Annotated in this window: 113 protein-coding genes and 1 riboswitch (1 of these 114 only partly in view); of the genes, 70 read left to right on the plus strand and 43 right to left on the minus strand. The window is 72.2% G+C overall.

The window, feature by feature from the left end:
* Positions 1-153 precede the first annotated feature (153 nt).
* Together PKF00_RS35420 and PKF00_RS35425 are read right to left on the minus strand one after the other, a co-directional pair.
* Positions 154-963 (minus strand): GNAT family N-acetyltransferase, encoded by an 810-nt coding sequence (locus tag PKF00_RS35420; RefSeq protein WP_271222082.1) that lies wholly within the window; start codon positions 961-963, stop codon positions 154-156.
* The gene (locus tag PKF00_RS35425; protein WP_271222083.1) at positions 960-1988 is read right to left on the minus strand and encodes a dipeptidase; all 1029 of its coding nucleotides are present in this window, start codon (positions 1986-1988) and stop codon (positions 960-962) included. The genes PKF00_RS35420 and PKF00_RS35425 overlap by 4 nt, the downstream gene beginning before the upstream one ends.
* 290 nt (positions 1989-2278) lie before the next feature.
* Here PKF00_RS35425 and PKF00_RS35430 point away from each other — a divergent pair, with 290 nt between their 5' ends.
* Positions 2279-3190 carry a GNAT family N-acetyltransferase gene (locus PKF00_RS35430; protein ID WP_271222084.1) on the plus strand — a complete coding sequence of 304 codons (912 nt, stop codon included), beginning with the start codon at positions 2279-2281 and terminating at the stop codon, positions 3188-3190.
* A gap of 36 nt (positions 3191-3226) precedes the next feature.
* On the opposite strand, the gene PKF00_RS35435 is transcribed toward PKF00_RS35430, so the two are convergent.
* Positions 3227-4120 (minus strand): MurR/RpiR family transcriptional regulator, encoded by an 894-nt coding sequence (locus PKF00_RS35435; protein ID WP_271222085.1) that lies wholly within the window; start codon positions 4118-4120, stop codon positions 3227-3229.
* Positions 4121-4826: 706 nt separating this feature from the next.
* On the opposite strand from PKF00_RS35435, the gene PKF00_RS35440 reads away from it, so the two are divergent.
* Both PKF00_RS35440 and PKF00_RS35445 read left to right on the plus strand, forming a co-directional pair.
* On the plus strand, positions 4827-5363 hold the full coding sequence (locus PKF00_RS35440) for an NADPH-dependent FMN reductase (RefSeq protein ID WP_271222086.1): 537 nt from the start codon (positions 4827-4829) through the stop codon (positions 5361-5363).
* A 113-nt stretch (positions 5364-5476) separates the two neighbouring features.
* Positions 5477-6370: an LLM class F420-dependent oxidoreductase gene (locus PKF00_RS35445; protein ID WP_271222087.1), complete on the plus strand. Its 894-nt coding sequence runs from the start codon at positions 5477-5479 to the stop codon at positions 6368-6370.
* Here the strand turns inward: PKF00_RS35445 and PKF00_RS35450 are convergent.
* Entirely contained in the window at positions 6322-7434 is a 1113-nt protein-coding gene (locus PKF00_RS35450; RefSeq protein WP_271222088.1) for an NAD(P)/FAD-dependent oxidoreductase, read from the minus strand. The genes PKF00_RS35445 and PKF00_RS35450 overlap by 49 nt on opposite strands.
* Before the next feature lie 104 nt (positions 7435-7538).
* Between PKF00_RS35450 and PKF00_RS35455 the strand changes: the two genes are divergently transcribed.
* Both PKF00_RS35455 and PKF00_RS35460 read left to right on the plus strand, forming a co-directional pair.
* The gene (locus PKF00_RS35455) at positions 7539-8051 is read left to right on the plus strand and encodes a hypothetical protein (RefSeq protein WP_271222089.1); all 513 of its coding nucleotides are present in this window, start codon (positions 7539-7541) and stop codon (positions 8049-8051) included.
* A 62-nt stretch (positions 8052-8113) separates the two neighbouring features.
* Positions 8114-8986 carry a diacylglycerol/lipid kinase family protein gene (locus tag PKF00_RS35460; RefSeq protein WP_271222090.1) on the plus strand — a complete coding sequence of 291 codons (873 nt, stop codon included), beginning with the start codon at positions 8114-8116 and terminating at the stop codon, positions 8984-8986.
* A 126-nt stretch (positions 8987-9112) separates the two neighbouring features.
* Here PKF00_RS35460 and pgm read toward each other — a convergent pair whose 3' ends face one another.
* Both pgm and PKF00_RS35470 read right to left on the minus strand, forming a co-directional pair.
* Positions 9113-10750: a phosphoglucomutase (alpha-D-glucose-1,6-bisphosphate-dependent) gene (gene pgm / locus PKF00_RS35465; RefSeq protein ID WP_271222091.1), complete on the minus strand. Its 1638-nt coding sequence runs from the start codon at positions 10748-10750 to the stop codon at positions 9113-9115.
* A 166-nt stretch (positions 10751-10916) separates the two neighbouring features.
* The gene (locus PKF00_RS35470) at positions 10917-11114 is read right to left on the minus strand and encodes a hypothetical protein (protein WP_271222092.1); all 198 of its coding nucleotides are present in this window, start codon (positions 11112-11114) and stop codon (positions 10917-10919) included.
* A 17-nt stretch (positions 11115-11131) separates the two neighbouring features.
* Between PKF00_RS35470 and PKF00_RS35475 the strand changes: the two genes are divergently transcribed.
* From PKF00_RS35475 to PKF00_RS35485, 3 genes are all read left to right on the plus strand, one after another.
* Positions 11132-11854 carry a hypothetical protein gene (locus tag PKF00_RS35475; RefSeq protein ID WP_271222093.1) on the plus strand — a complete coding sequence of 241 codons (723 nt, stop codon included), beginning with the start codon at positions 11132-11134 and terminating at the stop codon, positions 11852-11854.
* 92 nt (positions 11855-11946) lie between these two features.
* Entirely contained in the window at positions 11947-13170 is a 1224-nt protein-coding gene (locus PKF00_RS35480; RefSeq protein ID WP_271222094.1) for an NAD(P)/FAD-dependent oxidoreductase, read from the plus strand.
* A 218-nt stretch (positions 13171-13388) separates the two neighbouring features.
* Entirely contained in the window at positions 13389-14078 is a 690-nt protein-coding gene (locus PKF00_RS35485; RefSeq protein ID WP_271222095.1) for a fasciclin domain-containing protein, read from the plus strand.
* A 124-nt stretch (positions 14079-14202) separates the two neighbouring features.
* Here the strand turns inward: PKF00_RS35485 and PKF00_RS35490 are convergent, their stop codons facing one another.
* Both PKF00_RS35490 and PKF00_RS35495 read right to left on the minus strand, forming a co-directional pair.
* Complete coding sequence (locus tag PKF00_RS35490) at positions 14203-15021, minus strand: SAM-dependent methyltransferase (protein ID WP_271222096.1); 819 nt, start codon at positions 15019-15021, stop codon at positions 14203-14205.
* Positions 15022-15233: 212 nt separating this feature from the next.
* Complete coding sequence (locus tag PKF00_RS35495) at positions 15234-15737, minus strand: ATP-binding protein (protein ID WP_271222097.1); 504 nt, start codon at positions 15735-15737, stop codon at positions 15234-15236.
* A 232-nt stretch (positions 15738-15969) separates the two neighbouring features.
* Between PKF00_RS35495 and PKF00_RS35500 the strand changes: the two genes are divergently transcribed.
* The 18 genes from PKF00_RS35500 to hypE all read left to right on the plus strand — a co-directional run bounded on the left by PKF00_RS35500 (position 15970) and on the right by hypE (position 30947).
* Positions 15970-16212, plus strand: coding sequence for a DUF397 domain-containing protein (locus PKF00_RS35500; protein ID WP_271222098.1), 243 nt, complete (start codon positions 15970-15972; stop codon positions 16210-16212).
* Positions 16213-16321: 109 nt separating this feature from the next.
* Positions 16322-17227: a Sco1979 family transcriptional regulator gene (locus PKF00_RS35505; RefSeq protein WP_271222099.1), complete on the plus strand. Its 906-nt coding sequence runs from the start codon at positions 16322-16324 to the stop codon at positions 17225-17227.
* A gap of 48 nt (positions 17228-17275) precedes the next feature.
* Positions 17276-18793 carry an SDR family oxidoreductase gene (locus tag PKF00_RS35510; RefSeq protein WP_271222100.1) on the plus strand — a complete coding sequence of 506 codons (1518 nt, stop codon included), beginning with the start codon at positions 17276-17278 and terminating at the stop codon, positions 18791-18793.
* Positions 18794-18943: 150 nt separating this feature from the next.
* Positions 18944-19558, plus strand: coding sequence for a D-sedoheptulose-7-phosphate isomerase (locus tag PKF00_RS35515; protein WP_271222101.1), 615 nt, complete (start codon positions 18944-18946; stop codon positions 19556-19558).
* Positions 19555-19809, plus strand: coding sequence for a HypC/HybG/HupF family hydrogenase formation chaperone (locus tag PKF00_RS35520; protein ID WP_271222102.1), 255 nt, complete (start codon positions 19555-19557; stop codon positions 19807-19809). Before PKF00_RS35515 ends, PKF00_RS35520 begins: the two co-directional genes overlap by 4 nt.
* Positions 19806-20600, plus strand: a complete 795-nt coding sequence (locus PKF00_RS35525) for a D-sedoheptulose-7-phosphate isomerase (RefSeq protein ID WP_271222103.1) — start codon at positions 19806-19808, stop codon at positions 20598-20600. The genes PKF00_RS35520 and PKF00_RS35525 overlap by 4 nt, the downstream gene beginning before the upstream one ends.
* An 86-nt stretch (positions 20601-20686) precedes the next feature.
* Positions 20687-21757, plus strand: coding sequence for an NADH-quinone oxidoreductase subunit B family protein (locus tag PKF00_RS35530; RefSeq protein ID WP_271222104.1), 1071 nt, complete (start codon positions 20687-20689; stop codon positions 21755-21757).
* Positions 21758-21894: 137 nt separating this feature from the next.
* Positions 21895-23754 (plus strand): nickel-dependent hydrogenase large subunit, encoded by a 1860-nt coding sequence (locus PKF00_RS35535; protein WP_271222105.1) that lies wholly within the window; start codon positions 21895-21897, stop codon positions 23752-23754.
* Between the two features lie 15 nt (positions 23755-23769).
* The gene (locus PKF00_RS35540; RefSeq protein WP_271222106.1) at positions 23770-24441 is read left to right on the plus strand and encodes a NifU family protein; all 672 of its coding nucleotides are present in this window, start codon (positions 23770-23772) and stop codon (positions 24439-24441) included.
* The gene (locus PKF00_RS35545) at positions 24438-25187 is read left to right on the plus strand and encodes a DUF5947 family protein (protein WP_271222107.1); all 750 of its coding nucleotides are present in this window, start codon (positions 24438-24440) and stop codon (positions 25185-25187) included. The genes PKF00_RS35540 and PKF00_RS35545 overlap by 4 nt, the downstream gene beginning before the upstream one ends.
* Complete coding sequence (locus PKF00_RS35550; protein ID WP_271222108.1) at positions 25180-25821, plus strand: DUF6084 family protein; 642 nt, start codon at positions 25180-25182, stop codon at positions 25819-25821. Before PKF00_RS35545 ends, PKF00_RS35550 begins: the two co-directional genes overlap by 8 nt.
* A complete protein-coding gene (locus tag PKF00_RS35555) occupies positions 25818-27245 on the plus strand; it encodes a hypothetical protein (protein WP_271222109.1) in 1428 nt (475 codons plus the stop codon). The genes PKF00_RS35550 and PKF00_RS35555 overlap by 4 nt, the downstream gene beginning before the upstream one ends.
* A 15-nt stretch (positions 27246-27260) precedes the next feature.
* Positions 27261-27842, plus strand: coding sequence for a hydrogenase maturation protease (locus PKF00_RS35560; protein WP_271222110.1), 582 nt, complete (start codon positions 27261-27263; stop codon positions 27840-27842).
* The gene (locus tag PKF00_RS45260) at positions 27839-27943 is read left to right on the plus strand and encodes a DUF6893 family small protein (protein ID WP_425582255.1); all 105 of its coding nucleotides are present in this window, start codon (positions 27839-27841) and stop codon (positions 27941-27943) included. Before PKF00_RS35560 ends, PKF00_RS45260 begins: the two co-directional genes overlap by 4 nt.
* Positions 27944-27971: 28 nt before the next feature.
* Positions 27972-28364: a hydrogenase maturation nickel metallochaperone HypA/HybF gene (locus PKF00_RS35565; protein ID WP_271222111.1), complete on the plus strand. Its 393-nt coding sequence runs from the start codon at positions 27972-27974 to the stop codon at positions 28362-28364.
* Complete coding sequence (locus PKF00_RS35570; RefSeq protein WP_271222112.1) at positions 28312-28590, plus strand: HypC/HybG/HupF family hydrogenase formation chaperone; 279 nt, start codon at positions 28312-28314, stop codon at positions 28588-28590. Before PKF00_RS35565 ends, PKF00_RS35570 begins: the two co-directional genes overlap by 53 nt.
* A 6-nt stretch (positions 28591-28596) precedes the next feature.
* Positions 28597-29721, plus strand: coding sequence for a hydrogenase formation protein HypD (gene hypD, locus PKF00_RS35575; RefSeq protein ID WP_271222113.1), 1125 nt, complete (start codon positions 28597-28599; stop codon positions 29719-29721).
* Positions 29718-30947 (plus strand): hydrogenase expression/formation protein HypE, encoded by a 1230-nt coding sequence (gene hypE / locus PKF00_RS35580; protein ID WP_271222114.1) that lies wholly within the window; start codon positions 29718-29720, stop codon positions 30945-30947. Before hypD ends, hypE begins: the two co-directional genes overlap by 4 nt.
* Positions 30948-31021: 74 nt before the next feature.
* On the opposite strand, the gene hypF is transcribed toward hypE, so the two are convergent.
* From hypF to PKF00_RS35600, 4 genes are all read right to left on the minus strand, one after another.
* Complete coding sequence (gene hypF, locus PKF00_RS35585) at positions 31022-33289, minus strand: carbamoyltransferase HypF (protein ID WP_271222191.1); 2268 nt, start codon at positions 33287-33289, stop codon at positions 31022-31024.
* A 205-nt stretch (positions 33290-33494) separates the two neighbouring features.
* Entirely contained in the window at positions 33495-34565 is a 1071-nt protein-coding gene (locus PKF00_RS35590; RefSeq protein ID WP_271222115.1) for an LCP family glycopolymer transferase, read from the minus strand.
* A gap of 2 nt (positions 34566-34567) precedes the next feature.
* Entirely contained in the window at positions 34568-35149 is a 582-nt protein-coding gene (locus PKF00_RS35595) for an RNA polymerase sigma factor (protein WP_271222116.1), read from the minus strand.
* Positions 35150-35264: 115 nt separating this feature from the next.
* The gene (locus tag PKF00_RS35600; RefSeq protein ID WP_271222117.1) at positions 35265-35609 is read right to left on the minus strand and encodes a VOC family protein; all 345 of its coding nucleotides are present in this window, start codon (positions 35607-35609) and stop codon (positions 35265-35267) included.
* Positions 35610-35887: 278 nt separating this feature from the next.
* Between PKF00_RS35600 and PKF00_RS35605 the strand changes: the two genes are divergently transcribed.
* Positions 35888-36733 (plus strand): LLM class flavin-dependent oxidoreductase, encoded by an 846-nt coding sequence (locus PKF00_RS35605; RefSeq protein WP_344929304.1) that lies wholly within the window; start codon positions 35888-35890, stop codon positions 36731-36733.
* 476 nt (positions 36734-37209) lie between these two features.
* Here the strand turns inward: PKF00_RS35605 and PKF00_RS35610 are convergent, their stop codons facing one another.
* The 7 genes from PKF00_RS35610 to PKF00_RS35640 form a co-directional block, all read right to left on the minus strand.
* Positions 37210-37620, minus strand: a complete 411-nt coding sequence (locus PKF00_RS35610; protein ID WP_271222118.1) for a hypothetical protein — start codon at positions 37618-37620, stop codon at positions 37210-37212.
* A 165-nt stretch (positions 37621-37785) separates the two neighbouring features.
* Positions 37786-39015, minus strand: a complete 1230-nt coding sequence (locus PKF00_RS35615) for a helix-turn-helix domain-containing protein (protein WP_271222119.1) — start codon at positions 39013-39015, stop codon at positions 37786-37788.
* Positions 39016-39018: 3 nt separating this feature from the next.
* Positions 39019-39552 (minus strand): flavoprotein, encoded by a 534-nt coding sequence (locus PKF00_RS35620; RefSeq protein ID WP_271222120.1) that lies wholly within the window; start codon positions 39550-39552, stop codon positions 39019-39021.
* Positions 39553-39811: 259 nt separating this feature from the next.
* Complete coding sequence (locus PKF00_RS35625; protein ID WP_271222121.1) at positions 39812-40909, minus strand: ABC transporter substrate-binding protein; 1098 nt, start codon at positions 40907-40909, stop codon at positions 39812-39814.
* Between the two features lie 126 nt (positions 40910-41035).
* Entirely contained in the window at positions 41036-42115 is a 1080-nt protein-coding gene (locus tag PKF00_RS35630) for an ABC transporter ATP-binding protein (protein ID WP_271222122.1), read from the minus strand.
* A gap of 34 nt (positions 42116-42149) precedes the next feature.
* Positions 42150-42911: an ABC transporter permease gene (locus PKF00_RS35635; RefSeq protein ID WP_271222123.1), complete on the minus strand. Its 762-nt coding sequence runs from the start codon at positions 42909-42911 to the stop codon at positions 42150-42152.
* A gap of 152 nt (positions 42912-43063) precedes the next feature.
* The gene (locus tag PKF00_RS35640) at positions 43064-43963 is read right to left on the minus strand and encodes an ABC transporter permease (protein ID WP_271222124.1); all 900 of its coding nucleotides are present in this window, start codon (positions 43961-43963) and stop codon (positions 43064-43066) included.
* A 356-nt stretch (positions 43964-44319) separates the two neighbouring features.
* Between PKF00_RS35640 and PKF00_RS35645 the strand changes: the two genes are divergently transcribed.
* The 6 genes from PKF00_RS35645 to cobM all read left to right on the plus strand — a co-directional run bounded on the left by PKF00_RS35645 (position 44320) and on the right by cobM (position 49350).
* A complete protein-coding gene (locus tag PKF00_RS35645; RefSeq protein ID WP_271222125.1) occupies positions 44320-45555 on the plus strand; it encodes a PucR family transcriptional regulator in 1236 nt (411 codons plus the stop codon).
* A 298-nt stretch (positions 45556-45853) separates the two neighbouring features.
* The gene (locus PKF00_RS35650) at positions 45854-46252 is read left to right on the plus strand and encodes a PPOX class F420-dependent oxidoreductase (RefSeq protein ID WP_271222126.1); all 399 of its coding nucleotides are present in this window, start codon (positions 45854-45856) and stop codon (positions 46250-46252) included.
* Between the two features lie 76 nt (positions 46253-46328).
* The gene (gene def, locus PKF00_RS35655; protein ID WP_271222127.1) at positions 46329-46877 is read left to right on the plus strand and encodes a peptide deformylase; all 549 of its coding nucleotides are present in this window, start codon (positions 46329-46331) and stop codon (positions 46875-46877) included.
* 64 nt (positions 46878-46941) lie between these two features.
* Positions 46942-47361: a pyridoxamine 5'-phosphate oxidase family protein gene (locus tag PKF00_RS35660; protein ID WP_271222128.1), complete on the plus strand. Its 420-nt coding sequence runs from the start codon at positions 46942-46944 to the stop codon at positions 47359-47361.
* Positions 47354-48610 carry a precorrin-6y C5,15-methyltransferase (decarboxylating) subunit CbiE gene (cbiE, locus tag PKF00_RS35665; protein ID WP_271222129.1) on the plus strand — a complete coding sequence of 419 codons (1257 nt, stop codon included), beginning with the start codon at positions 47354-47356 and terminating at the stop codon, positions 48608-48610. The genes PKF00_RS35660 and cbiE overlap by 8 nt, the downstream gene beginning before the upstream one ends.
* On the plus strand, positions 48607-49350 hold the full coding sequence (cobM, locus tag PKF00_RS35670; protein WP_271222130.1) for a precorrin-4 C(11)-methyltransferase: 744 nt from the start codon (positions 48607-48609) through the stop codon (positions 49348-49350). The genes cbiE and cobM overlap by 4 nt, the downstream gene beginning before the upstream one ends.
* 14 nt (positions 49351-49364) lie before the next feature.
* On the opposite strand, the gene PKF00_RS35675 is transcribed toward cobM, so the two are convergent.
* Positions 49365-50438, minus strand: coding sequence for a cobalt-precorrin-5B (C(1))-methyltransferase (locus PKF00_RS35675; protein ID WP_271222131.1), 1074 nt, complete (start codon positions 50436-50438; stop codon positions 49365-49367).
* A gap of 74 nt (positions 50439-50512) precedes the next feature.
* Here PKF00_RS35675 and PKF00_RS35680 point away from each other — a divergent pair, with 74 nt between their 5' ends.
* Positions 50513-51259 carry a cobalt-precorrin-6A reductase gene (locus PKF00_RS35680; RefSeq protein ID WP_271222132.1) on the plus strand — a complete coding sequence of 249 codons (747 nt, stop codon included), beginning with the start codon at positions 50513-50515 and terminating at the stop codon, positions 51257-51259.
* Here PKF00_RS35680 and PKF00_RS35685 read toward each other — a convergent pair.
* From PKF00_RS35685 to cobG, 3 genes are all read right to left on the minus strand, one after another.
* The gene (locus PKF00_RS35685) at positions 51247-52788 is read right to left on the minus strand and encodes a precorrin-2 C(20)-methyltransferase (protein ID WP_271222133.1); all 1542 of its coding nucleotides are present in this window, start codon (positions 52786-52788) and stop codon (positions 51247-51249) included. The genes PKF00_RS35680 and PKF00_RS35685 overlap by 13 nt on opposite strands.
* On the minus strand, positions 52785-53411 hold the full coding sequence (locus PKF00_RS35690) for a precorrin-8X methylmutase (protein ID WP_271222134.1): 627 nt from the start codon (positions 53409-53411) through the stop codon (positions 52785-52787). The genes PKF00_RS35685 and PKF00_RS35690 overlap by 4 nt, the downstream gene beginning before the upstream one ends.
* Positions 53408-54712 (minus strand): precorrin-3B synthase, encoded by a 1305-nt coding sequence (gene cobG / locus PKF00_RS35695; RefSeq protein WP_309298465.1) that lies wholly within the window; start codon positions 54710-54712, stop codon positions 53408-53410. Before cobG ends, PKF00_RS35690 begins: the two co-directional genes overlap by 4 nt.
* Positions 54679-54867, plus strand: a riboswitch (cobalamin riboswitch). It overlaps the preceding gene by 34 nt.
* Before the next feature lie 217 nt (positions 54868-55084).
* Between cobG and cobN the strand changes: the two genes are divergently transcribed.
* A complete protein-coding gene (gene cobN, locus PKF00_RS35700) occupies positions 55085-58717 on the plus strand; it encodes a cobaltochelatase subunit CobN (RefSeq protein ID WP_271222136.1) in 3633 nt (1210 codons plus the stop codon).
* On the opposite strand, the gene PKF00_RS35705 is transcribed toward cobN, so the two are convergent.
* On the minus strand, positions 58683-59468 hold the full coding sequence (locus PKF00_RS35705; protein WP_271222137.1) for a haloacid dehalogenase-like hydrolase: 786 nt from the start codon (positions 59466-59468) through the stop codon (positions 58683-58685). The genes cobN and PKF00_RS35705 overlap by 35 nt on opposite strands.
* A 680-nt stretch (positions 59469-60148) precedes the next feature.
* Here PKF00_RS35705 and PKF00_RS35710 point away from each other — a divergent pair.
* From PKF00_RS35710 to PKF00_RS35795, 18 genes are all read left to right on the plus strand, one after another.
* Entirely contained in the window at positions 60149-60955 is an 807-nt protein-coding gene (locus PKF00_RS35710; protein WP_271222138.1) for a 2-oxoglutarate and iron-dependent oxygenase domain-containing protein, read from the plus strand.
* Positions 60939-61988, plus strand: coding sequence for an ATP-grasp domain-containing protein (locus PKF00_RS35715; protein WP_271222139.1), 1050 nt, complete (start codon positions 60939-60941; stop codon positions 61986-61988). The genes PKF00_RS35710 and PKF00_RS35715 overlap by 17 nt, the downstream gene beginning before the upstream one ends.
* On the plus strand, positions 61981-62862 hold the full coding sequence (locus PKF00_RS35720; protein ID WP_271222140.1) for a phosphotransferase: 882 nt from the start codon (positions 61981-61983) through the stop codon (positions 62860-62862). Before PKF00_RS35715 ends, PKF00_RS35720 begins: the two co-directional genes overlap by 8 nt.
* Positions 62859-64049: a type III PLP-dependent enzyme gene (locus PKF00_RS35725; RefSeq protein ID WP_271222141.1), complete on the plus strand. Its 1191-nt coding sequence runs from the start codon at positions 62859-62861 to the stop codon at positions 64047-64049. The genes PKF00_RS35720 and PKF00_RS35725 overlap by 4 nt, the downstream gene beginning before the upstream one ends.
* Positions 64050-64084: 35 nt before the next feature.
* A complete protein-coding gene (locus tag PKF00_RS35730) occupies positions 64085-65329 on the plus strand; it encodes a hypothetical protein (protein ID WP_271222142.1) in 1245 nt (414 codons plus the stop codon).
* On the plus strand, positions 65326-66267 hold the full coding sequence (locus PKF00_RS35735) for an NAD-dependent epimerase/dehydratase family protein (protein WP_271222143.1): 942 nt from the start codon (positions 65326-65328) through the stop codon (positions 66265-66267). The genes PKF00_RS35730 and PKF00_RS35735 overlap by 4 nt, the downstream gene beginning before the upstream one ends.
* Positions 66234-66545, plus strand: a complete 312-nt coding sequence (locus tag PKF00_RS35740) for a hypothetical protein (protein WP_271222144.1) — start codon at positions 66234-66236, stop codon at positions 66543-66545. The genes PKF00_RS35735 and PKF00_RS35740 overlap by 34 nt, the downstream gene beginning before the upstream one ends.
* Positions 66517-68157 (plus strand): GMC oxidoreductase, encoded by a 1641-nt coding sequence (locus PKF00_RS35745; protein ID WP_271222145.1) that lies wholly within the window; start codon positions 66517-66519, stop codon positions 68155-68157. Before PKF00_RS35740 ends, PKF00_RS35745 begins: the two co-directional genes overlap by 29 nt.
* 62 nt (positions 68158-68219) lie before the next feature.
* The gene (locus PKF00_RS35750) at positions 68220-69167 is read left to right on the plus strand and encodes an ATP-binding cassette domain-containing protein (protein WP_271222146.1); all 948 of its coding nucleotides are present in this window, start codon (positions 68220-68222) and stop codon (positions 69165-69167) included.
* Positions 69154-69924, plus strand: a complete 771-nt coding sequence (locus tag PKF00_RS35755) for an ABC transporter permease (protein WP_271222147.1) — start codon at positions 69154-69156, stop codon at positions 69922-69924. The genes PKF00_RS35750 and PKF00_RS35755 overlap by 14 nt, the downstream gene beginning before the upstream one ends.
* Positions 69925-69960: 36 nt before the next feature.
* Complete coding sequence (locus PKF00_RS35760) at positions 69961-70971, plus strand: hypothetical protein (RefSeq protein WP_271222148.1); 1011 nt, start codon at positions 69961-69963, stop codon at positions 70969-70971.
* Complete coding sequence (locus PKF00_RS35765) at positions 70941-71549, plus strand: hypothetical protein (protein ID WP_271222149.1); 609 nt, start codon at positions 70941-70943, stop codon at positions 71547-71549. Before PKF00_RS35760 ends, PKF00_RS35765 begins: the two co-directional genes overlap by 31 nt.
* 39 nt (positions 71550-71588) lie before the next feature.
* Positions 71589-72041 (plus strand): type II toxin-antitoxin system RatA family toxin, encoded by a 453-nt coding sequence (locus tag PKF00_RS35770; RefSeq protein ID WP_271222150.1) that lies wholly within the window; start codon positions 71589-71591, stop codon positions 72039-72041.
* 187 nt (positions 72042-72228) lie between these two features.
* A complete protein-coding gene (locus PKF00_RS35775) occupies positions 72229-73446 on the plus strand; it encodes an aspartate aminotransferase family protein (protein ID WP_271222151.1) in 1218 nt (405 codons plus the stop codon).
* Positions 73436-74683, plus strand: coding sequence for an acyl-CoA dehydrogenase family protein (locus PKF00_RS35780; RefSeq protein ID WP_271222152.1), 1248 nt, complete (start codon positions 73436-73438; stop codon positions 74681-74683). Before PKF00_RS35775 ends, PKF00_RS35780 begins: the two co-directional genes overlap by 11 nt.
* A gap of 22 nt (positions 74684-74705) precedes the next feature.
* Positions 74706-74960, plus strand: a complete 255-nt coding sequence (locus tag PKF00_RS35785) for an acyl carrier protein (protein WP_271222153.1) — start codon at positions 74706-74708, stop codon at positions 74958-74960.
* On the plus strand, positions 74957-76183 hold the full coding sequence (locus tag PKF00_RS35790; protein ID WP_271222154.1) for a beta-ketoacyl-[acyl-carrier-protein] synthase family protein: 1227 nt from the start codon (positions 74957-74959) through the stop codon (positions 76181-76183). The genes PKF00_RS35785 and PKF00_RS35790 overlap by 4 nt, the downstream gene beginning before the upstream one ends.
* A complete protein-coding gene (locus PKF00_RS35795) occupies positions 76180-77229 on the plus strand; it encodes an SDR family oxidoreductase (RefSeq protein WP_271222155.1) in 1050 nt (349 codons plus the stop codon). Before PKF00_RS35790 ends, PKF00_RS35795 begins: the two co-directional genes overlap by 4 nt.
* A gap of 103 nt (positions 77230-77332) precedes the next feature.
* On the opposite strand, the gene PKF00_RS35800 is transcribed toward PKF00_RS35795, so the two are convergent.
* A complete protein-coding gene (locus PKF00_RS35800; RefSeq protein WP_271222156.1) occupies positions 77333-77935 on the minus strand; it encodes a superoxide dismutase family protein in 603 nt (200 codons plus the stop codon).
* A gap of 304 nt (positions 77936-78239) precedes the next feature.
* Between PKF00_RS35800 and PKF00_RS35805 the strand changes: the two genes are divergently transcribed.
* A complete protein-coding gene (locus PKF00_RS35805) occupies positions 78240-79496 on the plus strand; it encodes a cytochrome P450 family protein (RefSeq protein WP_271222157.1) in 1257 nt (418 codons plus the stop codon).
* A 33-nt stretch (positions 79497-79529) separates the two neighbouring features.
* Here PKF00_RS35805 and lysA read toward each other — a convergent pair whose 3' ends face one another.
* Positions 79530-80810 (minus strand): diaminopimelate decarboxylase, encoded by a 1281-nt coding sequence (gene lysA / locus PKF00_RS35810; protein WP_271222158.1) that lies wholly within the window; start codon positions 80808-80810, stop codon positions 79530-79532.
* Positions 80811-80954: 144 nt separating this feature from the next.
* Here lysA and PKF00_RS35815 point away from each other — a divergent pair, with 144 nt between their 5' ends.
* The 6 genes from PKF00_RS35815 to PKF00_RS35840 all read left to right on the plus strand — a co-directional run bounded on the left by PKF00_RS35815 (position 80955) and on the right by PKF00_RS35840 (position 87532).
* Positions 80955-81839 (plus strand): ABC transporter substrate-binding protein, encoded by an 885-nt coding sequence (locus tag PKF00_RS35815; protein ID WP_271222159.1) that lies wholly within the window; start codon positions 80955-80957, stop codon positions 81837-81839.
* Positions 81830-82768 carry an amino acid ABC transporter permease gene (locus PKF00_RS35820; RefSeq protein WP_271222160.1) on the plus strand — a complete coding sequence of 313 codons (939 nt, stop codon included), beginning with the start codon at positions 81830-81832 and terminating at the stop codon, positions 82766-82768. The genes PKF00_RS35815 and PKF00_RS35820 overlap by 10 nt, the downstream gene beginning before the upstream one ends.
* Positions 82768-83559 carry an amino acid ABC transporter ATP-binding protein gene (locus tag PKF00_RS35825; RefSeq protein ID WP_271222161.1) on the plus strand — a complete coding sequence of 264 codons (792 nt, stop codon included), beginning with the start codon at positions 82768-82770 and terminating at the stop codon, positions 83557-83559. The genes PKF00_RS35820 and PKF00_RS35825 overlap by 1 nt, the downstream gene beginning before the upstream one ends.
* A complete protein-coding gene (locus tag PKF00_RS35830; RefSeq protein ID WP_271222162.1) occupies positions 83556-85160 on the plus strand; it encodes an N-acyl-D-amino-acid deacylase family protein in 1605 nt (534 codons plus the stop codon). The genes PKF00_RS35825 and PKF00_RS35830 overlap by 4 nt, the downstream gene beginning before the upstream one ends.
* Positions 85157-86011, plus strand: coding sequence for a serine hydrolase (locus PKF00_RS35835; protein WP_271222163.1), 855 nt, complete (start codon positions 85157-85159; stop codon positions 86009-86011). Before PKF00_RS35830 ends, PKF00_RS35835 begins: the two co-directional genes overlap by 4 nt.
* Before the next feature lie 102 nt (positions 86012-86113).
* Entirely contained in the window at positions 86114-87532 is a 1419-nt protein-coding gene (locus PKF00_RS35840; protein ID WP_271222164.1) for an amidase, read from the plus strand.
* Positions 87533-87623: 91 nt separating this feature from the next.
* On the opposite strand, the gene PKF00_RS35845 is transcribed toward PKF00_RS35840, so the two are convergent.
* The gene (locus PKF00_RS35845) at positions 87624-88535 is read right to left on the minus strand and encodes a LysR family transcriptional regulator (protein WP_271222165.1); all 912 of its coding nucleotides are present in this window, start codon (positions 88533-88535) and stop codon (positions 87624-87626) included.
* Between the two features lie 98 nt (positions 88536-88633).
* Positions 88634-89230, minus strand: a complete 597-nt coding sequence (locus PKF00_RS35850; RefSeq protein WP_271222166.1) for a TetR/AcrR family transcriptional regulator — start codon at positions 89228-89230, stop codon at positions 88634-88636.
* 80 nt (positions 89231-89310) lie between these two features.
* Between PKF00_RS35850 and PKF00_RS35855 the strand changes: the two genes are divergently transcribed.
* Positions 89311-89961 carry a DUF4386 family protein gene (locus tag PKF00_RS35855; RefSeq protein ID WP_271222167.1) on the plus strand — a complete coding sequence of 217 codons (651 nt, stop codon included), beginning with the start codon at positions 89311-89313 and terminating at the stop codon, positions 89959-89961.
* 87 nt (positions 89962-90048) lie between these two features.
* On the opposite strand, the gene PKF00_RS35860 is transcribed toward PKF00_RS35855, so the two are convergent.
* From PKF00_RS35860 to PKF00_RS35895, 8 genes are all read right to left on the minus strand, one after another.
* On the minus strand, positions 90049-90393 hold the full coding sequence (locus PKF00_RS35860) for an RNA polymerase-binding protein RbpA (protein WP_089205581.1): 345 nt from the start codon (positions 90391-90393) through the stop codon (positions 90049-90051).
* Between the two features lie 157 nt (positions 90394-90550).
* Positions 90551-92050, minus strand: coding sequence for an MFS transporter (locus PKF00_RS35865; RefSeq protein WP_344925352.1), 1500 nt, complete (start codon positions 92048-92050; stop codon positions 90551-90553).
* Positions 92028-92825: a glycerophosphodiester phosphodiesterase family protein gene (locus PKF00_RS35870; protein ID WP_271222169.1), complete on the minus strand. Its 798-nt coding sequence runs from the start codon at positions 92823-92825 to the stop codon at positions 92028-92030. The genes PKF00_RS35865 and PKF00_RS35870 overlap by 23 nt, the downstream gene beginning before the upstream one ends.
* A gap of 80 nt (positions 92826-92905) precedes the next feature.
* On the minus strand, positions 92906-93499 hold the full coding sequence (locus tag PKF00_RS35875) for a TrmH family RNA methyltransferase (RefSeq protein ID WP_271222170.1): 594 nt from the start codon (positions 93497-93499) through the stop codon (positions 92906-92908).
* Between the two features lie 105 nt (positions 93500-93604).
* Positions 93605-94216, minus strand: coding sequence for a class I SAM-dependent methyltransferase (locus tag PKF00_RS35880; protein ID WP_271222171.1), 612 nt, complete (start codon positions 94214-94216; stop codon positions 93605-93607).
* A 32-nt stretch (positions 94217-94248) separates the two neighbouring features.
* Positions 94249-95196, minus strand: a complete 948-nt coding sequence (locus PKF00_RS35885) for a VWA domain-containing protein (protein WP_271222172.1) — start codon at positions 95194-95196, stop codon at positions 94249-94251.
* Positions 95193-96140 carry a DUF58 domain-containing protein gene (locus tag PKF00_RS35890; protein ID WP_271222193.1) on the minus strand — a complete coding sequence of 316 codons (948 nt, stop codon included), beginning with the start codon at positions 96138-96140 and terminating at the stop codon, positions 95193-95195. Before PKF00_RS35890 ends, PKF00_RS35885 begins: the two co-directional genes overlap by 4 nt.
* Positions 96141-96148: 8 nt before the next feature.
* The gene (locus PKF00_RS35895) at positions 96149-97153 is read right to left on the minus strand and encodes an AAA family ATPase (RefSeq protein ID WP_271222173.1); all 1005 of its coding nucleotides are present in this window, start codon (positions 97151-97153) and stop codon (positions 96149-96151) included.
* 115 nt (positions 97154-97268) lie between these two features.
* Between PKF00_RS35895 and PKF00_RS35900 the strand changes: the two genes are divergently transcribed.
* A complete protein-coding gene (locus PKF00_RS35900) occupies positions 97269-98033 on the plus strand; it encodes a hypothetical protein (protein WP_271222174.1) in 765 nt (254 codons plus the stop codon).
* Between the two features lie 58 nt (positions 98034-98091).
* On the opposite strand, the gene PKF00_RS35905 is transcribed toward PKF00_RS35900, so the two are convergent.
* The 3 genes from PKF00_RS35905 to PKF00_RS35915 all read right to left on the minus strand — a co-directional run bounded on the left by PKF00_RS35905 (position 98092) and on the right by PKF00_RS35915 (position 100861).
* A complete protein-coding gene (locus PKF00_RS35905; RefSeq protein WP_271222175.1) occupies positions 98092-98808 on the minus strand; it encodes a response regulator transcription factor in 717 nt (238 codons plus the stop codon).
* 186 nt (positions 98809-98994) lie between these two features.
* Positions 98995-99576 (minus strand): hypothetical protein, encoded by a 582-nt coding sequence (locus PKF00_RS35910; RefSeq protein WP_271222176.1) that lies wholly within the window; start codon positions 99574-99576, stop codon positions 98995-98997.
* Positions 99577-100108: 532 nt separating this feature from the next.
* Entirely contained in the window at positions 100109-100861 is a 753-nt protein-coding gene (locus tag PKF00_RS35915) for a peptidylprolyl isomerase (RefSeq protein ID WP_271222177.1), read from the minus strand.
* Positions 100862-101141: 280 nt separating this feature from the next.
* Here PKF00_RS35915 and PKF00_RS35920 point away from each other — a divergent pair, with 280 nt between their 5' ends.
* The 6 genes from PKF00_RS35920 to PKF00_RS35945 all read left to right on the plus strand — a co-directional run bounded on the left by PKF00_RS35920 (position 101142) and on the right by PKF00_RS35945 (position 107112).
* Complete coding sequence (locus PKF00_RS35920) at positions 101142-102146, plus strand: DNA topoisomerase IB (protein ID WP_271222178.1); 1005 nt, start codon at positions 101142-101144, stop codon at positions 102144-102146.
* Between the two features lie 117 nt (positions 102147-102263).
* Positions 102264-102713 carry a ChaB family protein gene (locus PKF00_RS35925; RefSeq protein ID WP_271222179.1) on the plus strand — a complete coding sequence of 150 codons (450 nt, stop codon included), beginning with the start codon at positions 102264-102266 and terminating at the stop codon, positions 102711-102713.
* 202 nt (positions 102714-102915) lie between these two features.
* Positions 102916-104580, plus strand: coding sequence for a catalase (locus tag PKF00_RS35930; RefSeq protein WP_271222180.1), 1665 nt, complete (start codon positions 102916-102918; stop codon positions 104578-104580).
* A 90-nt stretch (positions 104581-104670) separates the two neighbouring features.
* Positions 104671-105225 (plus strand): cysteine hydrolase family protein, encoded by a 555-nt coding sequence (locus PKF00_RS35935; RefSeq protein ID WP_271222181.1) that lies wholly within the window; start codon positions 104671-104673, stop codon positions 105223-105225.
* A 29-nt stretch (positions 105226-105254) separates the two neighbouring features.
* Complete coding sequence (locus tag PKF00_RS35940) at positions 105255-106700, plus strand: DUF2254 family protein (protein ID WP_271222182.1); 1446 nt, start codon at positions 105255-105257, stop codon at positions 106698-106700.
* A gap of 139 nt (positions 106701-106839) precedes the next feature.
* Positions 106840-107112, plus strand: coding sequence for a WhiB family transcriptional regulator (locus PKF00_RS35945; protein ID WP_271222183.1), 273 nt, complete (start codon positions 106840-106842; stop codon positions 107110-107112).
* 35 nt (positions 107113-107147) lie between these two features.
* Here PKF00_RS35945 and PKF00_RS35950 read toward each other — a convergent pair whose 3' ends face one another.
* Positions 107148-108173, minus strand: coding sequence for a DUF72 domain-containing protein (locus tag PKF00_RS35950; RefSeq protein WP_271222184.1), 1026 nt, complete (start codon positions 108171-108173; stop codon positions 107148-107150).
* On the minus strand, positions 108170-109219 hold the full coding sequence (locus PKF00_RS35955; RefSeq protein WP_271222185.1) for an NAD-dependent epimerase/dehydratase family protein: 1050 nt from the start codon (positions 109217-109219) through the stop codon (positions 108170-108172). Before PKF00_RS35955 ends, PKF00_RS35950 begins: the two co-directional genes overlap by 4 nt.
* A gap of 143 nt (positions 109220-109362) precedes the next feature.
* On the opposite strand from PKF00_RS35955, the gene PKF00_RS35960 reads away from it, so the two are divergent.
* Both PKF00_RS35960 and PKF00_RS35965 read left to right on the plus strand, forming a co-directional pair.
* On the plus strand, positions 109363-110361 hold the full coding sequence (locus PKF00_RS35960) for an ArsR/SmtB family transcription factor (protein ID WP_271222186.1): 999 nt from the start codon (positions 109363-109365) through the stop codon (positions 110359-110361).
* A 74-nt stretch (positions 110362-110435) separates the two neighbouring features.
* Positions 110436-110720 carry a DUF427 domain-containing protein gene (locus tag PKF00_RS35965; protein WP_271222187.1) on the plus strand — a complete coding sequence of 95 codons (285 nt, stop codon included), beginning with the start codon at positions 110436-110438 and terminating at the stop codon, positions 110718-110720.
* Between the two features lie 118 nt (positions 110721-110838).
* On the opposite strand, the gene PKF00_RS35970 is transcribed toward PKF00_RS35965, so the two are convergent.
* Both PKF00_RS35970 and PKF00_RS35975 read right to left on the minus strand, forming a co-directional pair.
* Complete coding sequence (locus tag PKF00_RS35970) at positions 110839-112035, minus strand: FAD-dependent monooxygenase (RefSeq protein ID WP_271222188.1); 1197 nt, start codon at positions 112033-112035, stop codon at positions 110839-110841.
* Positions 112032-112785, minus strand: partial view of an SAM-dependent methyltransferase gene (locus tag PKF00_RS35975; RefSeq protein WP_271222189.1) — the 3' portion only. 125 nt of this gene lie beyond the right edge of the window; the window shows 754 of its 879 coding nt (coding positions 126-879); the start codon falls outside the window, past its right edge — the gene reads right to left on this strand; the stop codon is at positions 112032-112034. Before PKF00_RS35975 ends, PKF00_RS35970 begins: the two co-directional genes overlap by 4 nt.

The raw sequence follows: 112785 nt of genomic DNA on the forward strand, positions 1-112785 counted from the left end.
GAAGGAGGTGCGGAAGGGGGCGACGAGGGGCATCGCGATGCGGCGGAGTTCGATTCCGGTGATCTTCATGGTGTGGTGCGGCCTGGGCCGTGTCTCCCTGGTGGTGAGGCGGTGAGGTTGCCGATGCGGGCCCGGGGGCGGGCCGGGGGCGGATCAGCTGGGGCGTTGCACGATGTAGCTGGTCTTCTGGTGGAAGCCGACGACCTGGGCGCCCTGCGCCATCAGGCCGCCGAGCACCTCGCGGACGGCCTGCCGCCAGGCGCGGGCGGCGCCGGGGTCGGTGTGCCGCAGGGTCTCGATGTCGGCGGGCAGGGCGACCAGCAGGACGGGGGCGTCGGTGTTGCCGGGGACGGGGTGGCCGTCGTGGTCGTGTAGGGCGACGGCGGTCTCGGCGGGGATCGAGGTGGGCTGAGGGGTGCCCGCGACGGCGGCGATGACGCGCGGCGCGGTCAGCGGCCAGGTGGCCAGGACGCGGTCGGTCTCGTCGCCCGCGTTGATCACATCACCCATGACTCCATAGAAGGAGGGCAGGTACTCGGTGGGGCGGGCGCCGAGTTTGGCCAGGTTGAAGTGGGCGTTGCGGCGGACGAGGGGGTCGTAGGTCCAGGTGATGTGGTTCAGGCCGCGCTCCAGGGCCCAGTCGCGCTGGTGGAGTTTGAGGGCGAGGCCGATGCCGTGGCCGGTGGCGGTGCCGGTGATGTGGGAGTGCAGGGCGCGTCCGGCGGGGGCGGCCAGGAACGCCACCGAGGCGCCGATCAGGCGGTCGTCGCGGTAGGCGCCGGTCACGTAGTTGCCTGCGTGGGACAGGGCGCGCATCATCTCCACGCCGACCGGCGCGCCGGCTGGATCCGACGATCGCCAGATCTCGCCGAACAGGCGGTACACGTCCTCGAACTCCTCGAGGTGGTGGAGCTCGCGAAGACGGATCCCGGTCGCGGTCACGTCGAGCTTGGCCCCGCTCATCGCAGCACCGTGCCGAGGAGACGCCGCACGTTGCCGCCGAGGATCTTGAGGATGTCCTCCTCGGGCAGCCCGCGCCCGACGAGGGCCTCGGTGACCAGAGGCAGGCCGCGCGGCCCTTCGAGCCCGGGGATGGAGGCCAGGGGGTCGATGTCGCCGTAGCCGATGTCCTCGCAGCAGGGCGGCGTCGTGTCCGAGATCACCTCGCGGACGAAGTCGGGGCCGAGGCCGACGTGGTCGATCCCCGCGACGCCCACGATGTGCTCGATGTGGTCGACCAGGCGGCCGACGGTGTAGTCGGCGGGATCGTCCGTCAGGAAGGGGGCGAAGAAGTTCACGCACACCACGCCCCCGGTCGCGGCGACGGCGCGGATCTGGTCGTCGGTGAGGTTGCGGTGGTGGTCGCGCAGGGCTCGGGAGGAGGAGTGGGTCGCGATCAGGGGCCGGGTCGCCAGCTCCAGCACGTGGGCGACGCCCGAGGCGCCCAGGTGGGAGACGTCGAAGACCATGCCGAGTCGTTCCATCTCCCGCAGCGCCTCGGCTCCCGCCGAGGTGAGCCTGCTGCCGGTGCCGTCCTCACCGCTGCCGTCGGCCAGCGGGGTGCGGCCCCAGTGGGCGATCGACGCGACGCGGACGCCGAGCCGGTACAGGGTCGAGAACAGCTCCACGTCCGCGTCGACGCCGGGGGCGCTCTCCAGGGCGAGGACAAGGGCGATCCTGCCCTCGGCGAGGGTCTGGTCGATCTGGTCGCCGTTCAGGCACAGCCGTACCTCGTCGGCGTTCCCCTCCGCCAGGACGTGCGCGCACTCGATCATGCGCAGCGTCTCGCGGAGCGCTCCCTCGGGGCGGTAGCGCTCGTCGATGAAGACGGGGAGCACCTGGATGTCCACTCCGCCGTCGCGTAGCTGGGGCAGCCACTGTTGGCGGAAGAAGGAGGCCCAGCGTCGTGGTGTCCGTGCGGTGACCGCCATCAGCAGGTCGTTGTGGGTGTCCGCGACGACGGCGCGGTGATGTAGATCAACGGTCACGTGCCAACCTTCCGATGCGTGGTTATCGCGACGGTATGACAGGTCGGGGGTGGGGGAATTCGTCCGGTTTACCGAAGAGCGGCAGGCTGTTCGTGCAATATTCCAAGATCATGTTTACTTCGCGGAGGCGGAAGGGGGTGGAAGGGGAGGTGCGTGCGACCGGGCGCGGTGGGCCGTGGGAGCCGAGGGGACGGCCGGGGTAGGAGCAAGAACGGGGGCCGGCGTGCTCACGGGCGTCGGCGCGGGGGCGTCACGGGGAGCGACGGCGCGGGAGCGTCACAGGGAGCAGGGTGGAGAACGGCGCGGAGAGCGGGGCCGAGGACGGGAGGGCGGGTGTGCCGGAGATCCGTGCGGCGACCGCCGAGGACACGGCGGCGATCGGCGAGATCGCGCGGGCCGCGCTCATCCTGGACGCGGAGCACGCGTCCGCGCTGGTCGCCCGGCTTCTGCGGCCGCCGCCCGCACGACGATGGACGGCGCTGGTGACCCGCGGCCTCGACGGCGTGCTGTTCGCCTCGGTGTCCGAGGGAGACCGTTCCGCGGGGCACGTCGACCTGCTCGCGGTCGCTCCCCGCGCGCAACGCGGGGGGCTGGGCCGGGCGCTCGTCGCGGCGGCGGAGGACTGGCTGCGCGGACAGGGGGCGGTCGAGGCCAGGTTCGCGGGCAACCCGCCCTGTTACGCCTGGCCCGGCGTCGACGTGCGCTACACGCCCGCCGCCTGCCTGGCGGAGAGCCTCGGCTACGAGCAGTACGGGGTCGCGTGGAACATGACCGCGGACCTCACCGCGGACCTGTCGACAAGGGCCGATCTCGTACGGCTGGCGGACCTGGGCGTCACGGTGCACGAGGCCGCCCAGGACAGGCGGGCCGTGCTCGCCTTCGTCAGGGAGCACTGGGGCGACACCTGGGCCTGGGAGACGGAGCAGGCGACCGGTTGCCACTACGCCTCCCGCGGAGGGAAGCTCCTCGGCTTCGCAGCCTGGGGCGCCAGGCCCGCGTGGTTCGGCCCGATGGGCGTCGCCCAGGACGCCAGGGGACTCGGCGTCGGCCGGGTGCTGCTGCGTCGGTGCCTGGCCGAGCAGCGGGCCTCGGGCCTGGCGAGCGCGCAGATCTCCTGGGTCGGGCCGCTCGGTTTCTACTCGAGGGCGGTCGGCGCGCGTGCCGAGCGGGTCTTCTGGCTCTACCGCAGGGACCTGCGGTGACCACGCGGCGGGGGCTGGGACGCGGGGCCGGCCGCGTCACCTGCCGCGGCGGCGCGTGTCCGACAGGAACTCGCCGAGCGCGTCCCCGGTCGCTCGCAGCGCCGCGTTCGAGGCGTCGAACGTGCGCTGTGCGACGCCGACGAAGACGCAGTCCACGATCAGGAGCTGACTGATCCGGCTGGCCAGCGCCCCGGGACGGAAAACGGTCTCCCTCCCGGCCGAGACCAGGACGTGGTCGGTGAGTCCGCCCAGGGAGGAACGAGGGTTGTTGGTGATCGCGACGGTGGCCGCGCCCGACCTGCGTGCCACGCCCACCGGCGCCAGCACGTCCGGGGTCTCGCCGGTGCAGCTCACCCCGACCGCGACGTCGCCGGGCCGCAGCAGCGCCGCACTGGTCAGCGCGAGGTGCGCGTCGGTGAAGGCGTGGCCGGACAGGCCGATCCGCATCAGCTTCTGCGCCATGTCGGCCGCCACGAGCCCGGAGGAGCCGACCCCGTAGACGTCCACCCTGCGCGCGCCCGCGACGGCTTCGACGACCGCGCCCAGCCGGTCCGGGTTGAGCTGCGCCGCGGTGTCGGACAGCGCCTCGCACTCGGCCCTGGTCACCTTCGCGATCACGTCGGTGAGCGGGTCGTCGGGGCCCAGGTCGCCGGGGGCCAGCCGTTCGGGCGTCTGCCTGGCGACCGCCGCAGCCAGGGCGAAGCGCAACTGGGAGTAGCCGGCGAAGCCGAGAGCCCTCGCGGTGCGCACGATCGTGGCCTCGCTCGTCCCCGAGACCGCGCTGAACTCGGTGATGGTGCTGCGGGCCACCATGCCCGGGTCGTTCAGGATGAGGCGGGCGATGGCCTGTGCTGCGGGGGTGAGCGAGGGCAGAACCGCTCTCACGGTGGCCACCAGGTTCACGGGATTGGGGCCGTCATGGTCGTTCATGGTCGGGCACCTTCTTCTGTCTGGATCAAGCCTATTGGCCGCCGACCAGCCGTAGGGCGACGACGCGGGCGGCTTCCGGGGAACGCGCGCGCGGCGGCGCCCCCGCCGGAGTGGGGCTCTTCCTCGTCCCTGCGGCGCGACCCCTCTGACCGGCCCCGTTCCCGTCCCGGGGCTCTCGTCGCGTGGCTCCCGCGCCTCGGCGTGTCTTCCCTTCTTGGCCGGAACCGGCCAGAGGCGAGCCCTCGCCCTTCCGCTTCGGCCGGCCGTCCATCCGATCGACGGCGAGGTCCTGGCCGCGTCATTTTGGTGAAGGATTCCTGCATGGGGTGGAAACTGGTGAAGAAATAGCCATCTCATGCGAGATCGGTGGGCGTGGCGATGTTCGTCGCCTCTTTCCGTGGGCAGGTCGGCGGATGTGATGGAGCGTGAAGCCCGGCGGCGACGGCGCCGCAGCGGTGACCGGGCAGGCCGTACCCGGTGGTCCCGACCTCGTGCCGGACGGCACGATCGACGGAACGTCCGCCGGAGCGGCTGTGACGGCGTCGCAGACGGGGTTTCCGCGGTGGATCACCACAACGCCGAATAGCGGCTTTGCCGTACAGCGCCGCATGGCGGGGGCCTTCGTGCTGTGGACCACGTTCGCGTGGCCTGACCGGCCGGCCCCCGCCCACGGCGTCGTGACGTCGCGACAGAGATGGGGTCGGGGATGAAGATCATTGGAATCGCGGGCAGCCTTCGTCCGGGAGCGTACATTCACAGGTTGCTCGAGGCGGCGACGCGGGAGTTGCCCGCGTCGGTGGACGTCGAGATCTGGGACGGCCTGAACGGCGTGCCGCCGCTGACGGACGGCCCGCTCCCGTCGAGCGTCGACCAGCTGTGCCACGCGCTCTCCGGCGCGAACGGCATGCTGGTCGCCGCGCCCGCGCACAGCGCCCTGCCCGCCGAGCTGTGCCACGTGCTCGACTGGGTGTCGTCCAGGCGTGGGGGAGCGGTCCTGGTGGGCAAGCCGGTCGCCGTGGTGACCGCCTGCCTGCGCGCCCACGAGGCGATGTGGACCCAGACCGAGCTGCGACGGGCCCTCGCCTCGGCGGGCGCGCTCGTGTACGGCGCCGACCTGGTCGTCCCGCCGGTCCTCAACCAGTTCGACGCCGAAGGCAGGCTCGTCGACCAGGAGTTCCGCGAGCGGCTCCGCCCCGTGCTGGCCGAGCTGTGCGTGCCGTCGATGGTCAAATCCTCCGCGTGAACATGGGATGATCGGATCACCTTCGCCCCGTCCCGCGACGGGGCGGAGGTGACCGGTCTCCGGAGGCGGAGCCCGGTCCCGGGTGACACGACGGGGTTGGAACGGAGACGTCCATGGGTATCGGCCGGATCGGCGTGTGGCATCCTCTGTTCGGCAGGGCTCAGGCCCAGGCCGTGCGGCGGGCGGCGGGAGAGATCGAGAAGCTCGGATACGGCGCGCTCTGGTTCGGCGAGGCGACGGCCACCAGGGAGGCGTTCACCACGGCGGGGATCCTGCTCGCCGCCACCGAGCGCGTCGCCGTCGGCACCGGCATCGCCAACATCTGGGCGCGCGACGCCGCCGCCATGGCGGCGGGGGCCGCGGCGTACGGCGAGGCGTACCCGGGAAGGTTCGTCCTCGGCATCGGGGTCAGCCACGCCCCCCTGGTCTCCCGGCGCGGCCACGACTACGCGCGTCCGCTGGCCGCGATGAGCGAGTATCTCGACGCCATGGACGCCGCGGCACGGGACCTGCCGTTCTCCGACGACCCGCGCACGCCCCGCCTGCTGGCCGCCCTGCGCCCCCGGATGCTGGAGCTGGCCAGGGACAAGGCCGACGGCGCCCACCCGTACTTCGTGCCGCCGGAGCACACCGTGCTCGCCCGCGAGATCCTCGGCGGCGACGCCGTCCTCGCGCCCGAGCAGGCCGTGGTCCTGGAGACCGACCCGGCCAGGGCGAGGCGGATCGCCCGCGAGCACATGGAGCCCTACCTGAGGCTGCCCAACTACGCCAACAACCTGCGTCACCTCGGCTACGGCGACGAGGACCTCGCGGGCGACGGCAGCGACCGACTGGTGGACGCGATCGTCGCCTGGGGCGACGTGGAGACCGTCGCCGGGCGGATCAGGGCGCATCTCGACGCGGGAGCCGACCACGTCGCCCTCCAGCCTCTCCCCGTCGACCTGGACGGCGCCGTCGCTCAGCTCACCGAGCTCGCCCCGGCCCTGGGCGTCCTGCCGGGAGAGTAGGGGGAGACCTCCAGGGGAGGGGTCTGGCCGAGGGCGAGCGCCGCGGCGACGAGACCGGCGTACGGCCCCGAGGTCAGCCCGTACGCGCCGAGCCCGGTGGCCACGACCACCCCGTCGGCCAGCCTGCCGATCAGGGGCAGCCCGTCGGCGGTCACCGGGCGGAAGCCGACCCGGGTCTCGACGACTCCCGCGCCGGCCAGGCCGGGGGCGAGCTCGACGCCGCCCGCCAGCACCTCGGCCAGGCCGCCCGCCGTCACCCGGGCGTCGAACCCGGCGTCCTCGACGGTCGCCCCGAGCACCACCCGCGAGCCGGGGAAACCCAGCAGGTACGGCCCGCGCCTGGGCAGCACGATCGGCCAGCCGGCGGTCTCCACGCCCGGCAGTTCGGCGTGCACGATCTGCCCCCGCCTGGGCGCGAGCGCGGGCTCGCAGCCGAGGGCGCCGCAGACCTCGCCGGTCCACGCCCCCGCGGCGACCACCACGGCGTCCGCGTCGAGGGGCTCGCCGTCGACCAGCGTCCTGCCGGTCCCGGTGAGCGTCGCCGTCCCCTGGCGCACCCGCGCGCCTCGCCGTACGGCGGCGCGCAGCAGGGCGTCCCTGACAGCCGGCCCGTTCACCCGGGACGCTCCGCCGAGGTGGAGCGCGGTCAGGTGCGGGCCGAGCGGCGGGAACAGGTCGGCGGGCCGGTCCACCACGGAGATCTCCCCCATGTCGGGCGCGGACGCCCGTCTGTCGCGCAGCAGCGCGTGCACCCCCGCCAGCTCGGCGGCGTCCTCGGCCACGAGCAGCGCGCCGACCCGCGCGTGGCCGACGTCGTGCTCGCCGTCCTCGGCCAGGAGCTCGGCCAGCCGCGAGTGGTACCGGGCTCCCTCCAGCGCCAGCCGGTACCAGTCCTCGTCGTCCTCGTGGTCCACCCACGGGCAGACGATTCCGGCTCCGGCGCGGGTGGCCTGGCCGGCGTCCGCCCGGTCGACCACGGTCACCGCGACGCCCCACAGGCTCAGGTGGTAGGCGGCGCTCGCTCCGACGATGCCGCTTCCGATGACTGCGACCCGATCGCTCATGGATGAATGATTGCATTTTTCGGAAACGTTCCTTTTAAGGCGACGTTCAGGACGCAACCGCCGTGTGGCACCGCACGAAGATAGGAGGATGAGGGAGTCCCACGGTGGATGAGCCAGGCCAGGAGCGGGCGCTGCGTGCCCTGGGCACGGCGCTCGACATGAACGCGCCGACGGTCCGTCATCGCCTCAGGCGCTTCCCCGAGGGAACGCCGTTCCTCAAACTGCGCCTTCCCGGGGAGGGCGACGCCACGCTCTTCCTCGACGGGCATCAGTGGATCTTCCTGAGCGAGCCCGGGGACGACCGGCCCGCCACCCAGTTCGCCGCGGGCCTGGTCGAGGACGCCCCGGAGGTCGTCGTCGAGCGGGTGATGTCCGTCATGGCGCGGCGGGTCAGGCGCGCCGCCCCCGCCGGACGCGCGCTGAAGTCCTGCGCGCTCGGCCTCGTGACCGCCGTGGGGGTGGGCCTCCTGAGCGCGGTGGTCATGGCGATCCTCATCGGGGGCAACGGCTACCCCCTCTCCGACGTCTCGAGCGTGGCCGTGTACGTCCTGGCCGCCCTGCTCGGCGTCGCGGCGGGAGTGTGGGTCGGCGTCCGCTGGTGGCGGCGGCTCGGTTGACTCCCGCGTGACCGCCCTCCTCGTGGGCAGGGGCCGCTGAGGCGACAAGTGGGAGGGACGGCATGGCCGAGTTGCTGGCGATCTACAACGAGGAGGCGGGCGGCGCGGACGAGGCCGCCAGAACCGCGGCGACGGAGATCCTGCGCGCCGGCGCCGACGTGATCGACGTGCCCGTGGGCCGCAAGGACCTGGACGAGATGCTCGACGCCAGCCCCGGCGCGGACGTGGTCGTGATGGGCGGTGACGGATCGCTCCACGTGACGGTCGCCACCCTGCGCAGACGGGGCGAACTCGGCTCCCGAACCGTGGGGCTCGTCCCACTGGGCACGGGCAACGACTTCGCCCGGGGTATGGGCATCCCCCTGGACGCGGAGGTGGCGGCGCGCATCGTGCTCGCGGGCAGGCCGCGGGCGCTGGACCTGCTGGCCGACGACGCGGACGGGGTCGTCGTCAACGCGGTGCACCTCGGCGTGGGCGCGGAGGCGTCCGCGCGGGCCCAGCCGCTCAAACCAGGCCTCGGACGGCTCGCCTACGCCGTCGGCGGCCTGCTGGCGGGCGTGCGCGGCCCTGGCTGGCGGCTGAGCGTGACCGTGGACGGCCGCCCCCTGGCCGAGGGGCGGCCCGTGCTCATGGTCGGCGTCGGCAACGGGGTGACCATCGGCGGCGGCACTCCGCTGACCCCTCGCGCCAGGCCCGACGACGGCATGGTGGACGTCGTCGTCTCGATGACCACGGGCCCCGTCGACAGGCTCGCCTACGCCCTGCGGCTGCGCCGGGGATCCCATCCGGGCATGCGGGACGTCGTCACGGACCGGGGCCGCACGGTGACGGTGACCGGCGAGCCCGTCCCGGTGAACGCCGACGGCGAGCTGACGGGACCGGTGACCCGGCGAACCTGGACGGTCATGCCCGCCGCGTGGCGCATGTTCACCTGACGCGCAGGCCCGTCCCCGCTCGTCTCCGCCCCCCTGTCGGCCCCTGCCCCGGCAGGGGCCGGGCTCCCGCGTGACCTCGGGCCGCCGGGGGGGGCGCCGCTCAGCCGGGCGCCTCCGGCGTCGTGCTCAGCCGAGCGTCTCCGACACCAGGCTCCTGGCGGCCTCCTGCACCTGGGCGAGGTGCTCCGGCCCCTTGAAGGACTCGGCGTAGATCTTGTAGACGTCCTCGGTGCCCGAGGGCCTGGCGGCGAACCAGGCGCTCTCCGTGGACACCTTGACGCCGCCGAGCGCGGCGCCGTTGCCGGGCGCGGAGGTGAGGACCTGCGTGATCGGCTCCCCGGCGAGCGTCCTGGCGGTGACCTGTTCGGCGGAGAGCCTGCCGAGCACCGCCTTCTGCTCCCGGGTGGCCGGAGCGTCGACCCGGGCGTAGGCCGGGTCGCCGAACCTGGACACCAGGTCGGCGTAGTGCTCGCTCGGCGAGCGGCCCGTGGTCGCGATGATCTCCGCTGCCAGCAGGGCCAGGATCACGCCGTCCTTGTCGGTGGTCCACACCGAGCCGTCGCGGCGCAGGAAGGACGCCCCCGCGCTCTCCTCGCCGCCGAAGCCCAGGGAGCCGTCGAGCAGTCCCGGCACGAACCACTTGAACCCGACGGGAACCTCGAACAGCCGCCTGCCCAGGTCGGCGGTCACCCGGTCGATCATGCCGCTGCTCACCATGGTCTTGCCGACTCCCGCGTCCCGGGGCCAGCCGGGCCGGTGGGCGTAGAGGTAGGAGATCGCGACGGCGAGGTAGTGGTTGGGGTTGAGCAGGCCCCCGTCGGGGGTGACGACGCCGTGCCGGTCGGCGTCGGCGTCGTTGCCGGTGGAGACGTCGAAGGCGTCGCGGTTGGCGATGAGCGAGGCCATCGCGTACGGCGACGAGCAGTCCATCCGGATCTTGCCGTCCCAGTCCAGCGTCATGAACCGCCAGGTCGGGTCGGTCAGCGGATTCACCACCGTCAGATCGAGGCGGTGCCGCTCGGCGATCTCGCCCCAGTAGGCCACGCTGGCCCCGCCGAGCGGGTCGGCGCCGACGCGCACCCCCGCCTCCCTGATCGCGTCGAGGTCCAGCACCGAGGGCAGGTCGTCGACGTAACTCGCCAGGAAGTCGTGGCGCCCCGTCGTCTCGGCGGTCAGGGCCCTGGCGTAGGGGATCCGCCTGACCTCCTTCAGCCCGCCCGCGATCAGCGCGTTGGCCCTGTCCTGGATCCACGACGTGGCGTCGGTGTCCGCGGGGCCGCCGTTCGGCGGGTTGTACTTGAAACCGCCGTCGCCGGGAGGGTTGTGCGACGGGGTCACGACCACGCCGTCGGCCAGGCCCGTCGCACGCCCCCGGTTGTGGGTGAGGATCGCATGCGAGACCGCCGGTGTCGGGGTGTAGCCGTCACGGCTGTCGACCAGGACCCGCACCCCGTTCGCCGCGAAGACCTCGAGCGCGGAGACCCTGGCGGGTTCGGACAGCGCGTGACTGTCCACACCGAGGAACAGCGGGCCGTCGGTCCCCTGCGCCGCGCGGTACTCCACGATGGCCTGACTGGTGGCGAGGATGTGGTCCTCGTTGAAAGCGGTGTTCAGCGACGAGCCGCGATGACCCGAGGTGCCGAAGGCCACCCGCTGGCCCGCCTCCTCGGGATCGGGGTGCAACGCGTAGTAGGCGGTCACCAGGCGGGCCACGTCGACCAGGTCGGACGGCTGGGCCTGCTGCCCCGCGCGGTCATGCGTCATCGTCATCTCCTCATGTCATTCCCGGCTACCGGTATCTACCCCGAATCGGGCGCAGCCGCGTGGCGGCAGCCGTTTCCGGGGCGTGTCAGCTCGGGGGACGCCTACCCGGGGGCGTCTTCACGAGGCTCGGGAGAGCGGGTCGTTTCTCGCCCTTTCCCGAGGAGCGTCAGGACTGCTCCGAGGCTCGCGCGTCGCCTTCGGAGCCGCCGGGCCCGTCGGGCCCCTCCTCGAGGCGGGCGCGCAGGCGGGTCCTGATCTCCTCCGGGGTGTAGGCCTGCCGCCGCCGCTCGGCCCTGGCGATCACCACTCCGGTCGCCGCCACGCCCGCCACACCCGCCAGACCGACTACCTTCCACCACCGCATGTGCCTAGGCTACAGAAATGTCCGGCAAGAGCATCAGCCTCGACGAGGCGGTCAACCTGACCCGTACCGGCGACGTGTGGCTGTTCCGCGGCCGCAGCGTGCCCGACCGCGCCATCCAGACCATGACGAACAGCCCCGTCAACCACGTCGGCATGTCCGTCGTCATCGACGACATGCCCCCGTTGATGTGGCACGCCGAGCTCGGCAGGTCGCTGCCCGACCTGTGGTCGGGAACCCACCAGCGCGGCGTCCAGCTGCACGACCTGCGGGAGGCCGTCTGCGTCTGGGCCACCAGGTACGGCCAGCGCGCCTGGCTGCGTCAGCTCGACCCCCAGGTCACCCGGGAGATGGAGGACGCGGTGCTGCGCACCGTCGCCCGCCTCGACGGCACGCCGTTCCCCTCGACGGCCAGGCTCGCCGGGCGGTGGATACGCGGCAGGGTGCCGAGGGTCCTGAGGCGGGGCCGGAAGAAGGGCGCCGTGGAGGACACCGTGGTGAGCACCGCGGAGAACACCGCGGAGAACACTGTGGAGAACACGGCGGAGAGCGCACTGGAGAGCGCCTACTGCGCCGAGGTGGTCGCCGTCACCTACGAGGCCATGGGGCTGCTTCCCGGCGGCCGCAGGCCGAACTGGTACGACCCCGGCCGGTTCTGGAGCGGGGACGACCTCAAGCTCTCCGACGGCTTCCGGCTCGGCGGGGAGATCACCGTGAACACGCGGGCCGTACGGCCAGCCTGATCTCGGAGGCAACCTCCCGTGGCCCGTTCCCCGAAGTCACAGTGGGCGGGGTCGCCCGCTTCGTGACAGCACACGGTCAAGGGGGACAGGTCATGCCGGACACGGTGGTCGTCGTCGGCGCGGGGCTCGCCGGGCTCTCGTGCGCGATCCGCCTGCATTCCGCGGGGGTGGCGGTCCGCGTCGTCGAGGCGGCGGACGGGGTCGGCGGGCGGGTGCGCACCGACGTGGTGGAGGGCTTCCGCCTCGACCGCGGCTTCCAGGTGTTCAACACCGCCTATCCCGAAGCGGCCAGGCTCCTCGACATCGGAGCCCTGGACCTTCGCGCGATCCCCTCAGGCGTGATCGTCTTCGACGGGGGGCGAAGGGAGCGCTTCATGCTGCCGTGGCGTCATCCCGAGCACCTGTTCAGCGGGATGCTGGCCGACGTGGGGTCGGTCCAGGACAAGGCCGCCCTGGCCGCGCTGACCGCACGTGACCTCGCCCTGCCCGCCACCCTGCTGCGCGGCGGGCCTGAGCGGACCACGCTGGAGGAGCTGCGGCACCGGGGCGTCTCGTCCCGGATGATCGACAAGCTGATCCGGCCCTTCCTCGCCGGGGTCGTCCTCGAACGGGAGCTGGAGACCTCGAGTCGGTTCTTCCACCTGATCTGGCGATCCTTCGCCAAGGGCACGATCGGCGTGCCCGCGCTCGGCATGGAGCGGATCCCCCTGCAGCTCGCCGCCCGCCTCCCCGAGGAGGCGCTCACTCTCGGCGCCCCGGTCGCGGAGGTGACGGCCGACGGCGTGCGGCTCGCCCGGGGGGAGACGGTCCCGGCCCGCGCGGTGGTCGTGGCGACCGATCCGGCCACGGCCGCCCGGCTCTGCCCCGGCCTCGCGGTGCCGCGGATGCGGGCGGTGACGACCTTCTACCACGCCGCCCCGCGCTCTCCCTCGGACGATCCGACGCAGATCGTCGACGCCGAGGGCCTGGTCACCGACACCCTCGTCCTCACCGACAGCGCGCCCGAGTACTCCCAGGACGGGCGGGCCCTGATCTCCACCTCACTCCTCGGCGCGCTCTCGGACGCCGACGAGCCGCGTGTCCGCGAACGGCTGGCGCAGATCTATCGGACGGACGTCTCCGGCTGGCGGCACCTGGCGACCTATCCCGTCAGGGAGGCGCTGCCCGCGATGGCGCCGCCGTTCCCCCTGCGCCGCCCGGTCCGCCTCGCCCGGGGGCGCTATGTGTGCGGCGACCACCGGGACACCGGTTCCCACCAGGGGGCCCTGGTCTCGGGACGTCGTGCCGCCGACGCCGTGCTGGCCGACCTGGGCTGACCGGCCCCGCCGACGATCTCCGGGCTCATGGTCCGCTCTACGGGGATGTGTCATGGTCGATTAGGAAATGGATCTCTCTGGGAGATATGTAGTCAAGAGTCACTCTATGGGGCTTTTTTCGCAGAAGTAGAGGGCATTGATCTACGAACAGAACGATGAGGCATCGGGACCCGTCCGGCGGGCCCGGACGGCCCATCCGTCCAGTCAAGGAGATCACCGTGAAGAAGAAGTCTCTTCTCGCATCCGCTCTCGCCGCGGCGGCCCTGGCCGTTCTTCCCGTGGCTGCCCAGGCGACCGCCACGAGTTCCGTCCTCACCTTCTCGCCCACGCCCGAACCGTCCGACATGATGACCGCCGAGCCGTCGGGCGCGCCCTCGGAGGAGATGACCGGTCCGTCGGAGGGGCCCTCCGAGGGGCCGTCGGAGGAGGGCGCAGGCGTGCCCTTCGGCCCCGGTTGCAGGCAGCTTCCCCAGACCGGTCCCGGCAGCCCCGTCGAGATGGCCAAGGAGCGCATCGCCAACGCGATAGCCCAGTACCCGCGGTTGTCCGAGCTCGTCGCCGCCCTCAAGCAGTCGGCCCTGGCCGACCAGCTGAACTCCGCCGACGGCATCACCGTGTTCGCGCCGACGAACGAGGCGTTCTCCCAGCTCCCGCAGGACGTCCGGGACAAGCTCAAGTCGGACACCGCCCAGCTGAAGAAGGTCCTCACCTACCACGTCGTCTCGGGAAGGGTGAAGCCCTCCGAGCTGAAGGGCGGGACACTGGAGACGCTTGAGGGCGGCAAGCTGACGGTCAAGGAGGAGAACGGCGAGTACACGGTCAACGACGCCAAGATCCTCTGCGGAAACGTGCCCACGCTCAACGCCGTCGTCTACATCATCGACAAGGTGCTCATCCCGCCGCAGTGACCGGCGGCGGACCGAGTGCCGCACGAGGGGCGCCCGCCGCAGGCGCCCCTCACGACGGTCTCCGCGGCGTGACGACCGCCGCGCCGGGCCACAGGGCGTGCCGCCCGTGGCGGTGGGGTCGCCGTCAGCCTCCGGGCTTGCGGGCGACCCCGCCGACGGTCCACGTCTTCTCGGGACCCCGGACGGCGAGCGGGTTCTCCGGATGCCAGTGACGGAGGTAGACGAGTCCCGGATCGACGAGGTCGAACCCGTCGAAGAAGCGGAGCACCTGCTTGCGCGTGCGCCAGGTGCCCTCGTTCCTGCCGAGGATCCGCCGGTAGATGTCGACCAGCGGCTCCGCCGCCTCGGGACGCGTGTCGAAGACCGCGTGGGCCGCGACGAGATAGCTTCCGGCCGCCATCGAGTCGCGCAGCAGGGCCACGCTCTTGAGGGGGTCGTCCTCGTCCGGGGTGAACTGGAGCGCGTGGGGGATCAGCGCGGCCATCGGCAGGTTCGGGTCGACGAGCCGCAGCAGCCCCGGATCGGCGAGCACCTCGTCCGACTGGAGCGCGTGCCCCCTGACGACGGCGGTGCTGGAGTTCGTCGCGAGCAGGGCTCTGCCGTGGGAGAGCACCACCGGGTCGTCGGCGACGTAGACCACCCGGGCGTGGGGCAGCAGTCCCTGGGCGACCTCGTGGACGTTGCGGCGGGTGGGGAGCCCCGAGCCCAGGACGACGAACTGGTCGACTCCCTGTTCGGCGAGACGGCGGACCGCCCTGCCGAGGAACGCCTGGCGCTCCCTGGCCATGATCCTGATCTCGGGGGCGACGGCCAGAACCTGCTCCGCGGCTCTGCGGTCGGCGGCGAAGTTGTCCTTGCCGCCGAGGAAGTAGTCGTTCATCCGCGCGATGTTCGGCACGCTCGTGTCCAGACCTGCCAGGGGCTGTCCGGCCGAGTCGTTCATGTTTTCACCTCCTCGGTTGCCTGTGAGACTAAGGAATCACGCCGTCTGTGGATAGACGCTGACTCTCGGCAATTGAGAAAAGTGATAACTATTCGGGTTTAGTGCTCAAAATACTTTTTTTATTGCCTTTAAAGGTGTTTGCGGACACTTCCTCCCGGTGACCTGCGACTCTCGCCGGAGAGCCGGCCGGTTCCCGAGGCGAGCGGCCGGTGTCAGCGGCAGGTCTCCAGACGCCGGCTCGTCCTGGAGGGAAGCGAGAAGGCCGCCCACACGGCCTTGCCGCGGCTGGCCAGGGGAGCCCATCCCCACATCTCGCTGATTCCCTGGATCACCTGCAGTCCGCGGCCACTCTCCGCCTCGTAGTCGGGTTCGCGCAGGCTGGGTCCCTGATCGCTGGGATCGGTGACCGCGCACAGCACGGACCGCTCGGTGTGGCAGAGGATGATCCTGACGTCCTGCGGGCGGCGGGAGTCGACCACTCCTCGGACGCCGTGACGCACGGCGTTGGTGACCAGCTCGGAGACCACCACGCCGGTGTCGTCTATCAGGGGCTCGAGCCTCCAGGCGCGCAGGGCCGTCGAGGTGAACTCGCGGGCCGTCCGTGCGGCGCACGGGTCGTGGCGGAGGCTCCGCGCGGCCATCTGGAGCTGGTCGGCGTAGCTGTCTCCGGCCGCCCACGGCGGCAGACCGCTCGGCGGGAGCACGTGATCAAGCATTGACAACCACCGTTCCCACCCACCGATCTCTGTCCGGATGGATGTGGCTTGATGTCTTTGGCGAGCAGTCATCTGCGACCTTGAGGAGGTGTGGCGATCGCGTTACGAGGGCAATCCGTCTAGTCATCTTGCACGGCCCGATGTGCATAGGCAAGTACAGATGCACGTGCATCTGCACAAAAGCCGTATGATCGTACGAGTGTTTCCCTCCCTGGACAGGTGAGAGGCGAGGATGAGTCAGCTGTACAACGGCATGTCGGCGGCCCTGCTGGACGGCGTCGTCTGGCGAAAGAGCCACTTCAGCAACCCCAGCGGCAACTGCGTGGAGATGGCCGCCCTGCCCGGCGGCGGGGTGGCGATCCGCAACTCGCGGGACCCTCGGGGGCCCGCCCTGATCTACACCCCTCGCGAGCTCGACGCCTTCGTCCGGGGCGTCAAGGGGGGCGACTTCGACGATCTGATCACGATCGACTGAAGAACAAAATTCTGGGTGGCCGGAAGGGCTTGACGGGGGTACCGTAAAGGCTCGCGATGGCCACAAAGAGTGGGCGGGGGCTCGCGTTCCGCGCTCGAAGGACTACCAGATGATCACACCTCACGCCGAGGGCGAGCCGGCCCCTCCGACCTCCATGGTCATGCCGCGAGGAAGTTCGACGGTGCTCAGGATCGTGCTGGGCGCCCAGCTTCGCCGCCTGCGCGAGGAGCGCCGCATCACCCTCGAGACGGCGGGGCACGCCATCCGCGCCTCGCACTCGAAGATCAGCCGCATGGAGCTCGGCAGGGTCAGCTTCCGCGTGAGGGACGTGGCCGACCTGCTCACGCTGTACGGCGTGACCGACGACAAGGACCGCCAGGCGCTGCTGGCCCTCGTCGAACGGGCCAACGTCGCCGGGTGGTGGCACAACTACAACGACGTCCTGCCCGGCTGGTTCGAGACCTACGTCGGGCTCGAGGAGTCCGCGACCGTCATCCGCAACTACGAGGTCCAGTTCGTGCCCGGCCTGCTCCAGAACGAGGAGTACGCCAGGGCCGTCGTCCTGCTGGGCTACCCCAGCGCCTCCGAGGAGGAGGTCGAGCGGCGGGTACGGCTGCGCATGGCGCGCCAGAGGCTCCTGCACTCCCCGGAGCCGCCCCACCTGTGGGCCGTGCTGGACGAGGCGGTGCTGCGCCGCCCGCTCGGCGGGCCCGAGGTGATGCGCGGCCAGATCGACCACATCCTGAGCGCGCTCCAGCTGCCCAACGTGACCGTCCAGATCGTGCCGTTCAGCGTGGGCGGTCACGCCGCGGCGGGAGGGCCCTTCAGCATCCTGCGCTTCTCCCAGCCCGACCTGCCCGACGTGGTCTACATGGAGCAGCTCACCAGCGCGGTCTACCTCGAGAAGCGTGACGACGTCGACAGCTACCTCGAGGTCATGGAACGCCTGTGCATCGAGGCTGAGCCCGTGTCGCGCACCAGGGAGATCCTCCTGCGGATCCGTGAGGAGCTGTAGGGCCGCCGGGACGCAACCTTTTCGGCCCGCCGTACGAAATATCGGCAAATGAGATGCCTTGTCACCGGAGCGACCGGATACATCGGCGGGCGGCTCGTTCCCGAGCTGCTGGACGCGGGCCACGACGTGCGTTGCATGGTGAGGTCGGCGGGTCGTCTGCGCGACCAGCCGTGGGCCCACCGGGTTGAGGCCGTCGAGGCCGACGCGACCGACGCGGAGCGGACGAGGAAGGCGCTCGACGGCGTCGACGTGGCCTACTACCTCATCCACGCCATGGGCGGGGGGAAGGACTTCGCCGTCTCCGACCGGCACGCCGCCACCGTGTTCGCCGCCGCGGCCGAGGACGCGGGGGTGCGCCGCGTCGTCTACCTCGGAGGGCTCGCGCCCGACGGCGAGGGACTGTCGCCCCACATGCGCTCCCGCGCCGAGGTGGGGCGGATCTTCCTGGACTCCGGGGCTCCGGCCGTGGTGTTGCGGGCGGCGGTCATCATCGGCTCGGGGTCCGCCTCGTTCGAGATGCTGCGCCACCTCACCGAACGCCTGCCGGTGATGACGACGCCGCGCTGGGTGCGCACCAGGACACAGCCCGTCGCCATCCGCGACGTCCTGCGCTACCTGGTCCGCTGGGCGGACGTCGAGGAGGAGGTGAACCGCTCCTTCGACGTCGGCGGCCCGGAGGTGCTCACCTACGCCGACATGATGCGCGTCTACGCCGCCGTCGCGGGCCTGCCCCGCCGGGTGATCGTCCCGGTGCCGCTGCTCAGCCCCGGTCTGTCGAGCCACTGGGTCGGCCTGGTCACCCCCGTCCCGGCGAGCATCGCCCGGCCTCTGGTCGAGTCGCTGCGCAACGAGAGCGTCTGCCGCGAACACGACGTCGCCCGGTACGTCCCCGATCCCCCGGAGGGCCTGCTCGGCTTCGGCGACTCCGTCGCGCTGGCCCTGCAGCGGATCAAGGAGGCGAAGGTCGTCACCCGCTGGTCCTCGGCCTCGACGCCGGGGGCGCCCAGCGACCCGCTGCCGACCGATCCCGACTGGGCCGGGGGCAGCCTCTACGTCGACCGGCGGGCCCGGCGCGTCGACGCCTCTCCCGAGGCCCTCTGGCGGGTGATCGAGTCGATCGGCGGCGAGCGGGGCTGGTACTCCCTGCCTGTCGCCTGGCGTGCCCGAGGATTCCTGGACCGTCTCGTCGGGGGTGTGGGGCTGCGCCGGGGACGCCGTGACCAGCGTCACCTTCGCGTGGGCGACTCGGTCGACTTCTGGCGGGTCGAGGAGGTCGAGCCCGGCAGGCTGCTGCGGCTGCGCGCGGAGATGCGCCTGCCGGGGCTGGCGTGGCTCGAGCTGAGCGTGGGCCGTCACGGGGACGCGACCGTCTACCGTCAACGGGCGATCTTCCATCCCCGGGGCCTGGCGGGTCATCTCTACTGGTGGTCCATCTCGCCCTTCCACAGCCTGATCTTCGGCCGGATGCCGCGCAACGTGGCCGCGGAGGCCGAGCGCGAGGACAGGTCCGCCCCGTGGAGGAGACGGCCCCGGGCCTTCGCCGGCGGAGACCCGCGACACCCGTGAGCGGGCGGGGGCACGTGGGTCGACCGCGGCGGCCAAGTCAGGAAAGATGGTGATTTTTTGCGAAATCCCCGATTGCTATTTTCTTCCACTCCCGTCACTCGGTCGTACGGTCGATAGAAACGACGCTCGACACGAGGGATGTGGTCCGCGATGGACCAGACGGCCCTGGTCTCGGTCCAGGAAGTCTTCGCACGTCGTGTGGGGCCCGCTCGAGGCCTGGCGGAGGAGGCCGAGCGGGTGGCGCGGGCGTGTCACGCCATGGCGACGCGGTTCCACGGCGGAGGCAGGCTCATCGTCTTCGGCAACGGCGAGGCCGCGACCGACGCCCAGCACATCGCGGTGGAGTTCGTCCACCCGGTGATCGTGGGCAAGCGGGCGCTGCCCTCCTTCTCCCTGACGAACGACGTCGCGACCGTCACCGGGATCGCCGCGGACAGCGGGGTCGAGGAGGTCTTCGCCCACCAGCTGCGCCACCTGGCCGTCCACGACGACATGGCGCTCGGCGTCTCCGCCGACGGCGAGTGCGTCAACGTCCTCCGGGCGCTGGAGGCCGCCAAGGACCTCGGACTGCTGACGCTGGCGCTGGCCGGCGGGGACGGCGGGCGGATCGCGCGGAGCGTCGCCGTCGACCACGTGCTCGTCGCCCGCTCCGACGACCCCCGTGTCGTCAAGGAGGTGCACGTCACGACCTACCACATCCTCTGGGAGCTGGTGCACGTGTTCTTCGAGCAGCCGGGAGTGCTCGATCCGCAGGTGGTCGCATGACCGCCAGGGAACCCGAAGGCCGCGGCGGGGGCCCGTTCCCCGGCCCGTGCCACGACGAGGTGTGCGTCACCTGCTCCGACGAGGCGGTGCCGGTGCGGGTGGTGCGCCTGCTGGAGGCGGGCCTCGCCGTGGTCGACACCGGGCGGGGTTCCGAGGAGGTGAGCGTCGCGCTGGTGGACGCCCAGGTCGGCGACATCGTCCTGGTCCACGCCAGGGAGGCGATCGCCGTGGTCAAGGGGGTGGGCACGTGAGCACACCGGACGCCTCCGTCGAGTCGCTGTACCCGTTCCTCTACGCGGGCTCGACGGATCTGGAGGCCGTACTGGCCGCGGTGCGCCGATCGACGGAGGAGAAGGCCGAGGAGATCGTCGCCCTGCGCCGGACCGTGCTCGAACGCGACGGCGACCGGATCGTTGCCTGCGCCGAGGCCATGGCCGAGGCCTTCGCCGGGGGCGCGCGGCTGTTCGCCTTCGGCAACGGCGGCAGCGCGACCGACGCGCAGGACGTGGCCACCCTGTTCCTCAATCCCGGGTTCCTCGATCCCGGACTCCTCGCCCCGGGACGCCTCGGCGAGGCCGAGGGCGCGGGAGGCCGGGAAGACGGCGGGGGAGACGGCCGGGGAGACAGCCGGGGAGACAGGGCCAGGGCGCTGCCCGCGTTCGCCCTCACCGCGGACGTCGCGGTCGTGACGGCGCTGTCGAACGACATCGGCTTCGAGGTGGTGTTCGCCCGGCAGCTCGCCGCCTCGGGGCGGGCGGGGGACATCGCGTTCGGTCTGTCGACGAGCGGCAACTCGCGCAACCTCATCGCCGCCTTCGAGGAGGCGGACCGGCGGGGAATGACCACGGTCGGGCTGGCGGGCTACGACGGCGGGCAGATGGCGGAACTGGACGCCATCGACCACCTGTTCGTGGTGCCCTCGACGTCGGTGCACCGGATCCAGGAAGCCCAGACCACCGTCTACAACGTGCTGTGGGAGCTCACCCAGCACGCCCTGGTACGGCACGGCGCGCGGCGGGAGCCCGCGCCGCCCTCCAACTGAAGAACATCCGCTCCGACTGCGAACACCCGTCAACCGAAAGCACCCGTCCGACGGCGGACCGGGGCCCGCGAAGGTGGTGAGACGTGATGACGACGCCGACCGAGTCGAAGGAGACCGCTGAGGCATCGAAGGAACCGGTCGTTCACATCCTGTGGATCAACGCGGGGTTGAGCTGCGACGGCGACTCGGTCGCGCTGACCGCCGCCAGCCAGCCGAGCATCGAGGAGATCGTGCTGGGCGCGTTGCCCGGCCTGCCGAAGGTCGCGGTGCACTGGCCGTTGATCGACTTCGAGTCGGGGCCCGTGCAGGGGACGGACGTGTTCATCGAGTGGTTCTTCAAGGCGGACAGAGGGGAGCTGGATCCGTTCGTCCTGGTGGTCGAGGGGTCGATCCCGAACGAGGGGATCAAGGCGGAGGGGTACTGGTGCGGGTTCGGCAACGACCCGGAGACCGGGCAGCCGATGACGACGAGCCAGTGGCTGGACCGCCTGGCCCCGAAGGCGACGGCGGTGCTGGCCGCGGGCACGTGCGCCACCTACGGCGGGATCCACGCGATGGCCGGGAACCCGACGGGGGCGATGGGGGTGGCCGACTACCTCGGCTGGGACTGGCGGTCCAAGGCGGGCCTGCCGATCGTGAACGTGCCGGGGTGCCCGATCCAGCCCGACAACCTGTCCGAGACGATCGTGTACCTGCTGTACCAGGTGGCGGGGCAGGCGCCGATGATCCCGCTGGACGAGGCGCTGCGCCCGACATGGCTGTTCGGGCAGACGGTGCACGAGGGATGCGACCGGGCGGGCTACTACGAGCAGGGACAGTTCGCGACCGAGTACGGCTCGCCCAAGTGCCTGGTGAAGATCGGCTGCTGGGGGCCGGTGGTGAAGTGCAACGTCCCCAAGCGGGGGTGGATGAACGGCATCGGGGGCTGCCCGAACGTCGGCGGGATCTGCATCGCGTGCACGATGCCGGGCTTCCCCGACAAGTTCATGCCGTTCATGGACGAGCCTCCGGGCGCGCGGATCTCCTCGGCGGCCAGCAGCGCCTACGGCGGGGTGGTGCGCACGTTGCGTTCCATCACCCTCAGGACGGCCGACAAGGAGCCGAAGTGGCGTAAGCGGGGGCGTGAGCTGCTGACCGGTTACCGGGCCCCCTGGTGAACGCGGGAACGCGACCGCCGGGGCGGCACGCCGCCCCGGTCGGCGACCGCGGGGACCGGGACCCACGAAGACCAGAGCCGACAGGACGAGGCCGGCAAGAGCGGGCCCGCGACGCGGGCTGACACGACGGGGCTGACATGACGACGACACCACATCAGAGCGGTTCGGCGAAGTCTGGGCAGGGCAAGTCGGGCTCCACGCAGACCGGTTCGGCGCAGACCGGCTCGACGCCGCAGGACAGCGAACTGGTGGAGATGGCCTGGGACCCGATCACCAGGATCGTGGGCAGCCTGGGCGTCTACGCGAAGATCGACTTCAAGCAGCGGCGGGTCGCCGAGTGCTACAGCACCTCGTCGATCTTCCGCGGCTACAGCATCTTCATGAAGGGCAAGGACCCCAGGGACGCCCACTTCATCACCAGCCGGATCTGCGGGATCTGCGGCGACAACCACGCCACCTGCTCGGTCTACGCCCAGAACATGGCCTACGGCGTCCGCCCGCCCGCGCTCGGCGAGTGGATCCTCAACCTCGGCGAGGCCGCCGAGTACATGTTCGACCACAACATCTACCAGGAGAACCTGGTCGGGGTCGACTACTGCGCGAAGATGGTCGCCGAGACCAACCCCGGCGTGCTCGCGGTGGCCGAACGCACCGAGAGCCCGCACGCCGCCGAGCACGGCTACGCCACGATCGCCGACATCATGCGCTCGCTCAACCCGCTCGAGGGCGAGTTCTACCGCGAGGCGCTGCAGATGAGCCGGATGACCAGGGAGATGTTCTGCCTGATGGAGGGCAGGCACGTGCACCCGTCGACGCTGTACCCCGGCGGGGTCGGCACGGTGGCCACCGTGCAGCTGTTCACCGACTACCTGTCGCGGCTGATGCGGTACGTGGAGTTCCTCAAGCGGGTCGTGCCGATGCACGACGACCTGTTCGACTTCTTCTACACCGCGCTGCCCGGCTACGAGGAGGTCGGCAGACGCCGGGTGCTGCTGGGCTGCTGGGGCAGCTTCCAGGACCCCGGGCACTGTGACTTCACCTACGCCAACATGAGCGACTGGGGACGGCAGATGTTCGTCACCCCGGGCGTGATCGTCGACGGCCGCCTGGTCACCAGCGACCTCGTCGACATCAACCTGGGCATCCGCATCCTGCTGGGCAGCTCCTACTACGACGACTGGGAGGGCCAGGAGAAGTTCGTCACCCACGACCCGCTGGGCAACCCGGTCGACGCCCGCCACCCGTGGAACCAGCACACCATCCCGCACCCGCAGAAGCGCGACTTCGCCGACAAGTACAGCTGGGTGATGTCGCCGCGCTGGTTCGACGGCCAGAACATGCTGGCCCTGGACACCGGCGGCGGGCCCATCGCCAGGCTCTGGTCGACCGCGCTGTCCGGCCTGGTCGACATCGGCTACGTCAGGGCGACCGGGCACAGCGTGCAGATCAACCTGCCGAGGACCGCCACGAGACCGGAGAAGAGCTTCGAGTGGAGGATCCCCGAGCACAACGGGCAGCCGCTGTCGAACGCGCTGGAGCGCAACCGGGCGCGTACCTACTTCCAGGCCTACGCGGCCGCCTGCGCGCTGTACTTCGTCGAGCAGGGCCTGGCCGAGGTGCGGGCCGGGCGCACGCAGACCTGGTCGCCGTTCACGGTGCCCGAGGAGGCGATCGGATGCGGGTTCACCGAGGCGGTGCGCGGGGTGCTGTCGCACCACATGGTGATCCGCGGCGGGAAGATCGCCAACTACCATCCGTATCCGCCGACGCCGTGGAACGCCAGCGTGCGCGACAGCTACGGCACGCCGGGGCCGTACGAGGACGCGGTGCAGAACACGCCCATCTTCGAGGAGAACCCGCCGGAGCGGTTCAAGGGCATCGACATCATGCGCACGGTGCGCAGCTTCGACCCCTGCCTGCCGTGCGGCGTGCACATGTACCTCGGCGACGGCGGCGAGCTGCGCAAGCTGCACACCCCGCACGCCTTCGGAGCCTGACGGGAGCGGCGGCGGATGCCAGGAACCACCGACGTCCAGGCGGCAGGCGACCGGATCGAGGCGCTGCTGGCCGAGCTGGCCGCGCTCGGCGACCCGGCGGCGCGGGCCAAGGCGGAGGAACTGGTGCGGGTGCTGGTCGAGCTGTACGGCGCGGGCCTCGAACGGGTCATGCGGATCGTGACCGAGGCGGAGGCCGTGCCGGTGCTGCGCGGCCTCGTCGCGGACGACCTGGTGTGCGGGCTGCTGGTGCTGCACGACCTGCACCCGCTCGGCGTCGAGGAACGCGTGCGCGGCGCGCTGGAGGAGGTCCGGCCCTACCTGGGCAGCCACGCCGGGGACGTGGAGCTGCTGGCCGTAGAGGAGGAGACCGGCGTGGTGCGGCTCCGCCTGCGGGGCACCTGCGACGGCTGCCCCTCCTCGCAGGTCACGGTGAAGCTCGCGATCGAGCGGGCGGTGACCAGGGCGGCCCCCGAGGTCGCCCGCGTCGAGGTCGAGGGCATGGTCGAGGGCGCGGGCGTGGGCGCTAACGGGGGCGCGAACGGGCCGGACGCCCCGCTGCTCCAGATCGGGACGAGGCCCCCTCCGGGGCCGTGCCCGGTTCCCGGCCCCGGAGGCGACCCTGGAACCGGCCCTGAAACCGGCTCCGGAACCGATCCCGGGCTCGGGGAGAGGGCGGCGGCGCGGTGAGCACCGGCCTGCGACGGTTCACCGAGCCCGAGCCTCCTCCTCCCCGGGCGGCGCGGGAGTGCTGCGAGCTGTGCTCGGAGCCGATCGGCGCCGAGCACGGCCACGTGGTGAACCTCGGGACGCGCGCCCTGATGTGCGCCTGCCGGAGCTGTCACCTGCTGTTCACGGTCGAGGGCGCCGCGATGGGCAGGTTCGTGGCCGTGCCGGACCGCTACCTGTACGCGCCCTCGTTCGTCCTGCCGACGGCGGACTGGGAGGAACTGCAGATCCCGGTGCGCATGGCGTTCTTCTTCCGCAACTCCGACCTCGGCCGGACGGTCGCCTTCTATCCGAGCCCGGGCGGGGCCACCGAGTCCGAGCTGCCGCTGGAGACATGGGACCGGGTCATGGCGGCCAACCCGGCGCTGGCCGACGTCCTGCCGGACGTCGAGGCGCTGCTCGTCGACCGTGGGGACGACGGCTTCGTGTGTCACCTGGTGCCGATCGACTCGTGTTACGAGCTCGTCGGCCTGGTCAGGACCCGCTGGAAGGGCTTCGGGGGCGGCCGGGAGGTGTGGGAGGCCATCGACGGGTTCTTCGGCGACCTGCGCGGGCGCAGCCGCGTCGTCGGCGGCGACACGGGGGCGGAGGACACGGCGGGCGGGACCGGGCCGGGAGCGGGCGGCACGACGCGCCACGGAGCTCGTGACGGAGCTCGTGGCGGGGCTGGTGGCGGGGCGGGCGGCACGGGGGGCGGCCATGACTGACCTCGGCTTCGCCTGCCTCGACGTCCGCCCCGACCCCTTCGCGGCCTCGCCGACGCTGGTCTTCCGGCTGCGTCTCACCGAGACGGGCGGCGCCGTCGTACAGGCTCTCGCGCTGCGCTGCCAGATCCGCATCGAGCCGCAGCGCCGTCGCTACACCCGGGAGGAGGCCGTCCTGCTCGGCGACCTGTTCGGCGACCGCTCCCGCTGGGGCGACACCCTCAGGGCGCTGCAGTTCGCCAACGTCTCGGCCATGGTCCCCGGTTTCACCGGCGTCACGGAGACCGACCTGCAGGTCCCCGTCACCTACGACCTCGAGGTGGCGGCGTCCAAGTACTTCGCCGCGCTCGACGACGGCGAGATCCCGCTGATCCTGCTCTTCAGCGGCACCGTGTTCACCAGGACCGCCCAGGGCATGTCCGTCGAGCAGGTGCCGTGGGACCGCGAGGTCCGCCACCGGCTGCCCGTCGCCGTCTGGCGCGAGCTGATGGACCGCTGCTTCCCGGGCGAGGGGTGGGTACGGCTGAGCAGGGAGACCCTGCGCGCCCTGCACCGCTTCAAGTCCGCCAGGGCGCTGGCCACCTGGGACGACGCCGTGGAGGCACTGCTGGCACAGGCGGAGGAGGCGGCCAGGTGAACACGCCGATGGAGACCGCCCGCAGGGTCGCGGACGCCGTGCTGTACGAGGGCTACCTGCTCTACCCCTACCGGGCGTCGGCCGCGAAGAACCGGACGCGCTGGCAGTTCGGGGTGCTCGTGCCGCCCGGTTACACGGCGACGGCGGAACCGTCGGCCTGCCAGACCGAATGCCTCCTCGAAGCCGCGGACGACGCGACGCTCCACGTCCGGCTGCGCTTCCTGCAGATCCTGAGCAGGTCCGTCGAGCGCGTCCACGGTGGCGGGTATCGGCGGACCCCGGCCCTCGAGGTCGGCGGCCACACCCATCTGACCTACGACGAGGCCGTCGAGAGAGAGCGCGACGCGCTGCTCTCGCTGGCCGGCCTGCTGGAGGCGGAGCAGGTCGTCGACGTGGGCTTCCCCGCGACGCGCGTCACGGAGCCGCTGGCAGACCCCTCGGGGGAACCGGCCGGCCGCGTCGTCCGCGAGCACAGGCGGCTCGAGGCGGTGATGCGCCTTCGGGCCGAGCGGCTCGCCGGGCCGTACGGCCTGGTCAGGCTGCGCGTGCGGGTCGAGAACACCAGCGGGTGGCGGCCGGGGCCTGACGCGTCCCGCGACGACGCGCTGCGCCGGTCGCCGATCGCCGCGCACACGCTGCTCGCGGTCACCGAAGGGGCGTTCCTGTCGCTGCTGGATCCTCCCGAGTGGGCGCGGGAGGCGGCCGAGTCGTGCGGGAACCTGCACACCTGGCCGGTCCTCGTCGGAGAGGAGGGCCGGCGCGACGCGATGCTGTCCGCGCCGATCATCCTCTACGACCATCCCTCGATCGCGCCGGAGAGCCCAGGTGACTTCTTCGACGCCACCGAGATCGACGAACTGCTCAGCCTCAGAACGCTCACCCTGACCGAGGAGGAGAGGCGGGAGGCCGCGGCGACCGACCCACGTGCCGCCGAGATCATGGAACGGACCGCCGGCATGCCGCCCGAACTGCTGGAGCGGCTGCACGGCGCGGTCCGCTACCTGCGCCGCGAGGAGGGAGCGCGCCCTCCGGACCCCGAGCGGAGCCATGACACACCATGGTGGGATCCCGGCGCGGACACCTCGGTGTCCCCGGAGACAGACGGCGTGGTCGTCGCGGGGGTGACCGTCGCCAGGGGCAGCAGGGTCCGGCTGCTGCCCGGCGGAGCCGCCCTCCCGGGGACACCGAGCAGGACCGCCTCACACGGACGCCGCGCCGACGCCCACGACATGTTCCTGGCGGGACGGACCGCCACGGTCGAGGCCGTGCTTCTCGACGTGGACGGCGTCCACCACCTGGCCGTCACGCTGGCCGACGACCCCAGCGCGGACCTCCAACGTGCGCAGGGCCGCTTCCTCTACTTCTCGCCCGACGAGGTCGAGCCGCTCGGCGACGCCCCGGCGGACCGGGGGAGCGGGGGGTGAGCACATGGTGAGCACATGGTGAGCGCGGCGAACGGGGGCGGACGGCCCGCCGGGGGAGACGGCGGGCGGCGGACAGGACCGCGCGTCCTGGTCGCGGGCATCGGCAACATCTTCTTCGGCGACGACGGGTTCGGCGTGGAGGTCGCCCGCCTGCTGGACGCCGCGAGCCTGCCCGAGGAGGCGGTCGTGGCCGACTTCGGGATCCGCGGCATCCACCTGGCCTACGAGCTGCTGGCGGGCTACGACAGCCTGATCCTCGTCGACGCCGTCCCCAGGGGCGACAGGCCGGGGACGCTCTCCGTCATCGAACCCCGGATCGGGCAGGGGCTCCCGCCGGGCGACCCCCTCATGCGGGGCCCGCTCGGCGACGCCCACGGCATGACGCCGGACGCGCTCTTCGCCCTGCTCGGCGCGATGGGCGTCAGGACGGGCCGGATCCTGCTCGTCGGCTGCGAGCCCGAGGACGCCTCGCCGGGCATGGAGCTCAGCGAGCCGGTGGCGCGCGCCGTGCCGCAGGCCGTCGACCTCGTCCGTGAACTGGTGGCAGAACAGGTCGCGGCGTCCCGCGCCGCGTCCGCGAAAAGGGGGCAACCGTGATACGAGGCGTACTGATAGCGGCGATCGCCGCGGGAATCGCGGTCGTGATCGCGCAGTCCATGCCGGACATCATCCGCTACAAGCGGATGAGAGACATGTGACCGGCTGACGGAAGGCGGTGGATGAGCCGTGCACGAGTTCGGAATCGCGGAGGCGGTGCTCGACGCGGTCGAGCGCCGGGCCGAGGGACGGCGGGTCGAGCGCGTGCGGGTGCGCGCGGGAGCGTTGCTGCGGATCACGGGCCCCGCCCTCGAGCAGGCCTTCTCCCTGGTCTCGCCGGGGACGGTCGCCGAGGGGGCCGCGGTCGACCTGACCGTCGTGCCCGTGCGGCTCACCTGCTCCTCGTGCGGAGGGGACGAGGAGACCACGGACGCATTGGCCGTGTGCGGCGGCTGCGGGAGCACCGACGTCGACCTCAGAGGCGGGGACGAACTGGTCCTCGAGTCCATCCAGATGGAGGGGGCAACCCATGTGCCTGGGAATTCCCGGCGAGATCGTGGAGATCCTGCCGGACCGCACTGACCTCGCGAAGGTCGACGTGAGCGGGGTACGGCGGGCGATCAACGTCGGCCTGCTCGAGAACGAACGGCTCCAGCCCGGCGACTGGATCCTCATCCACGTCGGCTTCGCCCTGTCGAAGATCGACGAGGACGAGGCCAGAGCCGCGCTCGACTTCCTTGAGGGAATCGGCCAGGCCTACGACGACGAGCTGGCCGCGCTCAGGGACTCCTCGATCGACAGGGGGTGAGGTTCGATGCGTTTCGTCGACGAGTACCGCGACGCGGAGAAGGCACGGGCCCTCTCAGCGAAGATCACGAGCCTGTGCGAGCCGGGGCGCGCGTACAAGTTCATGGAGGTCTGCGGAGGCCACACACATACGATCTACAAACACGGGCTCGAGGACTACCTGCCCGAGGCCGTCACCCTCGTGCACGGCCCCGGCTGCCCGGTCTGCGTGATACCGATGGGGCGGGTCGACGACGCCATCCACATCGCCGAGCAGCCCGACGTCGTCATGACCTCCTTCGGGGACATGATGCGGGTTCCCGGAGGGCGAGGCTCGTTCTTCGACTCCATGGCCCAGGGCGCCGAGATCCGCATGGTCTACTCGCCCCTGGACGCCCTCAAGGTCGCCCGGCAGAACCCGGACAAACATGTGGTCTTCATGGCGATCGGCTTCGAGACGACGGCCCCGTCGACCGCGATGACGGTCCTGCGCGCGGAGGCCGAGCGCATCGGCAACTTCTCGGTCTTCTGCAACCACGTGACGATCATCCCCGCGATCAAGGCCATCCTGGACTCTCCCGACCTGCGCCTCGACGGGTTCATCGGCCCGGGGCACGTGTCGACGATCATCGGGTGCAGGCCGTACGAGTTCATCGCCCGCGACTACGGCAAGCCGCTCGTCGTGGCGGGGTTCGAGCCACTGGACATCCTGCAGTCGATCTACATGCTTCTCGTGCAGCTCGCCGAGGGGCGCTCGGAGGTCGAGAACCAGTACGCGCGCGTCGTGCCGTGGGCGGGCAACCTCAAGGCGCTCACCGTCATCAACGAGGTGATGGAGCTGCGCCCCTACTTCGAGTGGCGGGGCCTCGGCTTCATCTCCCACTCCGCGCTGAGCGTGCGGGAGAAGTACGCCGCCTACGACGCCGAACGGATCTTCGAGATTCCCGGCGGCCGGGTGGCGGACCCGAAGGCGTGCCAGTGCGGCGAGGTGCTCAAGGGCGTGCTCAAGCCGTGGGAGTGCAAGGTGTTCGGCACCGCCTGCACCCCGGAGACCCCCATCGGCACCTGCATGGTCTCCTCTGAGGGCGCCTGCGCGGCCTACTACAACTTCGGCCGCTTCTCCAGGGAACGGGTGAGGGAGGCGACACGGTGACCGACGTCGAGGGGACCGCCGGATGGGCGGAGGCCGCGGTCCGCGAGCACGCCGCGGAGGCGCAGAAGCCCAGCCGCGAGGAGCAGGTCCTCGAGCGGATCGACAGGGCCCGCCGACGCAAGGCCAGGGTGAAGGAGGAGCACATCACCATGGCCCACGGCTCCGGGGGCAAGGCGACGCAGTCCCTGATCGAGGCGATCTTCCTTGAGGCCTTCCGCAACCCGCTGCTGGAACCCCTGGAGGACGGAGCCGTGCTCGGCGTCGGCTCCCGCAGGCTCGCCTTCACCACCGACTCCTACGTGGTCTCCCCGCTGTTCTTCCCCGGAGGGGACATCGGGGACCTCGCGGTCAACGGGACCGTCAACGACCTGTCGGTGTGCGGGTCGCGTCCGCTGTACCTCTCGGCGGGCTTCATCCTCGAGGAGGGCTTCCCGGTCGACGACCTCAGGCGCGTCACCGCGTCGATGGCCAGGGCGGCGGCCGAGGCGGGAGTGCGGATCGTCACGGGCGACACCAAGGTGGTGCAGCGGGGCAAGGCCGACGGCTGCTACGTCAACACCGCGGGCGTCGGGCTGATCGAGCGGCCCGTCAGCCTCAGCGCGGCGGGCGCGCGGCCGGGGGACGCCGTCATCGTGTCAGGGCCGATCGGCGAGCACGGTGTCACGATCATGCTCGCCAGGGGCGAGCTGGACATCGAGGCCGACCTGGTCTCGGACACCGCGCCGCTGAACGGGCTGGTCTCCGCCCTTCTCGACGCCTGCGCCGACGTCCCCGCGGACGCCCGCCCCGACGCCCGCTCGGCCGTCGACTCCGACGCCCCCTGGGACGTCCCGCCCGACGCCCGCCAGGGCGCGGTGCGCTGCCTGCGCGACGCCACCCGGGGCGGGGTCGCGACGATCCTGAACGAGATCGCGCACGCCTCGGGCGTCGCCGTCGTCGTCGAGGAGGACGCGATCCCGGTACGGCCGGGCGTGCGGGGCGCGTGCGAGCTGCTCGGCATCGACCCGCTCTACGTCGCCTGCGAGGGACGCCTGGTCGCCGTGGTGGACGGTTCCGCGGCGGACACGGCACTGGCCGCGCTGCGCGGGCACCCCCTCGGCGAGGGCGCCGCGCTCGTCGGCCACGTCAAGGACGACCCGCCGGGCCTGGTGCTGCTGAAAACCGGCTTCGGCGGCACCCGCATCGTCGACCTCCTGGTCGGCGACCCGCTGCCCCGCATCTGCTGAGCCCCGCTCCGGCGGCGGGACCGACGCGTGCCCGCCTCGAACGGCGGGAGAACGCGGGACGGGGGCACACGCCGTCAGCCGAGCCTGTCCCTGGCGCCCGCGACGGCGGCCTGGCCGAGGCTGATCCCGCCGTCGTTCGGCGGCACGCGCCTGTGCAGCAGCACGTGGAAGCCGAGATCCTCCAGCAGGGTCGTGGCCCGTTCGAGCAGCAGGACGTTCTGGAACACACCCCCCGACAGCGCCACCGTGGACAGGCCGCTCGTCTCCCTGACCCGGCGGCAGCCCTCGGCGACGACGCGGGCGACCGCGTTGTGGAACCTGGCCGAGACCACCCCGGGCTCCGCGCCCGCCCGAAGGTCGTCGGCCACCGCCCTGACCAGGTCGGAGCCGGAGACGGCGAAGGGCGTCCCGTCCGTCACGCGGAAGCCGTACTCGCCCGTCTCCCCGGGGTCGGCGCGCTGCTCCCACTCGACCGCGGCCTGTCCCTCGTAGTTGATCACGTCACGGCCGCCCGCGACCGTCGCGACCGCGTCGAACAGCCTGCCCATGCTGGAGGTGAGGGGGGCGTTCACGCCGCGGTGGCCCAGCGCGACGACGGCCTCCCAGCTCGCCGCGTTGCGCCGCACGACGTCCAGGTCCCCGGGCGGCGCGCCGTCGTAGGCCGCGTCGAGATAGGCGGCGGCCATCCGCCACGGCTGTCTGATCGCGGCCGTCCCGCCCGGCATCGGCACCGTGGCCAGATGACCCGCGCGCTCGAACCCGGTCAGATCGGCGACCAGGAACTCGCCGCCCCACAGCGTCGCGTCCTGGCCGTAGCCGAGCCCGTCGAACGCCACCCCGATCACCGGCCCCGCCACCCCGTTGTCGGCCAGACAGGAGGCGACGTGCGCGTGGTGGTGCTGCACCGCGACCAGGTCGACCCCCTCCTGGGCCAGCGCGTACTTGGTGGACAGGTACTCCGGATGCAGGTCGTGGGCGACCACCTCGGGGACGACGTCGAACAGCCGGGTGAAGTGGCCGACCCCCTCGGTGAAGGACCGGAACGTCTCGTAGTTCTCCAGGTCGCCGATGTGGTGGGACACGAAGGCGTGCCCGCCCCTGGCGACGCAGAAGGTGTGCTTCAGCTCGGCCCCGCAGGCGAGGACGGGCCTGGGGAGCTCCCAGGCGAGGGGCAGCGGATGAGGGACGTGGCCGCGGGAGCGCCGGACCGGCAGCACGTCGCCGCGGAAGACGCGGACGACCGAGTCGTCCGTGCGGGTGCGGATCGGCCGGTCGTGGACGAGAAAGGCGTCGGCGACGCCGCCCAGACGCGCCACGGCGTCGTCGTCGAGGTAGGCGATCGGCTCGTCGGAGACGTTGCCGCTGGTGAGCACGGCGGGTTCGGCCAGCCGCCGCAGCAGCAGATGGTGCAGCGGGGTGTAGGGCAACATCAGGCCCAGCCACCGGCTCCCCGGCGCGACCGAGGGCGCGACGTCGGCGTCCCCGCGCCGCCGCAGCAGCACGATCGGGCGGGAAGGGGCCGTGAGCAGCCGCTCCTCCGCCCCGTCCACCTCGCACAGCCGCCGCGCCCCGGCCAGGTCGGACACCATGACCGCGAAGGGCTTGTCCTCCCTGTGCTTACGGGAGCGCAGTGCCGCGACCGCGGGCTCGCAGGAGGCGACCGCGGCCAGGTGATATCCGCCGAGCCCCTTGACCGCCAGCACCCTCCCGCCGCGTAACAGCTCCACGGCTCCCTGGAGGGGGTCGCCCGCGACCCGCCCGCCCACCCGGTCGAGCAGCCGCAGCCGCGGTCCGCAGGCGGGACAGCACACCGGCTGGGCGTGGAAGCGCCTGTCTCCCGGATCGTGGTACTCCCGCGCGCAGTCCTCGCACATGGCGAAGGCCGCCATCGTGGTGTTCGGCCTGTCGTAGGGCACGTTCTCGACGATCGTGAACCGGGGGCCGCAGTTCGTGCAGTTGGTGAACGCGTAGCCGTACCGGCGGTCTGCGGGGTCGTCCATCTCGCGCAGGCAGTCGGCGCAGGTGGCCACGTCCGGTGAGACGAGCGCGCGCCTGCGGCCGCCCGCCGCGCTCCGCGCGATGGCGAAGCGGGTCTCACCCGTCGCGGGAACCGCGCGCGAGCTGATCCGCTCGATCACCGCCAGCGGCGGCGGGCTCCCGCCGAGCGCCGCCGTGAACTCCTCGACCAGCGCGGGAGCCCCCTCGACCTCGATGAACACGCCGCGCTCGTCGTTGCCGACCAGCCCGCCGAGACCGAGCCGCACCGCCAGGCCGTACACGAAGGGGCGGAACCCCACCCCCTGCACGATGCCCTCGACCCTGATCGCGGAGCGTACACGCATGCTCACTCGAACATTGTCCCACTGAGGGTGCGGACTGCCGCACCGAGGCACGGCGGAGCGGGGACGGCCCATGGACGCCGCACTGTCCGCCGCACTGTCCGCCGTGCCGCCTCCTCGCGTTCGGGCGTGCCCGAGAGGCCCGCCTCAGGGGTTCGCACGGCCGTTCCCCCGCGGTCGCGACGGCCGTGCGGACCCCTGGGAAAGCTCACCCGGCGTCTTCCCGCAGCCGTGTGAAGAGCCGCTCGGCGGCGGAGCGGTCCCATTCGAGCCGGTGGGGGTCGGCGGGGTGCGGGCGGACGGGGACCGTGACGAACTCGACGGCCTCCGGACGGGTCTCCTTCAGGCTGTCGAAGATCGACCGCATCGTCGGCAGGTCGAGCCCGGCGTCGGTCCTGATCGCCGCGGAGGCCTTGTCGAGGAAGGCGGACAGGCGGACGGGGTCGGTCAGCAGGCCCCCGGCTTTCTGCGCCAGTGCCCTCATGAACCGCTGCTGGCGCTTGATCCGCTCCAGGTCCGTCCCGTCGCCGAGGGAGTAGCGGGCCCTGACGTAGCCCAGCGCCTGCTCGCCGTTGAGAATCTGCCTTCCCTTGCGCAGCTTCAGCTTGGCCTTCGGGTCGTCCACCGCCTGGGGAACAGTGATCTCGATCCCGCCGAGGGCGTCCACCATCTCCCTGAAGCCGGAGAAGTCGATCTCCATGGCGTGGTCGACGCGGACCTTCGTCAGGATCTCGACCGTCTTCCACACACAGGACAGGCCGCCGGTGGCGAAGGCTGAGTTGATCATGTCGGTCCTGGCAGGGACGGCCGTGCCCGCCGGGCTCACGCAGGCGGGGATCCGCACCATCGAGTCCCGCGGGATGCTGACGACGCCGACGCGTCCGCGGTCCGCGGACAGGTGCAGCAGGACCATCGTGTCGCTGCGCGCGTCGAGCCCGTTTCCACGGAACGCCGGTCCCGGCCGGCCGTCCGTCCCGACCAGCAGCACGTTGAGCGCCTCGTTCGGCTTGGTCGGGCGAGCCCCCGTCGGGCTCGGCACCGGGGCCGCCACGCGGCCGAGGTTCTCCAGAAGCACGGTGGGGGCGACGAGGACGGCGGCGGTGATCGCGGCGGCCAGCCCGATCATCGCCCAGCCGCGTATCCAGCGGGGCCTGTTCAGGGGGCGGCTCGGGGCGCCGGGCAGGCCGTCCGGCAGTCGTCGTCGCTGGAGGGCGAGCGTGGCGGGCGGCTCGTGCTCCAGATCCTCGCCGAGACGGCGGAGCATCGTCAGGTCGTCCATGGTCACTCCTCCTCGTGCATCGGATCGGCGTCGCCGAGCGCGGCGCGGACTTTCCTGCGAGCCCTGTTGAGGCGGGAGCGCACGGTGCCGACCGGGATGCCGAGGGAGCGCGCGACCTCCTCGTACGACAGGTCACACCAGGCGATCAGCAGCAGGACGTCGCGGTCCTTCGCCGCAAGCCCCGCCAGCGCGCCGGCGAGCACGGGACGCGAGGTCCGGGCGGCGACCTCGGCGACCACCCGCTCCGCAGGGCTCTCCACCACGCCCTCGACGGGAGCGCGCCGCAGCGCCCGGTACCTGGCGGCCTCGGTGCGGTGGTGCCTGGAGACGAGTTTGGTGGCGATGCCGAACAGCCAGGGCCGGGCGTCGGCGTAGGCCAGGTCGTAGTGCGCCCTGCGGCCGAAGGCGACCAGGAACGTCTCGCCGACCAGATCCTCGGCGACCTCGGGGCCCAGCCTGCGGGAGACGTACCGGTAGAGCATTCCGGAGTAGCGGTCGAACAGCGCGGAGAACGCCTCGGGACGCGTCAGGGACTCCTCCAGCAGATCGCTGTCCCTGGTCCCGGTCGTGGGCGGCGCCGTCATCGTGTGCACCATGGCATCGGAGCCGGCCTTTCCGTAGGAGAAGTGGTCGGCGATGTCTCACCACAAGTCCCCGTCGGAGTTCACGCCCCGCCCACCCCGTTCTCCCCGCCTCTCCTCAGGGGCTGACGAAGCAGAACTCGTTGCCCTCCGGGTCCCGCATGACCTGGAAGGCGCCGACCGCGTCGCGCACGAGGTCGCCCGCGCGCTCGCCGCCCAGCGCGGACGCGCCCTCCGCCGCCGCGGAGACGTCGTCGACGGCCAGGTCCAGATGGAGCCGGTTCTTGCCCGCCTTCGGCTCGGGGACCCGCTGGAACGCCAGCCGCAGCCCGCCCGGCGGGTCGACGTGGGACCAGCCGGGATCACGGTGCACCGGCGTGCCGCCCAGCAGACGGCTCCAGAAGACGGCGAGCCTCATCGGGGAGGCGCAGTCGACGACGATCTGACTCTGACGGGCGATCACCCCGCGATCGTACGGCCCCGCCTTCCGCGCCCTCGTCGGTCCCCGGCGCGATCGGCGGACGGCGGGACGCGAGACGGCCGTGCGGCCCACGCCGGGCAGCGGAAGATCGCCTGGGTTGCCGGGAGAACAGTGTTCACCTAGAGTGAGACCACTCTGAACCAGCGCTCCCCAGAAGCAAGCCGCAGAGCGGGAGCGCCCGTCTGTCGGCCGCGCGGCGGCCGGGACGCCAGGAGGGGCGGCGTTCTTTCGTCGTTCCTTCTTTCTTTCGGAGGTCTCCCATGAACGTCGGTCTTGGCCTGCCCATCGCCGACCCCGTGTCGCTGCTCGAATGGGCCCGGCGCGCCGACGCCGGTCCCTTCACCACTCTCGGCCTGCTCGACCGTCTCGTCTACGACAACCCAGAGCCTCTGGTCGCCCTCGCCGTCCTCGCCGGCGCCACCACCCGCGTCCGGGTGCAGACCGAGGTCCTCCTCGCGCCCCTGCGCGAGCCCGTCCTGCTCGCCAAACAGGCCGCGACCCTCGACCGCCTCTCCGGCGGCCGCCTGGTCCTGGGCCTCGGCGTCGGCGGCAGGGACGACGACCACCTCGCCTCGGGCACCGACGTCCGCACCCGCGGCCGACGCCTGGACGAGCAGATGGCCGTCATGCGCCGCCTGTGGTCGGGCGAGCCGTACGGCGACGGCGCGGGTCCCGTCGGCCCCGCCCCCGCCCGTCCCGGAGGCCCCGAGGTCCTGTTCGGCGGATTCCGGCCCGCCGCGCTCGAACGCGTCGCTCGCTGGGGCGACGGCTTCCTGGCCGCCGCCCCGCCCTCCTGGGCCGGCGGGCTCTTCGACACCGTTCGCGAGGCGTGGAGAAGACACGGCCGCGAGGGCGAGCCGCGCATCGTCGCCCAGGTCAACGCCGCCCTCGGCCCGCAGGACGTGGTCGACGACGCCCGCGCCTCCATGGCCGCCTACTACGAGTTCACCGGCACGGCCGAGCGCATGGTCTCCGGGATGCTCACCACCCCCGGCCGGATCCGCGAGGCGATCGCGCGGTTCGAGGACCTGGGCGCGGACGAGGTCGTGCTCTACTGCTACGGCCGCGACCCCGACCAGGTCGACCGCTTCGCCGAGGCGCTCTGAACCCGGCGCGCCGCGAAGGTACGGCCCGCGGCTGACGGAGCCCGTTCCCCGGTGAGACAGTGGGCTGGGGAACGGGAGACGGTCCTCTCGGCCTGCTTCCCGGGAAGCGGTGCACGAGTTCGGTCTGGTTACGCGCATGGCGTCGTGAAATGACACCGGCCATCGCGTGATCTGTGAACTGTATTCGCTCGGGACCAGGCACTGGACGACGGTCATCAAGTGGCAGGGCGGTCCAGATTCGCTGATCTCCGAACAGGTACGGCGGCGCGGGAGCTGGGGAAGACCGCGCCGCCGTACCAGCTTCAGGGAGAGTGCCCCACTCGGCGTAGAGGCCGTCGAGGCCGTTCCTGAGACAGGAACCGTCTGCCGGGTCGTGCGGGCTCACACCGGATACCCCGGGGGAGGTGCTGGTCGGGGCTGCTGGGCGCGCAGGCGCTCGGCGGCCTCGACCGCCCGGCGGTCGTACGGCGGGAGCGTCATGGCCATGCCCTGTGCATCACCGGAGCGGCCGCGAGAATCAGCTCCACGACCTTCTCCGGTCGCTGTCGGCCGATCATCTGGGGGACAGGGGCGGTGTGCAGGCGGACCAGGTAGCCGCCGTGCGGTTCTGCGGTCACGGTGACGGTGCGCCGTCCCGAAGGGGCGTGCACGACCAGCTCAGGAGGACGCCGGGTCAGCCGCGAGCGGAGGACGGGAGGACGGTGCGGCCACCGGGCGGCGTCGGGGCGGTCGGCGGACAACCCCAGATTGATTGTGTGATCGCGGCGAGCCCGCACTCCCCGCTCCTTGAGCAGCCACTGCACCGCGATCAGCGCTTCGTCCTGCTTCTGCGCTGTGGCGATGTCGATCGTTTCCTGGGGAGCGGACGTCGACGAGTACTGTGTCACCTGATCCTCCATGGTCGCACTCATGATGTTCGAGTGGCGAGACGCACACTCCTCGCTCCACGAGCGGGGGTGTCCCGACGCCAGGAAGAACCTAGGTTCGGCCCAACGGGCAGAGCCGTACTCCGGTGATGTCAAAGAGTCCGCACTTTTGTGCGGGTCGGAACGTCAGGCGATGCCAGCCCTCATGGCCAGAGCCCGAAGTTGTGGGGTGCTGGCCCGGTGCTCACGTTTGAGAAGCTGAGTCAGGAGTTCGCGAGGGCGTGCGCCGTACCGCACGAGTTCCGGAGAGAGCCGCTCGGCTTCGAGCAGCATGTTCACCGACGCGGCGTCCTTGCGCTGAACCGTGTAGGCCCGTGCCAGGTCCAGGTGGACCTGGGCGCGCCGCCCGACAAGGCCAGGGCCCAGGACACCGAGGTCGATCGACTCGCCCCTGGTGACGGCTTGGCGGGCGTTTCCTGACTCCACCGCTGCCGATACCTCGTGGATGGTGACGTTGGTCGGTCCGAAAGCCGTCCAGAAGTCGTTCCGATCCTCTCCGAGGCGTTCGGCGACGTGCCGGGCTTGCGAAAGAAAGGCGCTCACGGCTGCCTGGTCGTGCCGGGCGGCTGCAGCCGTGACCGCCACCAGGTGGAGGGCGCCGAGTACGGACAGCGACTGGGGATCGGAGTGGCGTGCGGACCTGCGCAAAGCCTCGGCTGTGCGCAGGACAAGGCGGAGCGCCTTGTCAGGTTCGCGCAGACGCACGAAAACGTAACCAAGCCGATAGGCGCTCACGGCGGCGAGCAGCGGTCGCCCGGCCTCTTCGGCGGCGGCCATGGAACGGTCTGCCGCCAGCCAGGCGAGATCAGGCTCTCCGACGCGGCGTAACGTGGTGGCTGCGCAGTGGTAGGTCAATGAACGGAGCGTTTGATAGATACGCTGTTGGCGCGCAGATGCCTGACGGCTGCCGAGTTCGGTAGCGATGATCAGTCCTGGCAGACGTTTGCCGACTTCGTCGTAGCGCGTCGCCTGATAAAGGCGGTTCACCTGGCGGATCTCGTGACGCAGCCACGTCAGGCTCTCCGGTGAGCCTTCGGCGCGGCGAGGGTCGATCAAAGAAGAAAGACCGTCGTAGTCCATCATGGCGCGGCGGACCGTAGATGCGGCTGAGTAGTGCGTCATGGCGTCCGTCTTCGCGATGATGAGATCCTTGACTGCCATGTTCAGGCTCTCACACAGCGCCGTGATCACACTGTGACTGTCCACCGCACGTTGACCGCGCTCGACCTGACTCAGCCAGCTTTCCGAGCGGCCGATCAGTCCTGCGAGGACGGATTGGGAAAGTCCGCGACGGCGGCGTGCCCGTGCGATTCGCTGACCGATCTCCTCAAGAGCGGTGTCCCTGCGGGCGTCCACGCATCACCTCTGCGGGGGTTGGTCTCCGACTACGCTGCGTAGCTCCTGCATGACGCTTTCCCAGGATGGCATGCGCGCGTGTGCCGACGCGTCAGGATCGAACAACACCCGTACGCCTATCTCCCGCAGCGTCTCCATGCTGCGGGAGAAAGCGGGATGACGGGCCAGCGCCTCTTTCAGCAGAGGCACGGCCAGGATCGGCACGCCGAAGCCCGTCACTTCGCACAACAGGCCGACCGCGAACGTGTCCGCGATCCCGGCGGCCCACTTGTTGATCGTGTTGAACGTCGCAGGAGCTACCACCACGGCGTCGGCGGGGGGCAGCCCCTTCGGCTCTCCTGGCATGCGGTAGGCACTGTGGACCCGGTCGCCGGTCAGGTGCTCGATCTCGACGGCATCGAGGAAGCGGGTCCCCATGGGGGTGGCGACCACGTGGACCTGCCAGCCGTCCTGTTGAGCGAGCATCACCAGCCGGGCAAGGCCGGCCGTGGCCGGAGCGGCACACGCGACCACGTACAGCACTGCGCGCCTGTCCATGTCGCGTGATCCTAATCTCGGCCGAGCCAGGAGAGACGGCCGAATCGAGGAAATCGTGATCACGACTGCTCACACCGGGTTTCCTCCTCGGCGGCCTTGGCGTTCTCGTCCGGCCTTCACGCCGCCCCCTGCCCCCTCTGGAGGGACGTGGACGAGCGGGGGCGGGTGGGCGACGGGCGCCTCAGCGAAGGGACCGCACCACGGGCGGGTGGACGCGGCTCATCCGGCGCAGCCCATCATGGAAGCCACTCACCCTCTGTCAGGTGGCGGCGAAGCGCTGGAAGCGTCTGAGGACGGCTGGGCGGTTGCGGCCCCACCACTCGGAGCCGTACAGGAACTGGACCTCGGCGTTGGCCGGGTGGGTGGGCAGGGTGCGCGCCCAGTCCCTGTCCATCAGGGGCAGGGCCCTGCTGTTGGCCGGGCCGTTGTTGTAGCCGCCCCAGACGGCGGCCTGCACCTCGGGGCGGACGGAGAACTCGATGAGCTTGAAGGCGGCGTCCCTGTTGCGCGCGCCCCGGGGCACCGACCAGGCTCCGAGCTGGAGCATGCCGCCGTTCCAGGTGAAGCCGAGGGGCGCGCCCTGCTTCATCAGCGCGCTGATCCGGGCGGCGAAGACGCTGGCCGCGGAGACCTGGCCGCTGACCAGCATCTGCCCCGGCTGGGCGCCGGCGACCCACCACTGGGGCACGTCCTTCCTGAGCCTCTCCAGCCTGGCGAAGGCGCGGTCCACGTCGAGCGGGTACAGCCTCTCCATGGGCACGCCGTCGCTCAGCAGCGCGAACTCCAGGTCCGGGGGAACGCCCTGGTCGGCCCCCCGCAGGGTGCGCTTGCCGGGGAACCTCTCGACGTCCCAGAAGTCCGCCCAGCCGCTCGGCCTGCCCCGCCCGCCCAGCGCCTTGGCGTTCCAGCCCTGGACGACGGAGAACAGGTAGTAGGCGAGCCAGTTGCGGTCCACGTAGGACGGGTCGACGCCGGGGACGTTCAGCAGCGAGTCGGGCAGCGGCTCGAAGTACTCGCGGCCGAGCGGCAGCACGATGGACGGGCCGCCGGCGACGAGGTCCCACTCCGGGTTGCCGGTGTCGACCATCGCCTTGATCTTCGCGCCGGTCGGCGGCCCGGAGACGACCACCTCGATCCCCGTCTCCCTGCTGAAGGGGTCGAAGATGTGCTTCTTCTCCGCCTCCTGGAGCGCGCCTCCCCAGTCGGCCACCACCACGCGCAGGCCGTCGCCGCTTCCGCCTCCGCCGCACGAACCGAGCAGGGGTACGGCGGCCAGCCCGCCGGTCAGCAGTGCGCCCCGGCGCAGGAGGGCGCGCCGTGTGAGCGGATCGCGGGGGAGGCCGTCGGAGGTGCTCATGGCGAACCAGCCTTCTTTCGTCGTCCGGTGGGATTCAGGGGTCCGGTGGAGATCTCCATGACCTTCCTCCCTCCGTCGGCCGGGGGCTCCGGGCGCGGCGGGGTGTGACGGTCGGCGGGGAGCGGGTCAGACGACCCGGGTCAGAAAACGGCCGTCTGCGGGCGTCCAGCTCAGCCAGTGCGCCGATCCCTCCGTCAGGGCCCCTCCCTCACCGGTCGGCACCGTGACCTGGAGGGGCGCGCCCGCCTCGGCGCGCAGACGGACCTCGGTCCGCGCGCCGAGGTAGACCCTGGCCTCGACCACGCAGCGGACGGCGTTGACGCCGGAGGGGGCGGGGCGTCGCCCGGCGATCCGGAGACGCTCTGGGCGGATCATGAACTCTCCCGAGAGGTCCTCGCAGGTGTCGTTGTCCCGGTCGACCAGGATCGGTCCGGTGACGCCCTCGACCCGCAGGACCGTGTGCTCGGCGCGTTCGACGCGGGTGGCGGGCAGACAGACCGACTGGCCGAGGAACCTGGCGACGAAGGAGTTGACGGGACGCTCGTAGATCTCCTCGGGGGACGCGGTCTGCTGCAGGACCCCCCGGTGCATGACGCCGACGCGGTCGGACATGGCCAGGGCCTCCTCCTGGTCGTGGGTGACGTACACGACGGTGGCGCCGACGCGCCGTTGCAGGGCCTTCAGCTCCAGCCGCATGTGGTCGCGGAGGTTGCGGTCCAGCGCCCCCAGCGGCTCGTCCATGAGCAGCACGGCGGGGTCGAAGACGAACGCGCGGGCCAGCGCCACCCGCTGCTGCTGGCCGCCGGACAGCTGGCGAGGGTAGCGCTCGCGCAACGCGGTGAGCCGGGTCATCTCCAGCGCCCGGTCGACCCTCGCCCCGATCCCGGCCGCCCGCCGAGCCCTGAGAGGGAAGGCGACGTTCTGCGCCACCGTCATGTGGGGGAACAGCGCGTAGTTCTGGAACACCAGCCCGATGTTGCGCCTTTCCGGCGCCTCGTCGGTGATCGTCCTGCCCGCCAGGCGGATCTCGCCGGACGTGACGGCCTCCAGGCCCGCCAGCACGCGAAGTGTGGTTGTCTTGCCTGACCCGCTCGGCCCGAGCAGCGTGAGGAACTCCCCGGCCCCGACGCCGAGGGTGAGGTCGTGCACGACGGGCACGTCCCCGTACCACTTGTGGACGCCGTCGAAGGCGACCTGGTCGGTCATGGGCGACCCTCCCGGTCCGGTGCGCGTGTGCCGGTCATCGGCGCTCCCGCCGTCCGAGAAGGGCCCCCGCGGCCTCGGAGAGCAGGAACAGCGCGACGCAGACGCAGATCAGCACCGTCCCGGCCACCGCGAGCGTGGGGGTGAGGTCGTAGCGCACGCTGTCCCAGAGCTTGCGCGCCAGCGTGACCGAGTCGCCGCCGGACACGAACAGGATGACGACCGCCTCGTCGAAGGCGATCACGAACGCGAACAGCGCGCCCGCGAGGACGGCGGAGGCGAGCTGGGGCAGCGTGACGCGGAGCAGGGTGCGGGCGATCCCCGCGCCGAGCGTGCGGGCCGCGTTCTCGAGCTCGGGGTCGAGCCGTTGCAGGGCGCCCGTCACCGAGACCAGGACGTAGGGGACGCCCATGACGGAGTATGCGACCGCGATCGCCGCCCACCGGCCGATCAGGCGCAGGTCGGCGAACAGGAAGTAGTAGCTCATGGCCAGCACGATGACCGGTACCACGATCGGCGAGTAGAGCAGCGCGAAGGCCGCGCTCCTGCCGCGCCCCGCGAAGCGGGCCAGTCCCCAGGCCGCGGCGGTGCCGACCACCGTCGCGACGGCCGAGGCCACCAGCGCGATCCTGGCGCTCAGCGCGGTGGCCTCCAGCCAGCTCGCATCCCCGAGGAAACGCTCGTAGTGCCTCAGGGACCAGCCCTCGAGGGGGAAGGCCAGGTAGTCGACGCCGTTGAACGACTCGACGACCACGATGAGGACGGGAGCCACGAGGAAGGCGAGGACCAGCGTGACCACGACCGCCAGGCAGCGGCGGAGCGCGCGTTCCAGCGGGCTCGAGGGCGGCCTGTCCCCTCGGGGCGAGCGCGGCCGGGGGAGCGGCCGAGGCGACGGCCGCGAAGACGGCAGGGAAGACGGCAGAGAAGACGGGGGGACGGACGCGGGCACGGTCACGGGGCCACCGCCCCCTTCACCGCGGTCAGCCTTCTGACCGCCAGGGCCAGGCCCACCGCGAGCAGCAGGAGCAGGGTCGCCAGCGTCGCCGCCATGCCCCAGTCGAAGGTCTCCTGGACGCTCCGCGCGATCACCACGGCGATCGTGCTCTCCTTCGGGCCTCCGACCAGCGCGGGCGTGACGTAGAAGCCGAGCCCGATGACGAAGACCAGCACGCCGCCGCCGGCGGTCGCCGGGGCGGCCAGCGGCAGGTAGACCAGGGCGAAGGCGCGCAGCGGCCCGGCGCCCAGCGTCCGGGCCGCCCGCGTCAGCGACCCGTCGATCCGGTCGAGCGCCGCCTTGATGATCAGGACGGGAAAGGGAAGCAGGATGTGCGTGAGCGCCACCACCACCGCGCCCTCGCCGTAGAGCAGCCCTCGCCCGTCGCCGGTCAGCGGGTGCAGCAGCCGCGTCACCAGCCCGCCGTCGCCGAGCAGCACGATCCAGGCGAACGACCGCACCAGCACGCTGGTCCAGAACGGGATCACGACGAGCAGCAGCAGGACCCTGGCCCGCCGAGGGGGCGAGGTGGCGAGAAAGTAGGCCACGGGGAAGCCGAGGAGCACCGAGACGACCGCGACCTCCGCCGCCATCCTGACGGTCACCCAGAGCACGTGCAGGATCGTCGGGTCCGTCACCGCCCTGACGAGGTTCGACAGGCCGGGTTCCGGTTCCGTGACGCTCCTGACCAGCATGGCGCCGACCGGCCAGGCGTAGACGGCCAGCATGACCGCCACGGGCAGGCCCAGCGCCACGGCGGCGAACGCCGGACGCCGCAGGCGGGGGCGGCCCCGGCGGCGGCGTTCCCCGCCGGGGCCGCCGCGCGGCGGCCCCGGCGCGGGAGTGCGCGTCGTCATCTCTCACCATCCATGGACGCGAGGGGCACGGGCCCGGCGGCCGGCGGGGGCGCCGGTGGCGCATGTCGACACAGTCAACGTTCGGCCCGCCCGGCTGTCACGGGGGCCGGATCACAAACCTGCGGAGCGGACCCTGTGGCGGGCGCACAGTCCGACGGCGGTTCGACGGCAGCCCGACGGCAGGGCCGGGCGCGGCCCAGGTGACCGTCCCGCCACGGGGAGTGTCTCCGCCCATGGCGGTAACGGTCGTCCTCGGCGTACGCTCCTGGCGTTACCCCTGCACCCTCTGTCACAAGGTGACCAGGGCTCCGAACAGGCCCGGCCACCTCACGCACACGGAGTGAAGGAGCGCCTGGATGCCGAGCAGCAACGTCCTGACCGTCGCCGCCGCCGACCTCATGTCCCGCGCGACCCCCATAGCCAACGAGTTCGCCCGCAGGCACGCCTCCGGAGCCGACCCGGAGACCGCCGACCGGACAGCCCCCCGCGACACGTTCGAATGGGCCCTTCAGATCATCAGGACCTGCGCCTGCGCCCTGGACGACGAGGACGCCGACATCGAGTACCCCGTGACCCGCGGGGCACTGGTCGCGCTCCAGGGCAAACCCGTGGCCGACGCGGTCGAGTGGCTGCGCTCGCTGGAGCGGCTCGTCAACGACCACCTGCTGTCCGGTTCCTGGCTGAGCATGGACGGGGTGCGGTGGGTCGTCGCGCGGGTCGCCCGCTTCTTCGACGGCCTCTGCCTGCACGAGCTCGAGTCGTTCAAGAGCACCCACGACGAGCTGTCCAGCTGGTACTCCAGGCTCGGGACCGACCTGCTGAGCTGCCTGATCTCCGGGGCTCCCGTCGACGCCGCGACGGTCGACGGGCAGGCGCGCGTCCTCGGCATCGACCCTCACCAGCCGTTCCGCGCCGTCGTGGTCTCCCCGGTGCCGGGCCTGCCGCACTGGAACAGGGCCAGGCGCAGGGTGCTGGCCGCGCTGTGGCGGCACGACCCGCACCGGCAGGCGCTGATCCGCGACCGCAACGGGCTCATGCTGGCGCTCGTCCCCACCGACAGGGACGGGCCGGGGCTGATCCCGCTCCTGACCCGGCTCCTGGAGGACGAGGAGCTGAGCCCGTCCCTGTACGTCGCCTCCGGCGAGCCCTCGGACTCCCTCGCCGTCGCGGGGCACAGCTGCCGTCAGGCGCTCTCCGCCCTGGAGATCGCCATCCACCGGGGCCGGCGCGGCCAGGTCACCCAGTGCGCCCAGGTGATCCTGGAGGTGCTGCTGGCGCACAACCACTGGGCGTCGCGCCGGATCGTCGACACCCGGATCGGGCCGCTGGCGGAGAAGCCGCACCTGCTGGAGACCCTGCGGGTCTACCTCAACTGCGACCTGGCCCTCCAGCGCACCGCGGAGGAACTGCTCGTCCATCCGAACACCGTGGCCTACCGGCTGCGCCAGATCGGCGCGCTCACAGGACGGGACATGCGGAAGATCGCCGACATCAGCGACCTGAGCGTCGCGCTGGCGGCCCTGGACGTGGTGGAGATGCGCAGGGACCAGGACGAGGGGCGCACGGACCTGCGGGCGCGGCTGCTCGCCTGACCGGAGACGCCCGCCGCAGGCCCGCCGGAGATCCCTTCCGGCGGGCCCGCCGTCACCCGCCGCGCCGCCTGTCCCGCGCCACCCGCCTTCGTCGCCGCGGTCCCGCCGTGACCCGCCCGCCGGATCGGGCCCTCCGACACGCCCCTGAGTCCGCCGCCCGCCCCGGCGGGCCAGGTCAGGGGCACAGAAGGCCGGGCCGGCACGGGGACGCGGAACTGATCCGGGGGCGGTGGAATTGATCAGTTGCCGGTGATGTTCGATTGGTCCGTAGGCACATCACGCAATCGTGGAGGTCCCCGTGGGAAAGCTGAACGACGACGCCAAGGAACTGCTCAACCAGCCCATTCACGGCTGGGTGACCACCCTGCGCCCTGACGGCTCGCTGCACAGCACCGTCGTCTGGGTGGCCGTCGACGGAGACGACGTCATCTTCAACACGGCCGTGGGCCGCGCCAAGGAGCGCCACCTGCGCGCCAACCCGCAGGTCTCGCTGAGCGTGCTGGACCCCAAGGACGCCTTCCACCTGGTGAGCGTCTCCGGCGTCGGGGAGCTGGAGCTCGAGGGCGCCGACGAGGTCATCGACGGCCTCGCCAAGAAGTACCTCGGGGTGGAGACCTACCCCTACCGTCAGCCGGGCGAGCAGCGCGTCACCGTCCGGATCAGGCCCGAGCAGGTCATCTACAGCGCGGGCAGCTGAACGACCGTTCCCGCGGATCCACGGGCCACGAGTAGTCTTCTGCCGCGAACGACACGGCGACCTGGAGGCGTTACGGATGGAAGCAAGCGGCGAGGGCACGGCCAGACCGATCACGTTCGTCGGCGAGCCGGTGCTGCACCGCCCGTGTGAGGACGTGACCGGCTTCGACGAGGAGCTGGTCACCCTGGTGGCCGACATGTTCGCGAGCATGTACGCCGCCGAGGGAGTCGGTCTCGCGGCCAACCAGATCGGCGTGCCCCTGAGGGTGTTCGTCTACGACTGCCCCGACGAGACCGAGGAGTACCGCAGGGGCGTCGTCGTCAACCCGACCCTGGTGCTGCCCGCGGAGGACGAGCGGCGCCTGGACGACTACGAGGAGGGCTGCCTGTCGGTGCCCGGCCAGCGCGCGTCGCTGGCCAGGCCGGACCGTGCCGTGGTGCACGGGTTCGACGTCGCCGGCGCGCCGATCACGGTCGAGGGCACCGGACTGCTCGCCCGCTGCCTGCAGCACGAGACCGACCACCTGAACGGCACGCTGTACGTCGACAGGCTCCCCGCGGAGCGTCGCGAGCAGGTCCTGGCGGCCTACGAGCGGGAGCGCGACCAGGCGGCCGTGACAGGCTGACTTCCCGCGGGCCCGGCGGAGCCGATCCTCCGCCGGGCCCGTCTCCCGGCTAGCATGTCGCCCCGTGGACGCAGCGACGGGAGAGACACGGGTGTTGAGAGATCGCGAAGACGGGTTCCACGCCTTCTGGCGGGAGTACCACCTGTGCACGCTGACCACCCTGAGGGCGGACGGCACGCCGCACGTCATCCCGGTCGGGGTGACGCTGGACGCGGAGGCCGGGATCGCCAGGGTGATCACCTCGGGAGGCTCGCACAAGGTCCGCCACGTGCTGGCCGCCGGAGACGAGGGGGCGCGGGTCGCGGTCTGCCAGGTGGACGGCGGCCGCTGGTCGACGCTCGAGGGACGCGCGGTGATCCGCAGGGATCCCGAGTCGGTCGCCGAGGCCGTGCGCCGCTACGCCGAGCGCTACCGGCAGCCGAGGGAGAACCCCGCCCGCGTCGTCATCGAGATCAGCGTCACCCGGGTGCTCGGCAATGTCTGACCCGGTCACGGTCGTCGGCGTCGGCGCCGACGGCTGGGCCGGGCTTCCTCCGGCGGCACGGCGTGAGCTGGAGGCCGCCGAGGTCCTGATGGGCAGCGCCAGGCAGCTGGCGCTGATTCCGGAGCCGGCCACCGCGCAGGGCGCGGAACGCCTCGCCTGGCCCTCTCCGATGCTGCCGGCCCTGCCCGGCCTCCTCGCCGCCAACCGGGGACGCAGGGTGTGCGTGCTGGCCAGCGGCGACCCCATGTTCCACGGCGTCGGCACGACGCTGGTCCGGCTGCTGGGCGCGGACCGGGTCAGGGTGCTGCCGTCCCCCTCCTCGGTCTCACTGGCCTGCGCCAGGCTCGGCTGGGCCGTCGACCGCGTCGAGGTGGTCAGCCTCGTGACCCGTCCGGTCGAGGCGGTGCGCGGCGCCGTCCACGAGGGCCGCAGGGTGCTGGTCCTCAGCGCGGACGGCCGCACTCCCGCCCGGGTCGCGGCGCTGCTCGCCGCCCAGGGGTACGGCGCGAGTCCCGTGACCGTGCTGGAACGGCTGGGAGCCGAAGAGGAACGCCTGGTCTCCGGCACCGCGCGGCACTGGTCCCTGCCCGTCGCCCACGATCTCAACGTCGTCGCCGTCGAGTGCAGGGCCGACCCCGGGACCGTCGCGCTGCCCTGCGTGCCGGGCCTGCCGGACGAGGCCTTCGAGCACGACGGCCAGCTCACCAAGCGCGAGGTGCGCGCGGTGACCCTGTCCCGGCTCGCGCCCGTCCCCGGCCAGTTGCTGTGGGACGTCGGCGCGGGAGCGGGCAGCGTCGCCATCGAGTGGATGCGCGGCCACCCCGCCAACCGGGCGGTCGCGGTCGAGAGACACGAGGAGCGGGCCGGGCGGCTCTCCAGGAACGCCTCGGCGCTCGGCGTGCCCGGCCTTCACGTGGTGACTGGCGCCGCCCCCGGGGCGCTCGCCGGACTCGAGGCGCCCGACGCGGTCTTCGTCGGCGGCGGGGTGACCGTTCCCGGCGTGGTCCAGAGCTGCTGGGAGGCGCTGCGCCCCGGCGGCAGGCTGGTCGCGAACGCGGTGACCGTCGAGTCGGAGGCCGCGCTGGCCTCCTGGCACGGCGCGCTCGGCGGCGACCTGGTCAGGCTGTCGGTCGCCAGGGCGGCCCCGGTCGGCGGGTTCACCGGCTGGCGGTCCATGATGCCGGTGACGATCTGGACGGTGGTGAAGCCGGTCGAAACGGCGGCGGAGCCGGTTGAGGGGGAACGATGACGGTGCGGTTCATCGGGGCGGGTCCCGGCGCGGCGGACCTGATCACCGTGCGGGGGCAACGCGCGATCGCGGCCTCGCCGGTGTGCCTGTACGCCGGTTCGCTGGTCCCGGCCGAGCTGCTGGAGTGCTGCCCGCCCGGCGCGCGCCTGGTCGACACCGCCAGGATGGCGCTCGACGAGATCGTGGCGGAGATGCTGGCCGCCCACGAGGCGGGCCACGACGTGGCCAGGCTGCACTCGGGCGACCCGTCGGTCTTCAGCGCGATGGCCGAGCAGATGCGGCGTCTGGACGCCGAGGGCGTGCCCTACGAGGTGATCCCCGGGGTGCCCGCCTTCGCCGCGGCGGCCGCGTCGCTGAAACGGGAGCTCACCGTGCCCGGGGTCGGCCAGACGGTGGTGCTGACCCGGACCTCGGCGCGCGCCACCCCCATGCCGGAGGGCGAGGACCTCGGCACACTCGGCCTGAGCCGGGCCACGATGGTCCTGCACCTCGCGGTGCAGCGCATAGAGGCGGTCGTCGAGGAGCTGGTCCCCGGCTACGGCGCCGACTGCCCGGCGGCCGTGGTCGCCAGGGCCAGCCGGGACGACGAGGTGATCCTGCGCGGCACGCTCGCCGACATCGCGGGCCTGGTCCGCGACGCGGGCGTCGTCCGCACCGCGGTGATCGTGGTCGGCAGGGTGCTGACGGCCTCGGAGTTCCCCGACAGCCACCTGTACTCGGCCGCCCGCTGCCGCGACTGACCCGGCCCGCCGGGTCAGCCCGCACGGCCGACGATCACCCCCGCGCGGTCGACGACCACCACGTCCACCCGCACGGGCGCCTCGCGCAGCACCCCGGCGGCGGTCCGGCGGGCGCGCTCGGCGACCAGGTCGCCCAGCGGCAGCCCCTCCTCCTGGCACAGCCGCAGCGCGTGCAGCGCGGTGTTGGCGGTCAGCACCCGCCCGGCCAGGGCCTCGCCGCCGCCGGCCGAGCGGACCATCTCGGCGAGCAGGCCGGGGTTGACCTGGGAGCGGCCCGAGTGGAGATCCAGGTGGCCGTCGGCGAGCTTGGAGAGCTTGCCGATCCCCCCGGCGACGGTCAGCCTCGGCACCGGGTGCCTGCGCAGGTACTTCAGCACGGCCCCGGCGAAGTCGCCCATGTCGAGCAGCGCGTCCTCCGGCAGCCCGTACAGCTCGGCCGCGACGCGCTCCGAGGTGCTTCCCGTGCACCCGGCGACATGCTCGCGGCCCGCCGCCCTGGCCACGTCGACGCCCCGCCTGATGCTGTCGATCCAGGCCGAGCACGAGTACGGCACCACGACGCCGGTCGTGCCGAGGATCGACAGGCCGCCCAGGATGCCGAGGCGGGGGTTCCAGGTCTTCCTCGCCAGCTCCTCCCCATGCTCGACGGAGATCTCCACGACCACGTCCCCGGTCCCGCCGTGCCGGGCGGCGACCTCGGCGACGTGCTCGCGCATCATCCGCCGGGGGACCGGGTTGACGGCCGGTTCGCCGACCTCGAGCGGAAGCCCCGGCTTGGTGACGGTGCCCACCCCCGGGCCTGCCCTGAACACCACCCCGCTGCCGGGGACGCCGTGCCGCACCGTCGAGGAGATCAGCGCGCCGTGCGTCACGTCGGGGTCGTCGCCGGCGTCCTTGACCACGGAGGCCGTGGCCGCGTCGCCGGTCAGCGCCTCCGTGGCCAGCGCGAACGCCGGCCGTCTTCCTTTGGGAAGCGTGATCTCGACGGGGTCGGGGAAGACGCCGGTCAGCAGCGCGGTGTAGGCGGCGGTCGTGGCCGCCGTCGCGCACGCGCCGGTGGTCCACCCGTGACGCAGGGGGGTGCTCATGTCTCGGAGGCCTCCCGGTACGGTGGCGCGGGATCCCGCCGGGCGGGCGGGCGAGAGGGAGGAACGGTGACGGTGTGCTGAACATCCTGGTGCTCGGCGGCACGGACGAGGCCAGGCGGCTGGCCGCCGCGCTCGCCGGACGCGCGGGGACGCACGTGGTCTCGTCCCTGGCGGGACGGGTGCGCGACCCCCGGCTGCCGGTCGGCGAGGTGCACGAGGGGGGTTTCGGCGGTCCAGAGGGGCTCCGGGCGTGGATCGGGGAGCGCGGGATCGACGTCGTCGTGGACGCCACGCATCCCTTCGCCGCCAGGATGACCGCCTCCGCCGTCGAGGCGACGGGGCGGGCGGGAGTGCCGCTGCTGATCCTGCGCAGGCCCGGCTGGCAGGCCGGTCCCGGAGACGACTGGCGCTGGACGCCGTCGCTGGCCGCGGCCGCCGAGCTGCTGCCCGGGCTGGGGGAGCGGGTCTTCCTGACCACGGGCCGCCGGAGCCTGCCGGTCTTCGCCGGGCTCGACGACCTGTGGTTCCTGGCCCGGTCCGTCGATCCGCCCGAGCCGCCGGCCCCCCGCCGCCTGGAGGTCCTGCTCAGCAGGGGCCCGTTCACCGTCGAGGGGGAGCTTGCCCTCATGCGGGACAACCGGATCGACGTGCTGGTCACCAAGGACAGCGGAGGCCGGATGACCACCGCCAAGCTGTCGGCGGCCCGTGAGCTCGGGCTTCCCGTCGTCGTCGTGCGCCGCCCCCCGGCGCCGGGCGGCGTCCCCGCCGTGGAGACAGTCGAGGAGGCGCTCGCCTGGCTGGAGGGCGCTCACGCCGGGTAGCGGCGGGGGGTGAACACCACGGGGGCGCCGTCGCCGCGCTTGGCGACCCGGGTGGTCGAGGACCCCACGAGCAGCAGGCAGCGCATGTCGACCGCGGCGGGGTCGAGCTCGCCGAGGGTGGTGACGGTCATGCTCTCCCGCGCGCCGCCGACGTCGCGGCCGACGACCACGGGCGTCTGCGGGGCGCGGTGCTCCAGCAGCAGGTCCCTGGCCGCCGCCACCTGCCAGGTGCGGCTCTTCGAGGCGGGGTTGTAGATCGCCAGGACCAGGTCGGCCCGCGCGGCGGCGCTGATCCGCTCGGCGACGACCTCCCACGGCTTGAGCAGGTCCGACAGCGACAGCACGCAGTAGTCGTGCCCGAGCGGAGCCCCCGCTCTGCTCGCCACCGCGTGCGCGGCGGTCAGGCCGGGCAGCACCCGTACGGGGACGTCCGCGAACCTGGGCTCGCAGGCCACCTCGAGCACCGCGCTGGCCATCGCGAACACGCCCGGGTCGCCGGAGGAGACCACGGCGACCCTCGACCCGCCCGCGGCCAGCTCCAGGGCGTGCGCCGCCCGCTCCGCCTCGACCCGGTTGTCCGTCGGGTGGCGGCGCTGGCGCGGGTTCGGCGGGACCCGGTCCAGGTAGGGGCCGTAGCCGACGAGCTCGTCCGCGGCGGCCAGCGCCTCCTGCGCCTCCGGGGTCAGCCATGGCCGCCCGGCGGGGCCGAGCCCGACCACGACCACCTCGCCGCGCGCGCCCTCCGTCTCCGGCGTCTCCCGCGCGGGCTCCGTGGCGGCGGCCCCGCCGGGGACCGCCGCGTTGACGGGGCTCGGGATCAGCGCCAGCGAGAAGTACGGCACGCTGTCCGGGTCGACCTCGGCGAGCGGGGCGAGGCGCTGCGCGCCGGTGGTCGCCCGTTCCACGTACCAGGCCTCGTCGAGACGGCCCGCCTCGGCCAGCGCGTCACGCACCTTGGCGAACGTCCGGCCGAGCTTGAGGATCGCGGCGGAGTCGGTGGCGGCGAGCCGTTCGGCGATGACCTCGCCGGGGAGCGTCCCCGGCAGCACGGTCAGCACCTCGTCCCGCTCGACCAGCGGCCTGCCGAGGACGGCCGCCGCGCCGCTCACCGAGGTCACGCCGGGGACGACCTCGGTGGTGTAGCGGTGGGCCAGACGTTTGTGCATGTGCATGTAGGAGCCGTAGAAGAGCGGGTCGCCCTCGCACAGGACCACCACGTCGCGGCCCGCGTCCAGGTGGGCGGCCAGCCGTACGGCGCAGTCGGCGTAGAAGTCGTCGATGGCGCCCTGGTAGCCGCCGGGGTGATCGGTGGTCTCCGTGGTGAGCGGGTAGATCAGGGCTTCCTCGATCTGGCCGTCACGCAGGTACGGCGCGGCCACCGAGCGGGCGATGCTCCTGCCGTGGCGGGCGCTGTGGAAGGCGATCACGTCCGCCTCGCCGATGAGCCTGGCGGCCTTGACGGTCACCAGCTCCGGGTCCCCCGGTCCCAGCCCCACTCCCCAGAGCCGCCCAGCCGACATGTCGCTCATTCCCTCTCACTCGCGATCGCGTTGACCGCGGCGGCGGTCATCGCGCTTCCACCCCGGCGTCCGTGCACGACCAGGTACTCCAGGCCCGCCGGGTGCTCGGCGAGGGCCTGCTTGGACTCGGCGGCGCCGATGAAGCCGACCGGCACGCCGAGCACGGCGGCGGGCCGCCCCGCCCCCTCCTCGACCATCTCCAGCAGCCGGAACAGCGCGGTCGGCGCGTTGCCGATCGCGACCACCGACCCCTCGAGGCGGTCGCGCCACAGTTCGAGCGCGGCGGCGCTGCGGGTGGTGCCGAGCCGTTCGGCGAGCCCGGGCACGCGGGGGTCGCCCAGCGTGCAGATCACCTCGTTGTCCGCGGGCAGGCGGCCGCGGGTCACCCCGGAGGCGACCATCATCGCGTCGCACAGCACCGGCGCGCCCGCGCGCAGGGCGGCGCGAGCCGACGTCACGACGCCGGGCGACCAGCCGAGGTCGCCGACCAGGTCGACCATCCCGCAGGCATGAATCATGCGGACCGCGACCTGGGCGACGTCCCCGGGCAGGCCGTCCAGGTCGCTCTCGGCACGGATGGTGGCGAACGAACGCCGGTAGATCTCAGCCCCGTCCCGGACGTAGTCGATCACGTTTCCCCTCTCAGGGCCGTCACCACGGCCGCGGTCTCTTCGATGTCCGCGCACTCCAGACTCCTGCCGTCCAGGTCGACCCGGTAACCGGCGGCGGTGGCGACCACGTCCGCGACCCGCCCCCTCGGGCGACCGCAGCGCCGTTCGCAGCCCGCCCAGTGCACGGGGAGCGTACCGGTGCGCGTCGTGGAGGTCGTGGCCCGGGTCGCGTCGGCCTGTACGTCGGCGAGCGACTTGGCGCAGCCGGGGCGCCCCGTGCAGGCCGTCACGCCCGTCCACGGCGAGCCGGGATCGGTGACCAGGCCCGCCTCCTCGACCAGGGCGCGGGCCGCGGCGGCCTCGCCGGGGGTCAGGCCGGGCAGGACCACGCCGCGCCACGGCGTCAGGCGCGCCTCGCCGCCCGAGGCCAGGTCCGCCAGCAGCCTCGCCTGGGCCGAGGTCAGCCGTCCCAGCGGCACCGCGACCCCGAGTGCCGCCCGGCCTCCCGGCTGTTCGACGATCCCCACCGGCTCCCGCCGCGTGACCGCCCGCGACAGCCGCGCCGGGGCGGCGGACCGGGTCTCCAGCGCGGCTTCGACCGCGGCCGCGACGCGTTCGGCGCAGCCGGGCAGCTCGCCGATCCGCCAGGCACGGGCCTGCTCGACGGCGGGTTCGGTCAGGAAGGCCTCGGCGGCGGTCAGCAGGGCGGTCACCGCGGAACCGGCCGGAACGCGCAGGCCGCTGTCGGCGCCCGCGAGGATCAGGGCGGCCTCGCCGGGGCCCGTCGGCAGGATCCCGGCGTCCGGGCCGAGCCAGGCCACGTCGCCCCTGCCGTCGTCGAGTGCGAACAGGAAGCGTCCCGGCAGCGCGGCCAGCGCGGGCGTGCCGCACAGCCGCAGGTCCAGCTCCGTGACCAGCGGTCCGGCGTCGAGCGTCCCCTCGGTGTCGCAGCCGGTCAGCGGCGAGGCGAGGATGTTGCGGACCCGTTCGTGGGTGGCGGAGGGCAGCAGGCCCGCGTCCGCCATGCGGGCCGCGAAGCGGCTCCCGCCGCCGAGCCCGCGCACCTGGACGTTCGCGCGGGAGGTCAGCTCGATGACCCCGGTCCCGCAGTCCGAGGCGGCGTCGGCGACCTCGCCGAGCTGGGCGGACGTCAGCCGGCCTCCCGGCACCCTGATCCGCGCCAGGCCGCCGTCGGCGGCGGCGTGCACCTGAAGTGCTCCCGGGCACGCGTCGGGCCGTGACCGTCCGGAAGAGTCGCCTATGACCACGTTGAGGATGTTAACGCCAGTTTCTTGCATGGAACCTCGCTGTCGTAGTCTCATCGTTGGCGACGGCAAGGGAGGAAGCCGGTGTGAATCCGGCGCGGTCCCGCCACTGTAACCGGGGAGCGAACCCCACCCAGGCCACTGTCGGGCGACGGGAAGGCTGGGGGGAGCACCGATCCGGGAGCCAGGAGACTCCAGCCGTCGTAGCCGACGACGACCCGGGGCGAGGACCCCGAGGGAGGAAGCCTTCGTGTGCTGTTCGCCGTTCCCCCGCCAGCCCGCGGTCTCGCGGGGCGATGCCGCCCCGCCCGCCGCGCAGCCTTACCGCACCGCCTCGCCCGCCGTGTCGCCGAGCCTGTCCCTGAGCCACACCTTCAGGCCCGTCGCACGGCCGAGCCGTACCCTCCCGTTCCCCGTGGAGCGTGAGGCATGATCCTCCTGCTCTCGACCTCCGACACCGACCTGCTCAGCGCCCGCGCCAGCGGCGCGGACTACCGCCTCGGCAACCCCGCCAGGCTCACCGCCGAGGACCTGCCGCCCCTGGTCGAGGGCGCGGACCTGGTCGTGGTCCGGCTGCTCGGCGGACGCCGCGCCTGGGAGGAGGGCCTGGACGCCCTGCTCGCGGGGCCGCTGCCCGTCGTCGTGCTCGGCGGGGAGCAGGCGCCCGACGCCGAGCTGATGGAGCTGTCGACCGTGCCGGGCGGGGTCTGCGCCGAGGCGCACGCCTACCTCGCCCACGGAGGCCCGGCCAACCTCGTCGAGCTCAGCCGGTTCCTGTCCGACACCCTGCTGCTGACCGGGCACGGCTTCGCCCCGCCCGCCCCCACGCCCGCCTGGGGCGTGCTCGAGCGCGAGACGCGCAGGCAGGAGGGGCCCGTCGTCGGCGTGCTGTACTACCGCGCCCACCACGTCGCGGGGAACACCGCCTTCGTCGAGACCCTCTGCTCGGCCGTCGAGGACGCGGGCGGCCGTCCGCTGCCGGTCTACTGCGCCTCCCTGCGCAGCGCGGAGCCCGGCATGCTGGAGGCCCTTCGCACGGTCGACGCCCTGGTGGTGACCGTGCTCGCGGCGGGCGGCACCCGCCCCGCGACCGCGGGCGCGGGCGGCGACGACGAGGCGTGGGACGTCGGCGCGCTCGCCGAGCTGGACGTGCCGATCCTGCAGGGGCTGTGCCTGACGAGCAGCCGCGCCTCGTGGGAGGCCAACGACGACGGCCTGTCCCCGCTCGACGCGGCCACCCAGGTCGCGATCCCCGAGTTCGACGGGCGGATCATCACGGTGCCGTTCTCCTTCAAGGAGATCGACGAGGACGGGCTGACCGTCTACGTGGCCGACCCCGAGCGCGCCGCGCGCGTGGCGGGCATCGCCGTACGGCACGCCGCCCTCCGGCACGTCCCGCCGGGCGAGCGCAGGATCGTGCTGATGCTGTCGGCCTACCCGACCAAGCACTCCAGGATCGGCAACGCGGTCGGCCTCGACACCCCGGCGAGCCTGGTGCGGCTGCTGGCCGCGATGCGCGAGCGGGGCTACGACATCGGCGCGGAGGGCGAGCTGCCCGGCGTGACCGAGCAGGACGGCGACGCGCTGATCCACGCGCTGATCGCCGCGGGCGGCCAGGACCCCGACTGGCTCACCGAGGAGCGGCTCGCGGGCAACCCCGTGCGCATCGCGGGCAGCCGGTACGCCGAGTGGCACGCCACGCTGCCCGAGGACCTGCGCGCGGGGATGGAGGAGCACTGGGGGCCCGCGCCCGGCGAGCTGTTCGTCGACACCTCCCGGGACCCCGGCGGCGAGATCGTGCTGGCCGCGCTGCGCGCGGGCAACGTCGTGGTCATGGTGCAGCCGCCCAGGGGGTTCGGCGAGAACCCCATCGCGATCTACCACGACCCCGACCTGCCGCCCAGCCACCACTACCTGGCCGCCTACCGCTGGCTGGCCGACGGCTTCGGCGCGCACGCCGTGGTGCACGTGGGCAAGCACGGCAACCTGGAGTGGCTGCCCGGCAAGTCGGCGGGCCTGTCCGCCTCGTGCGGCCCGGACGCCGCGCTCGGGGACCTTCCGCTGATCTACCCGTTCCTGGTCAACGATCCAGGAGAGGGCACCCAGGCCAAGCGCCGCGCCCACGCCACGCTGGTCGACCACCTCGTCCCGCCGATGGCCCGCGCCGACACCTACGGCGACATGTCCAGGCTGGAGCAGCTCCTCGACGAGCACGCCTCCATCGCCGCGATGGACCCGGCGAAGCTGCCCGCCATCCGGGCGCAGATCTGGACCCTGATCCAGGCCGCCAAACTCGACCACGACCTCGGCCTCGAGGACCGCCCGCACGACGCCGAGTTCGACGACTTCCTGCTGCACGTCGACGGCTGGCTGTGCGAGGTCAAGGACGTCCAGATCCGCGACGGCCTCCACGTGCTGGGTGCGGCGCCCGAGGGCGCGACGCGGGTCGACCTGGTGCTCGCCATCCTGCGGGCCCGCCAGATGTGGGCGGGCGGCGAGGCGCTGCCCGGGCTCCGCGAGGCCCTGGGGCTGAACGAGGACGGCACCGCGGCCCGCGCGGGCGTCGACGCGGCCGAGACGCTGGCCAGGTCGCTGGTCGAGGCCATGGAGGAGCGGGGCTGGGACCCGGACGCCGCCGCCGAGGTGGCCGCGACCGTCCCGGCCGTCGCGGGGGCCACGGCAGGCGCGGAAGGCACGGCCCCGGCCGGTTCCGGGCTCGTCGAGCGCATCCTGCGGTTCGCGGCCGAGGAGGTCGTCCCCCGTCTCGCGCGCACCACCGACGAGGTCGACGCGATCCTGCACGCCCTCGACGGCGGCTACGTCCCGGCGGGGCCGAGCGGGTCGCCGCTGCGGGGGCTGGTCAACGTGCTCCCCACGGGCCGCAACTTCTACTCGGTCGACCCCAAGGCCGTGCCGAGCAGGCTGGCCTGGGAGACCGGGCAGGCGATGGCCGACTCCCTCCTGGAGCGCTACCGGGCGGACACCGGCGACTGGCCGCGCTCGGTCGGCCTGTCGGTGTGGGGGACCAGCGCCATGCGCACGGCGGGGGACGACGTGGCCGAGGTGCTGGCGCTGCTGGGCGTGCGCCCGGTGTGGGACGAGGCGTCGCGGCGGGTCACCGGCCTCGAGCCGATCCCCGCAGGGGAGCTCGGCCGCCCGAGGGTGGACGTCACGGTCCGCATCAGCGGGTTCTTCAGGGACGCCTTCCCGCACGTCGTGGCCATGCTGGACGACGCCGTGCGGCTGGCCGCAGGACTCGACGAGCCCGAGGAGCAGAACTACGTCAGGGCGCACGTGCTGGCGGACGCGCGAGAGCACGGCGACGAGCGCAGGGCCACCATGCGGATCTTCGGGTCCCGCCCGGGGGCGTACGGCGCGGGGCTGCTGCCGCTGATCGACAGCCGGAACTGGCGTGACGACGCCGACCTCGCCGAGGTGTACGCGGTGTGGGGCGGCTTCGCCTACGGCAGGGGCGTCGACGGGGTCCCCGCCAGGCAGGACATGGAGGCGGCCTACCGGCGGATCGCGGTCGCGGCCAAGAACGTCGACACCCGCGAGCACGACATCGCCGACTCCGACGACTACTTCCAGTACCACGGAGGCATGGTCGCCACCGTGCGCGCGCTCACGGGCCGGGCGCCCGCCGCCTACATCGGCGACAGCACCCGCCCGGACGCGGTCCGGACCAGGACCCTCTCCGAGGAGACCTCCAGGATCTTCCGCGCCCGGGTGGTCAACCCGCGCTGGCTGGCGGCCATGCGCAGGCACGGTTACAAGGGGGCCTTCGAGCTCGCCGCGACCGTCGACTACCTGTTCGGCTACGACGCCACCACGGGTGTGGTCGCCGACTGGATGTACGACAAGCTGGCCGCGACCTACGTGCTGGACGAGGAGAACCAGGCGTTCCTGGCCGAGTCCAACCCGTGGGCGCTGCACGGCATCGCCGAACGCCTGCTCGAGGCGGCGGGGCGGGGCATGTGGGAGCACCCCGACCCCGACATCCTGCGGGACCTCCAGGAGGTCTACCTCAAGTCGGAGGGGGACCTGGAGGACGGCGGCTGATCTTTGGCTGATCGGCGGCTCCGTCCGCCCCTCCGGGACCGTCCGGCGGCTCCGTCCGCCACCCCAGGACCGTGCAGTCGCCGTCCGTCCTGGCCAGGATGCGTCTCAGGTGGGGGGCGGACGGGCTGATCGCGAAGCGGCGCCGGGCGGCGAGCAGCAGGGGCAGGTCGGCCGCGCTGTCGGAGTAGGCGTAGCCGAAGGGCGTCGCCACTCCGGCGGCCCGCAGCATGAGCACCTTGCCGTCACCGAGGCAGCGCTCGGCCACGACGAGCCCGCCGAACAGCCGTTTCTCCCGCGTGGCGACGATCTCCACGTCGGGGAGCCCGAGTTCCGAGCAGACCGCGCTGACGATCCGCAGCCCGGAACCGCTGGCGATCACCACCCGGTCGCCCCGGGAGAGGTGCTCACGCAGCCGGTCCAGGCCCGCGCGCATGGGGTTCGCCGAACCCGGCCCCGCGTGCCCGGCCGCGAAGGCGCGGGCCAGCCGGTCGAGATCCTCGTCGTCCCGGCCGACGGTGGCGAACCAGCACAGCCCCGACAGAGCGGCCCTGCGCGTCCTGACGCTGGGCAGCGCCCGCAGTGACGCGATCACCGGCAGCGCCGGCAGGAGGAGCGCCAGACGCCACCACTCCCGGCTCATCAGCCAGCGCAGGAACCATTCGCCGCACTCGCCCCGCACCAGGGTGCCGTCCAGGTCGAACACGGCGACCCCGGGGGGCTCCCCGGAGGGCGGGCAGGAGCTGTCGTGCACGGTCGGTTCCTTCGCGGGTCGTCGCCACCCGCCATGCGGCGGAAGATCCGTGACCGGTCGCCCCGGCCTGTGCGTCGGAAAGGCCGTGACGTGGAACGCAACGACCTGGAGCCGGCGGGGAACGCGCCGGTCGGCCCGCACGGAGACGTAACCGTCCGTTCACCCGGGCGAGCCCCGGCGCGCGATCAGTGTGCCACGCCGCAGACCGCTTGACCATGGGGGGAAACGTTCGGATCCGCGCCTTGGAGCGTTCTCATTAGTGCCGCGGAGAAATTCATAAAGTGTTGTCCGAAAACAGCGCCGCGCACGCCGGGTGAAGGATGCCGCCCGAGATGGTCGCTGTCCGGGGCGACCGGGTCGATCCGGGAAGGTCTCCCCGAGAACGGAGAACGCTCTCCGGTGGCATCGCCTGACGCGTCCGTAAACCATAAACATGAGTTCCCCTCGCGTATGTCATATCCGAGTTGTAGTGCGGACATTTAGGTGCGTAGCGAAGGGGCAACGTTGGGTGACTTTAACCCTAAAATTCACCATTTATTTGCTTTGATCACCTCCTATACACTCGCTCGCGGCGCTGGTCGGGAGACCAGTGACTGACGGCCGCGCGATTCCGCTCTGCCTGGCATTTGTCTATCGCCAAACTCTTCGTCACGACGGGGGATAACCTCGAAATGCCACACATGACCCTTGACTACGCTCGAGAACTACTCGGGGTCGGCTACGCGCGTATATCGCTGGACACCGAGGAGGCCGCGCTCCTGGCCGCCGCCCTCGAGGAGTGCCGGCGCTTCTTCTCCCTTCCTGACGAGACCAAGTCGCGCTACTCGAGCGCCGACCGAAACTTCGGCTACCGTCCGCTGGGCGTGGAGTACTCGATCACCGCGGACCGGCCGGACCTCAACGACTGCTTCACCCTGTGGTCGGACCGGCTCGACCTGGTGCCGAACTCCGCGGAGCTGGCCCCGCTGACGGGCGCGCTCCTGCGCTGGCGCGACCACCTGTCCGCGCTCGTCTCCGACGTCGTCGGCCAGGTCGCCGAGATCGTCGGAAACGCCAAGGCCCCCCGGTTCGAGGCGGCCTCCTACCTGCAGGTCAACAGCTACACCCGTGCGAGCGGGGACCGCGACCTGCTCCAGGACCGGCACGAGGACGGCCACCTGGTCACCGTCATCCACACCACCGCCCCCGGACTGGAGATCTGGCCGGGCGAGGAGTGCCTGCCGGTGGAGACCGCCCCGGACGAGCTCATCCTGATGCCGGGCTCCGTCTTCGCCGACCTCACCGGCGGGAGGGTCGGGGCGCTGGACCACCAGGTGCGCAACCTCGGCCTGGAGCGGCGCATGTCCCTGATGTACTTCGTGAACCCGGAGCTGACCGAGCCGCTGTACCCGTGGGTGCGGGCCGCGGACGAGCCCCCCGCCGACCTGCGTGACAAGATCCGCAGCCACCCGGCCGGTTTTGGACTGCCCGATGTCCCCGTCCTCTGACCTCCGCACCGTCCTCATCGTCAGCTCCGGCGACGGCACAGGACTGAACTTCTCCCGCTCGCTGGACCTCGCCGGGGGATACCGGACCGTCGGCGTCGACACCACGGTCGAGGACTTCCACGCCAGCGAGACGGCCGCTCGCCACCTCATCTCGTGGGACGACCCGGCCGCCCTGGTGAAGCAGGTCAACGACATCGCCGAACGGGAGTCCGCCGACCTGATCTACGCCGCCGACACCAACCCCGAGCTGCTGGTCCTCGCCGAGGCCCGCGACAGCCTCGTGGCCCCCACCCTCCTGCCCGACCGGGACGACCACCTCCGGATGGAGGACAAGTGGGCCACCCACCAGGCGCTCCAGCAGGCCGGGATACCCGTTCCCGACACCGTCCTGGTCACCTCGGAGTCCGATCTGGAGGAGATCATGGCGCGCCACCCCCGGGTGTGGATGCGCCGCCGCAGCGGCAGCGGGGGAGCGGGGTCGATCGCGACCGGGTCGACGCCGCTGGCCAGGGCCTGGCTCGACGAGCACTCCGGCTGGGGGACGTTCACCGCGGCGGAGAACCTGTCGAAGCGCACCGCCACGCTCAGCGGGCTCTGGAACGACGGCGAACTGGTCTGTTCCCAGCTCAGGGAGCGGGTCTCCTGGAAGTACTCGACGCTGTCGGTCTCCGGCGTCACCGGCATCACCGGAGCCCAGCGGACCTTCTGGGACGAGGATCTCCACGAGCTCGCCGTACGCTGCGTGCGGGCGGTCTGCGCCCGTCCGCACGGGATCATCGGCGTCGACTTCACCTACGACCACGACGGCAGGGCGCTGCCGACCGAGGTGCAGCCCGCGCGCTTCTACTCGTCGATCTACTTCCTGGCCTGTCTCGGCGTCAACATGCCCGACCTGTACTGCAGGCTCGCCCTCGACGGCGGCCAGGCGCTGCCGGCCTTCCCGCCGAACCCGATCCGGGAGAGCCACTACTGGGTGAAGTCCGTGGACAAGCTCCCCCGACTGCTGTCACCGGAGGAGTTCTCCCGTGGGTGAGTGGACGCATCACGACCTCCGGCGCCTCTGCGCGGCCGGACGGTCGATCACCAAGGGGCCGTTGAACGACACCTACGCGGGCACCCTGGGCGGCAGGGCGGTGTTCGTCAGGCATCGCGTCCTCGACGCCCCCGGGTACGGCCAGACCTTCGCCGGTGAGCGATATGTGAGCCCCCTGCTGTCCGGCCGGGTCAGGATGCCGGAGATCCTGCAGGTCGTTCCGGACGAGCAGGGCCGGGACCGGTTCGCCGTCTTCGAGTTCGTCGACGGGCGCACCCCCGACTGGGAGGCGCCCGAAGTCCTGGCCGCGCTGGCCGACCGGCTCCTCGCGGTGCACGCCGTCACGGCCGACGGCCTCGGCGAGGTCGGCGGGCCGCTGAGCCGGGTGGCGGCGCCCCGCTACCTGCTGGACCTCATCCGGCGGGAGTGCGAGCTGCTGCCCCGCCACGCCGGCGACCGGCTCATCGGCGCCGCGGACCTCCTCGGCGAGGCGATGGCCTGTTTCGAGGGCGAGGCGCCCTGCCTGTGTCACGGTGACGTGCACCGGGAGAACTGGCTGGCCGACGAGTCCGGAGAGCTGTGGGCGCTGGACTGGGAGGCGGCGAGGTTCCGGGTCGCGGCCGCGGACTTCAACCAGATGCGCGCGGGCTGGCTGACGGCCGAGCAGGAGGAGGTCGTCCTGTCGCGCTACCTGGAGCGCTCCGGCAGGGACCGGGCCGTCTTCACCCGGCAGATCGCGATCCTGCGCCTGTTGTGGCACGTCAGGACCTACAACTTCCAGGTCCTGGTCCGCGGCCGGGCACCGGAGCGGCACCGGGAGAACCTGGACGCCGCGAACGCCCTCCTCGACGAGATCCGGCGGGGAACCCCGTGACGGCCAGGCCGCCCCTGGCGGCGGCTCACCCGGCGCGGACCCCGCTCCCGGCCTTCCCCGGCGAGACGCCCGTCGCGGGTCTCGGCGGCGCAGGGCTCCCGACCCCCTGCCTGATCCTCCGCGAGGACCTGGTCGGCGCGGCCGTGGCGGGTTTCCGGGAGGCGTTCCCCTCGGTCGCGATCCACTACGCGGTCAAGTGCAACCCCGACCTCGCGCTGCTGCGGCACCTGCGGGAACTGGGCTGCGGCTTCGAGATCGCCTCCCACCCCGAACTGGAACTGCTGACGAGCGTGGGGGTCGACCCCGCCGACGTGCTCTACAGCAATCCCGTACGGCCGCGCGACCACGTCTCCCGATCCCACAGGGCAGGGGTGTGGCGCTACTCCGTCGACTCGCCGCGTGAAATGGCGAAACTTTCGCAGGCGGCTCCGGGCGCGCACGTCTACGCCCGGCTCGGCACCGATTTCACGGCCAGCGTCGTACCGAGCGAGGGGAAATTCGGCGTCGCCAAGGACGAGGTTCTCAGTCTTCTTCTCGACGCGGGGAGATCGGGCCTCACCCCCTACGGAATAGCATTTCACGTCGGTTCCCAGATGACGGATCCACGCGCCTGGGACGCCCCTGTCCGCGATGCGGCGGAAATCATGGAGCGACTGGCGGAAAAAGGCATCAGAATCTCCATGCTTGACATCGGCGGCGGGTTTCCGGCGCGCTATGACAAGGCGGTTCCCGGAATTCTGGAATTCGGCCGGCACATCACCGGCCTCCTGGACGCCCTGCCGTACCCGGTCCAGGTCGTCGCGGAGCCGGGACGCGCGCTGGTGGCGGAGGCCGGGGTCATGGTCTGCCGGGTCATCCAGGTCGTCCGCCGGGGCGAGACCTGGTGGGCCCACACCGACCTGGGGGTCTTCAACGGGATGATGGAGGTCCTGGAGACCGCGGGAGCCCTCGCGTATCCGATCTCCGCCGAGCGGGACGGCGGCCCGGCCCGCCGATACAACGTCACCGGGCCCACGTGCGACAGCCAGGACACCTTCGCGCTCGGTGTCGAGCTGCCGGCGGGCCTGACGGAGGGCGACCTGCTGTTCGTCGGCTCCGCCGGCGCCTACACCACGGCCTACTCCTCGCAGTTCAACGGTTTCCCCCCGCCGAGGACCCACCTGCGGCGCGTGCGGGACCTGGCGTGACCACCGACCGCCCCGAGTTCGAAAGAGTGAGGACAATGAGTGCCCTGACCGATGTCGAGGAACTGCTCGGCGGCGTCGAGGACGCCGTGGCCGCGTTGTTTGCGACCCCGTGCGAGGTCGTCACCGCCTGGAACGTCGCGAGTCTCGAACTGGGCGTGAGCTGCGGTGACCGCGCCCTGTTCGAGGCGCTGCACGCCTATCTCGGCTCGCACGCGGGCCCGGCGTCCGGAGGACGGCCCGACGTCGAGCTGACCTTCGTGGTGAGCGACGCCCTCGCCGGGCGGCTGGAGGCCACGGCCGTGCGGCTGCCCGGACCGCAGCCCGCGATGATCTCCTACTGCACCACAGAGAAGGGCTCGCTTCCCGTCGAGCACTGGCGGGCGGGCCGCGCCACGCTCCTGCGCACGCTGAAGACCCGGACCTGGCTGCTCGCCGACGAGTCCTACTCCCGTCTGACCTTCGTCGTCGGCGACGACTACCCCCTCAGGCCGACGGTCCACAAGGATCTCGCGCTGCTGATCCTGCACGTGCTCCAGCGCACCCTGGAAGCCCGCGGGCAGCTGCAGATCCACGCCTCCGCCGTCGTCGTCGACGGCCAGGCCGTCCTCTTCGCGGGGCCGAAGCGCTCGGGCAAGACGACCTGTTTCCTCGACGCGATCGTCAGGACCGGCGCGCGGCCGCTGTCGGTGGACAAGGTCCACCTGGCGGAGGACGCCGAGGGCACCGCCACCGGGCGTTTCCAGGTGTTCGGCATCCCCACCCGCCTGCGGGTGCTGGCGGGAACGCTGCAGAAGTACCCCGGAACCTGGGACGCCTTCATCCCGGAGGAGTACCGGGGGGCGGGCGAGGAGCGGCTCTGGCGCGGTGAGAGCGACTCCAAGGTGAGCATCCCGCTGACCAGCCTGCGCGCGGTCACCGGCGAGGACTTCACGCTGCGGGCGCCGCTCGGCATGATCGTGCTGCCGGACGTCGCCCGCGGGCGCGTGCCCCTCCTGCGAGAGGTCGTCGACCCGCTGGAGGTCGCCGAGCTCATGCGGCCCAACGTCTACACACCGGACAACCCGGAGGAGGACTGGTGGTCCGGGATCGGCGGGCACCTGGCCGCCGACCTCAGGGCACGGGCGGAGGCCTTCCTGGCGGGCATCGGCGCCACGGTGCCGATCCTGCGCCTGGAAGGGGCCGAGCGGATCGACCACCTGCTCCAGGAGGCCTGGCGGAGACTGCGCTCCGGCGCGACCGGCCCGACCGAGGCCGAGCCGATCGGCGCCCCGCGGTCATGACCAGGGCGCTGGTGCTGGGCGGCACCCGGTTCGTCGGACGGGCCGTCGTGGAGGCGCTGCTGCCCTCCTGCGAGGTGACCGTGCTCAACCGGGGGACCCGGCCACTGTGGGATCCGAGGATCGTCCAGCTGACGGCGGACCGGCGGGAGGCCGAAGCGACCCGCGCCGCCCTGGGCGGGAGCTACGACGTCGTGGTGGACGTCTCGGGCACCGAGCCCGCCCACGTGCGCAACGTCCTCGGCACACCCGCGGTGTCCGGAGCCGCCCGTTACGTCTACATCGGCTCGGCATCGGTCTACGAGCGAGGACGTACGGGCCCGCCGTTCAGGGAGGGCGACCCGGCGGGCGGCGACCCCGTCTGGAACGGCTACGCCGAGGCGAAGGCGGAGTGCGAGCGCCTGCTGTCCGGCCTGTCCGGTCCCGAGTTGACGGTCCTTCGCCCGCCCTACGTCTACGGACCGCACAACACCGAGCCGCGCGAGCGGTTCCTGTGGGCCAGGATGCTCGCCGGACAGCCGGTCTTCGTGCCGGGCTCGGGCCGTACCAGGATCCAGTTCTGCCACGTGTCCGACCTCGCCCGCACCGTGGCCGCGGCGTGCGCGGCGGAGCTGCCCCCGGGCGTCTACAACGTCGGCGAGCCCGGCTTCTACACGTTCGCGGAGTATCTGGACGTCCTCGCGGACGCGGCGGGAGTGGAGCCCCGGCTGGTCCTCGTCGGCGACGGGAGCGTGCCCGCGCGTGACTACTTCCCCTTCCGCGACGTGGAGCTGACGCTCGACACGACGCGCCTCGACCGGACCGGAGCGGGGGCGCGCACCCGGCTCGCCGAAGGTCTCCGCCGGACGCTGACGTGGCTGCGCGAGTTCGGCTCGCTGGCCGACGAGCCGACCGAACAGGAGAAGAAATGGCGTGCGACGACGGCCTGGCGGACGTCGTGACGGCCGTCCTGCGCTCCTACGGCCTGCCCGGCGCGCGGACGGAGCCGCTCGCCGGGGAGGCGCTGCGGGTGGCGCGGGCCCGCGGACTCGGCTCGGAGGCCCTCGCCGGAGCGGGCGTCCGCGGCTGGAACGACCTCCGCCGGGTCCTGGAGGGCCACGACGAGGAGCTGCGCGCGACCGCCGAGTCGGTGTGCGCCTGTGTGAACGACGTGCTGTTCTCGTCCCCGCGCTGGCGGAGGGAGGTGGGCTATGAACACCCGATGGACGAGCTCCGCTGACGCGGTCGTCGTCGGCTTCGGGCTCACCGGCGCTCCCGTCCTCGAACGGCTGCTCGGCGCCCACGGCGCGAACGACGTCGTGGTCCTCGACAGGGGCGCGTTCTGGGAGCCCGCCGACCACTCCTTCCCCGACGAGCGCAGCCTGGCCCTCGACCGCCCGCTCACGATCGCCCCCGAGGAGGATCACGTGCTCCTGCGCGTCCCCGGCGGCGAGAGGCCGCTCCGCAAGTGGTGGTCGGCCAGGCTGGCCGGCGGCGGCTCCTGGCTCTGGTACGGCCAGCTGTCCCGCTTCCGCTCCAGCGACCTGCGGATGCGCTCCTCGCTCGGTGACGCCTTCGGCCCCGAGCTGCGCGACTGGCCCCTGGACTTCGCCGAGCTGGAGAACTCCTACGCCCACGTCCAGGAACGGCTGCGGCCCTTCGGCTGCGCCTACGGGCACACCGAGCCCGCCTACCGGGAGTTCGACGGGGGGCCGTACCGCAGGCGGCCGGGGCCGAGCCATTTCGAGCGGGTGCTCGTCGACGGGCTCCAGCGTGACGGCCTGGACGCCTACGTCGGGCAGAGCTGCCTGGGCGGGCGCGCCTGGGACAGCTGCCCGGTCTCGCCGGTCACCGGACGCCCCGCCGACCGCGGGCGGCCGATGCTGGCGCGCCCCAACTGGTACGTCGGCCTGTACGACAGGCTGCGGGCCGACCCGCGGGTGCGCCTGCTCGGCGGCTCCTACGTCTCCAGGGTCCTGGTCGAGGCGGGAGCGGTCCAGGGCGTCGAGTTCGTCCGCCGCGACGAGGACGGAGACCTGCGGACGCGGCGGATCAGGTGCCGCACGGTCGTCCTGGCCCCCGGAGCCCTGGAGACGGCGCGCATCCTCCTCACCTCGGACCTGCCCAACCGCAACGGGCTGCTCGGCCGGGGGTTCACCTTCACCCTGGAACGCACCGGCTATCTGGTGACCGCGGAGCCGCGGAGCCGGGAGCTGACCGACCGCCTGGCGGGGCTCTACGGAAACGTCGTGGTCAAGGACTTCTACGACCTCGGGGACGCCGGTCCGCTGCGCAAGGGCGGCAAGTTCGCCCTCTACGACGCCTACGTCGCCGAGACGCCGGCCAGGCACGTCCGCAACCTGAAGATGTTCGGCGCCGAGCTCGCGGAGTTCCTGCGGGCCGAGAGCGGCCGCTACGTGGTCAAGGCGAGCTTCAAGGGCGAGTCCCTGCCCTCGACCGGCAAGTTCGTCTCGCTGAGCGCGCGCAGGAACTCCTTCGGGGCCAGGGTGCCCGTGGTGACCTACACGCCGCATCCGGCGGACCTCCTCCTGCAGGAGCAGGTCACGAAGATCTTCGCCCGGCTGGGGCGGGCGCTGGGGGCCACGGAGACCCGGGTGCACGCCGTCCCCGCGGGCGCAGACCTGGTCTCCGCCCACCACCACGGCGGGGCGGTGTTCGGCGAGAACGCCTCGGACGCCGTGCTCGACCGCGACTGCGAGTGCTTCGAGGCCAGGGGGCTCTTCGTGGCCGACTCCAGCTTCATGCCGACCTCAGGCGCCACCAACTCGTCCCTGACCGCCATGGCGAACGCCCACAGGGTGGCCGGCGTCGTCGCCGCGCGGTTGCGGTGAGCGGCGTCACCCGCGGGAGCGGGCGGAGCGGATCTTCGGAACACGCGGCGACGGAGGAACAGATGCGAGGCGACGATCCCGGCGGACGGCCGGACGCGCCGTGTCTCCTGACGGTCACGGACCTGTCCTTCGCCTACGGCGAGTCCTCCGCGCCGGTCCTCACCGAAGTGGCGCTGACGCTCAGGGCGGGCGAGGCGCTGGGGATTCTCGGTCGCAACGGAGCGGGCAAGAGCACCCTGATCAACGCGATCCTGGACATCGTGCCCGGCAGGCGCGGCGGAAGGGTCGTCCTCGGGGACGCGAACGACGGGAACGCGGCGGACACGGGCGCCGCCCGGCGCCACGTCGGCGTCGCGGGCCAGCGGATCTCGCTCTACAAGAAGCTCACCGTCGCCGAGAACCTCACGCACGCCGCGCGGCTCGTCCTGCCGCGCCGGGACGTCGCCGCGGCGGTCGGGCGCGCGGTCGAGGACTTCGGCCTCGCGCGGGTCGCGCGGACCCCGGTGCACCGCCTGTCCGGAGGGTGGGAGCGGTTGTCCCACATCGCGGCGAGCTTCGTCCACGCGCCCCGGATCCGCTTCCTCGACGAGCCCACCAGCGCCCTCGACTTCGAGACCAGATCCCGGCTGGTCGTCCTGATGTCCCGATGGCGGGAGGCGGGCGACGCGATGATCGTGACCTCGCACTACCCCGAGGACATCGAGGAGATGTGCACCCACGTCGCGGTCGTCTCCGGCGGCGCCGTCGTCGGCGTCGGCCCGCTGCGGGACCTGCTCGGCGGCTACCACAGCGAGCTGCTGGTGCGGGTGGACGCCCCGGCCGGCCCCGTGACCCTGCGCGCCCCGGCGCCGAAGACGGCGGCGGAGGCCGCGGAGGCCTTCGCGGCCTGGGCGCGCGACCCGGACCACGGCCGCTCGGGCATCGAATCCGTACGGCTCACCAGCAGGAACCTGCGGGAGATCATCTCCATGGACCCCGACCTTCGCGGGAGCGTCGTTGAGAACGAGTGAGGAAACGGCCGGGTTCTGGTCCCTGGCCGCGGGCTACGCGACGACCGAGCTGCTGATCCTGTGGCGGATGCGCACCCCGCTGGTCTTCATGTTCGCGGTGCCCGCGACCCTGGCCCTCACCCTCGGGTCGGCCGTGGCCGGGGCCGACAGCCACGGCCGCGCCATGCTCGGGATCGCCGTCATGTTCAGCTTCACGACCACCCACTACGTGGGCCTGGCGCTGTTTCGCGAGTTCGGCGGCAACACCTGGGTGCGGCAGGCGCTCTACCGCCCTTCGCGGGCGGCCTTCCTGCTCGGCAAGATCCTTCCCATCGCGGGCATCGGCCTGGCGCAGCTGAGCCTCTTCACCGCCATCGCGGTCGTCTTCTACGGCACACCCGTCCACGGCTCGCCGTGGCAGCTCCTCGCGGTGGCGGTCGCGCTGCTGGGCGTGAGCTGCACGATGGGGGTGGTCCTCTACCTCGTCACCAGCGACACCTCCACCTTCGAAAGCCTGTTCTACATCTTCCTGATCACCGCGGGAAGCGTCGGGGGCGCCATCGTGCCGGACGAGAACCTGCCCGCCCTGTCCCGGGCGGTGGGATTCCTGACCCCGCACCACTGGGCCCTGCGCGCGCTGGACGAGGCGACGTCAGGCAGGGGGGAGTGGCCCCCCGTCCTGCGGGCGATCGGCGTCCTGGGCGTCTGCGCCGTGGTCCTCGGGGTCGTCGCCGCGACGGCCTTCGACTACCGGCGCCAGAAATACGACCTGTACTGACGGCCCTACGGCGGCCGGAACCTCCAAGGAGGCCTCTTGACACCCCCTGATGAAATGGCGCGGCATCTCGGCGCGCGACTCGCCGCGCACGGGAAGTCGATCGACGACCTCGTCGCGGAGGTGGACACCAGCTTCGGCGAACCCGTGCTGATGTCGGCGGCCGGTTCCGTGGTGCACGGGTTCGGCACCCCGATGAGCGACATCGACGTCCACGTCGTCGTCGACAGCTCGACGGTGACGGGCCTGCCCATCACGTCGTTCACCCTCGGCGTCGCCGTCGACGTGAACTACATCCGGGCGGACTCGATCCGGCGCGCGGCCGACGCCCTGGGGGACCACGAGGCTCCCAAGGCGCACGGCCGCTCCGCCTGGCGGGACTACCGCAGGAAGCTCGCCCAGCTCAACCGGCTGATCCTCGGCCACCCCCTGCGGGGCGGGCGGCACTGGCTCGACTGGCAGCGGGACAGGCGGCAGCCGGTGGCCGACGCGACGGTCCGGTGGTGGCGCGCCGAGGCGGTCCGCTACCGGCTCGCCTGCGAACTGCTGCGCGAGACCAGGCCGCTGGCCGCGGCCGAACGGCTCGGCCGAGCCGGGATCGCCGGACTCGACGCCCTGGCCACGGCCAGGGGAGAGATCTGCTTCGGGCAGAAATGGGTGGGCGCCAAGCTGGAACGGCTGGGCGACCCCGAGCTGACCGCGCTGTACGAGCGATTCCTCGACCTGCCGGTGAACGCCGCCGGGGCGCGGACCTACCTGCGCGAGGCGGGTTCCCTCTTCGCCGAGCTGGCCGCCCGCCTGGAACTGCCCCCCGACCCGGAGGTCTGCCTGACCCCGGCCGCGGGGCTGGAGACGTGGCGCAGCCACGGCGGCCGCGCGCTCGTCCACCGGTGGGCGCTGCGCGGAGTCGAGACACCGACCCGGGACGTCGAGTTCCTCGACGACCCGGCCTGGAGCTGGACGGGAAGGAGCGAGGAGATGACCGAGACCCACCGGCTCCTGGCCGAGGAGGACCTCCTGTGGCTGTCGATCGACTGGAGCACGGTGTGAACGGCGGTGCGAAGGACGACGTGAACGACGGGCGGGACGGCGACCGGCCGGACGGTGCGAACGGCGGCCCGCGTGGCGGCGACCGGGTCCGCGATCCGCGCAGGTGGGCCGCGTTCCAGTGCTTCGGCGTCTTCGAGCTGCTCTTCGAGGTCCACGCGAGCTACGAGGACCTGATCGGCACCCTGGACGAGGGCTTCCTCCCGGTCGCGAAGTTCGTCGCGAGGGACACCGTGGTCCGCGCGCTGGCGATCCGCTCCCTGCTGCGCGAGGGCTTCCCGCCCGACGAGCACGACACGCTTGCCGACCCCTACGCGGGCCTCACCGAGGACGAGATCGAGCGCGGGCTCGCGGCGGCCCGCGCCGTGGCGCGCGCCGCGGACGTCCCGGCCGCGCGCGAGGCCGCGGAGCAGGTCGGCCGCTACGTCGCGGAGCTGGAACGCGACCTCGGCTTCACCGCCCCGCCCGCCTCGATCCGCGGACCTTCCGGCCTGTTCCCCGCGCTCAGGCTGACCAGGACGCTGCTGCCCCTCAACGAGGCCACAGGACTTCCCACCGCGTTTCCCGCCGCGTGGACCTGACGGTCACCCGGGATCCGCCCGCACGAAGGAGACAAGAGAGTGCCCACCGTAACGACATCACACACGAGCGCCGAACCCGCGCAGCGGATCTGGGAGGTGCTGCTCGACTGCGAGGAGTACCCCTCCTACATGGACGAGGTGGTCGACGTCACGATCCTCGACCACTCGGGCTCCAGCAGGACCAGCCGGTGGGCGGTGCTGCTGAAGGGCTCCGAGCTGGAGTGGATCGAGAGGGACACCGTGGACCACGAGCGCCGTCGCATCGAGTTCGAGCAGATCGAGGGCGACCTGGCGTACTTCGACGGGTACTGGCAGGTCACCGACGACGGAGCCGGTCAGACGACGATCGAGCTGCACGTCGAGTTCGACATCGGGATCCCGCTGATGGCGGACATGCTCAACCCGGTGGCGGCCCGCGCGCTCGAGGAGAACTCCAGGGCCATCCTGAACCGGCTGAGCACCCGCAACAGCGATGTCAGCCCCGTGGCCTGACCTCGCGTCCGTGCCACAGGACGTGCCACAGGACGTGCCACAGGACGAGGGCAGTCCGCGCCCCGGGACGCGGGGAGAAGACAGGGAAAGGGAAACGTTGGATCGCCACGTGCTGGAACCGCCCGCCCCACCCCGGGCCACGGCTCCCGACATCGCGCGGGTCACCTTCAGGAGAATTCAGCGGCACATGTCTCCCGGGCTCGCGCTGAGCGGCAAGTTCGCCGGTCAGGGCGCGGTCGAGGCGGACGCGTCCGGCTGCGAGGTGCGGCTGTCCGACGGCCGCTCGGTCCTGGACTTCGGCTCATACGCGGTGACCCTCCTGGGACACCGGCACCCGGCCGTGGTGGCCGCGGTGCGGGAACAGCTCGACGTCATGCCCACCTCGACCAGGAGCCTGGCCAACCCGGTCGCCGCGCTGGCGGCCGAACGGGTGACCGGCTACCTGGGCGGCCATCTCGGCGGGGCCCTGAGCAGGGTCCACTTCGGCCTCAACGGAGCCGACGCCGTCGAGGCCGCGGTGAAGCTCGCCCGCCTGGCGACCGGCAGGCGCGTCGTCGTCGCGGTGGAGGGCGGATACCACGGCAAGTCGCTCGGCGCGCTCGGCCTGACCCACCACGACCGTTTCCGCGAGGGGTTGGAAGATCTGCTGGGCAGCGTGACGCACGTCGCCCCGGACGATCCGGCGGCGGTGGCGCGCGTCGCCGCGGAGACGGACGTCGCGGCGGTCGTCTTCGAACCCGTGCAGGGGGAGAACGGTGTGCGCCCGCTGGACCTCGACGTGCTGCGGCGCTGGAGCGCCGACGCCCGGAGGGCGGGCGCCTTCGTGGTCTCCGACGAGATCCAGTGCGGCCTGCGGCGGTGCGGCGACCCCTCGGTGGCGCTCGCGGCCGGGCTGGAGGTGGACGCGGTGCTGCTGGGCAAGCCCCTCGGCGGCGGGGTGGCGCCGATCTCCGCCCTGGTCTGCTCGGACGCCCTGTACGAGCCGCTGCTGAAGGACCCGTTCCGGCACACCGCCACCTTCGGCGGCCACCCCCTGGGGATGGCCGCGGTCCCGGTGGCGCTGGCCGAGGTCGAGGCCGCCGCGGGAAACGGCGCGGAACTGGCCCGCCTGATGGCGGAGGGCCTGCGGACGCTGCGCGCGGACCACCCCGGTCTGGTCGCCGACATCCGGGGCAGGGGACTGCTGTGGGGGGTCGACTTCACGAGCCCCGAGCTGGCCGGTGAGATCCAGATGGGGCTGGCCCAGCGCGGCCTGCTGGTGTCCCCGTGCCTGAGCAGGCCCGAGACGCTCCGGCTGCTTCCGCCGCTGGTGGCGGGCCCGCCCGAGGTCGACCGGGCGATGGCCGCGCTGGACGGCGCACTGGAGGCGGCCGCGGCGGCATGGGGGGACCGGCGTGAGCGCTGATCCCGGACCCTTCGACGAGCTCTGGCCCGACGTCGGAGAGCTCATGCCCGCCGACGCCCTGGAGAGGTTCGCGGCCGGCGCGGCGCGGGCCGACGAGAGCGGGCGGCCCTGCCCCGGCAGCCTGGACCTCCTGCGGGAGACGGGCTGGCCCGCCCTCGCGATCCCCACCGCCTTCCAGGGCAGGGGGGCGGGCCTGCTGGAGTCCTGCGCGGCGCAGCGCCTGCTGGGGCAGGCCGATCCGGCGCTCGCGGTGGCGGTGAACATGCACATCTTCACCATCGGGCTGACGGTGGAGCACTGGCGGCGCAACACCGACGTGTCGTGGCTGCTCATCGAGGCCATCGCGACCCAGAACCGGCTGGTCGCCTCCGCCTTCGCGGAGCCGCACCTGGGCGGCTCGGCGACCCGGTCGACGCTGGTGGCCGAGCGGGTGCCGGGCGGCTGGGAGGTGACCGGCAGGAAGTATCCGTGCTCGCTGGCCTCCGAGGCGGACCTGGTCTGTCTCCAGGTGGCCGCTCCCGCGCGGGACGGCGGCTCCCCGCAGATCCTCGTGGCGATGCTGCCGACCAACGCCCCCGGCCTGAGCGTGGTGGAGAACTGGGACGCGATGGGCATGCGCGGCTCCGCGTCGAACACCCTGGTCCTGGACCGTTGCGTGATCCCGGACGAGCTGGTCTTCTACCAGGCCCCGGCGGGCGCGGAGGACGACGACGTCCTCGCCGCGGGCGTGATCTGGTTCTCCCTGACGGCGACCGCGGTCTACCTCGGGCTGGCGGAGTCGGCCCTGCGCGTCGGACGCCGCCTTCTCGGCGCCCAGCGGATCGCGCACCTGGGCAGCGCCAGGGCGGACCTGCCGAGCTACCAGGCCGTGCTGGGCGACCCCTACGCGGCGCTGCTGACCCTTGAGGCGGGCTGCGTCGCCGTCGCGGGCCGGATGGACGCCCGCGCCGACCCGCAACGCCTCCTGCCGGCCGCGCTCGCGGTCAAGCAGCAGGCGGTGCACACGGTGCCCGCCCTCGTGGCGGCGATCGCCGAGGCGTGCGGCGGCGCGTCCTACGCCCGCCAGGGCGAGCTGGCGCGGTTGTGGCGGGACGCCCAGGCCATCCGCTTCCATCCGCCGACCCCCGTGGCGGCCCGGCAGTTCCTCGGCAGGCGGGCACTGGGCGTGCCCGCCTCACTCGACCTGGACGAGTGCGCGCCGTCCCTGACCTCCCCTCCGCCGACCTCGAAGCAATGACGAACGTGATGAAAGAACTGGAATGAACCGAGCCGAACTGTCCGAGTTGATGATCGAAAAGGTGTCCGAGGTCCTGGGAGTCGACCAGGCCGAGATAGGCGAGCAGACGGACCTGGGCGCGGAGTACGCCGTCGACAGCCTGGAGCTCATGGAGATAGGCGCGAGGCTGGAACGGGCACTGGGCGTCCGCATGCAGATCGAGGACCTCCTCGGCATGAGGAACATCGGCCATGCCGTCGACCTGGTGGCCGCGCGGATCCCGGCGCGACCGGCATGAACGGCAGGCGAAGGGTCGCGGTGACCGGCCTCGGGGTGAAGTCGCCCGCAGGCAACACCGTCGAGACCCTCCTGGAACGGCTGCGGGAGGCCAGGTCGACCGCGGCGACGGTGGACGAACTGGTCAAGAACGAGGTCCCGGTGACGTTCGCGTGCACCGTTCCCGAGTTCGACCTCGACCGCTACGTCGCACTCCGCCAGCGACGTCAGATGGACCGCGGCACGACGCTGGCCCTGGCCGCGGCCGCGGACGCCGTGGACGGGGCCCGGCTGGGAGACCTCACGCCGGAGCGCGTCGGGATCGCGGTCGGCACCGGGGTCGCCGGCCTGGGCGCGACCGAGGAGGTGCTGCGCCGCTGCGAGCACGATCCGGCCAGGATGCCGGCGTTCACCGTTCCGCAGATCATGGCGAACTCCGCGGCGGCGCGGATCGGCATGCGGCTGGGGGCCAGGGGAACCGCGCTGACCTACGCGACCGCCTGCGCCAGCGGGGCGACCGCCATCGGCGAGGCCACACTCAAGATACGTTCCGGCGAGTGCGACGTCATGATCGCCGGAGGCGTCGACGCCCCGGTCACGCCGATGGTGATGGCCGCCTTCGCGCGGATCGGCGCGCTGTCCGGACGCAACGACGACCCTGAGGCGGCCTGCCGTCCCTTCGACGCCGACCGCGACGGCTTCGTGATGGGAGAGGGCGCGGCCTTCCTGGTGCTGGAGGACTGGGAGCACGCAGAAAGACGGGGCGCCGACGTCCTCGGCGAGGTGCTCGGCTACGGGAGCAACTCCGACGCCCACCACATCGTCGCCCCCCGGGAGGACGGCGGCGTCGCCGCCGCCTGCATGGCCAGGGCCGTCCAGGACGCCGGGCTCTCCTTCGCCGACATCGGCCACGTCAACGCGCACGGCACCTCCACCTACCTCAACGACCGGGCGGAGGCCCGCGCGCTCGCCTCCTGCTTCGCCGGCCGCTGTCCGCCGGTGACCGCGCCGAAGGGCGTCGTCGGCCATCTGATCGGCGCCGCCGGAGCGCTGGAGGCGGTGATCTCGCTCGGCGTCGCCGCGGGCGGACTGGTGCCGCCGGTGGCCAACTTCGGCACGAGCGAGTGCGCCGACGAGATCGACCTCGTCACGGGAGCCCCGAGGAGGATCGGGTCCCCGGTGGCCCTGTCCAACTCCTTCGCCTTCGGCGGGCACAACGTGTCCCTGGTGCTGAGGGCCGCGTGAGCGCCGCGGCCGGAGGCGGCGGGACGCGGATCCTGCTGACCGGGGCGACGGGGGTGGTGGGCACGGAGCTGTCCCGGGCCTTCCTGCGGGCGTCGGGGCCCGCCGAGCTCGTACGGGTGGCCAGACGGCCCCAGCGCGAGGGGGACGTCAGCTGGGAGATCGGCGGGGAGGCGCCCCCCGAGGAGCTGCGGAGGAGATGGGACGTCGTCGTGCACGCCGCGGCGTCCACCCGATGGACGATGACCAGGCAGGAGGCGGTGGAGTCCAACGTCCGCCCGCTCGAGGCCGTGCTCGACCTGGTCGGCCCGGGCACCCACCTGGTGCACGTCTCCACCGCCTACGTGGGCGGATCGGATCCTCCCCCCTCGAGTGAGCCCGGCGAGTTCGGGCGCTACCGCAACGGATACGAGTGGTCCAAGGCCGAATGCGAGGATCTCGTGGCCGAGCGGCACGACGGCCCGACCACGATCGTGCGCCCGCCGCTGATCCTCGGGCGCGACGACGACGGGTCGATAGCCCGCTTCTCCGGCCCGTACACGCTGCTGCAGACCCTGGTCTCTGGGCTCGCGGCGGCCGTGATCGGCGAGCCCGGGGGATACGCGGAGGTGGCGCCGGTCGACCAGGTGGCCGAGGTGATCCTGAACGCCGCCACCGGGCCGCCGCCGGACGGCACGAGGATCGAGACGATCGCCGGCGGGAGCAACTGCATGACCCTGGAGACGCTCCTCGACATCACCTGCCGGACGCTCAACGGCTGGCGCGAGGAACGGGGCATCCCGCCGGTCGCCGTGCCGCCGTTCATCTCGGCGAGGCGGTGGCACCGCTTCTTCCTGCCCTTCGCCGAGCAGCACCTGTCGCCCATCCAGCTTCAGGCGGTGCGCCTGCTGGGCATGTTCGAGGGCTACACGAGCATGGCCGACCCCTTCGAGCCGACACACCAGGTGGCCGACCCGGCCGCGACCCTCGTGCGGTCCGTCCTGTGGTGGGCCGACGCCAAGCCGCGCCTGGCCTCGCGGATCTCCGAGCCGTGGGGGCTGATCGCCTGAGGGAGGAGGGGCACGGCGCCCGACGCGCCGCCCCTCCGCGCCCGAGCCTCGCGGGCCCGCCGGCGGGCCCGCGAGGCTCGGGCCCGGGCGGGCCCGGGCGGGATCAGCGCTCGGCGATCACGCCGCAGCCGATCCGGCCGCCGGAGTCGCCGGTCTTGAGGGTCGCCTCGTCGGGTCCCGTCTTGCCGTTGGCGTCGCTGTAGCGGGCGGGGATGTTGGCGTGGTTGTCGGGCAGGGCGTGGACGACGACCGCGCTGCCGTCCTTGTCGAGGAGCTGGTCGACCCGGAAGCGGTCGGTCACCACGGAGGCGCTCGCGGTCCCGTCGGCGCCGACCAGGAGGGCGGGCAGGTCGCCCGAGTGGTCGGCGTGGCTGCCGGAGCCGAGGCTGAAGTGGCCGCCCGCGCTGAAGAACGGGCTCCCGGTCGCCGGGTCGGTCGACTTGGGGTCGCAGACGCCGGTGGTGTGGACGTGGAAGCCGTGGTAGCCGGCGGTCAGGTTTCTGACGGCCACGGTCAGCCTGGACTTGCCGAACCGCTCGCGCTCGATCCTGAGCGAGCCGACGGCCGCGCCGTCGACGTTCTTGATCACAGCGTACGCCCGGTGGCCCGAGCTGTCCGACGCCGACTCGGCCACCGCGGCGGCGCCGACGGAGACGACGCCGACACCGAGCGCCAGGGTCAGAGCCAGATGGGTCTTGCGGAACATGGCAGCCTCCTTGTTGGTCCGTGCGAGGTTGGTCCGTGCTGGCTTTCAGTGGGATCTTTCTCCACAGTGCGCGGCCCACGCTCGTATTCGGCCCGGATTGGCCGGTAAAGGGCACGCAAAGCATGGAGGGGACCGGGCACGGTAAGGCGGCGACGGGCGGCGGGCCTCTCAGGAGATCGCCGTCCGCCAGGTAAGGCTCACACGTCCGTTACGGAAGCCAGGAGGGAAGGTGATGTCGCCCCACGGCTCCCATGACGTACGTTCGGCCACTGCCGCCCCCGCCGCCGAGACAGCCGGAGAGCCCGTGGAACCCATCGCCCCCGTTCCCCTGGATCCGGTCCGCCTGGACCCCGCCGGACGCGACATCCACGCCGAGGCGTCCCGTCTGCGCGAGATGGGCCCGGCGACGCCGGTCGAGCTCCCCGGCGGGGTGGTCGTGTGGGCGGTGACCCGCCACGACACGATCAAACGGCTCCTCGCCGACCCGCGGGTGTCCAAGGACGCCCGCAGGCACTGGCCCGCCTACGTCAACGGCGACATCCCGACGCCCTGGTCCCTGATCAGCTGGGTCTCGGTGTACAACATGTTCACCGCCTACGGCGCCGACCACCGGAGGCTGCGCTCGCTGATCTCCAAGGCGTTCACCCCGCGCCGGGTCGAGTCGATGCGCCCGCGCGTCGAGCGGATCACCGGTGAGCTCCTCGACGAGCTGGTCGCGACCGCGCCGGGGCAGGTCGTGGATGTCCGGGAGAGGTTCGCCTACCGGCTGCCCATGCGGGTGATCAGCGAGCTGTTCGGCGTCCCCGGCGGCGCGCGGGGCGACCTGAGCCGCATCGTTGACAGCCTCTTCCACACCTCCGCCGACCCGCAGGAGGTGGAGGACGCCCTTCAGGACGGGTACGTCCTCCTGGAGGCCCTGGTCGCGGCCAAGCGGGAGAACCCCGGTGACGACATGACCAGCGACCTGATCGCCGCGCGCGAGGAGGAGGGCGGTTCCCGGCTCAGCGAGGCCGAGTTGATCGACACCCTGTTCCTGATGATCGCCGCGGGGCACGAGACCACCGTCGGCCTTATCGGCAACGCCGTCCACGCCTTGCTGACCCACCCCGGGCAGCTGGCCCTGCTGCGCGCGGGCGCCGCCTCGTGGGACGACGTGATCGACGAGACGATGCGCTGGCAGGCACCTGTGGCCAACCTGCCGCTGCGCTACGCCGTCGAGGACATCGAGGTCGACGGCGTCGTGATCCGCAGGGGAGAGGCGATCCTCGCCGGTTATGCGGCCGCGGGCCGCGACCCGGCCCGGCACGGCGGCGACGCGGACCTGTTCGACCTCACCCGGCCCAGCCGCCATGACCACCTCTCCTTCGGCTACGGCGTTCACTACTGCCTCGGCGCACCGCTGGCCAGGCTGGAGGCGGGCATCGCGCTCCCCGCCCTGTTCGGCCGCTTCCCCGGCATGGCGCTCGCCGTCCCCGACCACGAACTGGTCCAGGTCGACTCCCTCGTGACCAACGCCCACCGTGAGCTGCCGGTCGTGCTCCGCCCCGTCCAGGAGGGCTGAACGGCTCACGCCGGCCGGGTCGGGCCCAGCGGCTCAGGCGTACAGGCGCAGGAGGTCCTCCTCCGTCTCCCTGCGCACGATCGCGCGGGCGGCCCCGTCGCGCACCGCCACCACCGGCGGCCGCGTCACGTGGTTGTAGTTGCTGGCCATCGACCGCTGGTAGGCCCCCGAGGCGGGGACGGCGAGCAGGTCGCCGGGGCGTACGTCGGCGGGCAGCGGCAGGTCGCGGACGAGCACGTCGCCGCTCTCGCAGTGCTTGCCGACCACGGTGACCTCACGCGCGGGGGCCTGTGAGGAGCGGGAGGCCAGGATCGCGGTGTAGGCGGCGCCGTACATGGCGGGGCGGGGGTTGTCGCTCATCCCGCCGTCCACGCTGACGTAGGTGTTGACGCCGGGGATCTCCTTGACCGTGCCCACCTCGTACAGCGCGACGGCCGTCGGCCCCGCGATCGAGCGGCCGGGCTCGACGGCGAGCCGCACGTGGGCGGGCAGGACCTCGCGCACCGCCGCGACCAGCTCGGCGGGGCGCGGGGGGAGGGGGTCGCCGGGGCGCTGGACGATGCCCAGGCCGCCGCCGAGGTCGAGCTTGGGGATGGTCACGCCGTGCTCGCGCTCGGCGGCCAGCAGGAAGTCGGCCATCCTGCGCGCGGCCAGCGTGAAGCCGCCGAGGTCGGTGATCTGCGAGCCGATGTGGGAGTGCAGCCCGGACAGCTCGAGCGAGGGCGCGGCCAGGACCAGCCGGACGGCCTCGGCGGCCAGTCCGGCACGCAGCGAGAAGCCGAACTTGGAGTCCTCGCCCCCGGTGGCGATGAACTCGTGGGTGTGCGCCTCGACCCCCGGGGTGACGCGGATCATCACGCTCTGCCGCACCCCCGCCTCGTCGGCGAGGGCGGCCAGGCGCTCTATCTCGGCGAAGGAGTCGACGACCACGCAGCCGACCCGCCAGGAGACGGCGCGGCGCAGCTCGGCGAGGGACTTGTTGTTGCCGTGGAAGACCACCCGCGCCGGGTCCATGCCGCCGGCGACCGCCACGGCCAGCTCGCCTCCCGTGCACACGTCGAGGCAGAGTCCGGCCTCGTCCAGCCAGCGCACCACCTCCGGGCAGAGGAAGGCCTTGCCCCCGTAGTGCACCTCCCCGTCGGGCAGCGCCTGACGCCACTGCGCGCAGCGGGCGTGGAACTCCTCCTCGTCGAGGATGTAGGCGGGGGTGCCGAACTCCGCGGCGAGCTCCCGCACGCCCACCCCGCCGACGCGCAGTTCCCCGTCGATCCAGGCCGCGGTGCGCGGCCAGCCGTTCTCGATCACCAAGCTCATGGGGTTGAAGGTAGGGCTTTAAGGCTTTTGTCCGGTCTGAGCATCGAAGGTTTCGATGCTCAGACTCGCAAGCATTCACCTGTATTGGGACCGTTACCTGCCGTCGGCACCATAAGCTCAACTATTCGCAAAACAGGAGCTTAAATGACAAAACGGCTGTATTCGGTCATTGCTGCCGCGCTGGTCGTCTCGGCGTTCGCCGGCGGGTGCGGGCGCTCGGCTTCGGGGACGGACGCGAACACGGGGGCCACCGCGGCGGCGGGCAAGACCGCGAAGGACCTGGTGCCCGAGGCCGTGCGCAAGACGGGCGAGCTGCGGATGGCCACCTCGGAGGGCTACCCGCCGATGGAGATGTACAAGAAGGGCACCCAGGAGCTCATCGGCGTCGACCCGGACCTCGCCGCCGCCATCGCCGCCAAGCTCGGTCTCAAGGTCACCGTGACCAACGCCGCCTTCGACGGCCTGATCCCCGGCCTGCAGGCGGGACGGTGGGACATGGTCATGTCCTCCATGAGCGACACCGAGGAGCGCCGCGCCGCCGTCGACTTCGTCGACTACTTCAACGCGGGCGGGGCCATCATGGTCAAGAAGGGCAACCCCGAGGGCATCAAGACCCTCGAGGACCTGTGCGGCCGCGTCGTCGTGCTGGCCAAGGGCAGCTCGAACCTCGCGATCGGGCAGCGGCAGAACGACAAGTGCGACAAGAAGATGCAGATCATGCAGAGCGAGGACGCGCCGACCGGCCTGCTGAGCATCGACTCGGGGCGCGCGGTCGCCACCATCGTCGACTCGCCCGTCGCGGCCATGTACGCCAAGGACACCGGCAAGTACGACGTGCTGCCCGAGCAGTACGACGCGGGCCCCTGGGGCATCGCGATCGACCGCCGCAACACCGCGCTGCGCGACGCCGTGGCCAAGGCCATGCAGGAACTGCTGGCCGACGGCGGCTACAAGGCCGTCCTCGACAAGTACGGCGTCGCGGGCAACGCCGTCCCCGAGACCATGGTCAACACCAAGCCGTGGAAGTGACCGGCGCCCCCGGGGCGACCAGGAACTCCGAGGCGGCGGGGGAGCCGCACCTGCCCATCGACGCGGTCCGCCCGCCCCGTCCGGGGCGGTGGATCGCGGCGGCGGTCGCCCTGTTCGCCATGGTCTGGCTGCTCTACACGATCATCGTCAACGAGAACCTGCACTGGGACGTCATCGTCGAGTACCTGACCGACGGCAGGATTCTCGGCGGACTGTGGGTGACCATCCAGCTCACCGTGCTGTCGATGGTCATCGGCCTCGCCCTGGGCATCCTCGCCGCGGTGATGCAGCTGTCGGGCAGCCCCGTCCTGCGGGGCGCCTCCGCCCTGTACACCTGGTTCTTCCGCGGCACTCCGCTGCTGGTTCAGCTGATCTTCTGGTTCAACATCGGCCTGGTCTTCCCCTCCTTCGGCATCGGCGTGCCCTTCGACGGCCCCAAGCTGGTCGAGTGGCAGGCCAACGAGCTGATCACGCCCTTCACCGCGGCGCTGCTCGGCCTGGCGATCAACGAGGGCGCCTACATGGCCGAGATCGTCAGGGCGGGCATCCGCTCGGTCGACCCCGGGCAGCGCGAGGCCGCGGAGGCGCTCGGCATGACGCACCGGCAGGTGCTCCGCAGGGTGGTGCTTCCCCAGGCGATGCGCGTGATCATCCCGCCGACCGGCAACCAGTTCATCTCGATGCTCAAGACCACCTCGATGGTCTCGGTCATCGCGGGAGCCGAGCTGCTGACCGTCTCCCAGCGCATCTACCTGGGCAACTTCGAGGTCATCGCGATGCTCATCGTGGCCTCCATCTGGTACATCGTGCTCACCACCATCGCGAGCGTCGGCCAGCACTTCATCGAGAGACGGTTCGAGCGCGGCCACGACGCGCTGCGGACGAAGGTCCGCCGCAACCTGCGGCCGTTCGGCAAGGGGAGCGTGTGATGGCCCTACCGGCCTTCGAAACCGTGCCCGCACCGCCCATGGTGCGGATCCGTTCGGTCCGCAAGTGCTTCGGCTCCGTCGAGGTGCTCAAGGGCATCAGCCTGGACGTGCCCGTCGGCGGCGTGGTCTGCGTCGTCGGCCCCTCGGGGTCGGGCAAGTCGACGCTGCTGCGCTGCGTCAACCGCCTCGAGACCGTCGACTCCGGACGCATCTGGGTGGACGGGGACCTGATCGGCTACGCCGAGCGGGGCGAGCGCCTGCACCACCTGCGCCCCGCCCAGCTGTGCGCCCAGCGGCAGGACATCGGCATGGTCTTCCAGCGTTTCCACCTGTTCCCGCACCGGACGGCGCTGGAGAACGTCATGGAGGGCCCGGTCGTCGTCAAGGGCGTTCCCAGGGACGTCGCCAGGAAGCGGGCGATGGAGCTGCTGGAGCGCGTCGACCTGGCGGGCAGGGCGGGCCACTACCCCGCCCAGCTCTCCGGCGGCCAGCAGCAGCGCGTGGCGATCGCCCGCAGCCTGGCCATGGACCCCAAGCTGATGCTCTTCGACGAGCCGACCAGCGCACTCGACCCCGAGCTGGTCCAGGAGGTCCTCGCGGTCATGCGGGACCTGGCGGCCAGCGGCATGACGATGATGGTGGTGACCCACGAGATGGGCTTCGCGCGCGAGGTCGGCGACAACCTGGTCTTCATCGACGGCGGCGTGATCGTCGAGCAGGGCAACCCCCGCGACGTGCTCGCCAACCCCCGGCACGAGCGTTTCCGCGCCTTCCTGGGGCAGGTGCTGTGACCCACTTCGACCTGCTGCTGCGCGGCGGCCTCGTGGTCGACGGAACGGCGTCGCCCGACGCGGCGCGCCTCGCCGACGTGGGCGTCGCCCGCGGCCGTCTCGCCCTGCTCCCCCCGGGAGGCCCGGCCACGTCGGACGAGACCGTCGACGTGACCGGCCTCGTCGTCGCGCCCGGCTTCATCGACGTGCACACCCACTCGGACGGCGTCACCCTGATCGACGGGGAGCTGGGCCGCGAGATGGTCCTGGCCTCGGTCCTGCAGGGAGTGACCACCGAGATCTCGGGAAACTGCGGCTCCAGCCTCTTTCCCGCGCTGCCCGGACGGCTGGCCGCGATGCGGGCCGAGAACCGGGTCTACTTCGGCGGCGACGTCGGGATGTACGAGGGGTTCGCCGAGTTCGCCGCCGCGCACGCCGCGGCGCCCAGGGCCAACCACCTCGCCTCCCTGGTCGGCCACGGCACGCTGCGCGGCGGGGTCATGGGCCCCGTCGACAGGGCCGCGACCCCCGAGGAGCTGGAGACGATGTGCCGGCTGCTCGACCTGGCGCTGACCCGGGGCGCGGCGGGGCTGTCCACCGGGCTGATCTACACTCCCGGCACCTACGCGGGCACGGACGAGGTGGTCGCGCTCGCGGCCGTCGCGGCCCGGCACGGCAAGCCGTACGTCACCCACCTGCGTGACGAGATGTCGCGTGTCGAGGAGGCGCTGGAGGAGGCCGTCGAGATCGCCGCCAGGAGCGGGGCGCCGCTGCACGTCTCCCACCACAAGACCGCGGGGAAGTACGCCTGGGGGCGCACGGAGCGCACCCTGCCCAGGATCTCCGCGTTGCGCGCCGAGGGAAGGGATGTCACATGTGACGTCTATCCCTATACTGCGGGAAGTACGGCGCTGGGCGCGATGCTCCCGCCCTGGGCCTCCGAGGGCGGAATCTCCGCGCTGACGGCACGCCTGGCCGACCCCGGCCAGCGCGACCTGATGCGTCTGGCCATCGCCGAGGGCGTCCCCGGCTGGGAGAACACCGTCGGCAACGGTGGCTGGGACCGCATCTCGATCGCCTGTGCGCCGCGCCACTCCGAAACGGAGGGGCTCACGATCGCCGAGCTGGCCGTCACCCGCGGCCAGGACCCCCTCGACGTGGCCGCCGCCCTGCTCGTCGCCGAGCAGGGCGAGGTCACGATCATCAGCCATTCCATGATCGAGGACGACGTGCGGCGCGTGCTGGCCGCGCCGTACTCGATGATCGGCTCGGACGGGGTGCCCAAGCCGGGAGGCCGCCCCCATCCGCGATGGGCGGGAACCTTCCCCAGGGTGCTCGGCCACTACGTCAGGGAGCTGGGGCTGCTCAGCCTGGAGACGGCCGTGCACAAGATGACGGGCATGGCGGCGGCCAGGTTCGGGCTCGCCGGGCGCGGCGTGGTCGCCGACGGCGCGCACGCCGACCTCGTCGTCTTCGACCCCGCCTCGATCGCGGACGGCGCCACCTTCGCCGACCCCCTGGTCCCACCGTCCGGGATCCACCTGGTGGTCGTCGCGGGACGGAGCGTGGTCCGCGACGGCGTGGAGACCGGCGCGAAACCCGGATCGGTGCTCGCCACGTGAGCGTGGAGGAACGGAGGCAGGAGACCGTGACCGGTTCCGGCGCCGGAGGGCAGGCCGTCGCCCACGGCCTCGACGGGGACGGGCCCGGCGTGCTGGCGGTGTCCGTGCCCGGCCTTCTCGCCCTGCGCGAGGACGTCGAGCTGACCCTGGCCAGCACCGGCAAGCTGCTGCTGCTGGCCGCCGTCGCCAGGGGGATCGCCGCGGGCGACCTCGACCCCGCCGAGGTCGTCGAGATCGAGGAGGACGACCGCTGCGGCGGCTCCGGTCTCCTGGGCCTGCTGTCGGGACGCCGCTGGGCGATCGGGGACCTCGCCGTGCTCGTCGCCGCGGTCAGCGACAACACCGCGACCAACGCGCTGCTGCGCAGGGTCGGCCTGGACCGGGTGGCGGAGAACGCGGCCGGGCTGGGGCTCGTCCGCACCCGGATCCTCGACCGGATCCGCGAGCCCCGGCTGCCCTCGCATCCGCCGACCTTCGCCGTGGGCACGGCGGGCGAGCTCGCCCGGTTCGCGGCGAGCCTCGACGGAGGAGAGGAGTGGACCAGGCTCATGCTGCGCTGGATGGCGCACAACGGCGACCGGAGCCTGGTCCCCGCCCTGCTGGCGCACGAGGCCGAGGAGCGGGAGGTCCCGGACTCGGTCCCCGAGGGGAGGGTCTGGGTGGCCAACAAGACCGGCACGGACACCGGGGTGCGGGCCGACGTGGGGGTGATGATCGGCTCCGGACGCAGGATCGGCTACGCCGTGCTGGTCAACGGCCCTGCGGGAGCCGAGCACGCCCTGGTGGGACGCGCCCGCCAGGCGGGCCTGGTCATCGGCCGCCTGGCGGCCGAAAAACGCCAGAAAACCTGAGGAAACAGTGGAATTCCTCCTGTGGAACGCGCTAACACTGGTGCCACGCGCGGCCTCCCTCCGGGAAGGCGGGACCGCGAGCGCCGAGCAGGAGGAACGCCAGTGGAGCTTCACGAGTACGCACGCCACGACGCCGTCGGACTGCGCGACCTGATCGCGGCGGGCGAGGTCACCGCCGCCGAGGTCGAGGACGCCGCCAGGCGGGCGCTGTCGGCGGCGGACGCCGAGCTCAACGCCCTGGCGCTGCCGCTGTTCTCCCCGGCGCTCGACCACGCGGCGGACGGACCGCTCGCCGGGGTGCCGTTCCTGATCAAGGACAGCGGGCCGATGGCGGAGGGGACGCCGTACTCCCTGGGCAGCCGGGGCCTCGAGAACGCGGTCGCCCGGCGCGACAGCGAACTGATGACGCGGCTGCGGGCCGCGGGCCTGGTCACCCTGGGCCTGACCACCGTGCCGGAGATGGTGGTCAGCTTCTCCACCGAGTCGGTCAAGCACGGGCCGACCCGCAACCCCTGGGATCTCGAGCGAGGCGTGGGCGGTTCGAGCGGCGGCGCGGCGGCCCTGGTCGCCTCGGGCGCCGTGCCCCTCGCGCACGGCACCGACGGCGCCGGCTCCATCCGCGTCCCCGCCTCCTGCTGCGGGCTGGTCGGGCTCAAGCCGAGCCGGGGCCGCGTCTCCTGCGGTCCCGACGCGGCCGAGGTGACGTTCGGGATGTCCTGTGACTTCGGGCTGACCCGTACCGTCCGCGACGCCGCGCACCTCCTCGACGCCGTCCACGGGCCCGCCGCCGGCGACAGGTACACCGCGCCGCCCCCGGCGGGGCGCTACGCCGGTGAGCTGGACGCCGACCCCGGGACGCTGCGGGTCGCGGTGACCACCAAGGCGTGGTCGGGCGTCCCGGTGGATCCCGAGGTGGCCGCCGCGGCGCTCGGGGCGAGCCGGACGCTGGAGGAGATGGGGCACTTCGTCACCGACGCGAGCCCCGTCGTCGACTGGGACCTCGTCCTGAGGGGCGTGGTGCCGGTCGCGGTCGCGTGCGTCGCCTCGGCCGCGACCTCCGGGCCGACGCCGCCGGACCCCGACAGGCTGGAGGCCGTCACCAGGCACGCCCTCCAGGAGGTGAGGGAGCTCGGCGCCCTCGACCTGATGGCCGCGCTCGACGCGCAGAACCGGGTGAGCCGGTCGGTCGGCGCGTTCTTCACCGAACACGACCTCCTGGTCACCCCGACCCTGGGGCGTCTGCCCGCGCCGCACGGCGTCCTGCGCTACGACGACCCCGGCCACACCATGACCAGCTGGCACGAGGCCCTCTTCGACTACGGGCCGTTCACCGTGGTGTTCAACATCGCGGGCCTGCCCGCCGTCAGCCTGCCGCTCGGCTGGAGCGGGAGCGGCCTGCCGATCGGCGTGCAGCTCGTGGCCCCGTACGGCCGTGAGGACCTGCTGCTGCGGCTCGCCGCCCGCCTCGAGCAGGCCATGCCCTGGAGGGACCGGACCCCCGGATTCTTCGTGGGAGGGTGACATCCTCCCGGCCTCGAAGGGCCGGGCAGGACGGGAAGAGTCCTGTCCGGCGGGGCGCGCCGCGGGCCGGTGAGGACGAGGCGTCGCGGGGTCAGCGCAGGGCGTTGCGGAGCTGGGCCGAGGCGTCGCGCAGGTAGTCGATGAAGGAGCGCAGCGCGGGGTTGGGGTTGGTCGGGCGGACGGCGGCGCCGATCCTGCGGTAGAGGCGGGGGCCGTCCAACCGGCACACCTGGATGCCCGCGGCGCCCTGCGCCCCGAGGCTGGGCACCAGGGCCACTCCCAGCCCCGCCCTGACCAGTCCCAGCGTGACCTCGTAGTGGTCGCTGCGGCAGCGGATCGTCGGGCTGAACCCCTCGAGCGCGCTCGCGCGCTCCAGCACCGAGACCGGGGTGTCGGTGCCGTAGGTGGTGATCCACGGCTCCTCGGACAGGTCGGCGAGGCGTACCCGCTGCCGCTGGGCCGCGGGGTGGCCCGACGGCACGACCAGGAGCTGGGGCTCGTCGAACAGGTGGGTGACCTCGACCCCCTCCGGCGGCTTCCACGGGTCGAGCGCGTGCTCGAAGACCACCAGCACGTCGAGGGCGCCGCGCTCCAGGTCGGGCAGGAGCTCGTGCGGCTGGCCGAGCACCAGGTCCAGCTCGACGGCGGGGTGACGGGCGGTGAAGGTCGACAGCGCCAGCGGCAGCAGCCGGTATCCCGCGGAGGCGAAGAACCCGATCCGCAGCTGCCCGGCGTCGGCCCTGGCCTGCGCGAGCAGGTCCTTCTCGGCGGCCTCGATGATGTCCAGGACCTCCTGCGCCCTGGTCGCGAGCCGCCGTCCGGCCCCGGTCAGCCGCAGGCTCTGCGCACCCCGCTCGACCAGGCCGACGCCCGCCTCCTCCTCGAGCTTGGACAGCTGGTGGGACACGGCGGACGGCGAGAGCCGCAGGGCGCGGGCGGCTCCCGCGATGCTTCCCGTCCTGAAGACCTCCAGGAGCACCCGCAGGCGTTGACTGCTCAGCACCGTTTCAGTATCGGTGCGGGCGGCCGGTGCCCGTGCCTCCCGCCGCCGGACGTCCGGTGGCGCGTCGAGGGGCCGCGTCCTGGGGGAGTCCCCGGCGGCTACAGCGCCGACAGCAGCCGTCGCAGCCCCCAGCGGAACTGCTCGGTCGAGATGTAGGCGGCGACGGCGTCCGCCGCCGCGTGCGTCAGGGGGAAGGCGGCCGGATCCACGGTGAAGGCGGCGCGGCGGGCCGCGATCCGCTCGGCCTCCGGCGGGACCGAGCCGGGCCCGGCCGTCTCCTGCTCCGCCGCCTCGAGGGCGATCGCGCCCAGCACGTAGACCATGACGGCGTAGGCGGCGCGCGGGTCGGGCAGCGCGCCCAGCAGGCTCTCGCCGACCCGGAGCGCGACCGGTCCGTTGAACGCGGCGCCGAGGATCGCGGGCACCGCGGCCGGATGGCGCATCAGCACCTCGCGCAGGTTCAGCGCGAAGGCGACGATCCGCTCGGCGGGCGGTGCGGCGGCGTTCTCGAGCAGGCCGAGGTCGGCCTCGCCGAGCAGCCGGTCGGCCAGCGCGGTCACGATCGCGGACCGGTCGGGGAAGTAGGTGTAGAGCGCGCCGGGGGTCAGGCCCACCCGCGCCGCCAGGGCGCGCATGGTCAGCTCGCCCGCGTCGATCAGATCGAGAGCGGCGTCCAGCACGGTCCGGGGATCCACCGAGCGCCTCGGTCCTCTCTTCACAACACAACTCTATACGGTGTTTAATATTAAACATCGTTCAGAGTTAGGGGTTTCCCATGAGATGGATCCTGGTCGCGGGAGTGATCGCGGCGAACGTCGCCTTCGTCGGGCTCGGGAGTGCCTTCGGCTATCCGGGGGTGCTGACCCAGCCGTCCGCGCTGGTTCTCGCCAGGTTCGCCGCCGCCCAGGCGGAGATCACCGCCTGGTTCCTGCTGCTGGCGTTCGGCGCGGGCGCGCTCGTCCCCGCCGCGGTCCTGCTCGGAAGGCGGCTGCCGAACGGCCGGGCCGCCACGCTGTCGGTGCACGTGGGGGTGCTGGCCGGGACGGTGCAGGTGCTCGGACTGCTCCGCTGGCCGTTCGCCGTCCCAGCCCTGGCGCACGCCGGTGACCGGGGGACGGCGGAGACCGTCTTCGCCGCGCTCAACGGCTATCTGGGCACCGGGGTGGGAGAGACCCTGGGATACCTGCTCACCGCCGCGTGGACGGTTCTGGTGCTGGCCGCGCTGCCCGGCCCGCCGCGCTGGCTCGTCGCGCTCGGCGCGGGCTCGGCGCTGGCCATCGCGGCCGGGATGCTCGTGCCGCTCGGGCTGCCGGGGACGGACGCGGTCAACTTCGCCGGTTATCTCGCCTGGAGCGGCTGGGCGCTGTGCCTGGCACTGCTGCCGGGGCGGTTCACCGCCCTGGGCCCCGCGCCCCGGGCCGCCTGACCGGCACGCCGCGAGGAGGCCGGGGCGACAACGGCGTCGGCCCCCGGCGCCCTCGCGGGGCCGGGGGCCGACATGCCGTCGAACAGGTCAGGCGCTCTTACGGCGCTGGGCGCGCAGGATCGCCAGGCGCTCGTTGAGCACCTCCTCCAGGTCCTCGATCGTGCGGCGCTCCAGCAGCATGTCCCAGTGCGTCCGCGGGGGCTTGGCCTTCTTGGCCTCCGGCAGCTCGCCGTCGACGCGCAGGGCGGTCGCGCCGCACATGCGGCATTCCCAGGTCGCCGGGATCTCGGCCTCCGCGGCGAGCGGAACGTCGAATCGATGGCCCTTCGGGCAGGTGTAGGACACCTCCTGGCGCGGGGCCAGATCGGTGTTGCGGTCGTTCTCGTAGCTGGTCGCCCCGAGTCGGGTACCGCGTAGCGCACGCTCGCCCATGTCTCAATGCCTCCTGAGGGCCCCGTCGTGAGGGGTTCGTCTCCCACGGCGTACAACGCTTGATACCGTGTGTGGATTCCCACACATGACGTGATCCAATCGCGCCTTCTTGACCCGGTCTGCGGCGAGGCGTCTTTCGAGGGCCCGGCGAGGGGGCTCAGATGCGTTCCGGCACCGGGTTGCCCGCCGCCCTGATGGCCTTGGGCAGGTTCACCGCGGCGAGCATGACCAGCCCGAGCAGGAAGAACGCCAGCAGCGAGAGGATGCCGAGCCGGTAGCTGTCGGTCAGCTGGAGGGCCAGGGCCAGGGTGAAGGATCCGAGGAACGTCGAACCCTTGTCGCTGATCTCGTACAGGCTGTAGTACTCCGCCTCCTTGCCCGCCGGGATCACGTGGGAGAACAGCGAACGCGACAGCGCCTGGGTGCCGCCCATCACGATCGCGATGGCGAACGCGAGCGCGAAGAACGGCAACGCCGAGCCCCTCGGCAGGAAGTAGGCCACGCCGACCACGGCCATCCAGGCGACCAGCGCGGTCATCACGACGCGTTTCGCCCCGTAGACGGCGGCGATCCTGCCGAGCAGCAGCGCGCCGCCGAAGGCGACGAACTGCACCATCAGGATCGCCGCGATGCGCGTCGTCTGGCTCAGCCCCAGCTCCTGGTCGGCGTAGGTGGCCGAGAACGAGATGACCGTCTGCACGCCGTCGTTGTAGATCAGGTAGGCGACCAGGAAGGCCAGCGTCAGCGGGCGGCGGCGCAGGTCCGCGATGGTGTGGGCCAGCTGCCTGAGGCTTCCGGTCACGGCCTGGCCCGCCCTCTCGGCGCCCGGGGCCAGGGCGCGCCGGTTGCGCAGCCGCAGCATCGGGATGATCGTGAACCCGGCCCACCACAGACCCGCCGAGGACAGGCAGATGCGCACGGCGTCGCCCTCGGAGACGCCGAGGGTCTCGTGGCCGAGGAAGAGGGCGAGGTTGAGGGCCAGCAGCAGGCCGCCGCCGAGATAGCCGAAGCCCCACCCCCGGGCGGAGACCCGGTCGCGGTCGTCGGCCGAGGAGATCTCGGGCAGGAACGAGTTGTAGATGACGAGCGCCGCGGCGTACCCCAGGTTGGCGACGACGAACAGCGCCCCGCCCAGCAGGTAACCGCCGTCGGAGACGAACCACAGGCAGATCGTGGCCCCGGCGCCGATGTAGGCGAACAGGCCCATGAGCTCCTTCTTGCGCCCCGTGTGGTCGGCCAGGGCCCCGGCGAGGGGCATCACGACGATCTGCAGGACGGCGGCGACGCCCACCACGAGGGAGTAGTAGGCGCTGGGACGCACGTCGAACCAGAGCACCTCCACGTACGGCCCGCCCCGCGCCGCCGTCTCGGCGATCGTCGTCAGGTAGGGGCCGAGGAAGACCGTCAGGACGGTCGAGTTGAAGGCGGAGGTCGCCCAGTCGTAGAAGTACCAGCCGCGTTGCTCGCGGCGGCGGGTGTGGGGGGATTCCTCGACGACCTGGTCGGAGGTCATGGGCGTTCCTCGGTTCGCTGGGGAAGGAGGGGGTGGCCGGGAGCGGCCGGAGGCTCGGCGACGGGGAGCCGGGAGACGGGGATTCGGGAGACGGGGATTCGGGGCCGTCGGTTCGAAGGGGTCAGGCGGCGAGGCCGCCGGGATGCCACTGGCCGCGTTTCTCCAGCACCTCGCGAAGGCCGGAGATGTTGTCGGTCATCACACCGTCCACGCCCAGGTCGAGCAGGCGTTCCATCTCCCGGACGTCGTTGACGGTCCACACGTGGAGCTGCATGCCGAGGGCGTGCGCCGTGCGGACCAGCGCGGGGGTGGTGATCCGCAGCCCGCGGAAGCCCAGCGGGACCTGCGCGCACGGCACTCCGGCGCGGGCCAGGCGGACGAGCAGGCGGCCGTAGCCCGAGGTGGTCGCCGCGGCGCGCAGCGCCGCGACGCCGCGCGGCCCCAGTGAGGAGCACACCGGCCTGCCGATCGCGGCGCGGGCGCGGGCCAGCCGCTCGTCGGAGAAGGACGTCAGGCAGATCCTGTCGTAGGCGTTGGTCCGCCTGACCGCCTCGGCCAGCGGCACGACGGCGGAGGCCTCCTTGACGTCGATGTTGAAGCGCGCCTGCGGCCATGACCCCAGCAGGTCGTCCATGAGCGGGATCTCGTCGACGCCGTCGATCCGCGCCTGACGCACCAGGCGGTACGGCAGGTCGGAGATCCGGCCCCGGCGGTCGGTCACCCGGTCCAGGGTGTGGTCGTGGAAGGCCAGCAGCACCCCGTCCGCGGTGGCGTGCGCGTCGGTCTCCAGGTAGGTGTATCCGAGCTCGACGGCGCGGGCGAACGCGGCATGGGTGTTCTCCCGGCCCTCGGCGGCTCCGCCCCGGTGGGCGAAGGCGAGCGGGCCGGGATGGTCGAGAAAGGCGTAACGGGGCTGCACGTGCAGGAGTATGCCCGGTGTGAGCGCGGCCCGTCATCGCGGCGGGGTGAACGTTTGGGTCACGGGCCGCCAAGCCGTCCTCACTCCCGCCCGGCGACCTCCTCCGCCGTCCCTTCGGCCGTCGCCGTCGTTCCCAGGGCGGACCACTCCTGGCGGCGGGCCTCGGCCACCACGATCGCGGTCGCGACCGCCACGTTGAACGAGCCGACCCTGCCGACCTGGGGGATGTAGCAGACGGCGTCCACGGCCTCCAGCAGCGCGGGGGAGCAGCCGTGGTCCTCGCTGCCCACGACCAGGCACACGTCGCCGCCGAGCTTCGCCTCGTGCAGCGGGACCGCGTCCCCGGTCAGTTCGACCGCGACCACGGTGAAACCGTCCTGCCTGGCGGCGCGCACGGCCTCGACCACGGGGACGGGCTCCTCCCAGGCGACCAGGCGGTCGGTGCCCAGCGCGGTCTTCTGCGCCTTGGGGTTGGTCGGAGGAGTCGCGTTGCCGGCCAGCCAGATCCGCTCGACGCCGAAGGCGGCGGCCGTACGGAAGATGGAGCCGATGTTGAACGGGCCGGTCACCGACTCCACGATCAGGGCGAGCCGCCCCTCGGTGTTCCTGCGCCAGGTGCGGTTGAGCCGCTTGACGTCGGTCGGCCGCAGCTGTCTGCGCGGGTTGGCGGTCATCGCTCGTTCACCGTTCCTCGTTCGTCGCTTGTTCGTCGCGTTCCCGCTCCCGGTCCGCGGGGCGGGAGCCGTGTGCCGGGGCCGCGGGCCCGTTCACCGGCGGGCTCACCGGTCCTGGTCCGCGGCGCGGGCGCCGACCTCGAGGATCCGGTACGAGGACCGGGAGGCGGCGCGGTCCGCGGGCCAGCCCTGCTCGTTCAGCCAGCGTTGCAGGGAGTCGGATCCCAGGTGCTTCTGGACCACCAGGTAGGCGACGCCGTCCGGGGTGAGCCGCGACAGCCAGCGGGTCAGCATCTCGTGCATCGCGGCCTTGCCGATGCGGATCGCCGGGTTCGACCAGATGGCGGAGAAGCGGACCTCGGACGGCACCTCGTCGACATGCACTGACCTTACTTTGTCAAGGGCGGCGGCCCTGGCGTTCCTGGCGCACAGCTCGACCGACCTGCGGTTGACGTCCACCGCCCACACGGTCGCACGGGGGGCGCGCGAGGCCATCGTCAGCGCGATCGGCCCGTAGCCGCAGCCCAGGTCCAGCAGGTCGCCCTCCGCGGGGGGAGGCGGGACGCTCTCCAGCAGGATCCGGGTGCCCTGGTCGACCCGTTCGGGGGAGAAGACCCCGCTGTCGGTCTCCAGCCTCAGGTGAAGGTCGGGGAGCACGAGCGTGACCGAGCCGGGACGGCTGGCGGTCTCGGGACGCTCCTCGAAGTAGTGTGCCACGTCGTAGAACGTTACCAACGGCGGAGAGCGGCTCAGGGCAGTCGCGACCCCAGCAGCCCCGCGGCCGAGGCGACCAGCAACCCGGTCACGATCGCCGCGACGACGAACCACTGGCTGATCTCCTGGTTGACCGTCCGGTAGCCGAGCGAGGTGCCGATCTGCTCGTAGACCTCCCGCAGCTGGCTGCCGGACTCCGCCTCGTAGGCCCTGCCCGAGGTGCCGTCCGACAGGGTCTGCAGGGTGGCCTTGTTGACCGGCACGTTCACGTCGCGGCCGTCGATCGAGACCGTGCCCTCCTGGGTGCCGTAGGCGATCGTGGAGACCGGCACGCGCGCGTTCGTCGCCGCCTCGATCGCCTCCGTCACCGACCGGCCCGAGGTGTTGTCGCCGTCGGACAGCAGCACGATCGCGGCGGGCGGCGGGTCGGTGACCGCCTGCTGGTCGAAGGAGCGGACGGAGTCGATCGAGCTGAACACCGCCTCGCCTATGGCGGTGCCCGCCCTGGTGGTCAGGTTGCCGAGCGAGGTGGCCACCGCCTGGTGGTCGGTGGTCGGGGAGACCACGACGGAGGCCGAGCGGGCGAAGGCGACCACGCCGACGTTGAAGCGCTCCGGCAGGTCCCCGACGAACTTCTGGGCCGCCTCCTTGGCGGCGGTCAGCCTGTTCGGCGGGACGTCCGAGGCCTCCATCGACAGCGAGACGTCCAGGGCGATGATGATCGTCGCGCGGTCGCGCGGAACCCGCACCGAGTCGGCGGGGCGCGCCGCGCCGATGACCAGCAGGCTCATCATCAGCAGGAACAGCACCGGGGCCACGTGCCTGCGCCAGTCGGGTCCCGAGGGGGCGACCAGCGTCAGCAGCGGCAGGTTGGTGAAGCGCACCGCGTAGCGCCGCCGGGCGAACTGGGCGGCCACGTAGCCCGCGACGGCCAGCGCGAGCACGGCGAACAGCCACAGCCACGCCGGTGAGAGAAAGGTCATCGGGCCACTCCTGACGAGGGAGGCCGGTGGGCCAGGTGCGCCATGCGCCGCTGCCGCAGGACGAACTGCGCGATGTCCGCGATCCAGTCGCGGTCGGTGCGCAGCACCAGGTGCGCGACGCCGCAGCGGCGCAGCGCGATCCGGGTCGTCGCCCGCTGCTCGGCGGCGGCGCGCGCGTAGTCCGCGCGCACCTTCGCGGTCAGTCTGATCCTGCGGTCGCGGCCCGACTCGGGGTCGGTCAGGGTGACCAGGCCGACCGGCGGCAGCTCCAGCTCGCGCGGGTCGATCACCTCGATGGCCAGCACCTGGTGCCGGGCGGCCAGACGACGGATCGGCCGCTCCCAGGGCAGCTCCACGTCCGGGTCGAGGGTCGGCTCCGCGTCCAGGAAGTCGGAGACGACCACCCGCAGGCCACGTCGCCGCCGCGCGGCGGCGAGCACCTCGATCGCCTCGGCCAGGTCGGGGGCGTCCGCGACGGGACGGCCCCTGGGGGCGTCCATCAGCGAGTGCAGCAGGCCGTAGAGCGCGGGTCTGCCGCCCCTGGCGGGCATCCGGTGGATGTACTCGTCGTGCAGGACGTAGGCGCCGAACCGGTTGCCGATCCGGCCCGTCAGGAAACCGACCGCGCCGATCGCGGCCACCACCAGGTCTCGCTTCTCCATCCCGGCCGTGCCGAAGTCCATGCTCGGCGACAGGTCGGCCAGCGCCCAGGTCTCCAGCTCGCGGTCGGCGATCAGGTCCCGCACGTGCGGGACGGTCGTGCGGGCGGTCACCGCCCAGTCCATCCTGCGGATGTCGTCCTCGCCGGGGACGTAGACCCGGCTGTCGCCGAACTCGCTGCCGGGGCCGGGCAGGAGTCCCTGGTACGAGCCGTGCAGCAGCCCGTCGAGGCGCTTGACGATCGTCAGCTCGAGTCGGCGCAGGGCCTGCTCGGAGGCGGTCATGACGCCCGTCACCGGGGTCCCTGGTTCCACACGACCAGCGGCGGCGGCACGACGGCCAGCACCTGCCTGACCACGTCCTCGGGGTTCACGCCGTCGGCCAGCGCGTCGAAGGTGAGCATCAGCCGGTGGGACATCACGTCGACGGCCACATCGCGGATGTCGTCGGGAAGCAGGTAGTCGCGGCCCCGCAGCAGGGCCAGGCCCCGTCCCGCGGCGACCAGGCCGAGCGTCGCCCTGGGACTGACCCCGATCTCGATGTTCTCCTCCAGCTCCGCCAGGCCGTACTCGGCGGGGGAGCGGGTGGCCATCACCAGCCGCACCACGTAGTCGGCGACCAGCTGGTGCACGGAGACCTGGTCGGCCGCCGCCTGCAGCGCGGTGAGCCGCGCCGGGTCGAGCACGGACCTGGGGACCGGGGGGGTCACGCTCATCCGGTGGAGGATCTCCAGTTCCTCATGGGCGCTGGGATGGGTGACGCGGACCCTGAACAGGAACCGGTCGCGCTGGACCTCGGGAAGGGGGTAGACGCCCTCGGACTCGATGGGGTTCTGGGTGGCCAGCACGATGAACGGCTTCGGCAGCGGATGCGTCTGCCCGGCCAGCGTCACCTGGCGCTCGGCCATGACCTCGAGCAGCGCCGACTGCACCTTGGCAGGGGCGCGGTTGATCTCGTCGGCGAGCAGGAAGTTGACGAAGACCGGTCCGAGCTCGACGTCGAAGGCCTCGCGGGAGGGGTGGTAGACCCGGGTTCCCACGATGTCGCTGGGGACGAGGTCCGGAGTGAACTGGATGCGGGCGAAGTCGCCGCCGACCACGGTGGCCAGCGTCGAGGCCGCCAGGGTCTTGGCGACGCCCGGCACGCCCTCCAGCAGGCAGTGACCGCGCGCGAGTAGCGCCACCAGCAGCCGCTCCACCATGTGTTCCTGGCCCACGATGACCCGCCGGACCTCGGCCAAAGCCTCGCGCAGCAGTCCGGTGTCGATCTCGCTCGGCAGTTCTTCGGCGACGGTCATGTTGACATTCCACCAAATGAAGTGCCGGGTCGCACGGCTGGTCGGGTGCCCATTTCCTGTTCGTACCCACAACGACGGCCGAGCGGACGAGGCGTGATCCCCCTTGTGTGCTTTCATGGCAGGCGTGGCCAGTCCGCTCGAGTACGGTGACCCGCCCCAGCTGGGGCCCTACGTCCTGCAGGCCCGCCTGAGGGTGGGCCCCGCCGGGCTGGTCTACCTCGGGCAGGGGGCCGACGGCAGGGCCGTCTCGGTCGCGGTGCTCACCAGGGGCGCCGCGCTCGACCCCGCCGCCCGCGACCGGTTCGTCACCGGGATCCGCGAGGCGGCCGCCAGCCGTTCCGGGGTGCGGGGCTGGATGGCCAGGGCGGCACGCGGCCGCACCGCGGTGGCGGACGCGATGCCGCAGGTGCTGGCCATGAACGGCGGGAGCGCGCCGTGGGTGGCCACGCCGTATGAGCCGGACAGGGCGGGGGCCGAGCGGTTCCTCGAGCCGGTGCTGGTGCGCGGCACGCTGATCGGCGAGCGGCACGGCCCCGACTTCGCGCCGCACTGGATCCGCGACCGCCTGCCGGCGCTGCCCGCCCCGCCGAAGGCCGCGCCGCCGGCCGTGGAGACCCGCCGCTCGGTGATCCTCGCCGGCGCGGCGCTCACCGTGCTGCTGGTGCTGCTGGCCGTGATGCTCTGGCTGCTGTTGCCCAGGGGCGAGGAGGAGACGCCGCCGCCGAGGCCGTTGCCGCAGACGACGTTCGTGCCGACCCCGCCGCCGGTCCCCGCGACCTCGGAGCCGGGGCGGCCGTCCCCCTCGCCGTCCCCCTCGGAGAGCGGCACGGGCACCCCGGGGCCGCGCCAGGGCGACGAGGACGACGGCGCGCCCATCTGACCCGCCGTCCCGGCGATCCTCCGCCTGACCGTCGGCGGGCCGTCGGTGGACGGCGGTCTCAGCGGGGGGAGACGAAGCCCGACTCGTAGGCGGCGATGACGGCCTGGGTGCGGTCGCGTGCCTCGAGTTTGGCCAGCACGTTGCTCACGTGCGTCTTGACCGTCTCCATGCTGACGACCAGTTCGGCGGCGATCTCGCCGTTGGACAGGCCGCGGGCCATCAGGCGCAGCACGTCGCCCTCGCGTGAGGTCAGCCGGTCGACGCCGGGCGTCGCCCCGCCGACGCCGTGCAGGGCGACGAGGGAGCGGATGGCGGAGGGGAACAGCAGGGAGTCGCCCGCGGCCACGGTCCTGACCGCCTGGACCAGCTCGGCGGGGCGGGTGCGCTTGAGCAGGAAGCCGCTCGCCCCGGCCCGCAGCGCCTCGTAGACGTAGTCGTCGTTGCCGAAGGTGGTCACGACGACGACCTTGGGCGGTTCGGGCAGCGAGACCAGCCGGCGGGTGGCCTGGATGCCGTCGATCGCCGTCAGCGCCGAGGAGCCGTCGCCGTCCGGAGAGGACCGGCCGTGATCGGAGGCGAGGGGCCGCGGATCCACGGCCGACATCCGCACGTCCATCAGCACCACGTCGGGGCGCGTCTCGCGCACCACGGTCAGGGCGGACGCGCCGTCCGCCGCCTCACCCACCACGGTGAGGTCGGGCTCCGAGTCGATGATGATCCGCAGCCCCGAGCGGATCAGGTCCTCGTCGTCGACGATCACCACGCGCAGGGTCATGGCCATGACCCTAGAAGGCCTTCCACCGCTTTCGTGACATCCTCCCGGCCGAGCACGGTGGAACGCCTCCCGGCACGCGGGCCGGGAGGCGTCTCGAAGGGGCTCGAGGGGGAACAAGCCCCCGGCGCGCCCCGCCGCCCGAGGCGGGCGTCACGAGGGGCGCCGGGGGGAGTGGGGCGGGAGGCCTCAGCCGTCGACCGTGACCGTGGCGTACTGGTACTTCGTGGTGCCGTTCTCGTCACCGGAGTGCGACCGGCCGGTCATGACCTGGCCGGAACCCGCATCCCAGGAGTGGCGGCTCTCCTTCAGCCCCCCGCTCCATCCCGGGGAGGTGAGGCGCACCTGCTTGCCCTGCCAGTGCAGCGTGGCGACGCGGTACTTGGTGCGGCCGTTCTCGTCCCCGGTGTGCCACCTGCCGGCGAGGACGTGGTCGGCCGGAGCGGTGAAGCGCGAGCTGCTCTCCTTCTGACCGGCGTCCCAGTCTCCGAGGGACACCTGGACCTGCTGGTCGTTGATGTAGATCCAGCTGCAGTGGTAGGTGGTGATGGCGTTCTCGTCCCCGTAGTGGGACCGGCCGGTCAGCACCTGGTTGGCCGGGCAGGTGAACTGGATGCCGGCCCATTCCCGCAGGCTCTCGGTGTACCCGCGCTCGATTCTGATCGTCGCCGTCGCGGCGGCGGGGGCCGCCGCGGACGCGGGGGCCGCGGTCAGGACGGCCAGGGCGGCGGCCGCCGCGGCAGCGGGCAGAGCCTTCTTGTACACGTTCATGTCCTCCGTCTTCCGTTCTGACTTCGTTCGGCGCGTGTCGAAAGCACATGTGCTGACGACTCACGCCATCCCTGAAATCTGAGGGTTTCGGCATACGTGACCGGTGATGCGCTGATTTCGCCCCTCATATCGTCTGCGTGCGCCGGGAAAGGGGCGCCGCAGGGGATGAGGATCATGGTCGCCGTCGCCGCATCGCCAGGTCGTCCCCCTGCCGGGCGAGCTTCGATCCGCCCCGGGAATTACCTCTGGCGCTTTGGGGGGTGATTCGGTGACGGCGAACAGCCTTATAGAGGCATTAGCCGGACGCATCTACGCATGGAAGTGAGAAACGGGTTTTTCGCCTAATTAGGCGCGTATGCGGAGATCGTATGATCTGGAGTTCTCGCGGCGTTCAGAAGGCCCATGAGGACGTCGAGCACGTCGACGCGCGGGGAGGGCGGCGGCCGCGAGGAACGGGAAGGGAACGGGTGCGGGAAGCCGTCGGCCCGGCGACAGAGACGCCGGCCCGACGTCGGGCTCCGAAGCGGGACGATCAGCGGCAGACCCGGGCGTCCCTGATGTCGACCGGGAGGACGGGCTTGCCGTCCACCGGCGGGGTCGGGCCCTCCGGAGCGGGCTGGATGCCGCCGGCGGCGACGCGGTCCAGGGCGGCGAGTCCGGCGGCGTCGACCGTCCCGAAGACCGTGTAGTTGGGAGAAAGCCCGGAGTCGCCGTAGACCAGGAAGAACTGGCTGCCGTTGGTGTCGGGCCCGGCGTTGGCCATGGCCAGCACCCCGCGCGCGTACGTCTTCCGCGTCCCTGTGGTGTCGCCCGGCCACGGCGGCAGGTCGGTGGGCAGTTCGTCCTTGTAGCGGTAGCCCGGCCCGCCTTCGCCGGTGAAGCCGGGGTCGCCGCACTGCAGCACCTTCAGCCGGTCGTAGGCGGTCAGCCGGTGACATGAGGTGACGTCGTAGAACCTGTGCCGGATCAGGTGCACGAAGCTCTGCACCGTGCACGGCGCCTTGGCCGGGTCGAGGGTGAGCCCGATGTCACCGTGGTTGGTCTTGAGGACCGCGGAGACCCGCCGGGTGGGGGTGCGGCGTGGGTCCGGCGGCAACGGCACCTTGCGCACGGCCGGCTCGTCCGGGGTCTCGGTGTAGCGGCACGGGCCCTTCGTCGTCCGGGGAGGCCTGTTTCCGTCCGCGGTCGCCGAGGCGGGCACTGCCCCGAGAGCGACCAGTGAGCCCGTCGTCACCGCGGCCACCGCGGCGCGCGCCACGAGTCGTAACAGCGCTCTGTCAGACATGTTGTCCTCCTCTGAGGATGATCGACGGGCCTCCTGTGGTCTAGTCGATCTGACCGGCACCGTCAAGGGTGTGAAGCGGCGTGGTGGATCATCCGGCCCGCGCTGCACGGTCGTGTCACGCGTTCGGGAGCGGGCTCCGGTTGTCGCGCCGGGACCGTCGCCGCGAACCGCCGCGTGGCGACGGCTCGCCGGGCGAGGCCGCCGCCCTGAACCGCCCTGAACCGCGGCGTGCCGGCGGGGCGCCGGGCGAGAGGACCTCTCCGGTGGGTAGGGGGGCGTCATGACAGAACTGCGCCACAGCGACCCGGAGGAACCGGGCATCCTGCGCCGCCGCAGGGGGCGGGGCTTCAGCTATCTCCGTTCCGGCGGCGGGCCGGTCCGCGACCGCCGTACGCTCGAGCGGATCAGGGCGCTGGCGATCCCGCCCGCCTGGACCGACGTCTGGATCTGCCGTTCGGCGGACGGGCACATCCAGGCGGTCGGCACGGACACCGCGGGGCGGAGGCAGTACCGCTACCACGACGTCTGGCGCAGGGAGCAGGACCGGCTGAAGTTCGACCGGGTGCTCCAGGCGGCGGAGCGGTTGCCGAAGTTCCGCGAGCGGGTGGCCGAGCACCTGGGGCAGCGGGGCCTGACACGTGAGCGGGTGCTGGCCGCCGCGGCGAGGATGCTCGACATCGGGTTCTTCCGGGTGGGCGGGGAGGCCTACGAGTCGTTCGGGCTCGCCACCCTGAGGATGGAGCACGTCACCTGCAGGGCGGGCCGCGTCCTCTGCGTCTATCCGGCCAAGGGCGGCAAACGCCGCGAGGTCGAGATCGCGGACCAGGACGTGTGCGCGGTGGTCACCGCGATCCGCAGGACGGGGGACGAGGGCGAGCTGCTGCGCTACCGGGACGGCTCCCGGTGGATCGACGTGCGCAGCGACGACATCAACGCCTACCTGCGCGAGACCTTCGAGTGCGAGATCTCCGCCAAGGACTTCAGGACCTGGCACGCCACCGTGCTGGCGGCCGTCGGCCTGGCGGTCTCCTCCCGCGCCCGGTCCAGGACGGGAAGGCGGCACGCGGTCAATCGAGTGATCAAGGAGGTGGCGGGCTACCTGGGCAACACCCCCGCCGTCGCCCGTGCCTCCTACGTGGACCCGCGCGTCGTGGAGGCCTACGAGCGCGGCGACACCGTCGCGCGGGCGCTGGCCGAGCTCGGCGCGGACGCCGACGTCGGGCAGCCGGCCACGCACGGCGCCGTCGAGCGGGCGGTCGTCTCCCTTCTGAGCCGTTCGGCGTGACGCCAGGGCCTTCCCGGCCGTCCGGCGTGAGGCGAGCCCTCCCGGGGCGTTCGGCCTGACATGAACCGTGACGGCGCGGGAAGGGGGCCGTTGACGAGTGAGAGAGGTGATTTCGAGATGCCGGCACGGGAAGAACTGCCGTCGACTCTGCGCCGTTCCTCGGCGAAGGCGCAGAAGACGTGGATCAAGGCTCACGACTCCGCCGTGGAGACCTACGGCGAGGGGCAGCGGGCGCACCGCACGGCTTTCGCCGCGCTGAAGCACTCCTTCGAGAAGGTCGGCGACCACTGGGAGCCGAAGTCGGGCAAGGGTCCCTCGGACGCCCAGGCGGCCAGGAGCACCCCGAAGGCGGGAAAGACCGCGGAGGGGGTCGACGCCAACGCGTCCAAGCAGCACCTGTACGACGTGGCCAGGCGCCTGGGGGTCGAGGGCAGGTCCACGATGACCAAGGACCAGCTCGTCGAGGCCATCATGAAGGCCAACCGGCGGGCGACGGGGAGGAAGACTCCCTCGAAGGACGCCGGTTCCAAGGGGACGGGCAGGAAGGCCGCCGCGTCGTCCCGGTGACCCGGAGGCGCGCCTCCGGCGGCCGGGGTGCCCCCGGGGGCGCGACTCCCCGCCGCCCCGGCGGCACTTCATACGACCTTCCTTCTTGCGGAGATTTTTTGTCTTCTGTGCTATAAGGCGCTCTTCGTCGGATATGGACTCGTATGTACCAAAGGGTTTTGGTACGCCGGAAGTGACCGCCGCACGGAAGGAAGCGTCGACTATGACGGACGTGTCGAGCATGGGGCCGCAGCAGGGTGACGAGCGCCCGGTGCTGACCAACCGGCAGGGACACCCGGTCTACGACAACCAGAACCAGCGCACGGTCGGCGCCCGAGGCCCGGCGACGCTGGAGAACTACCAGTTCCTGGAGAAGATCAGCCACTTCGACCGGGAACGGATCCCCGAGCGGGTGGTCCACGCGAGGGGCGTGACCGCCTACGGCTACTTCGAGGCGTACGGCAAGCTCGGCGACGAGCCGATCAGCCGCTACACCAGGGCGAAGCTGTTCCAGGAAGCGGGCAAACGGACCGACCTGGCCATCCGGTTCTCCACGGTGATCGGAGGCAGGGACTCCTCGGAGGCGGCGCGCGACCCGCGCGGGTTCGCGGTGAAGTTCTACACGGAGGACGGCAACTGGGACCTCGTCGGCAACAACCTGGCCGTCTTCTTCATCAGGGACGCCATCAAGTTCCCCGACGTCATCCACTCGCTCAAACCCGACCCGGTGACGTTCCGGCAGGAGCCGGGCCGGATCTTCGACTTCATGTCGCAGACGCCGGAGAGCATGCACATGCTGGTCAACCTCTTCAGCCCGCGGGGCATCCCCGCCGACTACCGGCACCAGCAGGGATTCGGGGTCAACACCTACAAGTGGGTGAACCAGCAGGGCGAGACGCACCTGGTGAAGTACCACTGGATGCCCAAGCAGGGCGTGCGGAGCATGACCGCCGAGGACGCCGCGGCCGTACAGGCGCGGGAGCTCGGGCACGCCACCAGGGACCTGCACGAGGCGATCGACAGGGGCGACTTCCCCGAGTGGGAGCTCCTGGTGCAGATCATGTCCGACGACGAACACCCCGAGCTGGACTTCGACCCGCTGGACGACACCAAGGTCTGGCCGGAGAACGACTTCCCCGCCCTGCCGGTCGGCAGGATGGTCCTCGACCGCAACGTGGCCAACAACTTCGCGGAGAACGAGCAGATATCGTTCGGCACCGGCGTCCTGGTCGACGGACTCGACTTCTCCGACGACAAGATGCTGGTCGGGCGGACCTTCTCCTACAGCGACACCCAGCGCTACCGGGTGGGGCCCAACTACCTGCAGCTGCCGGTCAACCAGGCCAAGAACGCCGAGGTGCGGACCAACCAGCGCGACGGCCTGATGACCTACCACGTCGACGGCGCGGGGGAGAACCCGCACGTGAACTACGAGCCGTCCATCACCGGAGGGCTGCGCGAGGGACAGTACCCCACCCACGACGAGCAGGGCCCGGTCGTCTCGGGGCGCCTGACCCGCAAGCGCATCCCCAGGACCAACGACTACAAGCAGGCCGGGCAGCGCTACCTGCTGATGGAGCAGTGGGAGCGGGACGACCTCGTGCTCAACCTCGTCACCATGCTGTCGCAGGCCTCCCGCCCCGTGCAGGAGCGCATGGTCTGGCACTTCCTGCTGGTCGAGGACGAGCTCGGCGGCCGGGTGGGGGAGGGGCTCGGGATCGGCCCCGAGGACGTCGCCCACCTGGAGCCGCTGGCGAGCCAGGACCTGACGGAGGAGGACCGCGAGCGGCTGTCCAACCTGGGCAAGAACGGGCCGCGCGACGTGTCCGGCCTGAAGATGACCCACTGCGTGCCCGACGAGCGGGCACGGGCGGGCGTCGGAGGCTGACATCCACAGACGGCAGGCACGGTCCGGCGGGACGGGACGCCCCCTTCCCACCGGACCGTGAGGCCGCTTTCCCTCAGGCAGGTATGAGGCGTGAGCCGTACAGCAGTGATCGTCATAGACATGCTCAACCCCTACGACCACCAGGACGCCGAGGCGTTGACGGCGAGCGTCGAGAGGATCGTCGGGCCGCTGGCCGACCTCGTCGGCAGGGCGCACCGGCGCGAGGACGTCGACCTGGTCTACGTCAACGACAACCACGGCGACTTCGCGGCCGGCCGTGAGGACATCGAGGCGCTGGGCCGCAAGGGCAGACGCCCCGACCTGGTCGAGCCGGTGCTGCCTCCGCCGGGCTGCGCGTTCCTGCCGAAGGTACGCCACAGCGTCTTCTTCGGCACCGCGCTCGACTACCTCCTGCGCCGCCAGGGCGTCGAGACGCTGGTCCTGACCGGCCAGGTGACCGAGCAGTGCGTCCTGTACAGCGCGCTGGACGGTTACGTGCGCCACTACGCCCTGCGGGTGCCGAGGGACTGCGTCGCCCACATCCACACGGATCTGGGGGACGCCGCGCTGCGGATGATGGAGCGCAACATGGGGGCCGACATCACGACGGCCGCGCGCTGCCTGCCCTCCGAGGACGATCGTTAGTTCCTCCGGTCCAGGGGTAATGGGAGGCGATGTCTGAGATCTCCCATCTTCAGCGGTTCGTGCCCACCCAACAGGACCTCCGGGTCCGCTGGCGGCTTTCCGCGGCGGAGTTCCTTTTCAGGCCGCTGCTCACGGTGCTCGGGTTCGTGCTGCTGGCGGTGGGGGCCGTCCTGGTGGACATGTCCTCGTCCAGGTGGTCCCCGGGCGTGCGGGGGTTCTTCCTGAGGTTGTTCCCCCACGAGAACCTGATCAAGATGCTGGGCGTGATCGGCCCCGGCCTGGTGGCGGTGACCACGCTCACGCTCTCGGCGCTGCTGGTGGCGATCTCCCAGACCTCCACGTCGGTCGGTCCGGTGGTCTTCGACCAGTTCCTGCGGCGCGGGGCCAACCAGGCCTACTTCGGATACGTCGCGGGCTGCGCCATCTACACCTACCTCGTGATGGCCGTCTCGCGCCCCTGGTGGGCCGGTGTCGGGGCGCTGCTGGCGGTGGTGCTGGCCGCCGGGGCCCTGGTCCTGCTGGTGTTCATGGCCTACCTGATGATCGACCAGATGCGCCCGACCTCGGTGGTGCGCTCGATCCAGGAGCTGGCCTTCAAGGCCAGGCTGCGTCAGATGCCGTTGCTCGCCCGCTCCCGCGCGGTGCCGCTGCTCGACGACGAGGCGACGCCGGTGACCACCCGTGAGACGGGATACGTGATCGACATCAGCACGGCCCGCCTGGAGTCGCTGCTGGCCGGCACGGGGGACGCGGTCGAGGTCGTCTTCCAGGCCCGGATCGGTGACCTGCTGGCCTACGGCGACACCGTCGCCAAGATCCGGGGAGGGAGCGAGGAACAGCGGGCCCGCGTCGCGGGCAGGGTCCTCGCCTGCGTCACGATCGACCGGGCCCGCAACGCCGACGTCGACCCCGACCACGCCATCGAGCAGCTCGCGAACATCGCCTGGGCGGCCACCTCGACCCGGCAGAACCCGGACGTGGCGCTCGCGTCGGTCGGCGCGCTGCGCGACCTGTCGGCCAGATGGGCGGCCGCGGGCGTGCCCGGCGCCGAGGTGTACGGCGGGCCGCTGCCGGTGGTCTACGACGACGCGGTTCAGCGGCGCATCGTGGCCGCGCTCATCGACCTCGTGGTCGTCAGCACCTCGTCCCGGCAGCACCAGACGTGCGCCGTGGCCCTGTCGACCCTGGCCGACATCCTGCCCCAGCTCCCCGAGCGGGACAAGGACGTCGCGGTGCGGAGCCTGCAGCGGGCGCTGCCCGCGACGCTGTCCCACGTGGCCAGCATGGAGCTGGGGCGGAGCCTGGCGAAGCTGCGTGCCGCGCTCGACGCGATCGGCAGGGAGGAGATGGCCGACCAGGTGCGGGAGATGGGGCCGAGGCTGGTCAGGGAGAGCGGCCTGAACGAGGAGGACGACCTGATCGACCATCTCGACGACCACGAGATCACCGGTCCCCGGTCCTTCCGGTTCCGCTGACGTCGGGCTTTGCGGGAAAACCCGAGGTCAAGACGCCCTGATTTTTCCCCCGAAAAGGTATGAATGCACTTTCTGCGGGCACCCGAATCAGAAGCCGTGCCGCCAACCGTCGACCTTCCTCACCGTCATTGGATCGCCTATGTCTGTTCAGGGCAACGTCATCCCCATCATTCACTGGTCACGCCGCTCCTCCTGTCTCAGCGAGGATCCCGAACTCTTCTTCCCCGTCTCCTCGGAGGGGCCGGGGCGGGAGCAGTACGAGCGGGCCAAGGCCGTATGCCGTCACTGCCCCGTGCAGCGCCGCTGCCTGGAGTACGCCCTGAACACCCATCAGATGTACGGAGTGTGGGGCGGCACGACCCCTGACGAGCGCAGGGCGGCCATGACGGCGACGAGGCGCAGGGCCAGGTGACCACGGGCGGCCCGGGGTGATCCCGGCGGCCCGGTTCAGCCGGGGACGTGCCGTGCCGCGCGGAGGTCGGCGACCTCGACGCCACGGACGCCTGCGGCGTCCCGGGTCCCGTCCGCCCGCCCGACGAGGGCGGCCAGACGCGCCGCGTCGCGCTGCGAGTTGTCGCCGCAGCAGTTGTTGGTGATCACATGGACGGTCTTCGCGTGTCCGGCGAGCACGCGGATCCCGGCGGCCCACCGCTCGAGCTCGGTCTCCGAGTACCGGTAGGCGAAACGCTCCTCGATCTTCTTGCTGGTCCAGCGTTCCGAGTGCCCGTGGAGACGGACCACGGCGAGGTCGGAGGTCACGGCCAGCACGGGCGGGATCGACGACGGATGCCCCTGGGGCATGTCGACGCAGACGTAGGGGATGTCGTGCGAGGCCAGGAAGTTCCATGTCCGCCCGCGCTCGTCCGGCTCCATCCACGTCCTGTTGCGGAACTCGACGCAGACGCGCATCGGCGCGCAGCGGCGCGCGCACTCGAGGATGTGGCGCCTGCCGCGCTCCCCGGCGGGGAACCACGGCGGGAACTGCAGCAGGATCACGCCCAGTTTGCCCGCCTCGTGCAGCGGTCTGAGCGCCCCGAGGAAACGACGCCAGACCTCCTCGGCCATCTCGGGACCCACGTCCCCCAGATAGACGGTCCGCTCGGGCCCGCCGAGCCTCTCCCGCAGGTCCTTGTACAGCGACCGGGACGGGGTCGGATGGTTGGTCAGCAGGGAGAAGGCCTTGACGTTGAAGACGAACCCCTCGGGGGTGCGGTCCCGCCAGGCCTGCGCGGTCCGCTCAGACGGCGGGTGGTAATAGGTGGCGTCGACCTCCACGATCGGAAAGCGCGAGGCGTAGTAGGCCAGCCGCGCGGCCGGAGTGGACGCCTCCTCGGGGTACCAGCCCGACTCCAGCAGCGACCTGTCCGTCCACGAGGCCGTGCCCACGAGGATCCGCCCCGCGCCGTCGTCCGTGCCGTTCTCCATGCCGTTCTCCGCGTCGTTCCCCGGCGCCGCGACGTCCGTCCCTCTCACGGCCAGGTTCCGACGCCGGTCTTCACCTCGCGCAGCCTGGCCGGGCCGCCGGTCTCCGGGGACAGCGGCGGGGTGTCCATGCCCGCGGAGGCGCGAAGGCCTTCCAGCAGCTCCCCGAGGGCGTCGACCGCCGTGTGACGGGGGCGCCAGCCCAGCTCGGATCTGGCACGGGTGGCGTCCATGATCGGCATTCTGAGCACCAGGTCGACCAGTCCCGGTGAGGCGGGGACCAGGTGGAGGTGCCAGGCCGCCGCGGCGACGCTCCTGAGCGCCCAGCCGGAGACGGGTACCAGGCGGGCCCCGAGCAACTCGGCCAGCACCGGTGGGTCGATCACGGGATCGGCGGCGATGTTGAAGGCGCCGGAGACGGGGCGGGTGACCGCCAGACGGTAGGCCTCGCCGATGTCGTCGGCGTGGACCGCCTGGAACCTGAGCCCGGGCGTGTCGGGGACGAAGGGGATCAGCTCCGGCCTGATCAGCCGGTTGGGCACGAGGGGGCCGCCGAAGAGACGTCGCTGCTCGGTGGCCGCCTCCCGTTTGAAGATGAAGCCGGGGCGCAGCCGCACGACCCTGATGTCGCGGTGGTCCCGCTCGAACACGTCGAGCAGGCGCTCGACATAGGCCTTCTCCCTGCCGTATGCGGCGCCGGGCCAGCCGTGGGTCGGCCAGTCCTCGCCGACGGGGCGGTCCTTCGGGCCGGAGGAGTAGGCGCCGACGGAGGAGGCGTGCACCAGGACCGGGACGTTCTGCTCCGCCACGGCCTCGAAGACGCGTGAGCTGCCCAGGACGTTCGCCCGCCAGGTCGTCACCGGGTCCCGCGTCGGCTGGAACAGCCATGCCAGGTGCACGACCGCGTCGGCGCCGGCGAGGTACGGGGCCAGGTCCCCGGTCGTGACGTCCACGGCGTGCCAGGTGGTCTTGGGAGGGCGCCAGTCGGGCAGCCTGCGGGCCAGTCCCACGACGGATGTGACGTTACGGTCGGCCACGAGGGCGGACACCACGCTCGTGCCCACGTTCCCCGTGCCGCCGACGACTACTACGCGCATGTGTACCGACTGCCCAGGGCGAGTCGGTCGAATCCTGCTCTGTCACGGCTTTGCCGTACGGTGGCCTGTCCGATTTCAGGGGATGTTTCTAGATTTCATGAAACGTGTGGGTTTCCGGTCTTCCGCTGGTTAGGGTTCCGGAAATGGGGGCGACGAACGTGGGCACGCGGGTGTGGAGTGAGCTGCGGGTTTCCTCGGCGCCGAACGTCTCGGTGTCGATCTCGCCGAACCTGACGGCGCTGGCGGTGATCGCCGACGCGCTGGCGGGGCGGCGGAGGGGACTGCCCGAGCCGTGGCGGCGCGCGACGCGCGAGGCGGTGAGCGTCCAGGGGCGGGAGGCGGTCAGACCGCTGGGAGCCCCGGGATACTCGGTCGTGCCCGACAGCGTGGTGCCGCAGACGCCGGTCGGGGACGTCTCGGTCGAGTCGCAGGTGGCCCTGCTGCGCGAGGTCTCGGGCGAGCGCCTGATCGCCGACCTCGAGCAGGCGTTCGGCGGCGAGCGGGTGCCCGAGCACTGGCGCCCCGCCGCGGACCGGCCAGGGCGGTGGCTCGCGGGGTACGCGACGGCGCTGGGGGACGTGTGGCGGGTCATGGGCCCGCTGTGGGAGCGCGCCGCTCCTCTGCTGGACCGGGAGATCGAACGCGTCGGCACCGCGGTGGTCAGGGGCGGCCTGGACGTGCTGCTGAGCTCGCTGAGCGAGCGGATCAGGTACGGCGAGGGCGGACTGCTGATCGGGGACCTCGAGGCGAGCAGCTACGACCTCGGCGACCGCCGGATGATCCTGGTCCCGATGCTGGCGGGGCGCGACGCGGTGATCGTGAACCTGGACCATCCGGACGTGGTGTGGATCGCCTATCCGGTTCCCGGGGCCGACACGCTGTGGCGGGGGAACGACGCACGGGCGGTCGACGAGCTGTCGGCGCTGGTCGGACCGGTGCGCGCGGCGCTGCTGCACTCCCTGGGGCGGCCGATGACGATGAGCGCGCTCGCGGCGGGGGCGGGGATGGTGCCCAGCGCCATCACCTACCACTGCGAACGGCTGGTCGCGGCGGGCCTGGTCAGCCGTGAGCGGCGGGGACGCGAGGTGTGGATCGTCCGCACGCACAGAGGCGCGGAACTGCTGGACCTGTTCAGGCACTGAACGCCCGCGTTCGCGGGCGGGGCGGGAGCAACGGGACGGTGGCCACCGGGCCCGCGGTGTGCGAGCCTTGGCGCATGGCTACTGCGCGCTGGAACGGCGAGGTCATCGCGAAAAGTGACGACACCGTGATCGTGGAGGGCAACCACTACTTCCCGATCGAATCGGTTTCCCCTCAGTACCTGAGGCCGTCGGACACCACCACATTCTGCCCCTGGAAGGGAACGGCGAACTACTACACGCTGCACGTCGAGGGCGAGGACAACTCCGACGCCGTCTGGTACTACGCGGAGCCCAAGCAGGAGGCGGCCCAGATCAAGGGACGGGTGGCCTTCTGGAAGGGCGTCGAGGTCACCGACTGAACCCGCAGGGGGCGGCCACCCGCCGCCCCCGCAACCGCGTGCCGGCCGCCTCCCGGGAACCGGAGGCCCCCTCTCCCGGCGGGAACGGCCCCGCCGGCGCCGCGGCGGGCGGACAGGGTCAGCCGACCAGGTCGGCCTCGACCTCGTGGCCGTACAGCCAGGCGTTCTGCCGGAGCGGGTCGCCGTCGGCGAAGGCCGCGTCGCGCTCCCGCTGGGCAGGGCCGTCGGGAAGGTGGTTCTGCACCTCGCGGCCCCGGCTCACCAGCTGGACCTGTGTGGCCCTCGGCTTGCGGATCTCCTCGTAGCGCAGCAGCGCCCGCGCGGCCGTCTCGGGCGTCGCCCCGCGCAGGCACTCCGCCAGGACCGCCGCGTCCTCGACCGCCTGGCAGGCGCCCTGACCGAGGAAGGGCAGCATCGCGTGGGCTGCGTCCCCGAGCAGGGTGACCCGCCCGTCGGTCCAGCTCTCCAGGGGGCCGCGGTCGTACATGGCCCAGCGTTTGGTCTCGGTCGCGGCGGCGATCAGCTGCCCGAGACGGGGATCCCAGGTTTCGAACTCCCGCGCCAGGTCCTCCAGCCGGCCGTCCGCCGTCCATGACTCGAGCCGCCAGTCGCCCGCGGGCACGACCGCGACGACGTTGACCAGCCGTCCCCCGCTGACCGGATAGTGGACGAAGTGCCTGCCCGGCCCCAGCCAGATCGTCTGCACCGGCCTGACCATCAGCTCCGGCGCGTCGGAGGCGGGGACCAGGCACCGGTAGGCGCACAGCCCGGAGAAGCGCGCCGGTTCCTGGGACGATTCGGCCACGATCGAGGACCGCACGACGGAGTGGATCCCGTCGGCGCCGATGACCGCGTCGGCGGCCACCGTGCTCTCCGCCCCCCGGGCGTCGACGAAGGTCAGCTCGACCTCGCGGCCGTCCTGCCGCAGACCGGTCAGCCGCCGGTCGAGCCGCACCATCTCGGGCGGCAGCGCCGACGCCAGCATGGCGAGCAGGTCGGCCCGGTGCGCCACATAGCAGTCGACGCCGTACAGCCTGCGACACTCCGCCCCCATTCGCTGGGAGAACAGCACCCGCCCGTCCTCCCAGCGTCTTAACTCCCACGCGGCCTCCAGCCTCACCGCGAAGTCGGGCAGCCGCTCGCCGAGGCCCGCCCGCACCAGGGGGCGCACCATGTTGGGGGCGACGATGATGCCCGCGCCGACCTCCCGCAGCTCCGACGCCTGCTCGTACACGGTGGCCTCGACTCCGGCCTGTCTCAGCAGCAGGGCGGCGGTCAGGCCGCCGAGGCCTCCTCCGACGACGGCGACCCTCACCGGTCGTCTCCTCTCCCGGCGGTCCGCCGTCCCAGGCGGCCCACCGCGCCGTCGATCCTGAACCGGGGCGGTGTGTCGTCGGGGAACAGCGGAAGTTCGTCGTTGCGCCAGTCCTGCACGGGGACCAGGCCCGGATCCAGCAGCTCGAACCCGTCGAGCAGGGCGAGCACCTCGGCGTGCGAGCGGAAGGTGGACTGCGTGGGGGAGTTCGCCGTTCCGGCCGACCACTGGGCGCGTGCCTCCGGGGCGCTCTCCGCCATCGCGTGGGAGATCGCCAGGTGGCTTCCCCCGGCCATCCGGTCGGCGAACTCACCGACGAGGCCTGCGGGGTCCTCCTCGTCGGTGACGAAGTGCAGCACCCCGACCATCAGCAGCCCGACCGGTTCCGAGAAGTCGATCAGCCGGTTGACCTCGGGATCCTTGATGACGCTTCCTGGCCTGCGGATGTCCGCCTGGACGCTCGTCACGTTCTCTCCACTGGAGAGCAGCACCTCGGCGTGCAGGCACACGACGGGGTCGTAGTCGACGTAGACGACCGAGGCCGAAGGGTCGATCCCGTGCGCGACCTCGTGGACGCTGGGGGAGGCGGGCATGCCGGTGCCCAGGTCGATGAACTGTCGGATGCCCAGCTTCGCCATGAGCCGCACCGCCCTGACCAGGAACGCCCTGTTGGCCCTGGTGGTCGTCCGGGCGTCCGGCGCGACCGCCAGCAGCCGGTCGGCGAAGGCGCGGTCGACCGCGAGATTGTCC

This window comes from Streptosporangium carneum (assembly GCF_027922005.1).
GTDB classification, from domain to species: domain Bacteria; phylum Actinomycetota; class Actinomycetes; order Streptosporangiales; family Streptosporangiaceae; genus Streptosporangium; species Streptosporangium carneum.

Coding starts and splice junctions, on each gene's coding strand:
- cobM (WP_271222130.1), top strand. CDS start 48,607: ATGACGGTGCGGTTCATCGGGGCGGGTCCCGGCGCGGCGGACCTGATC.
- PKF00_RS35875 (WP_271222170.1), bottom strand. CDS start 93,499: ATGACCGCCAACCCGCGCAGACAGCTGCGGCCGACCGACGTCAAGCGG.
- PKF00_RS35630 (WP_271222122.1), bottom strand. CDS start 42,115: ATGACCGACCAGGTCGCCTTCGACGGCGTCCACAAGTGGTACGGGGAC.
- PKF00_RS35495 (WP_271222097.1), bottom strand. CDS start 15,737: ATGCTTGATCACGTGCTCCCGCCGAGCGGTCTGCCGCCGTGGGCGGCC.
- PKF00_RS35885 (WP_271222172.1), bottom strand. CDS start 95,196: ATGACCTTTCTCTCACCGGCGTGGCTGTGGCTGTTCGCCGTGCTCGCG.
- PKF00_RS35930 (WP_271222180.1), top strand. CDS start 102,916: ATGACGGACGTGTCGAGCATGGGGCCGCAGCAGGGTGACGAGCGCCCG.
- PKF00_RS35435 (WP_271222085.1), bottom strand. CDS start 4,120: ATGAACGACCATGACGGCCCCAATCCCGTGAACCTGGTGGCCACCGTG.
- PKF00_RS35460 (WP_271222090.1), top strand. CDS start 8,114: ATGGCCGAGTTGCTGGCGATCTACAACGAGGAGGCGGGCGGCGCGGAC.
- PKF00_RS35730 (WP_271222142.1), top strand. CDS start 64,085: ATGAGTGCCCTGACCGATGTCGAGGAACTGCTCGGCGGCGTCGAGGAC.
- PKF00_RS35480 (WP_271222094.1), top strand. CDS start 11,947: ATGCCGGACACGGTGGTCGTCGTCGGCGCGGGGCTCGCCGGGCTCTCG.
- PKF00_RS35450 (WP_271222088.1), bottom strand. CDS start 7,434: ATGAGCGATCGGGTCGCAGTCATCGGAAGCGGCATCGTCGGAGCGAGC.
- PKF00_RS35920 (WP_271222178.1), top strand. CDS start 101,142: ATGACAGAACTGCGCCACAGCGACCCGGAGGAACCGGGCATCCTGCGC.
- PKF00_RS35560 (WP_271222110.1), top strand. CDS start 27,261: ATGGTGAGCGCGGCGAACGGGGGCGGACGGCCCGCCGGGGGAGACGGC.
- PKF00_RS35915 (WP_271222177.1), bottom strand. CDS start 100,861: ATGTCTGACAGAGCGCTGTTACGACTCGTGGCGCGCGCCGCGGTGGCC.
- PKF00_RS35625 (WP_271222121.1), bottom strand. CDS start 40,909: ATGAGCACCTCCGACGGCCTCCCCCGCGATCCGCTCACACGGCGCGCC.
- PKF00_RS35535 (WP_271222105.1), top strand. CDS start 21,895: ATGACGACGACACCACATCAGAGCGGTTCGGCGAAGTCTGGGCAGGGC.
- PKF00_RS35955 (WP_271222185.1), bottom strand. CDS start 109,219: ATGCGCGTAGTAGTCGTCGGCGGCACGGGGAACGTGGGCACGAGCGTG.
- cbiE (WP_271222129.1), top strand. CDS start 47,354: ATGTCTGACCCGGTCACGGTCGTCGGCGTCGGCGCCGACGGCTGGGCC.
- PKF00_RS35740 (WP_271222144.1), top strand. CDS start 66,234: ATGGCGTGCGACGACGGCCTGGCGGACGTCGTGACGGCCGTCCTGCGC.
- PKF00_RS35500 (WP_271222098.1), top strand. CDS start 15,970: ATGAGTCAGCTGTACAACGGCATGTCGGCGGCCCTGCTGGACGGCGTC.
- PKF00_RS35710 (WP_271222138.1), top strand. CDS start 60,149: ATGACCCTTGACTACGCTCGAGAACTACTCGGGGTCGGCTACGCGCGT.
- PKF00_RS35685 (WP_271222133.1), bottom strand. CDS start 52,788: ATGAGCGACATGTCGGCTGGGCGGCTCTGGGGAGTGGGGCTGGGACCG.
- PKF00_RS35445 (WP_271222087.1), top strand. CDS start 5,477: ATGGGTATCGGCCGGATCGGCGTGTGGCATCCTCTGTTCGGCAGGGCT.
- PKF00_RS35855 (WP_271222167.1), top strand. CDS start 89,311: ATGAGATGGATCCTGGTCGCGGGAGTGATCGCGGCGAACGTCGCCTTC.
- cobG (WP_309298465.1), bottom strand. CDS start 54,712: ATGAGACTACGACAGCGAGGTTCCATGCAAGAAACTGGCGTTAACATC.
- lysA (WP_271222158.1), bottom strand. CDS start 80,810: ATGAGCTTGGTGATCGAGAACGGCTGGCCGCGCACCGCGGCCTGGATC.
- PKF00_RS35510 (WP_271222100.1), top strand. CDS start 17,276: ATGAGATGCCTTGTCACCGGAGCGACCGGATACATCGGCGGGCGGCTC.
- PKF00_RS35595 (WP_271222116.1), bottom strand. CDS start 35,149: ATGACGGCGCCGCCCACGACCGGGACCAGGGACAGCGATCTGCTGGAG.
- def (WP_271222127.1), top strand. CDS start 46,329: ATGGAAGCAAGCGGCGAGGGCACGGCCAGACCGATCACGTTCGTCGGC.
- PKF00_RS35590 (WP_271222115.1), bottom strand. CDS start 34,565: ATGGACGACCTGACGATGCTCCGCCGTCTCGGCGAGGATCTGGAGCAC.
- PKF00_RS35675 (WP_271222131.1), bottom strand. CDS start 50,438: ATGAGCACCCCCCTGCGTCACGGGTGGACCACCGGCGCGTGCGCGACG.
- PKF00_RS35960 (WP_271222186.1), top strand. CDS start 109,363: ATGGGGGCGACGAACGTGGGCACGCGGGTGTGGAGTGAGCTGCGGGTT.
- PKF00_RS35735 (WP_271222143.1), top strand. CDS start 65,326: ATGACCAGGGCGCTGGTGCTGGGCGGCACCCGGTTCGTCGGACGGGCC.
- PKF00_RS35605 (WP_344929304.1), top strand. CDS start 35,888: ATGAACGTCGGTCTTGGCCTGCCCATCGCCGACCCCGTGTCGCTGCTC.
- PKF00_RS35530 (WP_271222104.1), top strand. CDS start 20,687: ATGACGACGCCGACCGAGTCGAAGGAGACCGCTGAGGCATCGAAGGAA.
- PKF00_RS35905 (WP_271222175.1), bottom strand. CDS start 98,808: ATGACCCTGCGCGTGGTGATCGTCGACGACGAGGACCTGATCCGCTCG.
- PKF00_RS35785 (WP_271222153.1), top strand. CDS start 74,706: ATGAACCGAGCCGAACTGTCCGAGTTGATGATCGAAAAGGTGTCCGAG.
- PKF00_RS35645 (WP_271222125.1), top strand. CDS start 44,320: ATGCCGAGCAGCAACGTCCTGACCGTCGCCGCCGCCGACCTCATGTCC.
- PKF00_RS35550 (WP_271222108.1), top strand. CDS start 25,180: ATGACTGACCTCGGCTTCGCCTGCCTCGACGTCCGCCCCGACCCCTTC.
- PKF00_RS35470 (WP_271222092.1), bottom strand. CDS start 11,114: ATGCGGTGGTGGAAGGTAGTCGGTCTGGCGGGTGTGGCGGGCGTGGCG.
- PKF00_RS35940 (WP_271222182.1), top strand. CDS start 105,255: ATGTCTGAGATCTCCCATCTTCAGCGGTTCGTGCCCACCCAACAGGAC.
- PKF00_RS35965 (WP_271222187.1), top strand. CDS start 110,436: ATGGCTACTGCGCGCTGGAACGGCGAGGTCATCGCGAAAAGTGACGAC.
- PKF00_RS35440 (WP_271222086.1), top strand. CDS start 4,827: ATGAAGATCATTGGAATCGCGGGCAGCCTTCGTCCGGGAGCGTACATT.
- PKF00_RS35910 (WP_271222176.1), bottom strand. CDS start 99,576: ATGAACGTGTACAAGAAGGCTCTGCCCGCTGCCGCGGCGGCCGCCGCC.
- PKF00_RS35540 (WP_271222106.1), top strand. CDS start 23,770: ATGCCAGGAACCACCGACGTCCAGGCGGCAGGCGACCGGATCGAGGCG.
- PKF00_RS35620 (WP_271222120.1), bottom strand. CDS start 39,552: ATGGACAGGCGCGCAGTGCTGTACGTGGTCGCGTGTGCCGCTCCGGCC.
- PKF00_RS35860 (WP_089205581.1), bottom strand. CDS start 90,393: ATGGGCGAGCGTGCGCTACGCGGTACCCGACTCGGGGCGACCAGCTAC.
- PKF00_RS35570 (WP_271222112.1), top strand. CDS start 28,312: ATGTGCCTGGGAATTCCCGGCGAGATCGTGGAGATCCTGCCGGACCGC.
- PKF00_RS35715 (WP_271222139.1), top strand. CDS start 60,939: ATGTCCCCGTCCTCTGACCTCCGCACCGTCCTCATCGTCAGCTCCGGC.
- pgm (WP_271222091.1), bottom strand. CDS start 10,750: ATGACGCATGACCGCGCGGGGCAGCAGGCCCAGCCGTCCGACCTGGTC.
- PKF00_RS35515 (WP_271222101.1), top strand. CDS start 18,944: ATGGACCAGACGGCCCTGGTCTCGGTCCAGGAAGTCTTCGCACGTCGT.
- PKF00_RS35420 (WP_271222082.1), bottom strand. CDS start 963: ATGAGCGGGGCCAAGCTCGACGTGACCGCGACCGGGATCCGTCTTCGC.
- PKF00_RS35825 (WP_271222161.1), top strand. CDS start 82,768: ATGGCCCTACCGGCCTTCGAAACCGTGCCCGCACCGCCCATGGTGCGG.
- PKF00_RS35790 (WP_271222154.1), top strand. CDS start 74,957: ATGAACGGCAGGCGAAGGGTCGCGGTGACCGGCCTCGGGGTGAAGTCG.
- PKF00_RS35640 (WP_271222124.1), bottom strand. CDS start 43,963: ATGACGACGCGCACTCCCGCGCCGGGGCCGCCGCGCGGCGGCCCCGGC.
- PKF00_RS35815 (WP_271222159.1), top strand. CDS start 80,955: ATGACAAAACGGCTGTATTCGGTCATTGCTGCCGCGCTGGTCGTCTCG.
- PKF00_RS35505 (WP_271222099.1), top strand. CDS start 16,322: ATGATCACACCTCACGCCGAGGGCGAGCCGGCCCCTCCGACCTCCATG.
- PKF00_RS35490 (WP_271222096.1), bottom strand. CDS start 15,021: ATGAACGACTCGGCCGGACAGCCCCTGGCAGGTCTGGACACGAGCGTG.
- PKF00_RS35895 (WP_271222173.1), bottom strand. CDS start 97,153: ATGACCGTCGCCGAAGAACTGCCGAGCGAGATCGACACCGGACTGCTG.
- PKF00_RS35475 (WP_271222093.1), top strand. CDS start 11,132: ATGTCCGGCAAGAGCATCAGCCTCGACGAGGCGGTCAACCTGACCCGT.
- PKF00_RS35520 (WP_271222102.1), top strand. CDS start 19,555: ATGACCGCCAGGGAACCCGAAGGCCGCGGCGGGGGCCCGTTCCCCGGC.
- PKF00_RS35900 (WP_271222174.1), top strand. CDS start 97,269: ATGGCAGGCGTGGCCAGTCCGCTCGAGTACGGTGACCCGCCCCAGCTG.
- cobN (WP_271222136.1), top strand. CDS start 55,085: ATGATCCTCCTGCTCTCGACCTCCGACACCGACCTGCTCAGCGCCCGC.
- hypD (WP_271222113.1), top strand. CDS start 28,597: ATGCGTTTCGTCGACGAGTACCGCGACGCGGAGAAGGCACGGGCCCTC.
- PKF00_RS35890 (WP_271222193.1), bottom strand. CDS start 96,140: ATGACCGCCTCCGAGCAGGCCCTGCGCCGACTCGAGCTGACGATCGTC.
- PKF00_RS35925 (WP_271222179.1), top strand. CDS start 102,264: ATGCCGGCACGGGAAGAACTGCCGTCGACTCTGCGCCGTTCCTCGGCG.
- hypF (WP_271222191.1), bottom strand. CDS start 33,289: ATGCGTGTACGCTCCGCGATCAGGGTCGAGGGCATCGTGCAGGGGGTG.
- PKF00_RS35945 (WP_271222183.1), top strand. CDS start 106,840: ATGTCTGTTCAGGGCAACGTCATCCCCATCATTCACTGGTCACGCCGC.
- PKF00_RS35775 (WP_271222151.1), top strand. CDS start 72,229: ATGTCTCCCGGGCTCGCGCTGAGCGGCAAGTTCGCCGGTCAGGGCGCG.
- PKF00_RS35745 (WP_271222145.1), top strand. CDS start 66,517: ATGAACACCCGATGGACGAGCTCCGCTGACGCGGTCGTCGTCGGCTTC.
- PKF00_RS35750 (WP_271222146.1), top strand. CDS start 68,220: ATGCGAGGCGACGATCCCGGCGGACGGCCGGACGCGCCGTGTCTCCTG.
- PKF00_RS35800 (WP_271222156.1), bottom strand. CDS start 77,935: ATGTTCCGCAAGACCCATCTGGCTCTGACCCTGGCGCTCGGTGTCGGC.